Annotated in this window: 117 protein-coding genes, 17 tRNA genes, 2 rRNA genes, 1 other RNA gene, 1 pseudogene and 2 riboswitches (1 of these 140 only partly in view); of the genes and pseudogenes, 106 read left to right on the forward strand and 32 right to left on the reverse strand. The window is 41.0% G+C overall.

From position 1 onward, the window contains the following. The 5 genes from rnr to QSJ37_RS11380 form a co-directional block, all read left to right on the forward strand. Positions 1-2,049, forward strand: the 3' portion of a protein-coding gene (gene rnr, locus QSJ37_RS11360; RefSeq protein WP_285756111.1) for a ribonuclease R. It extends 240 nt beyond the left edge of the window; 2,049 of the gene's 2,289 nt are visible here — the last part of the coding sequence; its start codon lies beyond the left edge, outside the window; its stop codon occupies positions 2,047-2,049. An 87-nt stretch (positions 2,050-2,136) separates the two neighbouring features. Then, a complete protein-coding gene (gene smpB / locus QSJ37_RS11365) occupies positions 2,137-2,604 on the forward strand; it encodes an SsrA-binding protein SmpB (RefSeq protein ID WP_015865015.1) in 468 nt (155 codons plus the stop codon). A 174-nt stretch (positions 2,605-2,778) separates the two neighbouring features. Continuing rightward, positions 2,779-3,133: a transfer-messenger RNA gene (gene ssrA, locus QSJ37_RS11370) on the forward strand. Positions 3,134-3,414: 281 nt separating this feature from the next. Beyond that, a complete protein-coding gene (locus QSJ37_RS11375) occupies positions 3,415-3,978 on the forward strand; it encodes a 3D domain-containing protein (protein WP_285755242.1) in 564 nt (187 codons plus the stop codon). A 246-nt stretch (positions 3,979-4,224) separates the two neighbouring features. Continuing rightward, a complete protein-coding gene (locus QSJ37_RS11380; RefSeq protein WP_285755243.1) occupies positions 4,225-4,662 on the forward strand; it encodes a hypothetical protein in 438 nt (145 codons plus the stop codon). 737 nt (positions 4,663-5,399) lie between these two features. On the opposite strand, the gene katA is transcribed toward QSJ37_RS11380, so the two are convergent. Next, positions 5,400-6,866, reverse strand: coding sequence for a catalase KatA (gene katA, locus QSJ37_RS11385; protein ID WP_285755245.1), 1,467 nt, complete (start codon positions 6,864-6,866; stop codon positions 5,400-5,402). Between the two features lie 599 nt (positions 6,867-7,465). Between katA and QSJ37_RS11390 the strand changes: the two genes are divergently transcribed. Then, positions 7,466-8,506, forward strand: a complete 1,041-nt coding sequence (locus tag QSJ37_RS11390) for a zinc-dependent alcohol dehydrogenase family protein (RefSeq protein ID WP_285755246.1) — start codon at positions 7,466-7,468, stop codon at positions 8,504-8,506. 365 nt (positions 8,507-8,871) lie between these two features. Here QSJ37_RS11390 and QSJ37_RS11395 read toward each other — a convergent pair whose 3' ends face one another. Beyond that, entirely contained in the window at positions 8,872-9,438 is a 567-nt protein-coding gene (locus QSJ37_RS11395; protein WP_285756112.1) for an FAD-dependent oxidoreductase, read from the reverse strand. A 567-nt stretch (positions 9,439-10,005) separates the two neighbouring features. Between QSJ37_RS11395 and QSJ37_RS11400 the strand changes: the two genes are divergently transcribed. The 6 genes from QSJ37_RS11400 to QSJ37_RS11425 all read left to right on the forward strand — a co-directional run bounded on the left by QSJ37_RS11400 (position 10,006) and on the right by QSJ37_RS11425 (position 13,484). Next, complete coding sequence (locus tag QSJ37_RS11400) at positions 10,006-10,569, forward strand: biotin transporter BioY (RefSeq protein ID WP_285755248.1); 564 nt, start codon at positions 10,006-10,008, stop codon at positions 10,567-10,569. Beyond that, the gene (bioD, locus tag QSJ37_RS11405; RefSeq protein WP_285755250.1) at positions 10,569-11,288 is read left to right on the forward strand and encodes a dethiobiotin synthase; all 720 of its coding nucleotides are present in this window, start codon (positions 10,569-10,571) and stop codon (positions 11,286-11,288) included. Before QSJ37_RS11400 ends, bioD begins: the two co-directional genes overlap by 1 nt. Next, entirely contained in the window at positions 11,278-12,645 is a 1,368-nt protein-coding gene (gene bioA / locus QSJ37_RS11410) for an adenosylmethionine--8-amino-7-oxononanoate transaminase (RefSeq protein WP_285755251.1), read from the forward strand. The genes bioD and bioA overlap by 11 nt, the downstream gene beginning before the upstream one ends. 134 nt (positions 12,646-12,779) lie before the next feature. Continuing rightward, on the forward strand, positions 12,780-13,031 hold the full coding sequence (locus QSJ37_RS11415) for a hypothetical protein (RefSeq protein WP_285755252.1): 252 nt from the start codon (positions 12,780-12,782) through the stop codon (positions 13,029-13,031). Positions 13,032-13,196: 165 nt separating this feature from the next. After that, a complete protein-coding gene (locus QSJ37_RS11420; RefSeq protein WP_167317816.1) occupies positions 13,197-13,349 on the forward strand; it encodes a hypothetical protein in 153 nt (50 codons plus the stop codon). A gap of 45 nt (positions 13,350-13,394) precedes the next feature. After that, positions 13,395-13,484: a DUF2573 family protein gene (locus QSJ37_RS11425; RefSeq protein ID WP_108430412.1), complete on the forward strand. Its 90-nt coding sequence runs from the start codon at positions 13,395-13,397 to the stop codon at positions 13,482-13,484. Between the two features lie 78 nt (positions 13,485-13,562). On the opposite strand, the gene QSJ37_RS11430 is transcribed toward QSJ37_RS11425, so the two are convergent. Together QSJ37_RS11430 and QSJ37_RS11435 are read right to left on the reverse strand one after the other, a co-directional pair. Continuing rightward, positions 13,563-13,895, reverse strand: coding sequence for a spore coat protein (locus tag QSJ37_RS11430; RefSeq protein WP_015865008.1), 333 nt, complete (start codon positions 13,893-13,895; stop codon positions 13,563-13,565). An 18-nt stretch (positions 13,896-13,913) separates the two neighbouring features. Then, on the reverse strand, positions 13,914-14,180 hold the full coding sequence (locus QSJ37_RS11435) for a hypothetical protein (protein ID WP_285755255.1): 267 nt from the start codon (positions 14,178-14,180) through the stop codon (positions 13,914-13,916). 161 nt (positions 14,181-14,341) lie between these two features. On the opposite strand from QSJ37_RS11435, the gene QSJ37_RS11440 reads away from it, so the two are divergent. Beyond that, the gene (locus QSJ37_RS11440; protein WP_089098073.1) at positions 14,342-15,259 is read left to right on the forward strand and encodes a proline dehydrogenase family protein; all 918 of its coding nucleotides are present in this window, start codon (positions 14,342-14,344) and stop codon (positions 15,257-15,259) included. Positions 15,260-15,437: 178 nt separating this feature from the next. Here the strand turns inward: QSJ37_RS11440 and QSJ37_RS11445 are convergent, their stop codons facing one another. Together QSJ37_RS11445 and QSJ37_RS11450 are read right to left on the reverse strand one after the other, a co-directional pair. Continuing rightward, on the reverse strand, positions 15,438-17,072 hold the full coding sequence (locus QSJ37_RS11445; RefSeq protein WP_285755257.1) for a hypothetical protein: 1,635 nt from the start codon (positions 17,070-17,072) through the stop codon (positions 15,438-15,440). Between the two features lie 367 nt (positions 17,073-17,439). Continuing rightward, a complete protein-coding gene (locus QSJ37_RS11450; protein WP_285755258.1) occupies positions 17,440-17,589 on the reverse strand; it encodes a YuzL family protein in 150 nt (49 codons plus the stop codon). Positions 17,590-17,773: 184 nt separating this feature from the next. Between QSJ37_RS11450 and QSJ37_RS11455 the strand changes: the two genes are divergently transcribed. The 27 genes from QSJ37_RS11455 to QSJ37_RS11590 all read left to right on the forward strand — a co-directional run bounded on the left by QSJ37_RS11455 (position 17,774) and on the right by QSJ37_RS11590 (position 44,922). Beyond that, the gene (locus QSJ37_RS11455; protein ID WP_285755259.1) at positions 17,774-20,158 is read left to right on the forward strand and encodes a 3-hydroxyacyl-CoA dehydrogenase/enoyl-CoA hydratase family protein; all 2,385 of its coding nucleotides are present in this window, start codon (positions 17,774-17,776) and stop codon (positions 20,156-20,158) included. Positions 20,159-20,186: 28 nt separating this feature from the next. Further along, a complete protein-coding gene (locus QSJ37_RS11460) occupies positions 20,187-21,359 on the forward strand; it encodes an acetyl-CoA C-acetyltransferase (protein ID WP_015865003.1) in 1,173 nt (390 codons plus the stop codon). A gap of 53 nt (positions 21,360-21,412) precedes the next feature. After that, positions 21,413-23,197, forward strand: coding sequence for an acyl-CoA dehydrogenase family protein (locus tag QSJ37_RS11465; RefSeq protein ID WP_285755260.1), 1,785 nt, complete (start codon positions 21,413-21,415; stop codon positions 23,195-23,197). A 56-nt stretch (positions 23,198-23,253) separates the two neighbouring features. Next, a complete protein-coding gene (locus QSJ37_RS11470) occupies positions 23,254-23,616 on the forward strand; it encodes an arsenate reductase family protein (protein WP_285755261.1) in 363 nt (120 codons plus the stop codon). A gap of 88 nt (positions 23,617-23,704) precedes the next feature. Further along, a complete protein-coding gene (gene gcvH / locus QSJ37_RS11475; RefSeq protein ID WP_015865000.1) occupies positions 23,705-24,088 on the forward strand; it encodes a glycine cleavage system protein GcvH in 384 nt (127 codons plus the stop codon). Positions 24,089-24,473: 385 nt separating this feature from the next. Beyond that, complete coding sequence (locus tag QSJ37_RS11485) at positions 24,474-24,824, forward strand: toprim domain-containing protein (protein ID WP_062678344.1); 351 nt, start codon at positions 24,474-24,476, stop codon at positions 24,822-24,824. A gap of 8 nt (positions 24,825-24,832) precedes the next feature. Continuing rightward, positions 24,833-25,150, forward strand: coding sequence for a thioredoxin family protein (locus tag QSJ37_RS11490; protein WP_285755262.1), 318 nt, complete (start codon positions 24,833-24,835; stop codon positions 25,148-25,150). A gap of 216 nt (positions 25,151-25,366) precedes the next feature. Next, positions 25,367-25,714, forward strand: a complete 348-nt coding sequence (locus tag QSJ37_RS11495; protein ID WP_062755796.1) for an SCP2 sterol-binding domain-containing protein — start codon at positions 25,367-25,369, stop codon at positions 25,712-25,714. A gap of 92 nt (positions 25,715-25,806) precedes the next feature. Beyond that, positions 25,807-25,910: riboswitch (SAM riboswitch) on the forward strand. A 69-nt stretch (positions 25,911-25,979) separates the two neighbouring features. Then, a complete protein-coding gene (locus tag QSJ37_RS11500; RefSeq protein ID WP_285755263.1) occupies positions 25,980-27,290 on the forward strand; it encodes an O-acetylhomoserine aminocarboxypropyltransferase/cysteine synthase family protein in 1,311 nt (436 codons plus the stop codon). 131 nt (positions 27,291-27,421) lie between these two features. Continuing rightward, positions 27,422-27,530, forward strand: a riboswitch (SAM riboswitch). Positions 27,531-27,625: 95 nt separating this feature from the next. Further along, positions 27,626-28,654: a methionine ABC transporter ATP-binding protein gene (locus QSJ37_RS11505; protein ID WP_285755265.1), complete on the forward strand. Its 1,029-nt coding sequence runs from the start codon at positions 27,626-27,628 to the stop codon at positions 28,652-28,654. Continuing rightward, on the forward strand, positions 28,644-29,312 hold the full coding sequence (locus QSJ37_RS11510) for a methionine ABC transporter permease (RefSeq protein WP_285755266.1): 669 nt from the start codon (positions 28,644-28,646) through the stop codon (positions 29,310-29,312). Before QSJ37_RS11505 ends, QSJ37_RS11510 begins: the two co-directional genes overlap by 11 nt. A 16-nt stretch (positions 29,313-29,328) precedes the next feature. Continuing rightward, entirely contained in the window at positions 29,329-30,168 is an 840-nt protein-coding gene (locus QSJ37_RS11515; RefSeq protein WP_285755268.1) for a MetQ/NlpA family ABC transporter substrate-binding protein, read from the forward strand. A gap of 212 nt (positions 30,169-30,380) precedes the next feature. Continuing rightward, the gene (sufC, locus tag QSJ37_RS11520) at positions 30,381-31,160 is read left to right on the forward strand and encodes a Fe-S cluster assembly ATPase SufC (RefSeq protein WP_062755801.1); all 780 of its coding nucleotides are present in this window, start codon (positions 30,381-30,383) and stop codon (positions 31,158-31,160) included. A gap of 22 nt (positions 31,161-31,182) precedes the next feature. Further along, positions 31,183-32,496 carry a Fe-S cluster assembly protein SufD gene (gene sufD / locus QSJ37_RS11525; protein ID WP_285755269.1) on the forward strand — a complete coding sequence of 438 codons (1,314 nt, stop codon included), beginning with the start codon at positions 31,183-31,185 and terminating at the stop codon, positions 32,494-32,496. Continuing rightward, entirely contained in the window at positions 32,493-33,713 is a 1,221-nt protein-coding gene (locus QSJ37_RS11530) for a cysteine desulfurase (RefSeq protein WP_285755271.1), read from the forward strand. Before sufD ends, QSJ37_RS11530 begins: the two co-directional genes overlap by 4 nt. Next, positions 33,703-34,140, forward strand: a complete 438-nt coding sequence (gene sufU / locus QSJ37_RS11535; RefSeq protein ID WP_285755272.1) for a Fe-S cluster assembly sulfur transfer protein SufU — start codon at positions 33,703-33,705, stop codon at positions 34,138-34,140. The genes QSJ37_RS11530 and sufU overlap by 11 nt, the downstream gene beginning before the upstream one ends. 32 nt (positions 34,141-34,172) lie before the next feature. Next, positions 34,173-35,570 (forward strand): Fe-S cluster assembly protein SufB, encoded by a 1,398-nt coding sequence (sufB, locus tag QSJ37_RS11540; protein ID WP_143415000.1) that lies wholly within the window; start codon positions 34,173-34,175, stop codon positions 35,568-35,570. Between the two features lie 144 nt (positions 35,571-35,714). Beyond that, a complete protein-coding gene (locus QSJ37_RS11545) occupies positions 35,715-36,563 on the forward strand; it encodes a DUF72 domain-containing protein (RefSeq protein WP_285755273.1) in 849 nt (282 codons plus the stop codon). Positions 36,564-36,579: 16 nt separating this feature from the next. Then, a complete protein-coding gene (locus tag QSJ37_RS11550; protein WP_285755274.1) occupies positions 36,580-37,398 on the forward strand; it encodes a sulfite exporter TauE/SafE family protein in 819 nt (272 codons plus the stop codon). A 13-nt stretch (positions 37,399-37,411) separates the two neighbouring features. After that, the gene (locus QSJ37_RS11555) at positions 37,412-38,803 is read left to right on the forward strand and encodes a bifunctional metallophosphatase/5'-nucleotidase (protein ID WP_285755275.1); all 1,392 of its coding nucleotides are present in this window, start codon (positions 37,412-37,414) and stop codon (positions 38,801-38,803) included. A gap of 56 nt (positions 38,804-38,859) precedes the next feature. Beyond that, entirely contained in the window at positions 38,860-39,162 is a 303-nt protein-coding gene (locus tag QSJ37_RS11560; protein WP_285755276.1) for a YunC family protein, read from the forward strand. Between the two features lie 73 nt (positions 39,163-39,235). Continuing rightward, positions 39,236-39,991, forward strand: coding sequence for a sporulation protein YunB (yunB, locus tag QSJ37_RS11565; RefSeq protein ID WP_285755277.1), 756 nt, complete (start codon positions 39,236-39,238; stop codon positions 39,989-39,991). A 312-nt stretch (positions 39,992-40,303) separates the two neighbouring features. Next, entirely contained in the window at positions 40,304-41,488 is a 1,185-nt protein-coding gene (locus tag QSJ37_RS11570) for an ABC transporter substrate-binding protein (RefSeq protein ID WP_285755279.1), read from the forward strand. Positions 41,489-41,589: 101 nt separating this feature from the next. Next, positions 41,590-42,468, forward strand: a complete 879-nt coding sequence (locus tag QSJ37_RS11575; RefSeq protein ID WP_285755280.1) for a branched-chain amino acid ABC transporter permease — start codon at positions 41,590-41,592, stop codon at positions 42,466-42,468. Positions 42,469-42,483: 15 nt separating this feature from the next. Further along, positions 42,484-43,458 (forward strand): branched-chain amino acid ABC transporter permease, encoded by a 975-nt coding sequence (locus QSJ37_RS11580; protein WP_285756113.1) that lies wholly within the window; start codon positions 42,484-42,486, stop codon positions 43,456-43,458. After that, positions 43,433-44,212, forward strand: a complete 780-nt coding sequence (locus QSJ37_RS11585) for an ABC transporter ATP-binding protein (RefSeq protein WP_285755281.1) — start codon at positions 43,433-43,435, stop codon at positions 44,210-44,212. Before QSJ37_RS11580 ends, QSJ37_RS11585 begins: the two co-directional genes overlap by 26 nt. Before the next feature lie 2 nt (positions 44,213-44,214). Then, positions 44,215-44,922, forward strand: coding sequence for an ABC transporter ATP-binding protein (locus QSJ37_RS11590; protein ID WP_285755282.1), 708 nt, complete (start codon positions 44,215-44,217; stop codon positions 44,920-44,922). Positions 44,923-45,055: 133 nt separating this feature from the next. On the opposite strand, the gene QSJ37_RS11595 is transcribed toward QSJ37_RS11590, so the two are convergent. After that, positions 45,056-46,036 carry a M23 family metallopeptidase gene (locus QSJ37_RS11595; protein ID WP_285756114.1) on the reverse strand — a complete coding sequence of 327 codons (981 nt, stop codon included), beginning with the start codon at positions 46,034-46,036 and terminating at the stop codon, positions 45,056-45,058. A 193-nt stretch (positions 46,037-46,229) separates the two neighbouring features. Between QSJ37_RS11595 and lipA the strand changes: the two genes are divergently transcribed. Beyond that, positions 46,230-47,126, forward strand: coding sequence for a lipoyl synthase (lipA, locus tag QSJ37_RS11600; RefSeq protein WP_285755284.1), 897 nt, complete (start codon positions 46,230-46,232; stop codon positions 47,124-47,126). A gap of 64 nt (positions 47,127-47,190) precedes the next feature. Here lipA and QSJ37_RS11605 read toward each other — a convergent pair whose 3' ends face one another. After that, positions 47,191-47,877 carry a YhcN/YlaJ family sporulation lipoprotein gene (locus QSJ37_RS11605; RefSeq protein ID WP_285755285.1) on the reverse strand — a complete coding sequence of 229 codons (687 nt, stop codon included), beginning with the start codon at positions 47,875-47,877 and terminating at the stop codon, positions 47,191-47,193. Positions 47,878-47,989: 112 nt separating this feature from the next. Here QSJ37_RS11605 and QSJ37_RS11610 point away from each other — a divergent pair, with 112 nt between their 5' ends. Then, positions 47,990-48,265 carry a YutD family protein gene (locus QSJ37_RS11610; protein ID WP_015864975.1) on the forward strand — a complete coding sequence of 92 codons (276 nt, stop codon included), beginning with the start codon at positions 47,990-47,992 and terminating at the stop codon, positions 48,263-48,265. A 42-nt stretch (positions 48,266-48,307) separates the two neighbouring features. On the opposite strand, the gene QSJ37_RS11615 is transcribed toward QSJ37_RS11610, so the two are convergent. Both QSJ37_RS11615 and QSJ37_RS11620 read right to left on the reverse strand, forming a co-directional pair. Beyond that, positions 48,308-48,589 (reverse strand): hypothetical protein, encoded by a 282-nt coding sequence (locus tag QSJ37_RS11615; protein ID WP_062678330.1) that lies wholly within the window; start codon positions 48,587-48,589, stop codon positions 48,308-48,310. 57 nt (positions 48,590-48,646) lie between these two features. Continuing rightward, on the reverse strand, positions 48,647-48,916 hold the full coding sequence (locus tag QSJ37_RS11620) for a DUF3055 domain-containing protein (RefSeq protein WP_285755287.1): 270 nt from the start codon (positions 48,914-48,916) through the stop codon (positions 48,647-48,649). Positions 48,917-49,034: 118 nt separating this feature from the next. Between QSJ37_RS11620 and hepT the strand changes: the two genes are divergently transcribed. Both hepT and QSJ37_RS11630 read left to right on the forward strand, forming a co-directional pair. Next, complete coding sequence (hepT, locus tag QSJ37_RS11625; RefSeq protein ID WP_015864973.1) at positions 49,035-49,472, forward strand: type VII toxin-antitoxin system HepT family RNase toxin; 438 nt, start codon at positions 49,035-49,037, stop codon at positions 49,470-49,472. A gap of 228 nt (positions 49,473-49,700) precedes the next feature. Next, the gene (locus QSJ37_RS11630; protein WP_041269973.1) at positions 49,701-50,471 is read left to right on the forward strand and encodes a TIGR01457 family HAD-type hydrolase; all 771 of its coding nucleotides are present in this window, start codon (positions 49,701-49,703) and stop codon (positions 50,469-50,471) included. A 52-nt stretch (positions 50,472-50,523) separates the two neighbouring features. Here the strand turns inward: QSJ37_RS11630 and QSJ37_RS11635 are convergent, their stop codons facing one another. Continuing rightward, a complete protein-coding gene (locus QSJ37_RS11635) occupies positions 50,524-51,021 on the reverse strand; it encodes a phosphatidylglycerophosphatase A family protein (RefSeq protein WP_285755288.1) in 498 nt (165 codons plus the stop codon). 161 nt (positions 51,022-51,182) lie between these two features. Between QSJ37_RS11635 and yutH the strand changes: the two genes are divergently transcribed. The 5 genes from yutH (at position 51,183) to thrB (ending at position 56,728) form a co-directional block, all read left to right on the forward strand. Further along, positions 51,183-52,193: a spore coat putative kinase YutH gene (gene yutH, locus QSJ37_RS11640; RefSeq protein ID WP_285755289.1), complete on the forward strand. Its 1,011-nt coding sequence runs from the start codon at positions 51,183-51,185 to the stop codon at positions 52,191-52,193. 90 nt (positions 52,194-52,283) lie between these two features. Beyond that, positions 52,284-53,267 carry a 2-hydroxyacid dehydrogenase gene (locus QSJ37_RS11645; RefSeq protein ID WP_285755290.1) on the forward strand — a complete coding sequence of 328 codons (984 nt, stop codon included), beginning with the start codon at positions 52,284-52,286 and terminating at the stop codon, positions 53,265-53,267. Positions 53,268-53,457: 190 nt separating this feature from the next. After that, complete coding sequence (locus QSJ37_RS11650) at positions 53,458-54,756, forward strand: homoserine dehydrogenase (protein ID WP_285755291.1); 1,299 nt, start codon at positions 53,458-53,460, stop codon at positions 54,754-54,756. Continuing rightward, complete coding sequence (thrC, locus tag QSJ37_RS11655) at positions 54,756-55,817, forward strand: threonine synthase (RefSeq protein WP_285755292.1); 1,062 nt, start codon at positions 54,756-54,758, stop codon at positions 55,815-55,817. The genes QSJ37_RS11650 and thrC overlap by 1 nt, the downstream gene beginning before the upstream one ends. Then, on the forward strand, positions 55,814-56,728 hold the full coding sequence (gene thrB, locus QSJ37_RS11660; protein ID WP_285755293.1) for a homoserine kinase: 915 nt from the start codon (positions 55,814-55,816) through the stop codon (positions 56,726-56,728). Before thrC ends, thrB begins: the two co-directional genes overlap by 4 nt. A 51-nt stretch (positions 56,729-56,779) precedes the next feature. Here thrB and QSJ37_RS11665 read toward each other — a convergent pair. Next, positions 56,780-57,081 (reverse strand): annotated as a pseudogene (locus QSJ37_RS11665) (NifU family protein); the annotation flags it as partial. 30 nt (positions 57,082-57,111) lie between these two features. Between QSJ37_RS11665 and QSJ37_RS11670 the strand changes: the two are divergent. Continuing rightward, a complete protein-coding gene (locus tag QSJ37_RS11670) occupies positions 57,112-57,435 on the forward strand; it encodes a YuzD family protein (RefSeq protein ID WP_285755294.1) in 324 nt (107 codons plus the stop codon). A gap of 39 nt (positions 57,436-57,474) precedes the next feature. Here QSJ37_RS11670 and QSJ37_RS11675 read toward each other — a convergent pair whose 3' ends face one another. Next, a complete protein-coding gene (locus QSJ37_RS11675; protein WP_285755295.1) occupies positions 57,475-58,545 on the reverse strand; it encodes an NAD(P)/FAD-dependent oxidoreductase in 1,071 nt (356 codons plus the stop codon). Positions 58,546-58,738: 193 nt separating this feature from the next. Between QSJ37_RS11675 and QSJ37_RS11680 the strand changes: the two genes are divergently transcribed. The 3 genes from QSJ37_RS11680 (at position 58,739) to QSJ37_RS11690 (ending at position 60,496) form a co-directional block, all read left to right on the forward strand. Further along, positions 58,739-58,978, forward strand: coding sequence for a YuzB family protein (locus QSJ37_RS11680; RefSeq protein ID WP_015864962.1), 240 nt, complete (start codon positions 58,739-58,741; stop codon positions 58,976-58,978). A 246-nt stretch (positions 58,979-59,224) separates the two neighbouring features. Then, positions 59,225-60,079, forward strand: a complete 855-nt coding sequence (dapF, locus tag QSJ37_RS11685) for a diaminopimelate epimerase (protein ID WP_285755297.1) — start codon at positions 59,225-59,227, stop codon at positions 60,077-60,079. Between the two features lie 54 nt (positions 60,080-60,133). Further along, on the forward strand, positions 60,134-60,496 hold the full coding sequence (locus tag QSJ37_RS11690; protein WP_062755831.1) for a HesB/IscA family protein: 363 nt from the start codon (positions 60,134-60,136) through the stop codon (positions 60,494-60,496). Between the two features lie 376 nt (positions 60,497-60,872). Here QSJ37_RS11690 and QSJ37_RS11695 read toward each other — a convergent pair whose 3' ends face one another. Together QSJ37_RS11695 and QSJ37_RS11700 are read right to left on the reverse strand one after the other, a co-directional pair. Continuing rightward, a complete protein-coding gene (locus tag QSJ37_RS11695) occupies positions 60,873-61,628 on the reverse strand; it encodes a CAP domain-containing protein (protein ID WP_285755299.1) in 756 nt (251 codons plus the stop codon). Between the two features lie 148 nt (positions 61,629-61,776). After that, positions 61,777-62,769, reverse strand: a complete 993-nt coding sequence (locus tag QSJ37_RS11700) for an NAD(P)/FAD-dependent oxidoreductase (RefSeq protein ID WP_285755300.1) — start codon at positions 62,767-62,769, stop codon at positions 61,777-61,779. A 283-nt stretch (positions 62,770-63,052) separates the two neighbouring features. Between QSJ37_RS11700 and QSJ37_RS11705 the strand changes: the two genes are divergently transcribed. The 5 genes from QSJ37_RS11705 to QSJ37_RS11725 all read left to right on the forward strand — a co-directional run bounded on the left by QSJ37_RS11705 (position 63,053) and on the right by QSJ37_RS11725 (position 66,424). Beyond that, complete coding sequence (locus tag QSJ37_RS11705; RefSeq protein WP_285755301.1) at positions 63,053-64,282, forward strand: NAD(P)/FAD-dependent oxidoreductase; 1,230 nt, start codon at positions 63,053-63,055, stop codon at positions 64,280-64,282. A 179-nt stretch (positions 64,283-64,461) separates the two neighbouring features. After that, on the forward strand, positions 64,462-64,959 hold the full coding sequence (locus tag QSJ37_RS11710; protein WP_285755302.1) for an NUDIX domain-containing protein: 498 nt from the start codon (positions 64,462-64,464) through the stop codon (positions 64,957-64,959). A 132-nt stretch (positions 64,960-65,091) separates the two neighbouring features. Then, entirely contained in the window at positions 65,092-65,214 is a 123-nt protein-coding gene (locus QSJ37_RS11715; protein ID WP_015864957.1) for a YuiA family protein, read from the forward strand. A 71-nt stretch (positions 65,215-65,285) separates the two neighbouring features. Further along, positions 65,286-65,609, forward strand: coding sequence for a YuiB family protein (locus QSJ37_RS11720; protein WP_081189128.1), 324 nt, complete (start codon positions 65,286-65,288; stop codon positions 65,607-65,609). A 104-nt stretch (positions 65,610-65,713) separates the two neighbouring features. Beyond that, positions 65,714-66,424, forward strand: a complete 711-nt coding sequence (locus QSJ37_RS11725) for a 3D domain-containing protein (protein WP_081189127.1) — start codon at positions 65,714-65,716, stop codon at positions 66,422-66,424. A 20-nt stretch (positions 66,425-66,444) separates the two neighbouring features. On the opposite strand, the gene QSJ37_RS11730 is transcribed toward QSJ37_RS11725, so the two are convergent. After that, positions 66,445-67,257 (reverse strand): cobalamin-binding protein, encoded by an 813-nt coding sequence (locus QSJ37_RS11730; protein ID WP_285755304.1) that lies wholly within the window; start codon positions 67,255-67,257, stop codon positions 66,445-66,447. A gap of 216 nt (positions 67,258-67,473) precedes the next feature. On the opposite strand from QSJ37_RS11730, the gene QSJ37_RS11735 reads away from it, so the two are divergent. From QSJ37_RS11735 to QSJ37_RS11745, 3 genes are all read left to right on the forward strand, one after another. Then, entirely contained in the window at positions 67,474-68,967 is a 1,494-nt protein-coding gene (locus tag QSJ37_RS11735; RefSeq protein ID WP_285755306.1) for a leucyl aminopeptidase, read from the forward strand. 225 nt (positions 68,968-69,192) lie between these two features. Beyond that, positions 69,193-69,813 (forward strand): DUF47 domain-containing protein, encoded by a 621-nt coding sequence (locus QSJ37_RS11740; protein ID WP_062678378.1) that lies wholly within the window; start codon positions 69,193-69,195, stop codon positions 69,811-69,813. A gap of 17 nt (positions 69,814-69,830) precedes the next feature. Next, positions 69,831-70,829, forward strand: coding sequence for an inorganic phosphate transporter (locus QSJ37_RS11745; RefSeq protein WP_285755308.1), 999 nt, complete (start codon positions 69,831-69,833; stop codon positions 70,827-70,829). 66 nt (positions 70,830-70,895) lie between these two features. Here QSJ37_RS11745 and QSJ37_RS11750 read toward each other — a convergent pair whose 3' ends face one another. Beyond that, positions 70,896-71,504 (reverse strand): biotin transporter BioY, encoded by a 609-nt coding sequence (locus QSJ37_RS11750; RefSeq protein ID WP_285755310.1) that lies wholly within the window; start codon positions 71,502-71,504, stop codon positions 70,896-70,898. Positions 71,505-71,638: 134 nt separating this feature from the next. Between QSJ37_RS11750 and QSJ37_RS11755 the strand changes: the two genes are divergently transcribed. Beyond that, positions 71,639-71,797, forward strand: a complete 159-nt coding sequence (locus tag QSJ37_RS11755) for a hypothetical protein (protein WP_285755312.1) — start codon at positions 71,639-71,641, stop codon at positions 71,795-71,797. A gap of 83 nt (positions 71,798-71,880) precedes the next feature. On the opposite strand, the gene QSJ37_RS11760 is transcribed toward QSJ37_RS11755, so the two are convergent. Both QSJ37_RS11760 and QSJ37_RS11765 read right to left on the reverse strand, forming a co-directional pair. Then, positions 71,881-72,228 (reverse strand): YuzC family spore coat inner layer protein, encoded by a 348-nt coding sequence (locus tag QSJ37_RS11760; RefSeq protein WP_285755313.1) that lies wholly within the window; start codon positions 72,226-72,228, stop codon positions 71,881-71,883. 218 nt (positions 72,229-72,446) lie between these two features. Further along, positions 72,447-73,769 carry an ArsB/NhaD family transporter gene (locus tag QSJ37_RS11765; protein ID WP_285755315.1) on the reverse strand — a complete coding sequence of 441 codons (1,323 nt, stop codon included), beginning with the start codon at positions 73,767-73,769 and terminating at the stop codon, positions 72,447-72,449. 435 nt (positions 73,770-74,204) lie between these two features. On the opposite strand from QSJ37_RS11765, the gene kapD reads away from it, so the two are divergent. The 3 genes from kapD (at position 74,205) to QSJ37_RS11780 (ending at position 75,708) form a co-directional block, all read left to right on the forward strand. Next, positions 74,205-74,828 (forward strand): 3'-5' exonuclease KapD, encoded by a 624-nt coding sequence (gene kapD / locus QSJ37_RS11770; protein ID WP_285755317.1) that lies wholly within the window; start codon positions 74,205-74,207, stop codon positions 74,826-74,828. An 86-nt stretch (positions 74,829-74,914) separates the two neighbouring features. Beyond that, positions 74,915-75,127 (forward strand): hypothetical protein, encoded by a 213-nt coding sequence (locus QSJ37_RS11775; protein ID WP_285756115.1) that lies wholly within the window; start codon positions 74,915-74,917, stop codon positions 75,125-75,127. Positions 75,128-75,189: 62 nt separating this feature from the next. After that, positions 75,190-75,708, forward strand: a complete 519-nt coding sequence (locus QSJ37_RS11780; RefSeq protein WP_285755319.1) for a superoxide dismutase family protein — start codon at positions 75,190-75,192, stop codon at positions 75,706-75,708. Positions 75,709-75,788: 80 nt separating this feature from the next. Here the strand turns inward: QSJ37_RS11780 and QSJ37_RS11785 are convergent, their stop codons facing one another. Further along, the gene (locus QSJ37_RS11785; RefSeq protein ID WP_285755320.1) at positions 75,789-76,949 is read right to left on the reverse strand and encodes a MalY/PatB family protein; all 1,161 of its coding nucleotides are present in this window, start codon (positions 76,947-76,949) and stop codon (positions 75,789-75,791) included. 89 nt (positions 76,950-77,038) lie between these two features. Here QSJ37_RS11785 and QSJ37_RS11790 point away from each other — a divergent pair, with 89 nt between their 5' ends. Beyond that, positions 77,039-77,302 (forward strand): DUF1871 family protein, encoded by a 264-nt coding sequence (locus QSJ37_RS11790; protein WP_285755321.1) that lies wholly within the window; start codon positions 77,039-77,041, stop codon positions 77,300-77,302. Positions 77,303-77,312: 10 nt separating this feature from the next. Here QSJ37_RS11790 and QSJ37_RS11795 read toward each other — a convergent pair whose 3' ends face one another. Continuing rightward, entirely contained in the window at positions 77,313-78,140 is an 828-nt protein-coding gene (locus tag QSJ37_RS11795) for an alpha/beta fold hydrolase (protein ID WP_285755322.1), read from the reverse strand. 105 nt (positions 78,141-78,245) lie between these two features. Here QSJ37_RS11795 and QSJ37_RS11800 point away from each other — a divergent pair, with 105 nt between their 5' ends. From QSJ37_RS11800 to yugI, 3 genes are all read left to right on the forward strand, one after another. Continuing rightward, positions 78,246-78,746: an Lrp/AsnC family transcriptional regulator gene (locus QSJ37_RS11800; protein ID WP_285755323.1), complete on the forward strand. Its 501-nt coding sequence runs from the start codon at positions 78,246-78,248 to the stop codon at positions 78,744-78,746. After that, positions 78,746-79,915, forward strand: coding sequence for an aminotransferase (locus tag QSJ37_RS11805; RefSeq protein WP_483313611.1), 1,170 nt, complete (start codon positions 78,746-78,748; stop codon positions 79,913-79,915). Before QSJ37_RS11800 ends, QSJ37_RS11805 begins: the two co-directional genes overlap by 1 nt. Positions 79,916-80,031: 116 nt before the next feature. Next, positions 80,032-80,397, forward strand: coding sequence for a S1 domain-containing post-transcriptional regulator GSP13 (gene yugI, locus QSJ37_RS11810; RefSeq protein ID WP_285755325.1), 366 nt, complete (start codon positions 80,032-80,034; stop codon positions 80,395-80,397). Positions 80,398-80,434: 37 nt separating this feature from the next. Here yugI and QSJ37_RS11815 read toward each other — a convergent pair whose 3' ends face one another. Beyond that, positions 80,435-80,668 carry a DUF378 domain-containing protein gene (locus QSJ37_RS11815; RefSeq protein WP_285755326.1) on the reverse strand — a complete coding sequence of 78 codons (234 nt, stop codon included), beginning with the start codon at positions 80,666-80,668 and terminating at the stop codon, positions 80,435-80,437. 149 nt (positions 80,669-80,817) lie between these two features. Here QSJ37_RS11815 and QSJ37_RS11820 point away from each other — a divergent pair, with 149 nt between their 5' ends. From QSJ37_RS11820 to QSJ37_RS11835, 4 genes are all read left to right on the forward strand, one after another. Next, positions 80,818-81,981: an iron-containing alcohol dehydrogenase gene (locus QSJ37_RS11820; RefSeq protein WP_015864933.1), complete on the forward strand. Its 1,164-nt coding sequence runs from the start codon at positions 80,818-80,820 to the stop codon at positions 81,979-81,981. A 159-nt stretch (positions 81,982-82,140) separates the two neighbouring features. Continuing rightward, positions 82,141-83,490: a glucose-6-phosphate isomerase gene (locus QSJ37_RS11825; protein ID WP_015864932.1), complete on the forward strand. Its 1,350-nt coding sequence runs from the start codon at positions 82,141-82,143 to the stop codon at positions 83,488-83,490. Between the two features lie 259 nt (positions 83,491-83,749). Continuing rightward, entirely contained in the window at positions 83,750-84,064 is a 315-nt protein-coding gene (locus QSJ37_RS11830; RefSeq protein WP_015864931.1) for a hypothetical protein, read from the forward strand. A gap of 308 nt (positions 84,065-84,372) precedes the next feature. Further along, the gene (locus QSJ37_RS11835) at positions 84,373-84,777 is read left to right on the forward strand and encodes a YugN-like family protein (RefSeq protein WP_285755327.1); all 405 of its coding nucleotides are present in this window, start codon (positions 84,373-84,375) and stop codon (positions 84,775-84,777) included. Here the strand turns inward: QSJ37_RS11835 and QSJ37_RS11840 are convergent. Next, the gene (locus QSJ37_RS11840) at positions 84,774-85,769 is read right to left on the reverse strand and encodes a potassium channel family protein (RefSeq protein WP_285755329.1); all 996 of its coding nucleotides are present in this window, start codon (positions 85,767-85,769) and stop codon (positions 84,774-84,776) included. The two genes, QSJ37_RS11835 and QSJ37_RS11840, sit on opposite strands and share 4 nt — an antisense overlap. A 127-nt stretch (positions 85,770-85,896) precedes the next feature. On the opposite strand from QSJ37_RS11840, the gene QSJ37_RS11845 reads away from it, so the two are divergent. From QSJ37_RS11845 to QSJ37_RS11860, 4 genes are all read left to right on the forward strand, one after another. Continuing rightward, positions 85,897-86,082, forward strand: coding sequence for an H-type small acid-soluble spore protein (locus QSJ37_RS11845; RefSeq protein ID WP_285755330.1), 186 nt, complete (start codon positions 85,897-85,899; stop codon positions 86,080-86,082). A 105-nt stretch (positions 86,083-86,187) separates the two neighbouring features. Beyond that, positions 86,188-86,430, forward strand: a complete 243-nt coding sequence (locus tag QSJ37_RS11850; RefSeq protein ID WP_285755331.1) for a hypothetical protein — start codon at positions 86,188-86,190, stop codon at positions 86,428-86,430. A gap of 78 nt (positions 86,431-86,508) precedes the next feature. After that, entirely contained in the window at positions 86,509-86,997 is a 489-nt protein-coding gene (locus QSJ37_RS11855) for a GNAT family N-acetyltransferase (protein ID WP_285755332.1), read from the forward strand. 58 nt (positions 86,998-87,055) lie between these two features. Further along, positions 87,056-87,316 carry a hypothetical protein gene (locus tag QSJ37_RS11860; RefSeq protein ID WP_015864926.1) on the forward strand — a complete coding sequence of 87 codons (261 nt, stop codon included), beginning with the start codon at positions 87,056-87,058 and terminating at the stop codon, positions 87,314-87,316. Between the two features lie 90 nt (positions 87,317-87,406). On the opposite strand, the gene QSJ37_RS11865 is transcribed toward QSJ37_RS11860, so the two are convergent. The 3 genes from QSJ37_RS11865 to QSJ37_RS11875 all read right to left on the reverse strand — a co-directional run bounded on the left by QSJ37_RS11865 (position 87,407) and on the right by QSJ37_RS11875 (position 89,429). Next, positions 87,407-88,342: a thermonuclease family protein gene (locus QSJ37_RS11865; protein ID WP_285755333.1), complete on the reverse strand. Its 936-nt coding sequence runs from the start codon at positions 88,340-88,342 to the stop codon at positions 87,407-87,409. 247 nt (positions 88,343-88,589) lie between these two features. Beyond that, positions 88,590-88,662 (reverse strand) — tRNA-Ala (locus QSJ37_RS11870). 89 nt (positions 88,663-88,751) lie between these two features. Next, on the reverse strand, positions 88,752-89,429 hold the full coding sequence (locus tag QSJ37_RS11875; protein ID WP_285755335.1) for an MgtC/SapB family protein: 678 nt from the start codon (positions 89,427-89,429) through the stop codon (positions 88,752-88,754). Positions 89,430-89,495: 66 nt separating this feature from the next. On the opposite strand from QSJ37_RS11875, the gene QSJ37_RS11880 reads away from it, so the two are divergent. Further along, positions 89,496-90,398: a DMT family transporter gene (locus QSJ37_RS11880; protein ID WP_285755336.1), complete on the forward strand. Its 903-nt coding sequence runs from the start codon at positions 89,496-89,498 to the stop codon at positions 90,396-90,398. Here QSJ37_RS11880 and QSJ37_RS11885 read toward each other — a convergent pair. After that, the gene (locus QSJ37_RS11885; protein WP_285755338.1) at positions 90,375-91,196 is read right to left on the reverse strand and encodes a protein-glutamine gamma-glutamyltransferase; all 822 of its coding nucleotides are present in this window, start codon (positions 91,194-91,196) and stop codon (positions 90,375-90,377) included. The genes QSJ37_RS11880 and QSJ37_RS11885 overlap by 24 nt on opposite strands. A 698-nt stretch (positions 91,197-91,894) precedes the next feature. On the opposite strand from QSJ37_RS11885, the gene QSJ37_RS11890 reads away from it, so the two are divergent. The 26 genes from QSJ37_RS11890 (at position 91,895) to QSJ37_RS12015 (ending at position 107,084) form a co-directional block, all read left to right on the forward strand. Further along, positions 91,895-93,452 (forward strand): 16S ribosomal RNA (locus QSJ37_RS11890). Between the two features lie 535 nt (positions 93,453-93,987). Continuing rightward, a 23S ribosomal RNA gene (locus QSJ37_RS11895) occupies positions 93,988-96,923 on the forward strand. Together the 16S and 23S rRNA genes form the textbook arrangement of a ribosomal RNA operon. A gap of 65 nt (positions 96,924-96,988) precedes the next feature. Then, positions 96,989-97,237 carry a hypothetical protein gene (locus QSJ37_RS11900; RefSeq protein WP_285755339.1) on the forward strand — a complete coding sequence of 83 codons (249 nt, stop codon included), beginning with the start codon at positions 96,989-96,991 and terminating at the stop codon, positions 97,235-97,237. A gap of 115 nt (positions 97,238-97,352) precedes the next feature. After that, positions 97,353-97,427, forward strand: a tRNA-Asn gene (locus QSJ37_RS11905). Between the two features lie 4 nt (positions 97,428-97,431). Next, positions 97,432-97,522, forward strand: a tRNA-Ser gene (locus QSJ37_RS11910). Positions 97,523-97,537: 15 nt separating this feature from the next. Beyond that, a tRNA-Glu gene (locus QSJ37_RS11915) sits at positions 97,538-97,609 on the forward strand. 12 nt (positions 97,610-97,621) lie between these two features. Beyond that, positions 97,622-97,697, forward strand: a tRNA-Val gene (locus QSJ37_RS11920). A 7-nt stretch (positions 97,698-97,704) separates the two neighbouring features. Continuing rightward, positions 97,705-97,781: transfer RNA gene (locus tag QSJ37_RS11925), tRNA-Met, on the forward strand. 5 nt (positions 97,782-97,786) lie between these two features. Further along, positions 97,787-97,862: transfer RNA gene (locus QSJ37_RS11930), tRNA-Asp, on the forward strand. Positions 97,863-97,889: 27 nt separating this feature from the next. After that, positions 97,890-97,965 (forward strand) — tRNA-Phe (locus QSJ37_RS11935). A 177-nt stretch (positions 97,966-98,142) separates the two neighbouring features. Continuing rightward, positions 98,143-98,218 (forward strand) — tRNA-Thr (locus QSJ37_RS11940). Between the two features lie 6 nt (positions 98,219-98,224). Then, positions 98,225-98,306, forward strand: a tRNA-Tyr gene (locus QSJ37_RS11945). Positions 98,307-98,315: 9 nt separating this feature from the next. Further along, positions 98,316-98,389 (forward strand) — tRNA-Trp (locus QSJ37_RS11950). Between the two features lie 17 nt (positions 98,390-98,406). After that, positions 98,407-98,479, forward strand: a tRNA-His gene (locus QSJ37_RS11955). A gap of 16 nt (positions 98,480-98,495) precedes the next feature. Then, a tRNA-Gln gene (locus QSJ37_RS11960) sits at positions 98,496-98,570 on the forward strand. 10 nt (positions 98,571-98,580) lie between these two features. After that, positions 98,581-98,652, forward strand: a tRNA-Gly gene (locus QSJ37_RS11965). Positions 98,653-98,659: 7 nt separating this feature from the next. After that, a tRNA-Cys gene (locus QSJ37_RS11970) sits at positions 98,660-98,733 on the forward strand. 11 nt (positions 98,734-98,744) lie between these two features. Further along, positions 98,745-98,830 (forward strand) — tRNA-Leu (locus QSJ37_RS11975). Positions 98,831-98,886: 56 nt separating this feature from the next. After that, positions 98,887-98,969: transfer RNA gene (locus QSJ37_RS11980), tRNA-Leu, on the forward strand. Between the two features lie 132 nt (positions 98,970-99,101). Beyond that, positions 99,102-100,115, forward strand: coding sequence for a tyrosine-type recombinase/integrase (locus tag QSJ37_RS11985; RefSeq protein WP_050572333.1), 1,014 nt, complete (start codon positions 99,102-99,104; stop codon positions 100,113-100,115). A 410-nt stretch (positions 100,116-100,525) separates the two neighbouring features. Next, a complete protein-coding gene (locus QSJ37_RS11990; RefSeq protein WP_285755341.1) occupies positions 100,526-101,548 on the forward strand; it encodes an IS1595-like element ISBsm2 family transposase in 1,023 nt (340 codons plus the stop codon). Between the two features lie 788 nt (positions 101,549-102,336). Beyond that, entirely contained in the window at positions 102,337-102,786 is a 450-nt protein-coding gene (locus QSJ37_RS11995) for an NUDIX hydrolase (RefSeq protein WP_285755343.1), read from the forward strand. A gap of 666 nt (positions 102,787-103,452) precedes the next feature. Next, a complete protein-coding gene (locus QSJ37_RS12000; protein WP_285755344.1) occupies positions 103,453-104,547 on the forward strand; it encodes a DUF4238 domain-containing protein in 1,095 nt (364 codons plus the stop codon). Between the two features lie 15 nt (positions 104,548-104,562). Further along, positions 104,563-106,185 (forward strand): hypothetical protein, encoded by a 1,623-nt coding sequence (locus QSJ37_RS12005; protein ID WP_285755345.1) that lies wholly within the window; start codon positions 104,563-104,565, stop codon positions 106,183-106,185. 531 nt (positions 106,186-106,716) lie between these two features. Beyond that, positions 106,717-106,911: a hypothetical protein gene (locus QSJ37_RS12010; protein WP_285755347.1), complete on the forward strand. Its 195-nt coding sequence runs from the start codon at positions 106,717-106,719 to the stop codon at positions 106,909-106,911. 23 nt (positions 106,912-106,934) lie between these two features. After that, the gene (locus QSJ37_RS12015; RefSeq protein ID WP_285755348.1) at positions 106,935-107,084 is read left to right on the forward strand and encodes a hypothetical protein; all 150 of its coding nucleotides are present in this window, start codon (positions 106,935-106,937) and stop codon (positions 107,082-107,084) included. Positions 107,085-107,741: 657 nt separating this feature from the next. Here the strand turns inward: QSJ37_RS12015 and QSJ37_RS12020 are convergent. Both QSJ37_RS12020 and QSJ37_RS12025 read right to left on the reverse strand, forming a co-directional pair. Beyond that, positions 107,742-107,975 (reverse strand): hypothetical protein, encoded by a 234-nt coding sequence (locus tag QSJ37_RS12020; protein ID WP_285755350.1) that lies wholly within the window; start codon positions 107,973-107,975, stop codon positions 107,742-107,744. Between the two features lie 220 nt (positions 107,976-108,195). Continuing rightward, positions 108,196-108,699, reverse strand: coding sequence for a DinB family protein (locus tag QSJ37_RS12025; protein WP_285755351.1), 504 nt, complete (start codon positions 108,697-108,699; stop codon positions 108,196-108,198). A 710-nt stretch (positions 108,700-109,409) separates the two neighbouring features. On the opposite strand from QSJ37_RS12025, the gene QSJ37_RS12030 reads away from it, so the two are divergent. Then, positions 109,410-109,841, forward strand: coding sequence for a GNAT family N-acetyltransferase (locus tag QSJ37_RS12030; protein ID WP_023633403.1), 432 nt, complete (start codon positions 109,410-109,412; stop codon positions 109,839-109,841). Between the two features lie 187 nt (positions 109,842-110,028). Continuing rightward, the gene (locus tag QSJ37_RS12035; RefSeq protein ID WP_352177144.1) at positions 110,029-110,496 is read left to right on the forward strand and encodes a GNAT family N-acetyltransferase; all 468 of its coding nucleotides are present in this window, start codon (positions 110,029-110,031) and stop codon (positions 110,494-110,496) included. Between the two features lie 241 nt (positions 110,497-110,737). Here the strand turns inward: QSJ37_RS12035 and QSJ37_RS12040 are convergent, their stop codons facing one another. The 3 genes from QSJ37_RS12040 to QSJ37_RS12050 all read right to left on the reverse strand — a co-directional run bounded on the left by QSJ37_RS12040 (position 110,738) and on the right by QSJ37_RS12050 (position 113,095). Next, positions 110,738-111,631 (reverse strand): hypothetical protein, encoded by an 894-nt coding sequence (locus tag QSJ37_RS12040; protein ID WP_285755353.1) that lies wholly within the window; start codon positions 111,629-111,631, stop codon positions 110,738-110,740. Positions 111,632-112,300: 669 nt separating this feature from the next. Beyond that, positions 112,301-112,642: a hypothetical protein gene (locus QSJ37_RS12045; protein WP_285755355.1), complete on the reverse strand. Its 342-nt coding sequence runs from the start codon at positions 112,640-112,642 to the stop codon at positions 112,301-112,303. 123 nt (positions 112,643-112,765) lie between these two features. Beyond that, on the reverse strand, positions 112,766-113,095 hold the full coding sequence (locus QSJ37_RS12050; RefSeq protein ID WP_285755357.1) for a winged helix-turn-helix transcriptional regulator: 330 nt from the start codon (positions 113,093-113,095) through the stop codon (positions 112,766-112,768). Between the last annotated feature and the right edge of the window lie 70 nt (positions 113,096-113,165).

Below are 113,165 nucleotides of genomic sequence, written 5' to 3' on the forward strand. Positions count from 1 at the left end.
GGGTTTGCTTTCGTTGTGCCGGAAGATCCGTCGCTCGACGATATTTTCATCCCGCCTTCCGAGATGAAAAACGCGATGCATGGCGATACCGTATTAGTGCGTGTGCATTCCGAATCGTCAGGCGCCCGCAGGGAAGGAACGATTGTACGGATTTTAGAACGCGGTGTCACCGAAGTTGTCGGAACTTATACGGAAAGCAAGTATTTCGGATTTGTCATTCCGGATGATAAAAAAATTGTCAATGACATTTTTATTCCGAAACATGCCGCTAACGGTGCTGTGGAAGGACATAAAGTGGTCGTGCGGTTGACATCGTACCCGCAAGGACGAATGAGCGCCGAAGGAGAAGTTATTAAAATTCTCGGCCATAAAAACGACCCAGGTGTTGATATTTTATCGATTATTCATAAATACGGCCTTCCACTCCAATTTCCAGATGAAGTAATCGAACACGCCAACAGCATTTCCGATACGATTTCGGAGAAGGACCTGCAAGGCCGCCGCGATTTGCGCGACCAAATGATCGTCACGATCGACGGCGAAGACGCGAAAGACTTAGACGACGCTGTAACGGTCACTAAGCTCGAGAATGGAAATTACAAGCTTGGCGTCCACATTGCCGATGTCAGCTATTATGTGGAAGAAGGCTCGCCAATTGACCGCGAAGCATACGAACGAGGGACAAGCGTTTATTTGGTGGATCGCGTCATTCCGATGATTCCGCATCGTTTGTCTAACGGCATTTGTTCCTTAAATCCGAAAGTCGACCGCTTAACACTTTCATGTGAAATGGAAATTAACGAACGCGGCGAAGTCGTCAGCCACGAAATTTTCCAAAGCGTCATTCGTACGACAGAGCGGATGACGTATTCGGATGTGAACAAAATTCTCGTTGATAAAGACGAGGAACTAAGAAAAAAATACGAACCGCTTGTGCCAATGTTTGAATTGATGGCAGAGCTTGCGGAAATTTTGCGCAATAAACGGATGAAGCGCGGTGCGATTGATTTCGACTTTAAAGAAGCAAAAGTGCTTGTGGATGAGAATGGAAAACCTTATGATGTCGTGCTTCGTGAACGATCGGTGGCGGAGCGGCTTATTGAAGAATTTATGCTGGTGGCGAACGAAACGGTCGCTGAACATTTTCATTGGTTAAACGTTCCGTTTATTTATCGTGTTCACGAAGATCCAAAACCAGAAAAGCTGCAGCGTTTTCTCGAATTTATTACAAACTTTGGCTACGTCGTCAAAGGGACAGGAAACCAAATTCATCCGCGCGCGCTCCAAGAAATTTTAGAAGCGGTTCGCGGCGAGCCGGAAGAAATGGTCATATCGACGGTGATGCTTCGTTCGATGAAACAGGCGCGCTATGACGCGGAAAGTCTTGGACACTACGGATTATCGACCGATTTTTATACGCATTTTACATCTCCGATCCGCCGTTATCCAGACTTAATTGTGCACCGTCTCATTCGCACGTACTTAATTAATGGGCAAATGGATGAACAAACCCAACGAAAATGGGCCGAAAAGCTTCCAGACATCGCTGAACACGCATCCGATATGGAGCGCCGCGCTGTGGAAGCCGAGCGGGAAACGGATGATTTGAAGAAAACAGAGTTTATGGAAGATAAAATCGGCATGGAGTTTGACGGAATTATTAGCTCGGTTACGAACTTCGGCCTTTTTGTCGAACTCCCGAACACGATCGAAGGGCTTGTTCATGTCAGCTACTTAACGGACGACTATTATCGCTATGATGAACGGCATTACGCCATGATCGGTGAGCGAACCGGAAAAGTGTACCGCATCGGCGATGAGATTACCGTGCGTGTCATTAACGTGAACAAAGATGAGCGGATCGTCGACTTTGAAATTGTCGGCATGAAAGGCCGCCGTCCTAAAGAGGCAAAAAGTGCACCTGTCGTTATTGAAGGGAAAAAGCGGAAAAAAACAAATAGACAAAATGGAAAAGCGAAAAAATCAAAGAAATTTTACGAAGACGTTCCACAGCTAAAAGCAAAAAAGAAGAAAAAGAAAAAACGATAAGGAAAAGTCTCGATAGCAAGAGACTTTTCCTTCTTCACGTTTTTTGTTAAAATCATAGTTGCACGATATGAGGAGGAAGGACGTCGTATGCCAAAAGGTGAAGGGAAACTGATTGCCCAAAACAAAAAAGCGCATCACGATTATTTTATCGAAGAAACGTATGAAGCGGGGATTGTCCTGCAAGGAACGGAAATTAAATCGATTCGCGCTGGAAAAGTTAATTTAAAGGATTCATTTGCGAAGGTCGAAAAAGGGGAAGTATTTCTTCATAATATGCATATTAGTCCGTATGAACAAGGGAACCGTTATAACCATGACCCATTGCGGACAAGAAAGCTTCTTCTTCATCGCCGTGAAATTAATAAGCTGATTGGTTACACAAAAGAACAAGGCTATACGCTCGTTCCGTTAAAGCTATATATTAAAAACGGTTTTGCCAAAGTGTTGTTAGGCGTTGGCAAAGGAAAGAAAAAATATGACAAACGCGAAGATATGAAACGAAGAGAAGCACAACGGGAAATCGAACGTGCTTTTCGCGAACGGCAAAAATTATAATTCCAAGACTTTACAATTGAAAATTAAGTGCATTATGTTATAATGAATAACACAAACGGCAAAAAATATGATTCCAAAACTTTATAATTGAAAATTAAATGCATTATGTTATAATCAATAATGCAAAAGCCAGTTATCCAAAGCTTAAGCTTATCGTTATCGCTTCTCCATCACGGGGACGATACGGATTCGACAGGGATAGGTCGCGCTTAAGCTGCGAGCCGAGGGGATCGTCCTCGTAAAAAACGTCACTTAAAGATAACTGGCAAAGAAAACTACGCTTTAGCTGCCTAATTAAACGCAGCTAGCTCCTCCCGCCATCGCCCACGTGGTGGTGCAGGGGCTCATAACGAGTGGGCTACGCCCGAGTCCGCCGCCTGAGGACGAGGGAAGAGAACAATCAGGCTAGCTGCTCGGAGGCCTGTCGGTAGGCGGAAGATGCAGCGAAACCGAAATATACCGACTACGCTCGTAGATGCTTAAGTGGCGATATCTCTGGACGTGGGTTCGACTCCCACCGTCTCCATTACATAATCATACGCTCAAAAATAAATCAACGGACTTGCCGATAATGGCAAGTCCGTTTTTTCATTGATTCTATGTCAATTGTTCGGGTGCACTTGATATAAAGTGCACTTTTTTTATATGAAAGAACAAGATGATACAATTATGTCTTCATTTTGTAACATAATTACTAACTCTATGAAACATAATTGTTATATTTTATTGATATTATACTGTTACGAATCCTAGTACGAATCCAAGCAAGTATTCTATTGTTACGAATTTAAGCAAGGAGGGAGTAGTATCTTGAAAAAGCTACTATTATATATTACTTCATCAATCTTTCTAGCGTTCGGATTTTCAGGAGCTGCATCGGCAGCCGGCACATATCAGGTAAAAAGTGGTGATACTCTTTGGGGCATAGCTAAAAAGTATAAAGTGACTGTCAGCCAGCTAAAGAGCTGGAATAACCTTAAAAGCGATTTGATCAGACCAAAACAGGTTTTAAAGATTTCAGGAACGGCAACCAAAGCGCCTGTTAAAACTACGGTAAAAAAGGCAGCAGCCAAAACAGCAGCGTACAAAACACTCACCGTTAAAGCATATGCTTATACAGTAAACTGCAAAGGCTGCAGCGGAATAACGGCTACAGGCTTAAATTTAAAGAAAAACCCTTCGATTAAAGCAATTGCCGTTGATCCGAAGGTAATTCCACTAGGTTCAAAGGTTTATGTGGAAGGTTACGGCTATGCGGTTGCAGCGGATAAAGGAGTCGGAATCAAAGGAAACAAAATTGACGTATTCATGCCTACAAAAGCAAAAGCTATCCAATGGGGCGTCAGAACTGTAAAAGTTAGAGTATATAGATAATCAAAGAGCCGGCATGATGCCGGCTTTTTTCATATTTAAATATTAAATATTTATCATTATATTTATATAATATCAGCATTGCAACGCCTGTTGATGTCTGACAACCTGTGAACTTACCATTTCCTACATAGATTCCAACATGAACATCTTTCTTTCCAAATTAGTAGAATGGTCACATGTATTTTATTTCCAATAAAGTTATAATTTATTAGGGAGTTTTACTATAATATAAGGAGGTCATACATAGTGAAGAAATTCAAAAAAAGTTTTATTGTAATCATGATGTCATTTGTGATGGCGCTAGGTTTTGCTGATATAGGTGCAGAAGGTGCAAGCGCGAAAACATGGAAGGTCACAGGTTCATTGTATACAACATGGTACGTAAGTGGGTACTTTTCTAACTACGTAATAGTAAGCAAAACCTTTACACAAACGCAACCGGGGTATAGTACTATAATTGCAGGCGTGGAGGCTAATAGTAAAGCAAAAGGCTATTTTACGGCTTATTTACAGAAGAAATCTGGCAGTAAGTGGATAACGATAAAAACAGTGAAAGTTAAAAGGAATGGATATACTAGTTTAACGTATCATTCCGCGACAAAAGCCACATACCGTTATATGTTTGTAAATACCGGTTCAAAAACAAGAGTTAATTATACCTTTAGTGTCAAGCAAGCAATTTAGTAAAGAGAGTTGCCGATAAACGGCAGCTCAGCTTGTCGACAAAGTCGACAAGTTGAACGGACTTGCCATATCGGCAAGTCCGTTGATTTATTTTAATCTCCAAGGGATATGGTTATGTAAGAAGTTCGTCTTTGAACTCATGGATGGCGTTAGAGACGATGCCGGGAATCTCCATCTTTTCAGTTGCAAATGAAATGTTTCCATCGTTGTTCTATTTAACATACTCTATTCTCCTTACCTACTTGGAACTTCCCTAATTTCCGTCTCCTTCTAATGCCCTGCCATCTTTCAAATATCTATCTCGATTTTTTATAAATTTACCAACTGTCAAATAATGGATTCTTTTTTTGAGCTTTTATCCCAAAATGAAAAAACAGAACAGCCATGGCCAAAGCGATGATAATATTCCTTCCGTCTCATCCCTTTGTTGACGTGACGGAGAACCGATTATGTTTGCTGCATATTACGCTGACAAAAGAAAAATAGCTGCATAAACAAGAGCTTTTCTCTCTGCTTAACGTGTCCGTTTTCTTGACATAACACCAATTTCCAACATGATGAAAAAACTAAACGCTAAAAATCGTACGGAAGCGGTGGCAAAAGCGATACGGATGGGAATTATTTCGTGAATAACATTACATCCAAATTTTATAAAAGAGAGATGTCAAAGAAGGCGGATGAAAAAATGAAAAGGATAGACGTTGTCAGTCAGCGTCTATCCTTGGTTTATCTATCCGCTATGCCTTTGTGATCACATCGTCTGGGACGCTTAAGCCAAGCCCTTCGGCAACGCGGCGGCCGTAGTCAGGATCGGCTTTATAGAAGTGGCGGATTTGCCGCAATTTAATATCTTCTTTTGTGACTTGTTTCATCGATTCGACGATGTTTTTCACTAAGCGGGCTTTTTCTTCTTCACTCATGAGACGGTATAAGTCGCCTGCTTGCGTATAATGATCATCGTCGTCATATGGCACGCTTTCTGCCACGCCGGATACTGGGAATGGAGTTGTTTTATGCTCCGGTACTTCCGTTGGGCCACCGAAGCTGTTTGGTTCATAGTAGACGGAACCGCCTCCGTTATTATCAAAGCGCATAAAGCCATCGCGTTGATAATTGTTTACTTCCACGCGCGGGCGGTTGATCGGAAGCAAGTTATGGTTCACGCCAACGCGGTAACGGTGCGCATCCGCATAAGCGAACAAACGGGCTTGCAACATTTTGTCCGGTGACGGCTCAACGCCAGGAACAAGGTTTCCAGGAGAGAATGTCGCTTGTTCGACTTCGGCAAAGTAGTTTTCCGGATTGCGGTTTAATACCATACGGCCGACTTCAATTAACGGATAATCTTTATGTGACCAAACTTTTGTGACGTCAAATGGATTGAAACGGTATGTTTTTGCGTCTTCTAGCGGCATAATTTGCACATATAATGTCCAAGATGGATAGTCGCCTTTTTCGATGGCGTTATATAAATCTTCCGTATGGTAATCCGGATTTTCTCCGGCGATTTTAACCGCTAGTTCCGGATCCATGTTTTTGACGCCTTGGTTTGTTTTAAAGTGGTATTTTACCCATACTGCTTCGCCTTTTTCATTCACCCATTTGAATGTATGGCTTCCGTATCCGTTCATATGACGGTAAGTGAGCGGAATGCCGCGATCCCCGAACAAATAAGTGACTTGGTGCAAAGATTCCGGAGATAAAGACCAGAAATCCCACATTGCTGTTGGATTTTTCAAATGTGTGCGCGGATCGCGTTTTTGTGTATGGATAAAATCCGGGAATTTAATCGCATCACGAATAAAGAAAATTGGTGTGTTGTTGCCTACAATATCGTAGTTTCCCTCTTCTGTGTAAAACTTCACCGCAAAACCGCGCGGGTCGCGAACTGTATCCGCAGATCCCAATTCACCGGCGACAGTAGAGAAGCGGACGAACACAGGTGTGCGTTTTCCAACACCATTAAACACTTTTGCTTTTGTATACTTCGACATATCGTTCGTTACTTCGAAATAACCATGCGCACCTGCGCCTTTCGCATGTACGACACGTTCTGGAACGCGTTCTCTATTGAAATGTGCCAGTTTTTCAAGAAGATGTACGTCTTGGATTAATGTCGGTCCGGGATTACCGGCCGTTATCGAGTTTTGGTTATCGCCAACAGGTGCTCCCCAACTAGTTGTGAGCTTTTTTTTATCTGACATCGTTTATTTCCCCCCATTTTCATTTTCGTCTTCATAACAAATGATAACATTTATCAAATTAAAGTCAATACTTATTTATAATAATTATAAAAATATATTTATAATAAAATCATATTTAAAATAATATAACAACTATTCAGATAATTAAGTTGCCATATGTACGAAAATGCATAAGCTGTTATCAATATTATCGCTCCAACTGAAAATCATGATAGTGTCCATCCCTTGGTAGTTGGTTTGGCTGCTGAATGATTTTCAAGGTGGCGGATTTTTATGTGCATTTATGCATCCGTTATGAGTTTTGCATCTTCATTTAATTAAAAAAACGTCTGATTTATGCATATGACTCCTGATAAAAGAGAATTAGTATGATTTACAGTTGTTTTTCTATTAAGTAATGCAAAGCATCCTAATTTTAATTGATCAGCCCGAGACAATTTGATGTATTTAAGATTTTGGCTTTGATGAGAATTTATTAGGTTCATCATCAAAGGAGATCAAAGCCTAGACAGAAAAAATTATGACAAAATATTGACATAATTCGACACATTTTGTAGAATAAAAGTTGTAATAATCCAATTTTTTTAGGAGGACTAAAAATGAAAGCGCTTACCTACCTAGGACCAGGAAAAAAAGAAGTAATGGAAAAGCCAAAACCAAAGATTGAAAAGGAAACAGATGCAATCGTTAAGATTACAAAAACAACGATTTGTGGAACAGACTTGCATATTCTTAAAGGAGATGTTCCTACTGTAGAAGAAGGCCGGATTTTAGGCCATGAAGGTGTAGGAATTATTGAAGAAGTTGGTTCAGCAGTAAAAAATTTTAAAAAAGGCGATAGAGTGTTGATTTCTTGTATTACCTCCTGCGGAAGATGCGAAAATTGCAAAAAAGGGTTGTATGCTCATTGTGAAGATGGAGGCTGGATCTTAGGACACTTAATTGACGGAACCCAAGCGGAGTATGTAAGAATCCCATACGCAGACACAAGTCTTTATCCGATTCCGGAAGGCGTGGATGAAGAGGCACTCGTCATGCTTAGTGACATTCTTCCGACAGGATTTGAAATTGGTGTGTTAAACGGCAAGGTTCAGCCTGGACAAACCGTTGCCATTATCGGAGCTGGTCCTGTAGGTATGGCAGCGCTGTTAACAGCTCAGTTTTATTCGCCTGCGGAGATCATTATGGTTGATTTAGACGATAACCGTTTAGAAGTTGCGAAAAAATTTGGTGCGACTCAAGTAGTCAACAGTTCCGACGGAAAGGCCATTGAAAAAATTATGGAACTAACCGGCGGAAAAGGCGTGGACGTCGCGATGGAAGCCGTCGGAATTCCAGTAACATTTGATATTTGCCAGGAAATTGTAAAACCAGGCGGTCATATAGCCAATGTCGGTGTTCATGGAAAAAGCGTGGAGTTTCATATTGAAAAATTATGGATCCGTAACATTACGCTAACAACCGGCCTTGTCAATACGACTTCTACACCGATGTTATTAAAAACGGTGGAGTCGAAAAAATTGAAACCGGAACAATTAATTACACATCGCTTTGCTTTTTCTGACATTATGAAAGCTTATGAGGTATTTGGCAACGCAGCAAAAGAAAAAGCATTAAAAGTCATTATTTCCAACGACTAAAAAAATCAATTCTTGATCATTAGAGCCTGTATCATTCCCTATACAATGATACGGGTTCTTTTTTACACAATTGCTCGATTTAGTGTTTGTTACCGACCAAGTTAATTTGCCTTCAACATTTTGACAAGAGAGCAAGAAGATTTTTCCCGCTCGTTTGCCGGACAACTATGTAAATTTCCAATGGGTAAATGGACATCCTAATGTACATAGCTCCTATATTGGAGAATTTACGCTGTATTGATCGAAGTGACGGACGATTTGAGGAAAGACGAAGCGAGAGATCCGTTATTGTTATTTAAAGGGAAAGTATCGAAGCATCGAGAAGGGATAATAAACGAAGAACTGCCCACATTTGTGGGCAGCTTTTATTTTGTTTTTAATACATCATGATCCACATACCGTTCACCGTTTAATTCGCTAATGATGTTAATCGCTACTTTCGCTCCATCGCCAGCGGTGATAATGGTATGTACGCTGACGCCAGCCACTGTTCCGGCCGCCCAAATTCCATCGATATTTGTGCGTCCGTTCTCATCTACATCAATAATTGTTTTAATGCGCGGCTCGGTTCCTGGCTTTGTTTTCACTCCAATTTTTTCAGCGAGGTCGGTTGCTACACCAGTTGCTAAAATAACATGTTTTGCTTCAAATGTTTGGTTTTCAGTTTCCACTTGAAAGCCCGTTTCTGATTTTTGGATGTTGACAACTTGGCCATTCACAAGTTCTGCTCCAAATTTGACCGCTTGTTTTTTTCCTGTTTCCACTAAATCTGGACCTGTGGCTTCCATGACTCCATAGTGATTTTCAATCCAAGCCCGTTTTGTAATGCTTTTGTCGTTGTCAATCAGTAATGTCTTTTTTCCCGCTTTTGCGGTAAAAATAGCAGCGCTTGCCCCGGCAGGTCCAGCCCCGATAATGGCAACATCATACATCGTTTCATCCCATCCTTTTTGTTGGAATATTTCTTCATTATTTATTATAACATCAACACCATTTTCATCCAAATTAATGTGCTTTCTAAATTTAAAATTATTATTATTTAATATTGATTATTTAAAAATAATATATATAATAGATGGTAGAAATAATTATTTCGCAACAGTGAAAAGGAGAGCATAAACATGCGCAAACAAATCATTTGTGAACAATGTCATCAGCCGATTCGTCGGTTAAAACATTCGATTCTTTGTCAATGTGGGATGAAGATTATTCAGCATAAGTAATGGAAAATAAATAACATTATATAAACATGACCAGCAAGGTTTCTGGCATAGTTTCATTTCTGCAGCAGAATATAAACGAAGCAGAAAAAAGAATTTATAATATCACCTCAACGGCTAGGATTAGCCGTTTTATTTTTTGTAATTATTTCTATCACTATATTTTTGATTCATTGTAGGAAAATTTGTTTATATGTTAACCTATAAACAAAATTAAGTTGACATTTAATAGATTGTCAGGCAAAATAAGAGAAAAAATATGGGATTGGAGGGGGAAAAATGAAAACAAAATCATTGTTGCTGACGGCGCTGTTTGCCGCGCTTACGGCCATTGGCGGGTTTATCAAAATTCCGATTCCATATGTGCCGTTTACGTTGCAAATCGCTTCCGTTTATTTAGCGGGATGTTTACTAGGGCCGAAGCTGGGGATGTTGAGCCAGCTTGTTTATGTGCTGATCGGTCTTGCGGGAGCGCCAGTTTTCGCGGAAGGCGGAGGACCTAGCTATGTGTTGAAGCCGACGTTTGGTTATTTGATCGGCTTTGTTGTGGGGGCCTATGTTAATGGATGGATGATGAAAACCTTTCAATTTGGTAAAACGGCTGCTATTTTTCTAGCGAATTTATCTACTCTTCTAGTTGTTTATTGCTTTGGATGCACCTGGTTATATATGGCGATGAAATGGATCGTGGAAAAGCCGCTTACCATTGGACAAACGTTATGGTTTGGATTTGTGCTTCCGGTGCCGGGAGATCTACTGTTATGTGCGGTTTGTTCCGTACTTGTTGCACGTATACTGCCGCGTCTTCACATCGTCATTCGTAAGCAAGGGGTGGTTTCCTAATGGGAAAAGCAATATTTATCACTGGAACAGGAACCGAGATTGGCAAGACGGTGGCAACCTCTTTTCTTGCTTTTGTTTTCCAAAAGATGGGGTTAAATACAAAAATATTTAAGCCGATTCAAACCGGCTTGGCGGAAGATGGAGTTTCATTTGCGGATCAATATTGGTACGAGAAGGTTGTTGGGCTGGCGCAATCAGAAGGGCTATATTATATGGAACCCGCCGTTTCGCCGCATTTAGCAGCAACATTAACGAATACCACTATTGACCCGGCGTTGATAGTGGAAAAAATCGAACAATGGAAACGTCAATACGACATCGTTCTTGTCGAGGGGGCGGGAGGTTTAGCTGTTCCGCTAATAGAGAAGGAACAAGGGTTTTATATGACCAACGATTTGATTAGAGAATACAACATTCCAATTATCATCGTTTCCTTAGCAGGGCTTGGCGCCATTCATCATACGGTGACAACCGTATCTTACGCACAGCAGCAAGGCATTCGTGTTCTTGGGTTGATTTTTAATCAATTTAATGCCGAAAGCATCATTCATGTTAATAATATTGAAACAATAAAGAAAATGTTAGATTTGCCGGTTATCGCCACACTGCCATCTCTTGCGAAGGTGACGAAGCATACGATGATGGCGTTGGCGGAACGTTGGCTAAAGAATAATAAGCAAAAGCAGTTGTTACAGGAGGTGCTGTCCGTTGAGGTATAGTTATGAACAATTAGAACATTGGGATAAAGAGTATGTGTGGCACCCGTTTACTCAAATGAAAACATACGTGCAAGAACATCCGCTGATTATTGAGCGTGGGCAAGGAAGCTACTTATTTGATGTCAATGGAAAGAAATATTTGGACGGATATGCATCATTATGGGTAAACGTCCACGGCCATAATGATCCAGAATTAAATGAAGCTTTGCACATGCAGATAGAAACGATCGCGCATTCGACATTGCTTGGGTCGGCAAATGTGCCTTCGATTTTATTGGCGAAAAAGTTGATTGAACTTTGGCCGGGACTTTCGAAAGTGTTTTACTCCGACACGGGAGCTGCCGCTGTGGAAATTGCGCTAAAAATGGCGTACCAATATTGGAAAAACATTGATCCAGTTAAATATGCGGCAAAAAATAAATTTGTTTCTTTAAAGGAAGCGTATCATGGTGATACGGTTGGCGCTGTGAGTGTCGGCGGAATGGATTTATTCCATCGCATTTTTAAGCCGCTGTTGTTTGAACGAATCGAAGTTCCTTCTCCGTATGTGTATCGCATGGACGGATATGGCGATGAAGAGGAGATTGTCAGATATTGTTTGCAACAGCTTGAAGATGTGTTAGAGCGTGAACATGAACAAATCGCCGGCGTGATCGTGGAGCCGCTCGTTCAAGGAGCTGCGGGCATCATTACACATCCAAAAGGATTTTTAAAAGGCATTGAAACACTTTGTCGAAAATATGGGGTGCTGCTTATTTGCGATGAGGTCGCCGTCGGGTTTGGAAGAACGGGCACGCTGTTTGCTTGTGAACAGGAACAAGTAACGCCAGATATCGTTTGTTTAGGGAAAGGGATTACAGGTGGTTATTTACCGCTAGCTGCCACATTAACAACGTATCGAGTGTATGAAGCGTTTTTAGGAGAAGTCGACGAAGACAAGACATTTTATCACGGTCATACATATACAGGCAATCAGTTGTCTTGTGCTGTCGCTTTAAAAAATATTGAACTCATCGAAAAACGAAATCTTGTAGAAAACGTAAGAAAAAAAGCAGAAAGGCTGGCAAAAAAGCTAGAGAAGCTTTATGAAATTCCAATTGTTGGGGATATTCGTCAAAAAGGATTAATGGTAGGAATTGAAATTGTTCAAGATCGAAACACGAAACAAATTTTCCCGCGCTCCGAAATGATTGAACATCGTATTATTCTAGAAGCTCGAAAACGCGGATTGATTATTCGTCCGCTCGGTCCGGTGATCACGTTTATTCCAGTGTTAGCGATGACAGAAGACCAGATGGAAACAGCAGTCCGTATCCTTTTTGATTCGATCGCGGAAATGGCCAAAGTCGTTCGATAATGGTTTTCATTGCTGCCTAGAGCGTCTAGGCAGCCTATTTTTTTGCAAAAACGGTCAATTGCCCATGACCTCGGCGTTTGTCCTACATATATTGAAAGGGAAGAAACAAAACGATCAGCAAAGGAGAGAGGAGCATGAATGATATAAACTTACAAGATACGAGAGTATGGGGATTTGGTTTTGGCCGTCCATGGTGGGGATTTGGCTGGCGTCCATGGGGATTTGGTTTTGGCCGTCCATGGTGGGGATTTGGCTGGCGCCCATGGGGATTTGGTTTTGGCGGCCCGTTCTTTGGCGGTTTTTTAGGGGGCCTGCTGGGCAGCGCGCTAACAGGCCCGTTCTATGGCGGTTATGGTGGTTACGGATACGGATTCCCTTATTGGTAATAAACATTGCTTGAGCCTGCCGGTTACATGGCAGGCTTTGATCTTTTTCAAATCCATATTTTAAGAAAAGCTTGTGAAAGAGTGGGCAGCTTCCCAGCTCCTTTTGCCTTTCATTGACATAACATGTTGGTGTCCAGTTTTATTTTTTGGGAAGGAGGAATAGCGATGGTATATCCACGAGTATTTTTCGGAGGTCCGTTTTTAGGCGGCTTTCTAGGCGGATTGCTCGGTAGTACCCTAGCATTGCCGCTTTTCTATCGTCCAAGACCGTATTATCCATACCCTCCTTATTATCCGTATAGTGGATTCTGGTATTGAGAAAGAGCGTCCTCGCAATACGCGGGGCGCTTTGTAACGGGAAACATATCAGCACCTAGTCTCGCCAAACATTGGAGTGAGCTTTATCTGGAGGCGAAGGAGCAGATGAAGCAGTTGGTTGCGGAAATCAAATAATGGAATGAAGAAGCGCGCGAATGCGAAAAAGCCATGATGTGTGCAATCATGGCTTTTTCGCTGCCTGAAGGCTTAGTATTACTGAACTGTATTTTGATATGGGAATTGATTTGTGTATCCTTGAAATTGCTGATACGATTGTTGCAATTTTTGCTGGTCAGCTGCTTCAAGCTTGTACCAGCCCTTTTTGAACATTAAGTTATATAACTCACGTTGGCAATTTTGTGTCTCCGTAAAAATATTCATCATATCTTGATATAATTGTTGATGGCTTGCTTCATGCAAAAAGACGTTATATGAGGAAGTCATATATTTTTCTGTTGTTAACATATCGTTAAGAAAGTCGCGATCATTCATTTGCGGTGTTTTTGGTATTTGCGTTTCTGGATTTTGAATTTGGTTTTGGTTCATGATCATTCCTCCCGATTGTTATTGCATTGTCATTTTAGGCTGGCTTGGATTTTGTAGGTGGCTTAAAATTTTTTGATAGTGACGTTGATGCATTTGACCAGCTTTTTCAAGCGCTTGTGCCACTTCTTTGTCTTGACATTGCGATGCAAAAAAGTGCGCTTTTTTCATGGCAAGCAAATTCCAAGACAGCATGTCTGTAAAATAAAGCGCATCTTTCGTTGAAACCATTTGCGGCGGCTGCGGCATGGCCGTTTGTTGTTGTTGCATGTTCATTTGTTGTTGCATACATCATGCTCCTTTCCAAAGTTGAATGTTTCAGTTGTAGATTGTTCATTTTGTGGAAAACTATACACAGGGAAGAATTTTGTCGAAAAAAGATATTCAATAATAATAAAACATGCTACAATAAAAATACGAATGCGTTTGCGGAATAAGGAGGTACAATGATGGAGCAATTGATGCGCGACTTTTTTTTGTTTTTATCGAAAAATAAGACATTAACTAAATTGGCGAAAAAATATGGATTGCGCTTTGGGGCCTCCCGATTTGTTGCAGGAGAAACGATCGCACAGGCTGTCGAAGTGATTAAACAATTAAATAAAAAAGGGTTGGCTGTTACGGTCGATTATTTAGGTGAATTCGTGGATAACGAAAAAGAAGCGAACGAGATGGCGAACCATTGCATCGAAGCGATTGAAGCGATTGGAAGAGAAAAGCTTAATTCACAATTGTCGTTAAAAATGACATCGATGGGGCTTGATATTTCAGACGAGCTTGTGATGCGCAATATGCGGCGTATTTTAGATACGGCGAAGCAGCACGGCGTTTTTGTCACGATTGATATGGAAGATTATTCTCGTTGTCAAAAAACGCTCGATATTTTTAAACAGTTGAAAAAAGAATATGATAATGTCGGAACGGTATTGCAAGCGTATTTGTACCGTACGGTATCCGATATCGAAGATTTAAAAGATTACCACCCAAATTTGCGCCTTGTCAAAGGGGCATATAAGGAATCACCGGAAGTGGCGTTTCCAGATAAAAAAGATGTCGATGAAAACTTTAAAAAAATCATTAAGATGCATTTATTAAATGGAAACTATACAGCGGTAGCGACCCATGACGACGCCATCATTGAATATACGAAGCAGCTTGTCAAAGAATATAACATTCCTAATAGCCAGTTCGAATTCCAAATGTTATACGGAATTCGTCCAGAGCGGCAAGAACAGCTTGCGCGTGAAGGATATACGATGCGCGTTTATGTTCCATACGGAACGGACTGGTACGGTTACTTTATGCGCCGCCTTGCGGAACGGCCAGCAAACGTTGCATTCGTTTTAAAAGGCGTGTTGCGTAAATAAAAACAAAAAGAGGCTGGCTCAAAAAAATACTGAATCAACCTTTTGAAGCCAGTCTTTTTTCTTTTTAGTTATTGTCCTTATTATACCAAATGAGGAATGATTTCCCTATTTTTTGCGAAAAAGGAGGTGTCCGAAAATCGAACAGCTACCAAACGCTTTTGGACACCCCCTTTTTGAATTATTGTATAAAACCTTGGCGTTTTAACTCATTTAAAATATTTGGCTTGATAGGGTAATTAATATTTGTTAAATATTTATATTTTGATTTGATTAAAATATCAAATACGGGGCTTCTTTTATATCCGACTTCCTCCCAAGATTTTTGGCTATATAGTAAATCTCCCAATGTAAGAAGTTTATAGTCTCTTCCAAAGAATTTTAAATCTCTGTTAACTTGATACCACGTGTCTCCGTCTTTTCTTAGCCATTTAGTGCCTAAAGATTCAACCCCTTTTCTAATTTGCATTGCTACATTTAAATATTTTTGATTTTTTGTTTGTTTATAAGCATCTAATAAGAATCTCATTTCACCTAAAACATGGTTTAAAGATACGTGAGTTTTTTTGCCATCTGTTGAGAAATAATCATTGATAAGGTATCCACTTTTTAGATTAATAGTATTGCCAATAGCAGCTTGTTTTACTAAGAAGTCCGCATAGATTAAGTTAGCGTTTTTTAGATTATTGATATTTAGTGTAGTACCAGCCTTTTTTAAGAATAAAGCTATAAATTCATTATGTCTAGTATCGATATATGGAGCGGTTATACCGTATTCTCTTTTTAACCAAGTGCTGGTATATTCTGTTTGAAAAACGCTCACTTTATTGTTTCTTATTTCACCATGAGAAAATACATCTAAGTCTGCTAATGAGTTAATAATCATATTATAGAAAAATCTTTCTTTTGTAAAAGAATAATTACTTACAAAATCATCACCTTGCATATAACCCAAGTTTCTTCCAAATCCCATTTTTGTTGCTGGTTCAATTGACCAAGGTAATTTGAAATATGGACCGTCAGCTGTTAGCCATTTATGAGTAGATATATATTCTTCAATGCTACGTTTCATCCAATAGTCCATATTGTTTTTGTTTTTGAATAAAAGTTGATTAGAAATTAAAACCCAGCTTTCTCCAATAGAGTTAGATTGAGTTTTTAAATTTAAATTGATAAAAGTAGATTTTGTTTTTGAATTTAAGTGAATTTTATAATTATCAGTTTCCTCTAAAAATTCCCTCACGTAGCTTGCGCGAGTTTTGCTGTATCGTTTTACAAGTTGTTTCGAAATATAGTTTTTGCCTAACATCATGCTTGCTACTGTTTGATTTTTATTGTATGCGTTAAGCACTCCAATTGGATGTGAAGTTGGATCAATACCAAAAACGTGGTCGTGTTGTCTAATAATTTTGCCTCTATCACTGTATTTTTCGAGGTTATAAGCAGTTGTATTAGATAATGGAATTATTAAGTAAGTATAGATGTTTTGTTTTGAATAGTTTGTAATTCTAGTAAATATAAATTTATCACCATTATCAATTGCTCTTATTGTTACTCTTAAATTAGCCAAAATTTTGTTTTTGTCTTTGATTTTATAATAGTAGTTCTTATCTTTTGCTTTAATATGAGTGAATGATGTGGATTTGATAAATTCAAAAGTTTTTCCTGGCATTTTAATTGAGATACTTTTTGGATTTGAGTTACTTAATGGAATAGAAACTTCATTAGTAGTTTTTGAGGCTGGGTTAGTTGATGCTGGTAAAATAAAGAAAGTTAGCATTAATAAAATTGAAATAAATAGCTTTAATTTTGTCATTATTTCCCCCCCCTTATGTTTAAATCAAGAGGCTGGTTCAAAAATTGCTGAATCGACCTTTTGAATCCAGTCTTTTTCTTTCTGGTTGTTGGCCATACTTATTATACCAAAAGGAGAATCATTTTCTTGTTTTTTACAAAAAAAAGAGGGTGTCCGAAAAGCAAAAAGCTACTGAACACTTTTGGACATCCTCTTTTTTCATATCGGGATGTATATCTTGCACACTTTTTGGGGAGAACGGTCTTGCAGCAGTGAGCTCTCTTGTGCTAAAAGGCTTTGCAAGCACGTTTGTGAAGAATATCGGCTTTGAGATAGTTTTGCTGCCTCTGCTTTGCTTATATTACCTGTTTATGCAAAAGTTATTTACTCATTCACCCTGCATATTATGCCGCTTATATTGCTGGTTTTGGCTCGTCTTTTTTCCTCCGCCGTCCGTTTCCACAGTCGGACCAGCGCTACCCTTTACGCTTGCCGCGCTGACTGCTCTTTCTGAAGGGTTCTTTTTCAGTTTTGCCATCAGTCTCACCCCCTTTTATTATCGTCACCAAAAAATAATTTCTTATGAATACAAAATTTGTTAAGTTTGTATATTGCGAAAATTATTAATATATTTTATATTTAATATAGCAACAATTTTAATGGCATATTTTTTTTAGCATAAAATGAATGACTATTCATTCAATGTATGAGGGGGAAATGGAATGGTGAAACGCATTCAAAGGGCTGCCGTGCTCGGATCTGGTGTGATGGGTTCGGGAATTGCGGCGCATTTAGCGAACGTGGGGATACCGACGTTGCTTCTTGATATCGTCCCGCATGAGCTGACGAAGGAAGAGGAAGCAAAAGGGCTGACACTTGAACATAAAGAGGTGCGCAACCGCCTTGTCAATCAAGCGTTGCAAAAGTTATTGAAACAAAAGCCAGCGCCGCTTATGTCAAAGTCCAATCTTGCCCTTATTGAGGTAGGAAACTTTGAAGATGATTTTCATCGTCTTGCTGAAGTGGACTGGATTATTGAAGTGGTTGTGGAAAATTTAGAAATTAAGAAAAGCGTATTTGCAAGGGTAGATGAGGTAAGAAAACCGGGAACGATCGTCAGCTCAAACACTTCGGGCATTTCCATCGAAGCAATGGCAGAAGGCCGTTCCGAGGACTTTAAAAAACATTTTTTAGGAACACATTTCTTTAATCCACCGCGCTACTTAAAGCTGCTTGAAATCATTCCGACAAAAGATACAGCCCCGGAAGTGGTTTCATATATGAAAACGTTTGGAGAAGAGGTTCTTGGCAAAGGCGTTGTGATGGCGAAAGATACGCCAAACTTCATCGCGAACCGAATCGGCACGTACGGATTGTTAGTCACTGTAAGAGAAATGATGAAAGGCGGATATAGCGTCGGGGAAGTAGATTCGATTACAGGGCCGCTGATTGGCCGTCCGAAAAGCGCGACATTCCGTACGCTTGATGTAGTTGGATTAGACACATTTATTCACGTTGCCAACAATGTATTGGAAAAAGTAGAAGGAGAAGAAAAAGAGGCATTCCGCGTTCCGGACTTTATGAAGGCAATGCTCGAAAAAGGCTGGCTCGGCAGCAAATCGGGGCAAGGCTTCTTCTTGAAGCAAGGAAAAGATATTTTAGAGCTTAATTATGAAACATTGGAATATGAGCCGCGTAAAAAGTTAACAACCCCGGCAGTAGAAATGAGCAAACAAGCAAAAGGGCTTGCCAATAAGTTGAAAGCGCTTGTATATGCGGATGACCGTGCAGGAACATTCCTTTGGAACATTACTGCCCGAGTTCTTCTCTATTCTGCGAAATTGCTCGGTGAAATTGCCGATGACATTGTCGCTATCGACCGTGCGATGAAATGGGGATTCGGCTGGGAGCTCGGTCCGTTTGAAATGTGGGACGCAATCGGTGTTGAGCAATCTGTTCGTAAAATGCAAGCAGAAGGATTTGAAATTCCTTCGTGGGTAACGGATATGCTTGCGGATGGATTCACTTCTTTCTATAAATCGGAAAAAGGGGAATTATTCTATTACGACCACGGAGAATACAAACCGATTAAAGAAAATCCGAAAGTCATTCATATTAAGCGCTTGAAAGAGCAAAAAGATGTTATTAAGAAAAATAGCGGTGCAAGCTTAATTGACCTTGGCGATGATGTAGCGTTGTTAGAGTTTCACTCGCCAAATAACGCGATCGGTACGGATATTGTTCAAATGATTAACTATGCCCTTGAAGAAGTAGAACGAAATTATAAGGGGCTTGTTATAGGAAACCAAGGGAAAAACTTCTGTGTCGGTGCAAACCTTGCGATGATTTTAATGGAAGCACAAGATGACAACTATTTTGAAATTGAGATTGCTGTTCGCCAATTCCAGCAAGCGATGATGAATATTAAGTATAGTCGGAAACCAGTGGTCGTTGCACCGTTTGCGATGACACTCGGTGGTGGAACGGAAATTTGTTTGCCATCATCACGCATTCAAGCCGCGGCGGAAACGTATATGGGGCTTGTGGAAGTTGGTGTCGGCCTCATTCCTGGCGGTGGCGGAAATAAAGAACTTTATATTAAATATTTAAACAGTCTGCCAAACGGAGTTAATGTCGATTTGCAACAAGTGGCGAATAAAGTGTTTGAAACGATCGCAATGGCAAAAGTATCAAGTTCAGCAGCGGAAGCGCGCGAATGGAACTTCTTAAGTAAACAAGATGGCATTACGATGAATAGTGATCATTTGCTTCATGACGCGAAACAAGCAGTGATTTCTCTTTACGATCAAGGTTATCGCCCGCCGGTTCGCAAAAAAGTACCTGTGGTTGGTGAAACAGGTTATGCAGCAATGTTGCTTGGAGCGCAGTCGATGTATCACTCTGGATACATTAGTGAACATGATTTAAAAATCGCGAAAAAACTTGCGTATGTCATCGCCGGCGGAAAAGTTCCATACGGTACGGAAGTGGATGAACAGTATTTGCTTGATTTAGAACGCGAAGCATTTTTAAGCCTAGTTGGCGAACCGAAATCGCAAGCAAGAATGCAACATATGCTTGTCAAAGGAAAACCGTTACGCAACTAGCATATATGAAAAAACAGGGGGGAAGATTGTGAGAGAAGCGGTGATTGTAGCTGGGGCGCGCACGCCGGTCGGAAAGGCGAAAAAAGGGACGCTCGCCCATGTGCGTCCAGATGATTTAGGCGCGCTCGTTGTAAAGGAAACGTTGAAACGCGCGGGGAATTATGAAGGAAATATCGATGACCTTATTATTGGGTGTGCGATGCCAGAAGCAGAGCAAGGATTGAACATTGCGAGAAACATCGGGGCGCTTGCAGGGCTTCCATACACGGTTCCTGCCATTACGATTAATCGTTATTGCTCGTCTGGTTTACAAGCGATTGCTTACGCTGCGGAGCGAATCATGCTTGGCCATTCGGATACGGTCATTGCTGGCGGTGTGGAATCGATGAGCCTTGTTCCAATGATGGGGCATGTGATACGTCCAAATGCGAAACTGGCAGAAGAAGCTCCAGAGTATTATATGTCAATGGGACATACGGCCGAACAAGTGGCGATGAAGTATGGGGTAAGCCGTGAAGACCAAGACGCGTTTGCTGTACGAAGCCATCAGCGTGCCGCAAAAGCGATTCGTGAAGGCAAATTTAAGGATGAAATTGTCCCGGTAGAAGTAACCGTTCGAAAAGTAGAAAATAATAAACTAGTCGAGAAAACAATACTTTTCGAAGAGGACGAAGGGGTACGCCCAGATACGAATATGGAAACTTTAGCAAAACTCCGTCCGGCATTTTCGGTCAACGGAACGGTAACAGCCGGGAACGCTTCACAAATGAGCGATGGAGCCGCTGCAGTAATGGTGATGGACCGTGAAAAAGCAGAATCGCTAGGGTTAAAACCGCTTGGAAAATTCCGTTCGTTCGCTGTTGCCGGTGTACCGCCGGAAGTAATGGGAATCGGTCCGGTTGCTGCGGTTCCAAAAGCGTTAAAACTTGCGGGGTTAGAGCTTTCCGATATCGGATTAATTGAACTAAATGAAGCGTTTGCGTCTCAATCGATCCAAGTGATTCGCGAGCTTGGACTAGATGAGGAAAAAGTGAATGTAAACGGAGGAGCGATTGCGCTTGGCCATCCGCTTGGTTGTACAGGCGCAAAACTGACTCTATCATTGCTTTATGAAATGCGCCGCCGCAATGTACAGTTTGGAATTGTCACGATGTGTATCGGCGGCGGTATGGGCGCAGCAGGAGTATTTGAATTAATTTAAATGGGCGGTACATTTCCGCCCGACGATATACAAAATCAAGGGGAGGAGTTACAATGGCAAAAGCATTAGAAAATGCGATTAAAGGCGGAAGCTTTCTTATTGAAGACATTCCTTGTGAACGTGTTTTTACACCGGAGGATTTTACAGACGAACATAAAATGATTGCGAAAACAACGGAAGATTTCGTTGTAAACGAAGTGCTCCCGCAGTTAGAGTATTTAGAAAATCATGAATTTGATCGCTCTGTGCAATTGTTAAAAAAAGCAGGGGAACTAGGGCTGCTTAGCGCGGATATTCCAGAAGAATACGGCGGCTTAGGGCTTGATAAAATCAGTTCCGCACTGATCGGAGAAAAAATGGCGCGTGCCGGCGGTTTCTCGATTTCTCATGGTGCACACGTCGGAATTGGATCACTTCCAATTGCCTTGTTCGGAACAGAAGAACAAAAAAGAAAATATTTGCCGGCATTAGCAACTGGTGAAAAAATTGCTGCATATGCGTTAACAGAGCCTGGTTCTGGTTCAGACGCGTTAGGAGCAAAAACGACAGCAAGATTAAATGCGGAAGGTACACATTATATTTTAAACGGTGAAAAACAATGGATTACGAACGCTGGGTTTGCGGATGTATTTGTCGTATACGCAAAAGTAGACGGCGAACATTTCTCCGCGTTCATTGTCGAGCGTGGCTTCCCTGGTGTTTCTACTGGACCGGAAGAAAAGAAAATGGGAATTAAAAGCTCTTCGACACGTACATTAATTTTACAAGACGTGCCTGTTCCGAAAGAAAACTTGCTTGGGGAAGTTGGAAAAGGCCATGTTATAGCGTTCAACATCTTAAACATCGGCCGTTATAAGCTAGGAGTCGGTGCGGTTGGCGGTGCAAAACGGGCTCTGGAAATTACGCTTCAATATGCGAACCAACGTCAACAATTTAAACAACCGATTTCTAAGTTTACATTAACACAAGAAAAATTTGCGACAATGGCATCCCGGTTGTACGCAACAGAAAGTTCCGTCTATCGTACGGTCGGTTTATTTGACGAACGGATGAGCCTTCTTGATGAGGAAAAAGCAAAAGACGGAAAAGAAATTGCGAAATCGATTGCTGAATATGCCATCGAATGCTCGCTAAACAAATTTTTCGCAACAGAAACATTAGATTGTATTGTTGACGAAGGTGTACAAATTCACGGCGGTTATGGATTTATGCAAGAATACGAAATTGAGCGGGCTTATCGTGACTCTCGGATCAACCGTATTTTTGAAGGAACGAATGAAATTAACCGTCTATTAGTTCCTGGAATGTATTTGAAAAAAGCAATGAAAGGCGAACTGCCGCTTCTTCAAAAAGCGCAACAGCTTCAAGAAGAATTAATGATTCTTATGCCGGAAGAAGTTGGTGACGGCGTACTTGAACAAGAAAAATATTTAGTACGCAACGCGAAAAAAATCGCATTAATGGTGACGGGATTAGCAGCACAAAAATTCGGTCCAAAATTGGAAAATGAACAGGAAATTTTAGTAAACATTGCCGACATTGTTGCGAATATTTACGCGATGGAATCTGCTCTGCTTCGCACAGAAAAAGCAATTAAAAACTCCGGAGTAGAGAAAAACAAACAAAAACTTCTTTATACGCAAATTTTCTGCCAGGAAGCGTTTAACGAAATCGAGGCGCACGCGAAAGAAACCATTATCGCAGTAGAGCAAGGCGATATGTTGCGTATGATGTTGGCCGCTTTGCGTAAATTGACGCGCTATACTCCAATCAATATCATCGCGAAAAAACGTGAAGCGGCAGCGGCGCTCATTGAAGCAGAACGTTATATTGTGTAATAATGGAAAGTACCAGGTTTTATCCTGGTACTTTCGTTTGCAAAGGATGGTGCAATATGTCGTTAACCTTTTATTGGTATCCAAAGTGCGGCACATGCCGAAAAGCGAAAAAATGGCTCGATGAGCATGGCATCACGGTGCAGGAAGTACATATTGTCGAAAAACCGCCGACAAAAGAGGAATTGACAGAACTTTATCGCAAGAGCGGGCTTCCACTGAAAAAATTTTTTAACACAAGTGGTATGAAATATCGCGAGTTAGGGTTAAAAGATAAAGTGAATACTGCTTCGGAAGAGGAACTTCTTGAGCTTCTTGCTTCCGATGGCATGTTGATCAAGCGCCCGATCTTAACGGATGGAAATCATGTCATCGTCGGATTTAACGGAGAGCAATACGAAAAATTCTTTAAACAAATGTAACGAATTCAGTGAGTTTTTTGGCAAAATCGGTTATTATTAAAAAGAATACAATATTAAAAAGAATATAAATTAATGGAGGGGTGCGATTATGAATACACCGAAGGAATTACGCTATTCAGAAGAACATGAGTGGGTGCGTGTCGAAGGAGATAAAGTGCGCATCGGTATTACTGATTTTGCACAATCGGAGCTAGGTGACATCGTTTTTGTTGAATTGCCAGAAGTAGGTGCAGAAATTACAGCAAACGAGCCATTCGGCAGCGTCGAATCAGTGAAAACTGTTTCTGAACTTTATGCGCCAATTAGCGGTAAAGTAGTAGAAGTGAATGAAGAATTAAATGATAATCCAGAATATGTGAATGAATCACCGTATGAAAAAGCATGGATGATCGTTGTCGAGCCTTACGATATGAGCGAGATCGACAATTTATTAACAGCAGAGCAATATGAAGAAATGGTAAAAGAAGGATAATAATAGACCCAATCACCACGGTTGATCACGCGAACGATGGGCACCCTATACATAAAGAGGTTTGCAAAGGGTGCCCGTATGGCAGCGGAAACAAAGTATTAGAACATGATTTAATATGAGGGACATGTTTCTCTGTCGCAAGTTAGCAACAAAATAGACGAATTGATAAGCAAATAACCATCACCGTTGGACCAGATCAACAGTATGTCGATTGCGACGGTGAGGCTGGTTGGGGTCAAAAGCAACGGTGCTATGCCGTTGCTTTTCTTCTTTATTTTGCAAAAACGACTATAGCCTCGTTTCCTTTCCTTATCCATGTGGAAACCATCGTACTGTTTTTCCATATAATAAATGAATGACATTTTCAACTAATCAGGTGATAATAATGATAGAAATCGAAAAAGTGATTATTGTGGAAGGGCGTTCCGACAAACAAAAAATTGAAAACATTATTAATGAACCAGTTGAAATTATTTGTACAAACGGGACGATTAGTGATGCCAGACTGGAAGAACTGATTGAGGAGCTCTATTATAAAGAAGTGTATATATTAGTGGATGCCGATGAAGCGGGGGAAAAATTACGAAAACAGTTTCGCCGTGAATTTCCTGAAGCGGAACATATATATATTGACCGAATGTACCGTGAAGTAGCTGCAGCGCCGAATTGGCATATTGCCCAAGTATTATTACGCGCAAACTTTGATGTCCATTACGATTATTTATTAAAAAGGTGAAAGCAGCAATGAAAAAATTAGAGTTACCAGAAATAGATGACATTATTAATAAAAAAGATATGGCTTGTCTTTATGTATATACACCGATGTGCGGCACTTGCCAGCTTGCGGAGCGGATGCTCCAGGTTGTCGAAGAACTATTTCCGCATATTCCATTTTACAAGACCGATATTAATTATATGCCAGAGCGTGCGGTTGCATGGAAAATTGAAAGTGTTCCATGCCTTCTTTTATTTGATCGCGGCAATATTGTTAAAAAATTATACGCGTTTCATTCTGTACCGTATTTATACGAAACAATAAAGGAAATGTTGCCTCAGAATTAGAAAAATGAACAGATGTTGTTCATTCTCTCCTCCCCTTAAAGTTGACAGCGCAAGAACTAAAATAAACGGTTATTTGACTTCGTTTGACATATTTCTTGGGAAATGATGAGAATATTGCCTATTTTCCAGACGATTTGTCGAGATTTTTATAAAGGATTCTCCTTTTTTTTATGGAAATGAATGAAGTGACAGGATAATGGGGGAGGCGGGTATAAAATGGATATGCGTGAATTAGTAGGACAGCTTACAGAACGAATTCAAAAATTAAATCATTTATCACCGATTTTACCAGAAGAAGAGTTATACGTTCAGTTTGAATGTGAAACAGAAACAGCGGTTGTTGCGATTTCTAAATATAAAATCGGTCAAAAGGAAAAGATAGATGAACGTCGGCTAGTGACCATTCGAGGATCGAAAGAGGCGCTGGAATCATTGATAAATGGAAGGTTAAAATTACAACAACAAATTCGGCTTCGAGAAGTGCACATTTCTGGAAGTTTCCGTCATATGTTGCTTCTGGAGTCTCTGTTTCATTTGTCAAAACCGTATCGCTATGTTTGCTAAATACCATATTTCTTTATTTTTAATTTTTATAAAAAAATGAATTGACAATTAAGAATAATAATAGTATTATTCAGAAAAAACGGTATATATCATTCTTATCAAGAGAGGTGGAGGGACTGGCCCAATGAAGCCCGGCAACCGGTTGTTTCAACACGGTGCTAATTCCAGCAGAGCGAATTGCTCTGAGAGATAAGAAGAGTGCATCCCCCCTCTCTTCTTAGAAGAAGGGGGTTTTATTATAAAAGGTAAAGGGGAGAGAGTTTCAATGAGTGAAAAACAATACCGTTTCGAAACAGTAGCCATTCATGGCGGATTAAAGCCTGATCCTGCCACTGGTGCGCGTGCGGTTCCTATTTATCAATCGAACGCCTATTTATTTGCCAATACGGATCATGCTGCGAACCTTTTTGGTCTAAAAGAAGAAGGATATATTTATACACGCATTCACAATCCTACGGTTACCGTATTGGAAGAAAGGGTGGCACAGCTGGAAGGCGGAGTGGGCAGTCTTGCTCTCGCCAGCGGAATGGCCGCCATTACACTGGCCATTTTGAATATCGCCGGAGCTGGGGATGAAATTGTATCGGCATCTACGTTATATGGCGGTACATATAATTTGTTCGTCAATACATTGCCGAAATACGGAATTAAAACCCACTTTGTCGATCCGTCTAATCCGGAAAATTTCCGAGCAGCGATTACACCAAAAACGAAAGCAATTTTCGCCGAAACGATTGGCAACCCTAGTTTGCACATATTAGATATTGAAGCGGTGGCGCAAATCGCTCGTGAAGCGGGAATTCCGCTCATTATCGACAACACATTTGCCACTCCTTATTTGTGCAGACCAATTGAACATGGGGCGAATATCGTGATCCATTCCGCCACAAAATGGCTTGTTGGGAATGGGACGACCTTAGGCGGCATCATTGTTGATGGTGGTAATTTTGACTGGAATTCGCCGAAGTTTCCAGGATTTATTACTCCTGATCCAAGCTATCACAACATTGTGTATGCTGAGGCGTTTGGGCCTGCTGCATACATTGTCAAAGCTCGCGTGCAGTTGCTCCGCGATTTAGGTCCAGCGATTAGCCCATTTAATGCCTTTCAAATTCAGCTTGGTCTTGAAACATTGCATGTACGTATGAAAGAACATATTGCGAATACAAGAAAAATCGTCGAGTATTTAGATCGTCATCCAGCGATAGAGTGGGTGCTTTATCCAGAACATGACAGTCATCCAGCAAAAGAACTGGCGAAAAAATATTTGCCAAAAGGAGCTGGTTCCATCGTTGTATTTGGCGTAAAAGGCGGCAGAGAAGCAGGAGCGAAATTGATCAACAGTGTAAAATTATGGTCGCATGTTGCCAACGTTGGCGACGCGAAAAGTTTAATTATCCACCCGGCAAGCACCACACATCAACAGCTAAACGAAGAAGAACTAAAATCATCTGGAGTGACAGAAGATTTAGTTCGCTTATCTGTCGGCATCGAAAATGTCGATGACTTAATTGAAGATTTAGAACAGGCAATTGCGGCCGCTACCGGAATTACATCTGATGTTTCCGTCTCATAATCACAAGAAATGATAATCATGCCATTTTCCATAATTGACTATAAAATTTCCATTGACACTATTCGACATATAGTGATAAAATCACATTCGTAATTATTGAGAGATTTTAATTGAATAAAGTGCTTTTTGTGCTCTTATCAAGAGAGGTGGAGGGATGTGCCCAATGAAGCCCGGCAACCGTCAGCGTACTCGCTGAAATGGTGCCAATTCACACAAAGCGTCTGCTTTGAGAGATAAGAGACAGAACGGTAATCATTGCCTTTCTGTTCTCTTGAGCAGAAAGGTTTTCTTTTTGCGGCGAGCCGTCTTTTACATGAGGGAAGGTGGAAATGTGCATGATTACATTAGAAAACGTGACAAAAATATATGAAGCGGCCAATGGATCTGTAACAGCAGTGGATAATGTCTCTTTGCAAATTAAAGAAGGCGAAATTTTCGGAATCATCGGATATAGCGGGGCGGGAAAAAGTTCGTTAATCCGTCTCCTTAATGGATTGGAAAAACCGACAAAAGGGAAAGTTATTGTCGCTGGGCGGGATATTGCTAATATTAAAGGAAAGGAATTGCGAAAGGCCCGTCAGGAAATCGGAATGATTTTTCAGCATTTTAATTTATTATGGTCAAGAACGGTTCGCGAAAACATTGCGTTTCCATTAGAAATTGCCGGTGTACCGAAAGAACAGCGGAAAAAACGGGTAGACGAGTTAATTCAGCTTGTTGGTTTGCAAGGAAGAGAAAATGCCTATCCGTCACAGCTTAGCGGCGGGCAAAAGCAGCGCGTCGGCATCGCGCGCGCTTTGGCGAACAATCCAAAAGTGTTATTGTGCGATGAGGCGACATCCGCGCTAGACCCGCAGACAACCGATTCCATTTTGGAACTTTTGGTGGATATTAATAAGCGTTTAGGATTGACAATTGTATTAATTACCCATGAAATGCACGTGATTCGTAAAATTTGCAACCGCGTTGCAGTGATGGAAAACGGAAAAATTGTTGAACAAGGAGAAGTGCTGCAAGTGTTCCGGCAGCCAAAGCAGGAGATTACGAAACGATTTGTGCGGCAAGTTGTTGAACCAGAGGAAACCAAAGAAACGATTACCCATCTGCTCGATAAATATCCGAACGGAACGGTTATCCAATTGACGTTCGTCGGGGAAGCTGCTGAGCAGCCGCTGATCGCCAATGTCGTGCGCCAGTTTCAAGTGGATGCAAATATTTTACAAGGGAAAATTTCACAAACTCATCAAGGCGCCTACGGTGTGCTGTTTGTTCATATGGATGGGGAAAAAGAGGAAGTGGCCCGTGCGATCGATTATATTCGCCAGCAGCAAGTGGCAGTGGAGGTGATCACAAATGCTCTCTAGCCTCTTGCCGAACGTAGAATGGGATATGATTTGGGCGGCTACGGTTGAGACGCTTTATATGACAGGCGTCGCCGTTGTGGCGACATTTATATTAGGAACGATTCTTGGCCTGCTTTTGTTTTTAACGTCAAAAGGGAACCTCTGGGAGAACCGCCTGGTGAATATGATCATTGCTGCTATTGTTAATGTTTTCCGTTCCATTCCATTTATTATCTTAATTATTTTGTTAATCCCGTTTACGAAATTCGTTGTCGGAACAATGCTTGGCGCCAACGCGGCATTGCCGGCTTTGATTATCGGAGCAGCGCCATTTTACGCGAGAATGGTGGAAATTGCGCTCCGTGAAATTGATAAAGGCGTCATTGAAGCGGCAAAAGCGATGGGGGCATCGACGGCAACAATTATTTGGAAAGTGCTTCTTCCGGAGTCACTGCCTGCACTTGTGTCTGGAATTACTGTAACGGCGATTGCTTTAGTCGGATATACGGCGATGGCAGGGGTTGTTGGTGCCGGCGGTCTTGGAAACTTAGCCTATTTAGAAGGATTCCAGCGCAGTCATAACGATGTCACGTTTGTCGCTACCGTTCTAGTTTTAGTAATTGTCTTTGTCATTCAGTTTATTGGTGACTTTGTCACTTCTAAAATAGATAAACGATAAAAAGGGGGAAATCGATATGAAAAAATGGATTAGCGCATTATTTGCCGTCGTTCTTGTGTTGGCATTGGCAGCATGCGGAGGCAATAACAACGCTGATGGTGGCAAAAAAGAAGGGAAATTAACAAAATTAGTGGTTGGAGCCTCCAATGTCCCGCATGCGGAAATTTTAGAAAAAGCACAACCAATTTTGGAAGAAAAAGGCATTGACTTAAAAATCGTTAAATTCCAAGATTATATTTTACCAAACAAAGCGTTAGCGGATAAAGAAATTGACGCCAACTACTTCCAACACATTCCATATTTAGAAGCACAGAAAAAAGAACATGGATATGACTTTGTCAACGCTGGCGGCATTCATATTGAGCCGATCGGTGTTTATTCGAAAAAATATAAAAGCCTTGAAGAATTGCCAGACGGTGCGACGATCATCATGAGCAACTCGGTTGCAGACCATGGCCGCATTTTATCGATGCTGCAAGAAAAAGGGTTAATTAAATTAAAAGACGGTATCGATAAAACAAAAGCTACGGTCAAAGACATTGTGGAAAATCCAAAACATTTAAAATTTGAAGCGGATGTGGAAGCAGGATTGCTGCCGCAAATTTATAAAAACGGCGAAGGCGATGCCGTGCTCATTAACGCGAACTATGCGCTTGACGCGGGGTTAGATCCTGCGAAAGACCCAATTGCCGTTGAGTCGCCGAAAGATAACCCATATGTCAATATTATCGCTGTACGTAAAGGCGATGAAAACCGCAAAGAAATTAAAACACTTGTCGAAGTGTTACAGTCGAAAGAAATTCAAGACTTTATTAAAGAAAAATATAAAGGTGCTGTCATTCCAGCAGCGCAATAAAAATAACGGAAGCGGTCCGCTTCCGTTATTTTTATAAAACATCGCCACATCTTGATCAAAATATTTTTCACTACGAACATAGTGATATTACGCTCGAGAGGTTGCTAATACTTTTCATTTGTTATAAGATTGTAATGAGAATAAAATGAGAATGAAAAGGCAAGCAAGTCAATGATATACACAATTTTTAGTGAAAATTGGAGGTATTCTTCATGGCAGTGTTAACAATTAAAGATCTTCACGTATCCGTTGAAGGGAAAGAAATTTTAAAAGGCGTGAATTTAGAAGTAAAAGGCGGGGAAATTCACGCGATTATGGGTCCGAACGGAACGGGAAAATCAACGTTATCGTCGGCGATTATGGGACATCCAAAATATGAAGTAACAAAAGGAAGCATTACATTAGACGGACAAAACGTGTTGGAAATGGAAGTGGATGAACGTGCACGCGCCGGTTTATTTTTGGCGATGCAATATCCAAGCGAAATTAGCGGCATAACGAATGCGGATTTCCTTCGTGCCGCCATTAACGCTCGTCTTGGCGAAGGAAATGAAATTTCTTTAATGAAATTTATCCGCAAACTTGATGAAAAAATGGAATTTCTCGAAATGAACCCAGATATGGCGCATCGCTATCTAAATGAAGGATTCTCCGGCGGAGAGAAAAAACGCAACGAAATTCTTCAATTAATGATGCTTGAACCGAAAATCGCAATTTTGGACGAGATCGACTCCGGTCTTGATATTGATGCATTAAAAATTGTTTCAAAAGGAATTAATGAAATGCGCAGCAGCGAATTCGGCTGTTTGATCATTACGCACTATCAGCGCTTACTAAACTACATCACACCGGATTATGTGCATGTCATGATGCAAGGGCGTATAGTAAAATCCGGTGGTCCGGAGTTGGCACAACGTCTTGAAGCGGAAGGATACGATTGGATTAAAAAAGAACTTGGCATTGAAGATGAAACGGTTGAGCAAGAAGCGTAAGCGTTAGGAGGAGTATTATATTATGACGACAGAAACAAAAATACCATTCGACCAACAATATGTGCGCTCATTTTCCAGCGGACGCGGCGAACCGGACTGGCTTTTACAGCTTCGCTTACAAGCTCTTGCTAAAGCAGAAGAGTTGCCGCTGCCAAAGCCGGATAAAACAAAAATTGACAAATGGAATTTCACACAATTTGCTAATCATGTAGTGGAAAGCGCGCCGTTTGCTTCATTAGATGAATTGCCTGAAGCAGTAAAGGCGCTTATTGAAGCAGGAGAAGGAACGAAAAACTTATATGTCCAACGCGACCATACACCAGCATATTTATCTCTATCGGATGAGTTGAAAACAAAAGGCGTCATTTTCACTGATATTTTCACAGCAGCACGCGAGCATGGGGATTTGTTGCAAAAATATTTGATGAAAGATGGCGTGAAAATTGACGAGCATCGTTTAACGGCGTTGCATGCTGCGCTACTTAACGGCGGTGTGTTCGTATATGTGCCGAAAAATGTTGTAGTGGATGTTCCGCTTCAAGCTGTTTATATTCAAGAAAATGATGATATCGCATTATTTAATCATGTCATCGTTGTAGCGGAAGATAATAGCCGGGTTGTTTATGTGGAAAACTATATTTCCGTAAAAGGAACTAGCAAAGCAGTTGTCAATATTGTCGCCGAAGTGTTTGCCAACACGAATGCTCGTGTGTTTTTTGCTGCGGTGGATAACTTGGCAAAAGGTATTACAACCTATGTAAACCGCCGCGGTATCGCTGCCCGTGATGGTCGCATTGAGTGGGCGCTCGGTTTAATGAACGATGGAGATACAGTTTCTGAAAACATTACCCGCTTAATGGGTGACGGTTCTTTCGGCGATACGAAAACGGTCGTTGTTGGCCGAGGAGAGCAAGTACAAAACTTTACGACAAGCGTTGTCCATTATGGTAAACATACGGAAGGCTACATTTTAAAACACGGTGTTGTGAGAGATAGCGCGACTTCGATTTTTAACGGAATTGGAAAAATTGAACATGGCGCTTCTAAATCGAACGCGCAGCAAGAATCGCGTGTTCTAATGCTAAGCGAAAAAGCGCGTGGAGATGCGAACCCTATTTTATTAATTGACGAAGACGATGTAATGGCGGGACATGCTGCATCGGTCGGCCGCGTTGATCCTACGCAGCTATATTATTTAATGAGCCGCGGTATTCCGAAACATGAGGCAGAACGTCTTATCATTCATGGATTTTTAGCTCCTGTTGTAGAGGCTATTCCGATTGAAAGTGTGAAAAAACAACTTATTGAAGTAATCGAAAGGAAAGTGCAGTCATGAATACGAAAGAGGTTCGGCAGCTGTTTCCGATTTTGGACCAAGAAGTAAACGGGAAGCCGCTTATATATCTTGACAACGCTGCGACATCACAGAAACCTCTTCCCGTCATTGAAGCGATTGATCACTATTATCGCCAGTATAATTCAAACGTCCATCGCGGCGTGCATACGCTTGGTACGAAAGCGACGGACGCATATGAAGGAGCACGTGAAAAGGTACGACGGTTTATTAATGCGAAGTCCACACAAGAAATCATTTTTACAAGAGGAACGACAACGGCGTTAAATATGGTTGCAGCGAGCTACGGCCGCGCTAATTTACAAGAAGGCGATGAAATTGTCATCACGTACATGGAGCACCATAGCAATATTATTCCATGGCAGCAAGTCGCTAAGCATACGGGAGCCACATTAAAGTATATTCCGCTTCAGCCAGATGGAACGATCGACCTAAAAGATGTAGAAGCAACGGTCACATCCAATACGAAAATTGTCGCTGTTGTACATGTGTCCAACGTTTTAGGAACGATTAATCCAATAAAAGAAATTGCGAAAATCGCCCATAAACATGGTGCTGTTATGGTAGTGGACGCCGCGCAGAGCGCTCCTCATATGAAAATCGATGTTCAAGATCTAGATTGTGATTTTTTGGCGTTTTCTGGGCATAAAATGTGCGGTCCAACAGGAATTGGCGTATTATATGGTAAAAGGGAATTATTAGAGAAGATGGAACCGGTAGAGTTTGGCGGCGAAATGATTGATTTTGTCGGCTTGTACGAATCGACATGGAAAGAGCTTCCGTGGAAATTCGAGGGCGGTACGCCAATTATTGCGGGAGCCATCGGTTTAGGAGCGGCGATCGACTTCCTTGAAGAAATCGGATTAGATAATATCGCTGCACATGAGCAGGAACTTGCCCAGTACGCTTTAGAACAATTGTCCGCGATAGAAGGGATCACGATTTATGGTCCAAAACATCGCGGAGGATTAGTGACGTTTAACATAGAAGGAGTTCATCCGCATGATGTGGCAACCGTCCTTGACGCGGAAGGGATCGCCGTCCGCGCCGGTCACCATTGCGCCCAACCGTTAATGAAATGGTTAAACGTAACAGCTACAGCGCGTGCAAGTTTTTACCTCTATAATACAAAAGAAGAAATCGATCAACTCGTAGTCGCATTACAGAAAACAAAGGAGTATTTTGGCCATGTCTTCTAATAATCCTTTAGATCAGCTTTATCGCCAAGTGATTATGGATCATTATAAAAATCCAAGAAATCGTGGTGTTTTAGAGGGAAATAGTGTAGATATTGATATGAATAATCCGACTTGTGGTGACCGTATTCATCTAACGATGAAAGTCGAAGACGGGAAAATTGTGGATGTGAAGTTTGAGGGAGAAGGCTGCTCGATTTCAATGTCATCAGCGTCGATGATGACGCAGGCAATCAAAGGAAAAACGGTGGAAGAAGCGTTAAAGCTAGCCAATATCTTTTCCGATATGATGCAGGGGAAAGGACATGATGATTCTGTTGATTTAGGCGATATTGAGGCGCTTCAAGGCGTTTCGAAGTTTCCGGCCCGTATTAAATGTGCGACATTGGCATGGAAAGCAATGGAAAAAGGATTGCACCAGCATCATTAATGGCAAGAAGAAAAAAAGGAGGGTGAAACAGCATGGCGAAAAAAGCGCCAGAAATCGGCGAATATAAGTATGGTTTCGTCGATAAAGACGTATCGGTATTCCGCGCGAAACGCGGGTTGACACGGGAAGTGGTCGAAGAAATTTCCCGCATGAAAAATGAGCCGCAATGGATGCTTGAATTCCGTTTAAAAGCGTTAGATATTTTTTACAGCAAACCAATGCCACAATGGGGTGGCGATTTATCGAGTTTAGATTTCGATGAAATTACGTACTACGTAAAACCAACGGAAAAATCGGGCCGTTCTTGGGATGAAGTACCGGCAGAAATTAAAGCGACATTCGATAAGCTTGGAATTCCTGAGGCGGAACAAAAATATTTAGCAGGAGTATCGGCACAGTACGAGTCAGAAGTTGTTTACCATAATATGAAAGAAGATTTGGAGAAACTTGGTGTTATCTTTAAAGATACGGACTCTGCGTTGAAAGAAAACGAAGACCTTTTCCGTGAGTATTTTGCAAAAGTTGTGCCGCCTACGGACAATAAATTTGCTGCGTTAAACTCGGCGGTGTGGTCGGGCGGTTCGTTCATCTATGTGCCAAAAGGCGTGAAAGTAGAAACGCCGTTGCAGGCATATTTCCGCATTAACTCGGAAAACATGGGACAATTTGAACGTACGTTAATTATTGTTGATGAAGGGGCGCACGTTCATTACGTAGAAGGATGTACCGCGCCAATTTATACAACTGCTTCGCTTCATAGTGCCGTTGTTGAAATTATCGTCAAAAAAGATGCGTACTGCCGTTATACGACCATTCAAAACTGGTCGAACAACGTGTTTAACCTTGTAACGAAACGCGCGGTTTGTGAAGAAAACGCAACGATGGAATGGATCGACGGAAACATTGGTTCCAAATTAACGATGAAATATCCAGCTGTTGTTTTAAAAGGAGAAGGTGCACGCGGCTTGACATTATCGATTGCGATTGCCGGAAAAGGGCAGCATCAAGACGCTGGTGCAAAAATGATTCATCTTGCGCCAAACACGTCATCGACCATCGTATCGAAGTCGATTTCTAAACAAGGCGGAAAAGTGACTTATCGCGGTATCGTTCACTTTGGCCGCAAAGCGTCAGGATCGCGTTCGAATATTGAATGCGATACGCTCATTATGGATAACCAATCTTCATCCGACACGATCCCGTATAATGAAATTTTAAATGACAACATTTCGCTTGAGCATGAAGCGAAAGTATCCAAAGTATCCGAGGAGCAATTGTTCTATCTTATGAGCCGCGGCATCTCTGAACAAGAAGCGACAGAAATGATTGTCATGGGCTTCATCGAACCATTCACAAGAGAGCTTCCAATGGAATATGCGGTGGAAATGAACCGGCTTATCAAATTTGAGATGGAAGGCTCTATCGGTTAATCATTTTTTAAAAACCATCCATTTGCCTATGGTGAATGGATGGTTTTCACATTTTTATGTATTTCTCTACTTTTTGCTACACGTATTCTCCATTGTTCTCAAATTTTTTACAGTTGTGATATGATGAAGTTAGGTGATTGGCGTATGATTTATATCGGATTAACCGGCTGGGGGGATCACGACAGTTTATATCCTCCTGGTCTTGCAGCGAAAGATAAGCTGCAAGAATATGCCGCGCACTTTCCCACCGTGGAAGTGGATTCGTATTTTTATGCGATTCAGCCGCGCCAAAATGTTGAAAAGTGGATTCGTGAAACGCCAAGTTCGTTCCGCTTTGTCGTGAAAGCATACCAAGGAATGACGGGACATGAGCGAGGCCCGATTCCGTATTCGAGCAAGGAAGAGATGTTTGCTGCTTTTTTAGACTCGATTGAGCCGTTTATCCAGTCAGGAAAGCTAGCGATGGTGTTGTTTCAATTTCCGCCGTGGTTTGATTGCCGCCGTGAGCATGTAACATATTTGCGTTGGTGCAAAGCGCGAATGAAAGAAGTTCCGGTAGCGCTTGAGTTTCGCCATCGTTCATGGTTTTCCCCCCGCTTTTATGCGAAAACATTACAGTTTATGACAGACGAAGGATGGATTCATAGCATTTGCGATGAGCCGCAGGCTGGGGAAGGTTCCATTCCGACCGTGTTATATCCTACAAATGCAGAAAAAACGCTCATTCGTTTACATGGGCGTAATGTATATGGGTGGAATAAAGCGACAAGCGGAGAAAATTGGCGGGCTGTAAGATATTTATATCGGTATCGGGAAGACGAATTGCGCGAATGGGTGGCGCATATTGAAACATTAAAAACGAAGACAAAGGATATTTACGTATTGTTTAACAACAATTCCGGCGGAGATGCTGCGGATAATGCGAAGCAATTGATCCATTTGCTTGGCATTGAATATACGGATTTAGCGCCGCGCCAGCTTGATTTATTTTAGTATTGGAGATGAGAATATGGAGTATATGCTGCTAGTCATTGTCGGCTTTTTAGCGGGAACGATCGGAAGTTTAGTCGGTTTAGGCGGCGGAGTGATCGTTGTGCCATCTTTGCTGTTTTTAGGCGCTACACATTGGCTGCCGCATGTCACCCCGCAATTGGCTGTCGGTACTTCGCTTGTCGTCATTATTTTTAACGGACTATCATCGACATTATCTTATATGAAGGAAAAAATGGTTGATTATCAAAGCGGTCTTTTATTTTTTATCGGAAGCGGTCCTGGAGCGATTATTGGCGCGTGGATGAATAATAAGTTAAGTCTCGAGCATTTTTCTTTATATTTTGGGCTTTTTTTAATCGCTGTATCGTTTTTTTTATCTTTCAGCAAAAATTCTTCAGTACGTTCACAACGAAAAACATTTAAAATTACCCGCACTTACATAACGAATGAAGGGGAAACGGTGACATATGGATATAATCCGATCGTAGCTATTGTCATCTCTTTCATCGTTGGTTTTTTTGGGGGGATTTTTGGCATCGGCGGCGGTTCATTAATGGTGCCGGCGATGATGATTTTATTTTTCTTTCCGCCTCATGTTGCGGTAGCGACTTCGATGTTCATGATCTTTTTGTCGTCACTTGTCAGCTCGCTTACACACATTTTTATGGGGAATGTACAATGGCTATTTGCGCTTGCTCTAATTCCGGGTGTTTGGTTTGGAGCGAAAACAGGTGCTTTTATTAATAAGCGGCTTCGCAGTAAAACAGTGGTCATCGTCTTGCGCCTAGTGCTTGTTCTTTTAGGAATCCGTCTTATTTACGAAAGCTTTTCATAAAGGGGGAGGCTCGTTGAAACGGACAGTATATGTATACCATACGAACGATGTGCATAGCCATTTTGAATATTGGCCGAAAATTTCCTATTTTTTATATGAACAAAGACAAAAGCATGAAAAAAATCACGAAACGATGTTGTTGTTTGATATTGGGGATTTTATTGATCGCTTTCATCCGATTACGGAAGCAACAAGGGGAAAAGCAAATGTTGATTTATTAAATGAACTTCATTATGATGCGGTAACGATTGGGAACAATGAAGGAATTACCCTTGACTATGAGGAACTAAATGCATTATACGAAAACGCCCGCTTTCCAGTCATTGTCGCAAATTTATTTAAGAAAGACGGAACACGTCCTTCTTGGGCGCATCCGTACTATATTATTCCTATTTCTGATACGTTTCGTGTTGGTGTGATTGGACTAACGGCTTATTTCGCTAAATCTTACGAGTTATTAGGATGGAAAGTGACGCCGCCTCTTGAGATGTTGGAAAACATTGCGGCAGAAGTGAAAAAACAAGCGGATATTGTCATTTTATTATCGCATTTGGGAATCAACGAGGACGAAAAAATTGCTCAGACAATACCAGAAATTGATATTATCCTCGGGGGGCATACCCATCATTTATTTCCAGAGGGAAAGAGGATTAATGACACATTATTGTGTGGAGCTGGGAAATATGGAAAGTTTATTGGAGTAGTGAAGTTAGAAATTGGGGAAAGCGATCATACATATAAAGCATTAGCTACCGTTGTCGATGTAGAAAGTCTGCCGGAATTGGAGAAAACGAAGCGCACCTTATCGTTATTAGAACAGCAAAGTTTAGCAACATTGGAAGCGGAACAAGTCGCAGAACTGAAAGAAGACTTGCCGTTACAATGGTTTTCGCCGTCTCCGTTTGCCGAATTGCTTGCTTCAGCACTTAAAGAATGGTGTAAAGCGGAAATTGGCATGGTAAATGCAGGTGTCCTGTTAGAGCCGCTTTACAAAGGAGTAGTAACAAAAAAAGATTTACACCGTATTTGTCCGCATCCGATCAATCCGTGTAAAGTGCAGCTTCGGGGCGCAGAATTAAAGGAAATTATTTTACAAGCAAATACAGAAAGAATGAAATACTTAGAATTTAAAGGATTTGGTTTTCGCGGCAAGGTGATGGGGCAAATGGTATATGATGGAATCGAACTGGAAACAGAAACGAGTAAAGATGGTTCCGAACATATTCGCCACATTATGATTAACGGCGAGCCATTAAATCCAGATCAACTATATGATGTGGCGACGATTGATATGTTTGCGATCGGAAATTTTTATCCCCAAATCCAACGCGCTTCGAAAAAAGAATATTATATGCCGGAATTTTTACGGGATGTTTTGGCATGGAAATTAGCAAACCAAAAATAAGCACATTTCCTTCCCTATTTCATACATTAAAGTAGGGAAAGGAGCGTGGCTTTATCATGATCAACGTAACTCCTATTACGATCGATCATTATCCATTTATTGCTATTTCCGTTCAATTACCGAAGACGAATTTGCTTGCCGTAGCAAGTGAGAAAGGGTACATTATGTGCGGGGCGCTTGATGTGGCGCTATTGAACGAAAAACTGCGCGACCGTGGAATTGTCGCTGGAAGGGCGGTCGGGGTCCGCACGATTGAACAACTGCTTGAAGCGCCTTTAGAATCGGTGACAACGGCTGCCGAAGAGCTAGGAATTACGGTCGGTATGAAAGGAAAAGATGCTTTGTTGAAGATGCGGTAAAAAATTATATAACAATTTGCTTTATCTCCCTCCTTTCAAGCATACATATAGCTTGTAAAGGAGGGATTTTATTTTGCCTAGATTTCCCGCTGGCCCCCGATTGTCAAGAAGAGGACCGCTTCCGTTTCGCTATGTGTTTTTGCTGACGTTTGTGTTTTTTATGTTTACTACCGCTCTTAGTCTTTGGATTGTCAATAAAAGCTTTGAACCGGTTTTAATGGAAATTGCCGAAACCGAAACGAAACGGATTGCTAATTTAGTGATTAATAATGCGATCGAGCAGCAGTTTTTAAAAGAAAATAAAGAAATGAAAGATTTGGTCGTCGTGTATAAAGATGCTGACGGCAAAATCGCTTCCATCGATTTTAACACCGCTGTCCTAAACCGAGTTTTGGCAAAGACGGACGACTATGTGATGGCAAGCTTAAAGGCGGCAACAGAAGGGAGAATTGAAAAGCTTGTGCTTCCTGAGGTCGAATCTGGAAAAGGAGACAGCCAAGGGATTATTTACTATATTCCTTTTGGCCAAGTCACGAATAACTCACTTCTTAGCAATCTCGGGCCGCGTATTCCTGTGCAGTTTCAAGTCATTGGCAATGCAGAATCCGAGGTAACGAAAGAAATTAAAACGTTTGGGATTAACAGCGCGTTAATTGAAGTAGATATTCACGTTTCTGTTGACATTCAAGTAGTTATCCCATTTGCGTCAAAAATATCAACCATTTCTACGAATATTCCGGTCGTAATGCACGTGATTCCAGGAGAGGTTCCACAATTTTATAATAGCGGCAGCAATGGCGGTCCTTCTATCAGTATACCATCGCATTAAGCCGTTGGTTTGCCGCAGATGCAAGAGAGCGATTGGCTGTTTTTATAATGAAAAATTATATGCAAAAAACGTTATTGTTTGCCGTTTCTATAAGCTGTTTTGTTGATGGACAATTCATCTGCGAAACAGCTTTTCAATTAAAGAAGAAAACACCTAGACGAGGAGAAAAAAATTTTGTAATATTGTATTAAATTAAAAATAGTTTTATTATTATGTTATTTAAAAAAACATATGGAAAGGATGTGGGGAAGGAAAGGAATATGTGCTTATATAACTGAATTTTTTGAAAAATAATTACGGGGGGGACAGAGAATGAAGAAAAAAAAGTTAGCTAGCATTTTTCTATCACTGGCATTAACTGCTGGGGTCATGGCAGGATGCGCTGGACAGAAGGCGAATAACTCCTCTGGCGGCGGAGGAAAAGGCGGCGATACGATTAAAATCGGCGCCAATCTTGAATTATCCGGCGGAGTAGCCTCATACGGACAATCGATCGCCGAAGGGGTAGAACTTGCCTTTGAAGAAATAAACAAAGAAGGTATTAATGGCAAAAAACTGAAGCTGGTGAAAGTAGATAACAAATCGGATGCAGCTGAAGCGACGAACGGCGCGATCAAGCTCGTTAGCCAGGACAAGGTAGTAGCAATTATCGGTGCGGCAACGAGCACCAACACGCTTGCACAAGTCCAAGTAGCCCAAGATAACAAAGTGCCGTTAATTACGCCAACGGGAACAAACCCTACGATTACGAATAAAGACGGCAAAGTAAACGATTTTGTATTCCGGACATGCTTTATTGATCCTTTCCAAGGGACAGTTGCCGCAAAATTCGCGATCAATGATTTAAAAGTAAAAAATGCAGCTGTGCTGATTGATACTTCCAGCGACTATTCGAAGGGGCTTTCCGCTGCGTTTAAAAAAGCGTTTGAAAAAGAGGGGGGCAAAATTGTAGCGGAAGAAGCTTACGTTGCTAAAGACACGGACTTCCGTGCCACACTTACCCGCATTAAATCGGCTAATCCGGAATTTATTTTCTTGCCTGGTTATTACGAAGAAGTAGGCCTTATCGTAAAACAGGCCCGTGAACTTGGCATTAATGCGCCGATTATGGGCGGTGACGGATGGGATTCGCCTAAATTGGTGGAAATCGCCGGAAAAGACCCATTGAACAATACATTTATTACGAACCACTATTCTTCCAATGACCCAGATCAAAAAATTCAAGATTTCGTAAAAGCATTCAAGGCGAAATACAATAAATCTCCAGATGCCTTCAATGCGCTTGGATATGACACGGCATATTTCTTGGCTGATGCCATCAAGCGTGCTGGAAGCGCAGACCCAGAAAAGATTAAAGATGCTCTCGCGAAAACGAAAGATCTTCCTCTTGTATCCGGAACATTGACGCTAGATGAAAACCATGATCCAGTAAAATCTGTCACCATTTTGGAATATAAAGACGGTCAGCAACAGTTCAAAACAAAAGTGAATCCATAATATACTGAGATGGATAGGGGGCATGTCCCCCTATTCGGAATTTTTCCGGCTTTCACCATGAAAATGAAAGAAACAGTACTTCTTAAGGAGAGTGCAAATATATGGAACTCATTCAGCAGCTGGTTAACGGGATATCTCTTGGCAGTATATATGCGCTAATTGCTCTTGGTTATACGATGGTATACGGAATTGTGCGCCTCATTAATTTTGCGCACGGCGATGTATTTATGATTGGTTCTTTTGTTGGATTTTACGCTGTCACCAGTTTCCATGTGGGTTTTTTTCCAGCGTTGCTCCTCGCAATGGCTTCCTGCGCGATCTTAGGGGTATGTATTGAAAGAATCGCTTATAAGCCGTTGCGAAACGCTACACGAATCGCCGTACTGATCACTGCTATCGGGGTTTCGCTTTTTATTGAGTATGGAACTATTTATCTGCGCGGTGCTCAGCCAGAAGCGTATCCTAGCACATTGCTTCCGGATAAAAAAATTGAAGTGTTTGGCGTAACCGTTAATAGCCAGTCATTATTGATTCTTGGTATTTCCATTGTATTGATGATTTTCCTTCAACTGATCGTCCATAAAACAAAAATCGGAAAAGCGATGCGGGCCGTTTCTCATGACGCAGAAGCTGCCCGGTTGATGGGAATTAATGTAGATAATACTATATCGGCGACTTTTGCCATTGGCTCGGCTTTGGCGGGGGCAGCAGGCGTTATTTTTGGAATTTACTATACTAAAATCGAGCCACTAATGGGAATTATTCCAGGTTTAAAAGCTTTTGTAGCTGCTGTGTTGGGCGGTATCGGCATTATTCCGGGGGCTATGGTCGGCGGTCTTGTACTTGGTGTCGTTGAATCGCTCGTAAGCGGTCTCGGTTATTCTCTCTGGCGTGACGGAGTGGCTTTTATCATTCTTATACTTATTCTTATTTTCCGACCATCGGGTCTATTTGGCAAAAACGTAAGAGAGAAAGTATAAGGAGGGTAGAAGGTGATGGCAACTTTTAAACGGATAAATGGATTTTGGATCTCAATGGCGTTGGCGCTTCTGTTCTTTGTAGCGGTTCAGCTATTAATATCTGGTGAAATACTCAATTCCTTTTATATTAATACGTTATTTTTTATGGGGATTAATATAATACTAGCGGTCAGTCTTCATTTAATTATAGGGATTACAGGGCAATTTTCCATCGGTCATGCCGGATTTTTTGCAGTGGGCGCCTATGCGTCTGCAATTATGACAATGAAACTGCAGATGCCGTTTGCGCTTGCTTTACTCGTCGGTGGTGTTGCCGCTGCGGTAGCGGGGCTTTTCATTGGCATTCCAAGCCTCCGTCTAAAGGGGGATTATTTGGCGATTGCTACGCTTGGTTTCGGGGAAATCGTACGAATTATCCTTTTAAACGTTGATTATGTTGGTGGCGCCAGCGGTATGACAGTAACCCATCTTACAACTTGGCCGTGGATATTTGCCTGCCTGCTTATCACCATCATTGTCGTTGCGAACTTTACCAACTCTACACATGGACGTGCCTGCATTTCGATTCGAGAAGATGAAATCGCAGCCGATTCCATGGGGATTAACACGACGTATTATAAAGTGGTAGCCTTTGTCATCGGCTCTTTTTTTGCTGGAATTGCTGGATGTCTTTATGCCCATCACTTTTATATTATTCAACCGACCAATTTTGGCTTTTTGAAATCATTTGATATTTTGATTTTTGTTGTGCTTGGTGGATTAGGAAGCATGTCCGGTGCGGTTATCGCTGCTATATTGTTGACGATTGTTTCTACATTCCTTCAAGATTATCCAGAAACAAGAATGATTATATATAGCCTCGTACTTATATTGGTAATGTTGTACCGTCCAAAAGGGTTGTTAGGTACACGAGAATTGGCTTCGTTCTTCAAGCAGCGCAGAGCGGCAGAAAGGGGAGTCGGAAATGACAACAAGCACACCGTTGCTTAAAGCAGAAAACGTTGGAATTCAATTTGGTGGATTGAAAGCACTATCTGGCGTCAATATGGAATTAAATATGGGAGAATTGGTTGGACTCATTGGACCGAACGGGGCAGGGAAAACAACTTTTTTTAACCTGCTGACCGGTGTCTATGAACCGACAGAAGGAAGCATTATGCTTGAGAATGAAAAGTTAAACGGTCTGCCGCCTTACAAAATTACGCGAAAAGGAATCAGCCGTACGTTCCAAAATATTCGATTGTTCGGTGAACTTTCCGTATTGGATAATGTAAAGGTTGCCTATCATTCTCTCTCTCGCCACTCTATTTTTAGTTCCATTTTCCGTTTGCCCTCCCATTTTTCCGGAGAGAAAGAAATCGAAGAAAAGGCAATAGAATTTTTAAAGATTTTCAAACTCGAACATGTCATGTATGAAAAAGCGAAAAATTTACCATACGGCCAGCAGCGCCGTTTAGAAATTGCAAGAGCGCTTGCCGCGCATCCAAAATTGTTGCTGCTTGATGAGCCGGCAGCAGGAATGAATCCGCAGGAAACTAAGGAATTGATGAACTTGATTGCTTTTATAAGAGAAAAGTTCCATTTAACGATTTTGCTTATTGAGCATGATATGTCTCTTGTCATGGGGATATGCGAACGAATTTACGTGCTTGATCATGGACAGCTGATCGCTCATGGTACACCGGAAGAGATTCAGAATAATCCGAAAGTGATTGAAGCATATCTCGGTGAGGAGGTTTCCTGAAAATGCTAAAAGTCGAAAGCATCGATGTATTTTACGGGAATATTCAAGCACTGAAAGGCGTTTCACTGGAAGTAAAAGAAGGAGAAATCGTCACATTAATTGGAGCAAATGGCGCCGGCAAAAGTACGCTGTTAAAGACGATTTCCGGATTGTTAAAGCCGAAACAGGGAGATATTTTATACGAGGGACAATCGATTGCGGGCAAAGCAGCTCAAATGATTGTCAAACAAGGAATTTCCCATGTTCCGGAAGGTCGGCGTATTTTCGCCAATATGACCGTAGAAGAAAATTTAGAATTGGGTGCGTTTTTAAGAAAGGATAAACATGGAATTCAGCAAGATTTCGAGAAAGTATATCAGCTGTTTCCTCGTCTTTATGAACGCAGAAAGCAACTTGCCGGAACTTTATCGGGCGGAGAACAACAAATGCTGGCGATGGGCCGCGCGTTAATGGCGCGTCCGCGTCTCCTTTTGCTCGATGAGCCGTCTATGGGATTAGCCCCTTTATTAGTTAAAACAATTTTCCGAATCATTGAAGAAATTAATTCATTTGGGACTACTATTTTGTTAGTCGAACAAAACGCGAATATGGCGCTTTCGGTGGCTGATCGGGCGTATGTCATTGAGTCAGGGCGAGTCGTTCTTTCGGGAAGTGCACAGGAACTAAATGCAAGCGAACAGGTGAAGAAAGCGTATCTCGGAGGACATTGAAGCCAAGATAGAAAAACGTTGAGACACCCTTGTATGGAGGGTGTTCAGTAAAATATGACGTATTGTTCATTTTCTCGGTTAGGAAAGCAAAACAAAATACGTAGCGCGATAGATGGGAAAAGGAGGCCTATTTCTATTTAGCCTCCTTATTTTTCTTCCATTTTTGTTTTTCTGCCCGTTCCCACGCTTTCAGGTGAGGATACGGATCAAAAGACCATTCCGTATAGCCATTATCTTTGTACATCCCGTAATGAAGGTGCGGTGGGAATTTTCCTGCCGTTCCCGGCGGGCCGTAGCCCGAACTGCCGACCGAGCCGATAATGGTTCCTGGTTCCACGATTTGTCCTTCACGTAAGTTAGGGGAAAATCCATTTAAATGAGCAAAATAGTGATAAGTGTTATTAATATCACGAATACCCACACGCCATCCTCCATAGTTATTCCATCCTTTTAATTCCACGATTCCATAGCAAGTCGATCGTACAGGGACACCGTAGTCTGCAAAAATATCCGTCCCTTCATGAATGCGGCGTCCTCCCCAACCTCTTGCGTCTCCCCATGTATCCCGATAGGTGTAATTGGCGTGAAGGGGAAGCGGAAATGCATGATCATCTAACTTTAACGTCTTATACTTTTTGTAAATTTTTATTTTTCCTAAAATTAAATCAACCGTTTTGCTTCGCTGATAATAATTCCATAGTGCCATTTTAATATGTTTATGATCAATTCCGTACGTTTGTAAATAGCGCGCCAATGCGAAAATAACATCTTCATCATCCGTTGGATCCGCGCTGCCGTCACCATTGCCGTCAATGCCGAAACCGCCAAATTGCGAAATCGTAAACGGATTGGTATCATGAGGGTTTTTATTTAAAGGCCCCGCCCAAATTTCCGGTTTGATATAGATGCCAAGCACGCCGGTAGGTTTAGGCAAATCACGGCGCACTTGACGGACGTTCCGTTCATATTGATCAATCGCCGCAAAATAATACCAAGGGATCAGCGAGGCTGCTTCTGCTTTTTTGTATAACTCCATTCGTTTCTGATATATCTCTTCTTCATCGAATTTTTCTTGGCCAAATATGATTTTTGGTGTCGTGAATATAATTATCATCATTACAATGCCAAATATAAATCGGTACACATATTTCTACTCCTTTCCGTTCATCTCCTTTATTTAGTTTGAGGAGATTCGCTTATTTCATAAATGTTAAAATGCGGAAAGTGAGGTGTGACTAATTTCTTTGTGTTTATTCGCTGTTTTTTTTATAATGGAAAATGTAAATAAAACTATTGGAGTGAGAACAATGGCAACAAACGAAGAGCGCCTTCGCAAACCGGAATGGTTAAAAATAAAACTGAATACAAATGAAAATTATACTGGCTTAAAGAAATTGATGCGTGAAAACCGGTTACATACCGTATGTGAAGAAGCAAAATGCCCAAACATTCATGAATGTTGGGCGGCGCGAAGAACGGCAACATTTATGATCTTAGGGAACGTATGTACTCGTGCGTGCCGCTTTTGCGCGGTAAAAACAGGATTACCAACAGAACTAGATTGGCAAGAGCCGGAACGTGTTGCCGAATCGGTTCGCCTTATGAACTTAAAACACGTTGTTGTCACTGCTGTCGCTCGCGATGACCTGAAAGATGGAGGAGCGGCTGTATTTGCGGAAACGGTCCGTGCCATCCGTCGCAAAAATCCATTTACGACGATTGAAGTGCTTCCTTCCGATATGGGTGGAGTATATGAGAACTTAAAAACATTAATGGATGCACGTCCAGATATTTTAAACCATAATATTGAAACGGTTCGCCGATTAACGCCAAGAGTGCGCGCACGCGCGACATATGAGCGCTCGCTTGAATTTTTGCGCCGTGCGAAAGAATTGCAGCCAGACATTCCAACCAAGTCGAGTATTATGGTCGGTCTTGGCGAAACAAAAGAAGAAATTATTGAAGCAATGGATGATTTGCGTGCTAACCACGTGGATATTTTAACGATCGGCCAATATTTACAGCCAACGAAAAAGCATTTGAAAGTAGTGAAATATTACCATCCAGACGAATTTAGAGAATTAAAAGAAATCGCATTAAGCAAAGGATTTACTCATTGCGAAGCTGGTCCGCTCGTTCGCTCTTCTTATCATGCAGACGAACAAGTAAATGCGGCTTCGGCAGCACGGCAGATGAAAGCGTAAAACGTGTGTAAAAAACGGTCTTGCCTTCATCGAGATGAAGACAGACCGTTTTTCTGTTCTCAGGTTATCGGTTCATTTTTGCAGGCTTTGGCGTACCATCATGGAAATCACGATCGAGACGGTCGTTTGTTTCGTTAATCATTTCCCCATTTTCGTTTTCCCCGTCACTTAGTTTGCGGCCTTGCGGATATTTCAGCATTCTTTGAATCGTTGCATCGATAATTTGATCGATATTTCGGCTGTTGGAATCTAAACGTCCAAAGCGCTCGATATCTTTCATGAGTCTTGGATCATCAGCCACATAGACATGATAATAGCGCGGAACGACAGAAAGAGCTGTCTTTTTTACTTGATCTGCTGTTTCCTGGCGATTTTTTGTATCTGTATCATAAACGATCAATACTTCTTCGTCTGTTACTAATGTGGCGACATCCTTAACGTTCGGCAGTTGTGTACAAAGCTTGCTGATTAAATCAGCCGCGCGCTCGCGGTTGAACGTTGGCATATTGTTATATAAGTTTGCATCGCCGCGAACAGGGCTTTGTTGATGGCGGACATAGCCAAAATTGTTCATTCGTGTATCGTCGCCGTTTGGCACTCCTCTTTCATTATATAAATCGTTGCGATCGGTGACGTTCATCGTATTACCGCTTCGTTTATATACATCGGTATTGTTATCTTGTCCCATTTGCGCACAGCCTGCTAATGTCACAGCTGTACCTAATGTGACCGCAAGCAATGTTTTTCTCATTGCAAACACCCCCTTCACCTTCAGGATGTTCCTTTTTATGAACTTTGATAACAGTAATTGATTGGGAACGTTTCATCGTTTATGATGAAAGTGGAAAGGCAAGGTGAAAAGGATGATATGCATTAACAATATATGTTATGAATTAGTGGAAAACGTGAAAAATGCGTTTAATGAAGAAGCGTTTCGTGCGCGATATGCAGATATTTTAAGTAAGTATGACTATATTGTGGGAGACTGGGGTTACAACCAACTTCGTTTGCGCGGATTTTTTGATGATCATAACCAAAAAGCAACATATGATACAAAAATTAGCACATTATCAGAATATTTGTATGAATATTGCAATTTTGGTTGTGCGTATTTTGTGCTTCGTAAGGTAAAACGATAAAACAAAACGCGGCTATCCTTTTTATGAGGATAGCCGCAACTATTATGCTTGACCGTATGGGAATTGTTCATTTTCCCGCGGGTCATCGTGCGGCGGATGCGCGCCAGGGTCTTGTCTTGGGATGTCTTGGTGGAATGATTTGTATTCGTAGTTAAAAGCACTATAGTAACGCTGTCCCTTTTTCCACGGGGTGCTTTTGTTTTGCACTGGTTCGTCTGCGCGGCGCGGAGAACCGTACGGTCCTTCTGGAAATTCTTCGGCCGTTAAAAAATTTTTCTGTTTTTCCACGGTGGAAAAATCGCTATACTTTTCCTTTTCCTGCATTTGTTTCACCTTCCTCAGGATGGGGATTATTTATAATGTCCCCTAATGAGAAAGCGGCTATGAAATGCATTCGTATAAAAATGATCGTAAATCGTTGGCATCTTCTTCACTCAAGCGGTAAACATGTTCCAAATATCCCGGTTCTTCTAAATCGTCTTGTCCAATAATTGCAAAACGGTTGCTTTGCAAATCGAGGACTAAATATTTTCCGTAAAAACGATCTGTTTGGATAATGGCTAAATCAAATCGTTGCCGTTCTCCTAAAAAACTGACAAAACGCGTTTTCGTATCGACCGTATCGTCATATAAGTAAAAACGCTCGTTCATAAACTCCGCCCTCCAGTAAGAAATGTGCGTACTTCCATCATAACAAACGATATGTGAAATGTCTCGTATTCGTATAATTATGGTACAATAAAAAAAACAAATACTAGGAGGAATAATGATGTACTTTGTAGATCGCAATAAAATCGAAGAAACATTACGTTATATGGAAAAGCTGTTACATATTTATAAACAAAAGCCATCGTGGGATGATGAATTGTCTCAACTTGTTCTTGAGCGTATTGTTCATTTAGTGATTGAAGCAATTTTAGATGTCGGAAATGCGATGATCGATGGTTTTATTATGAGAGACCCAGGCAGTTACGAAGATATTATCGATATTTTAACGGATGAACGGGTTATAACGGCGGATGATGCAAAAGGATTAAAAGCGATCATTGGCTATCGGAAAATGCTTGTTCATCATTATACGAATGTCGACCACGCAAAATTGCTTGAGGAAGTGCAAAAACATTTTCCAGCGCTGCAAGCATATCCATCCGCTATTCGCACGTATTTAGAAAACGAGCTTGGTCCCGTGTCCGCGTTCCGCAATTGATGGATCGTTTAGCAAACACGTCTCCAATGTTAACTTTCACCAAGAAGACCTCCACTCCATTTATCGGGTAGAAAGAGATATCCTCCTTCTGCGTGGAGACTTCTTTGTAAAGCTCCCGCTTCTAAATGGAATACAGAAAGGGAGGGTATTGGGGCGTGTTTGCATTTTGACATTTTTCATTTCTTTTTATAAGTTTGTTACGTGATGATCAATAAAGAGGTGAAGATGTTGAAAAAGTATAAAGGATATTTGATCGATTTAGACGGAACAATGTATCGAGGAACAGAATGTATCGCGGAAGCTCGTGATTTTGTAAAAGAGCTGTATCGAAAAGGCATTCCGTATTTATTTGTCACGAATAACTCCTCGCGCACACCGGCACAAGTGGCGGAGAAATTGCAGTCATTCGGCGTTCCAGCAACAGAAGAACATGTGTTTACAACAAGCCAAGCGACAGCAAACTATATTTTTGAAAAAAAACCGGATGCTTCTGTTTACGTGATTGGCGAAGAAGGAATTCGCACAGCTCTTGAAGAAAAAGGATTTACTTTTGCGAAAGAAGACGCTGAATTTGTCGTGATGGGAATTGACAGAAGCATTACATATGAAAAACTTGCCATCGCTTGTTTAGCCGTTCGCAACGGCGCAACGTTTATTTCGACAAATGCCGATATTGCGATTCCGACAGAACGAGGATTGTTGCCGGGAAACGGTTCTCTCACGGCTGTTGTTGCTGTGTCGACCCAAGTGCAGCCTATTTTTATTGGAAAACCGGAAAAAATTATTATGGAACAAGCGCTAAAAGTGTTGGGAGTGCCGAGAGAGGAAACATTAATGATCGGCGATTACTACGATACCGATATTATGGCGGGAATGAATGCGGGAATGGACACGCTTCTTGTCCATACGGGAGTAACGACAAAAGAACTGTTGCAACGATATGAAAAACAGCCAACATATACGGCGGATTCACTAAAAGAATGGATGGATCGCATTTAAAAAACGCCGCTCTTCGCTAGAGCGGCGTTTTTTCTTTTCGCTAAAGCGCCGCTTACTCCACATTCGCCGCTCGATGGGCTAAGCGGCTTGAGGCAGCGGCAGCAATAGCGCCGACAATATCGTCTAAAAACGTATTGCATTTTCCTGTTGACTTATCATTTAGGTATTTCAAAATGCCTGGCTTTTGTTTATCAATATATCCATAATTGGTGAAACCGATGGAGCCGTATACGTTTACGATCGAAAGCGCTAGAATCTCGTCCACTCCATATAAACCTTCGTCACGCTGAATAATAGACTGCAACGGCTCATCTAATTTGCCTTCTTCTGCTAATTTATCAAGCTGGATGCCAGTGAGTATCGCGTTTTGTACTTCACGCTTGGCAATCACGCGGTTCACATTTTCAATACATTCTTCTAGTTTCAAATTCGGATGGTATTTCGATTGTAAATAATACACAAGCTCAGCGATGTCTTTGATTGTAACACCGCGTTCTTCCAACCATTGGCGAGCGATTTGTTCAAGATTGTTCATAATTGGTTCTTTCATGGGCGTCACCTGTTTCTTTAAGGAGTTATTTTTTATTATATATGTTTATCATGGCATAAATGTGCTGTTTCTGTAAACTTTGATGCTTGCAAATGTGGAAAAAAAAAACAGATTTTTTTGCAAATGACTTCATATATTGCTTTTATAAGGAGGGGGAAGTGATGCAAGAGTTTATTCGTCATGAATACGAAATTTCGGCAGAAAGAATAGGAAAAATTGGGCGATATCATACATTTCTATACAAAAATCAATATTATACCGTTATTCCTGTACATGGGCGCACGGAAGCGGAAATAGAGGAATTACAGAAAATGAGCCATTATTTAATATCGAAAGGAGATGTCACTGTCGCATCGTTTGTTCCAACCAAGTCAGGAAAACTGGTTGCTTACAACGATAGACAGCCCATTGTTATGGTTCGTACGTCCGTTCCGCCATATGCAAGAAATATCTCGATTGGTCGGGAATTAGCGAAATTTCATCAGCGTGGCCGCACTTGTCCTATTTCGATTATTCATTGTCGGCGGATAGGCCAATGGAAAGAATTTTGGGGAACACGCCTTGATCAGATGGAGCAATTTTGGAGAAGAAAAATAGAGATGGGAATTACTACTATGTTTGATCGTCTTTTTATTGAATCGTTTCCGTATTATCTTGGTTTGGCGGAAAATGCGATTCAATATATAGCGGATACGGAGTTAGATGAGGAGCCTGTCGGTATTGACTATGCAACTTTTTGCCATGAACGGTTGCCGGATGCAAAGTGGATAGAGGGAAAGGAGCATAAGTTAGCGACGGATTGGGTATATGATCATTGTGCAAGAGATTTGGCGGAGTGGGTTCGGCAAATATACACAAAAAGACAAAATGCTTCTGTGGAAAGAATCCGGCAATTTTTTCGAGACTATGAACAGGTCACCCCGTTATCGGCATTTGCCTGGCGCTTAATTTATGCACGGCTTCTTTTCCCGCTTCATTATTTTGAATGCGTGGAAGGGTATTATATATCAGAAGGAGAGAGAGAAAAACAAGCATATGAACAAACGTTGCGTCATATTGTCAACCATTCCCGAGAGCATGAACAATTTCTCGCGTCATTTGTGGATATTGTCGGACTGTCGAACCGCCGGCTTCATCTTCCGAAAATTGATTGGTTTTCTCACGTATCATAATAGCGATGATCACGGAATCATCGTTTTTTTTTATGATGATGGCGCAATTATGATAAGATAGAAAAAAATACATAAAAGAAGGTGGGCGTTATGGGTCGACCATATGTGTTTATTACAAGAAAGCTTCCCGATGATATTATCGCTCCGATCAAAGATATCGCCGAAGTAGCGATGTGGCCGCATGACGATATACCAGTTTCTCGCGATGTGTTAATCAACGAGGCGAAAAAAGCAGATGCGTTATTAACAATGGTATCGGATGTCATCGATCAAGAGGTATTAAAAGCGGGAAAATCGTTAAAAGTCGTTGCAAACATGGGGGTCGGATTTGATAATATCGATGTCCCGGCCGCGACAAAATATGGAATTGCTGTTTGCAATACTCCGGATGTGCTAACAGATACAACCGCTGACTTAACGTTTGCCTTGTTGTTGGCAACCGCCCGCCGTATAGTGGAGGCAGCGCAATTTATAAAAGAAGGAAAATGGAAAAGCTGGAGTCCATTTTTATTAGCTGGTGTGGATGTCCATCACAAAACGATCGGTATTGTCGGCATGGGGAAAATCGGGCAGGCTGTTGCAAAACGGGCAGCCGGTTTTGATATGAATATTTTGTACCACAATCGTTCCCGCAACATAGAAGCAGAAAAGCAGCTTGGCGCGACATATTGCTCGTTTCAAGAGTTATTGGCAACCGCTGATTTTGTCGTTTGCTTAACGCCGTTAACCAATGAGACACGTCATATGTTTAACAGGGAAGCATTTCGCAAAATGAAACAATCCGCGATATTTATCAATGCGTCAAGAGGGGCGGTCGTTGATGAACAAGCTTTATATGATGCGCTTGTAAGCGGAGAAATTGCCGGAGCAGGATTAGATGTATTTGAACATGAACCGATTGACGCTTCCCATCCGTTATTGACATTAAAAAACGTTGTTGCATTGCCGCACATTGGAAGTGCAACGAGAGAAACACGTACAAAGATGATGGAATTAGCTAGCCGAAATATTATTGCCGTGTTGCAAGGAAAACAGCCTGAAACGCTTGTAAACAAAGAGTGGAATTCACGATAAAGCGGTCCTATGAAGCAGGGCTGCCTATTTTTTATAAAAAAATTATCTGAATTTGCTTGATATTAAGCGTTTTCAATATTTATTATAAAAATTAGTCATTTTAGTCATTGTAAAACAAAGCAATATCTTTTATAATGTCTACTATAGAAAAACAAATGTTTATTCAGGAGATACAGAAAGGCGGGGGAATATGGAAAAGCCAATCTTAGTTGGTTTATTAGGATTAGGTACTGTTGGGAGCGGTGTTGTAAAAATTATTGAAAATCATCAAGAACGGCTGATGCATCAAGTAGGTTGTCCGGTGCAAATCAAAAAAATTCTTGTAAGAGATATATATAAAAAACGGGACGTGCGCGTGGAACCATCGTTGTTGACGACAAATGTTACAGACGTCATTGATGATCCAGAAATCGATGTCATTATCGAAGTAATGGGAGGAGTCGAGGAAACTCGTCAATATTTGCTTCGCGCATTGCGGCAAGGCAAGCATGTGGTGACGGCAAATAAAGATTTAATGGCATTGTATGGGTCAGAGTTGTTGGCAGTGGCAGTGGAAAATCACTGTGATTTATTTTATGAAGCAAGTGTTGCTGGAGGAATTCCGATTTTGCGCAGCCTTGTTGATGGTCTTGCTTCGGACCGCATTACGAAAATGATGGGGATTGTAAATGGAACAACAAACTATATTTTAACAAAAATGTGTAAATACGGTGCATCCTATGAAGAAGTATTGGCAGAAGCACAAGCGCTTGGATATGCAGAAGCAGATCCAACCGCGGATGTAGAAGGATTAGACGCAGCAAGAAAAATGGCTATTTTAGCCCGTCTCGGATTTTCCATGAACATTGATTTAGATGATGTTCAAGTAAAAGGAATAACGTCGATTACGGAAGAAGACCTTAACTACAGCAAACGTCTCGGTTACACGATGAAATTAATCGGCATTGCTAAGCGTGATGGAAACAAAGTAGAAGTAAGTGTCCAGCCGACATTGCTTCCTGATTCCCATCCGCTTGCGTCCGTTAATGATGAATACAACGCGGTATATGTGTATGGCGAAGCGGTCGGCGAGACGATGTTTTATGGGCCTGGAGCGGGCAGTTTGCCAACAGCGACTGCTGTTGTTTCTGACTTAGTGGCTGTCATGAAAAATATGAGATTGGGAGTAAACGGATGCAATGCCGTTGCGCCGCAGTACGAAAAGCAGCTAAAATCCGCATCAGAAATTTTTTCGAAATACTTTTTGCGTATTCATGTGAAAGATCAAGTTGGCGCGTTTGCGAAAATTACGGCACTATTTTCTGAACGCGGTGTTAGCTTCGAAAAAATTTTACAATTACCTTTAAAAGAAGATGGGCTTGCGGAAATCGTAATCGTTACTCATCGTGCATCACAAAAAGATTACGAGGATATTTTACAGCAATTGCGTGATTTAGAAATTGTTCATGAAGTAAAGAGTTCGTATCGCGTTGAAGGAGAGGGAAAATAATGACATGGAAAGGGCTGTTGCACGCGTACGGTGAATTTTTGCCAATCAATGAAAATACCCCGATGCTTTCTTTAAATGAAGGAAATACACCGCTTATTCCGCTGCCACGGCTATCGGAAAAGCTTGATGTGGAATTGTACGTAAAAGTGGAAGGAGCAAATCCGACGGGATCGTTTAAAGACCGCGGCATGGTGGTGGCGGTCGCAAAGGCAAAAGAAGCGGGCAGCCATACGATTATTTGTGCTTCGACAGGCAATACGTCCGCTTCTGCTGCGGCTTACGCGGCAAGAGCAGGGTTGCGTTGTATTGTCGTGATTCCAAATGGCAAAATTGCAATGGGAAAGCTAGCCCAGGCAGTTATGTACGGAGCAGAAATTTTTGCGATTGAGGGAAACTTTGATGAAGCGTTAAAAATGGTGCGCCGCCTTAGCGATATCGCTCCGATTACCCTTGTCAACTCGGTAAATCCATATCGTATCGAGGGGCAGAAAACAGCGGCATTCGAGATTTGCGACCAGCTTGGCAAAGCGCCGGATGTGCTTGCGATTCCGGTTGGCAATGCGGGGAATATTACTGCTTATTGGAAGGGATTTAAAGAGTATCATGCGGCGAAACAAACTGGTCTTCCGCAAATGCGCGGATTCGAGGCGGAGGGAGCGGCGGCGATTGTCCGCAATCAAGTGATTGAGCATCCAGAAACGATCGCGACGGCGATTCGTATTGGCAATCCAGCAAGCTGGGAAAAAGCGGTGCAAGCGGCAACGGAATCAAATGGAAAAATCGATGAAGTATCGGATGCGGAAATTTTAGAAGCGTATAAACTGCTTGCGCGAGAGGAAGGAATTTTTGCTGAACCTGCTTCTTGCGCATCCATTGCGGGAGTGATCAAGCAACGGAAGCGGAATGAAATTAGAAAGGGAAGTACCGTTGTGGCGGTGTTGACAGGAAATGGGATGAAAGATCCGGCAATTGCGATGGAAACAGCGGAAATTAAACCAACCGTACTTCCGAATGATGAGGCGATTGTGTTTGAGCATATTCAAGGAGTTGTCCATCAATGAAAGAAGATGGGATGTTAAAAATCGTCGTCCCAGCAAGCACGGCGAATTTAGGACCTGGTTTTGATTCGATTGGTCTCGCAGTATCCCGTTATTTAACGTTAGAAGTCAGGTTGGCGGATGAATGGAAATTTATTCCTCAATCTCCTGAAGTAGAAGCAATTCCGCCAGGAACAGACAATTTAATTTATCAAGTGGCGGCGCAAGTCGCTCAAACATACGGGTGTACGTTGCCGAGCTGTGCGGTCGATGTATATAGTGATATTCCATTTACGCGCGGCTTAGGAAGCAGTGCAGCAGCGGTGGTAGCGGGGATTGAACTGGCCAATGAGCTTGCAGGTCTATCGCTGACGTTGGAGCAAAAAGTGAGGTTGGCCAGCTGTTATGAAGGGCATCCGGATAATGTCGGCGCTTCTTTATATGGAGGGCTTGTCATTGGCAGCCATCGCCAAGAAGAGACGAATATCGTTCATGTTCCAAACGTGCAATTTGATTTAGTTGCTGTCATCCCTTCGTATGAGTTAGAAACAAAAAAAGCCCGCAGTGCTTTGCCGGAACTGCTGGCGCGAGAAGAAGCTGTCGAGGCAAGCGCGGTCAGCAATGTACTAGTCGCGGCATTATTAACAAAAAATTGGGAACTTGCAGGAAAGATGATGGCAGCTGATTTATTCCATCAGCCGTATCGTAAAAAACTTGTCCCGCAATTATCGCTTGTGGAAACGTTGGCTGCGCAATATGGAGCATTCGGGGTAGCGTTAAGCGGGGCTGGTCCTACCGTTCTTGCTTTTACCGAACCTGGAAAAGGAGAAAGCTTAAAAGAAAAATTGCTTCCGCACTTTCCAGATTGTGCGGTAGAATTTTTGACGGTGGAACAAAAAGGGAGTCAAGTATATAAGCTGGCGCTAGAAAAATAACAGCGGTTTCCCGAGAGAAACCGCTGTTATTTTTCGGCATGAACATCGTGATTAGAATACTTGTTCTACTTCGACAACGCCTGGTACTTCCTCTAAAAGTGCGCGTTCAATTCCGGCTTTTAATGTAATCGTTGAGCTTGGGCAGCTTCCGCATGCACCGAGCAAGCGCAATTTGACAACACCGTCTTCAACATCGATTAATTCGCAGTCCCCGCCGTCACGAAGTAAAAACGGGCGCAGTTTATCTAAAACTTCTTGCACTTGTTCTTTGATTTCTTGATCCGTCATTTTTATCGACTCCTTTCTTTAAGTTTATTATAATCATGATAAAGAAAAAAATCTAATAATAAATTTTGTTTTTATGATATGAAAGGTGGAAATATATGGCGTTCAAGCAAGTAGAAATATGCGTATATGGTGCCGATGTGATTTGTCCATCTTGTGTGCAATTGCCATCTTCCAAAGAAACATATGAATGGCTAGAAGCAGCTATTAAACGGAAATATCCAGACCAGCCGTTTTCCATTACGTATATTGATATTTTTAACCCGCCAGAAGATGATGAAGAGAAAAAGGCGTTTGCCAAAAAAGTGATCGAAGAAGATTTATTTTACCCTGTTGTTGTGATTGGGGGTGCCATTGTTGGAGAAGGAAACCCAAAGCTAAAGGCGATTTATGCCGAAATGGAGAAGTATGGTTATCGATGATAAAAAGGGGGATCTTGGAACGAAGATCTCCCTTTTTTATTAATAACCGTTGTGATATTTATACATCCATAATACTCCTGATTTTAACAATCTAGGAACTCTCCCGGTGATTGGACGGTCAGCGAGGAGGCCGAATCCATGTTTTCTGCCGAGCGACCCGAGAATACCTTTTAATTTAATCGGCGGGAATTCGCTCGGTGGCTCTTCTCCTTTCCAACGTTTTTGTAATACTTGAACGATTTGCTCCGCTTGCCCTTCTGCAAGCTGTGCGCTTGGAGAGTGCGGCAAACTTGCGCAATCACCTACTACGTATACATTTTCATATCCAGGAATGTGATGCTGTTTCGTTAAAATAACACGACCTTGTTTGTCTTTTTCCACAGGCAAGTTTCTGACGACACGGTTTGGCTGTATTCCCGCTGTCCATACAATGACATCGCAATGAACCGGCTGATCGTGATTATAAAGAGTATGTTCTTCTACTTTTGTAATGTTAGAACCGCGAACAATTTCAATATCGTGTTGTTTAAACCAACTTTCCACATAGTTGCTGAGCCGTTTTGGAAACATTGGCAAAATTCGTTCTCCGCGGTCAAACAGTTTGATGTGCAAATCAGGGCGGCTTTCGGCTAATTCACTTGCTAATTCAACGCCGCTTAGTCCCGCACCGACAATTCCGACAATAGCGCCAGGCGGTAAATTATTTAATGCTTCGTATGCCGCTCGCGCTTTCTCAATCGATTGAATGCTATGTGTAAATGTTTCAGCGCCTGGGACGCCGTGGTATTTATCTTCACATCCTAACCCAATCACTAAATCATCATACTGGATACTGCTTCCATCTTGCAATTGTACGTTTTGATGGTTGAGATCAATGTTTACGACCTCACCGAAACGGTAGGTAAGACGCGGATGTTCTGGAAATGGAACGCGAATATGATGATCGCTAATCGTTCCTGCTGCGAGTGCATAATACTCTGTTTTTAAACAATGATATGGAATACGGTCGACGAGTGTAATGTGAACATCTTCTGGTAAATGGTTTGGGAGGAGGCGAAGCAAAATTCGCATATTTCCGTATCCTCCACCGAGCAACACAAGGTGTCTCATCGCAAAATTCCCCTTTTATCGTTTTATGAAACGCAAAATGCCATAAAAAAGTATAACGAAATTGTGGCAAAATAACAACAATTTTTCGGAAAGCATTGACAAAGGAAGAAGATATAATGGCAAACGAAGTGTCTGAATTGACGTTTCTAAAAAAAACCGTTACGATGAAAAACAGTAGGAAGGTGAGAAAACGATGATTCAGCCAATGATTGAGTTTTGCATCAGCAATTTAGCGAGCGGATCGCAAAAAGCGTTAGAAATACTAGAAAAGGATCCTAATTTGGATATTATAGAATACAGCTGTTTAAGCTACTGCACTCGATGTGCGGAAACTCTTTTCGCTTTAGTAAATGGCGAAATCGTAACCGGAGATACTCCTGAACAGTTAGTGGAAAATATTTATCGTTATTTAGAGGAGAATCCGATGTTTTGAACGAAAGGAAGCGGCTATATCAAGACGATTAGCCGCTGTTTTTATTAACTATTTTTACCGCACATCGATCATTCTTGGAATATTATATGATAGTATGTACTCGCTGTGACATAAAAAACGAGGATGTCCCATCAGACATCCTCTTTAAGGTGTATATTATGAAAAAACGGGGGATATTCTCATTGTGCCCCGTTTATTTTCGATTTATACTTATATATAAAAAATTTTTATTTCAAGGAGGAAATAATGAATAAATTTTCGTTTACAAAAATGCATGGGCTCGGTAATAGTTATATATATGTAAATATGTTTGAAGAAACAATTCCAGAATCATTATTATCGTCCTTAGCGGTGAAAGTATCCAACGTAAATACCGGAATCGGAGCGGATGGCATGATTCTCATTTGCCCGTCAGAAGTAGCTCCGGTAAAAATGCGGATTTTTAATAGCGACGGTTCTGAAGGGAAAAATTGCGGTAATGGCTTGCGTTGCATCGCAAAATATGCATATGAGCATGGAATGGTAAAAGACCGATCCTTTTTTATTGAAACATTGTCCGGACTCGTGAAGGCAGAGGTTACCGTAGAAAATGGAGCCGTTACGAACGTTACCATTGATATGGGAAAGCCGCGTTTAAAGCGGAGCGAGATCCCGATGATTGGTCTGGATGCGGAACGAGTCGTTGCAGAACCGTTTGAAGTCGATGGAAAACAGTATGAAATTACAGCCGTTTCGATGGGAAACCCTCATGTCATTTTTTATGTGGATGATATCACAACAGCGCCGGTAACGACACTTGGTCCGATTGTGGAAAAGGACGAGCGGTTTCCTGAAGGGGTAAACGTCGAATTCGTTGAGGTGGTAAACGACCATGAACTCCATTTTCGCGTATGGGAGCGCGGCTCTGGAGTAACGCAAGCTTGCGGTACAGGGGCGTGTGCAGCTGTTGTTGCTTCCGTATTAAATGGAAAAACAGCGCGAAATAAAGAAACGGTCGTCCATTTAGCTGGCGGGGATTTAATCATTACATGGACGGATGAGGGAAATGTGCGGATGACAGGACCGGCGGAAACGATTTGTACAGGTGTGTATTACTATTAAATATTTGAGAGACATGTATGGAAAGCGATATACTATCCATAAGGAGGGATGGCAATGGCTGATATTATCACACTTACAGAAGCAGCTGCGTTTCAAATTAAAGACATGATGAAAGAACATGAGGAGGAAGGAGCATACCTTCGCATTGGAGTGAAAGGCGGCGGCTGCAGCGGTTTATCGTATGGAATGGGATTTGAACACGAACGTCATGAAGACGATCACGAATTTGAACAGCATGGAATTAAAATTCTAGTCGATAAAGAAAGCGCGCCTATTTTACAAGGAACGGTGATTGACTATAAACAATCGTTAATGGGAGGCGGCTTTACGATTAACAATCCGAATGCGATCGCCACATGCGGTTGCGGTTCATCGTTTAGAACAGCAACGAATGCAGGCACGCCGGAACAGTGCTAAACGGATAAACGGTGTATATCAATGTTTAGAAACGGGATATTATTCCGTTCAATCTAACGGCAAGCATAAACGTATAGCCTGGGTTGATAATTGCTAGAGAATCGGCGTGTCCGCAAGTGTGTATAAACTAATGATCCTAAAATTTGCGGAATAGGATTGTGAATAACGGCCTTCTTACCGATGAATATCGAATTTCGTCGGTAAGAAGGGTTTTTATTTGGCTTTAAGGCGAAAGAAGAAACGGGCGAATAGACGTGTAAACGATAAGCAATGCCAGAAGCTAGAATAATATGGTAATCACTGGGAAACGAGTAGAGGGATTACGAGTGAATATAAAGAAAAAGAACGACTAATCATATTTGGACTCCTTTTTTATCTATTTACTGATGAACATTTGTGTCCAGATATTTTCAGTTTGCTCAAAACCTACTCCAATGTGAGTAAACTGTCTATTTAAAATGTTTGCTCTATGGCCAGGGCTATTCATCCAAGCAGCAACAACTTCTTGTGGAGTACGTTGGCCTTTAGCAATGTTTTCCCCCGCTGCTTTGTAAGTAACGCCAGAATCCCTCATCATATCAAAAGGAGAACCATAAGTCGGACTTGTATGTGAGAAATAATGGTTTTGTTGCATATCTTGTGATTTCTTCTGAGCCACAGCACTTAGCTGAGCATTCACTTTTAAAGCAGGAAGACCTGCTCGAGCTCTTTCTCTGTTCGTTAATTCAATTACTTGTTGAGCATATTGACTGATTCCTGCAGAAGTTTGAGCTTGTTGCTGCTGAGTTGGCGTCTGTTGTTTAGGTTGAGTTTGTTGCCATTGTGTCGGCGTTTGCAGTTGATTCGGTGGTAGTGTATATTGTCTTCTTTGCTGATTCAATTGTTGCTGAAGCCTTGCTTGCAACTCAGCTGCTTGTCTAGGGTCCACTTCAACGAATTTGTATTTTGCTTCTTGGATCAATACCGCTCTTGTATGAGGATATTTGTTGCTTGGTATTGATGTATACGAAGCGGAAATATTCATGTTTTTATTATCATTATTGTCATTACGGTCTTTATCCATTACGTTACACGCTGTAAGTCCCATTACTAGGGCAGAAACTGCGAAAAATCCAGTCACTTTCTTTATCAATCGTAACGCCTCCTAAAGGTATGATTTTTTACACCTTTAGTTTTTATATCTTTGACAAAAAGTAAAGACGGGAATAACTGTGATAAATGGAAAAAGGGATGCTTTTGTCAATAAAGCATCCCTTTCGTTTGGCGGACATATCGAAAAATTAGAACAACGAAGTGGAATGAGCCGGCTGCATTCTCGCTGTTGGGTCGATATACGTTTTTGCGCTGCTGATTGCGATCGGCGCTTCGCCGAATCCGCAAGCAATGAGTTTTATTTTTCCTTCATATGTGCATATATCGCCAGCAGCGTAAACGCCAGGAATATTTGTTTCCATTTTGGAGTTAACCTTTATGGAGTTTTTCTCAATTTCAAGTCCCCAGTTTTTAATTGGCCCAAGCGAAGAAATAAAGCCATAGTTCACAATCAGTGCATCGATTTCAATCGTTTCGCGCAGACCGTCTTTCACATGTTCGATGACAACTTGGCGAATGCCCTCTTCGTCACCGATTAACTCCACAGGGACAAATGGAGTTTTCACATTGACTGTGGAATTCATCAATGTTTCCACACTATGTTCATGAGCACGGAATTTATCGCGTCGATGTACAATCGTCACTTTTTCAGCGATTGGTTCTAGCATAAGCGACCAGTCCACAGCGGAATCTCCGCCGCCGCAAACGAGTACTTTTTGCCCTTTAAATTGGTTTAAATCATTAATGAAGTAGTATAAATTTTTTCCTTCATATTGCGTTGCATTTTCTAATTCAAGGCGTCGAGGCTGGAAGGCGCCGTTTCCTGCGGTAATAACAACAGTTTTGGAATAATGTATTTCTTTGTTTGTCGTTAATTTAAATGTTCCATCTTCCAATTTTTCTAACATTTCCACTGATTGATCAAGACAAACAGTTGGTGAAAATTTCTCCATTTGTTCTTTTAAATGATCAATCAATTCTTGAGCGCGTACTTTAGGAAATCCCGCAACATCATATATGTATTTTTCAGGATAAAGAGCAGACAGTTGTCCTCCTAATTGCGGCAAGCTTTCGATAATTTTTACGCTCATCTGCCTTAGTCCCCCGTAAAAAGCGGCAAACAGCCCGATCGGTCCGCCTCCTATAATGGTAACATCATATATTTTTTGGTCTTCTTTCATTATCGAAGATTCCTCCCCCATAAATAAAATTACCCTCACCATCTTATCATACCATAAAAGCCATTTGTTATTTATGGGGATTTTTGTAGCTAATAAAAATATAAAAAAACGCTTGAAAAGATTGAAAAAAAGGGCTAATATGTTTTGTGGATGCATTGTTAATTTTTTGTGACAATTGTTTGGCATTTTTTTGACGATTAACGTGAAAAATTTCACAAACTTTGCCCGATAAAAATATGCATGGCGGCAAAAGCTATAAACAAATTACAAAAAATTAAAAAGGATGGAAGTGATTCAATTGAAAAAACCAAATGTCGTCATTTTAGGTGCTGGTTATGGCGGTTTAATGACAACAGTACGTTTGCAAGAGCTTGTTGGGATCAATGAGGCGAGCATTACACTCGTGAATAAAAACGACTACCATTATGAAACAACATGGCTTCACGAAGCATCAGCCGGTACATTGCATCATGATCGAGTTCGTTATCCAATTAGCGATGTGATTGATCGCAATAAGGTAAAATTTGTGCAAGACACGGTTGTCAAAATACTTCCTGACGAAAAGAAAGTGTTAATGAAAAATGGCGAACTTACTTATGATTATTTAGTTATTGCTCTTGGATTTGAATCGGAGACGTTTGGAATTAAAGGGCTAAAAGAGTACGCTTTTTCTATTGCAAACGTGAATGCAGCGCGGCAAATTCGCGAACATATTGAGTATCAATTTGCTACGTATAGCACGGAAGAAGAAAAACGGGATGAACGTCTAACGATTGTCGTTGGTGGTGCTGGATTTACAGGTATTGAGTTTTTAGGCGAATTGGTAAACCGCGTTCCTGAATTATGCCGCGAGTATGATATTGACCCGCATAAAGTTCGTATTATTTGTGTAGAGGCAGCGCCGACAGCGCTTCCAGGTTTTGATCCGGAACTGGTTGAATATGCGGTTAACCAATTAGAGCGTAAAGGCGTTGAATTTAAAATCGGCACTGCCATTAAAGAATGTACACCAGAAGGAATTATCGTAGCGAAAGGAGATGACGTCGAAGAGATTAAAGCAGGCACAGTCGTATGGGCCGCTGGTGTACGCGGAAGCCATGTAATCGATGAGTCTGGCTTTGAAGCGATGCGCGGCCGTATTAAAGTGGACCCATTCTTGCGCGTTCCAGGACACGAAGATATTTTTGTCGTTGGTGACTGTTCGTTAGTGATTAATGAAGAAACTAATCGTCCATATCCGCCAACGGCACAAATCGCGATGCAAGAAGGGGAATTATGTGCGAAAAACCTTGCTGCGTTAATCCGTCAGAAAGGAGAATTGCAGCCATTCCGCCCACATATTAAAGGAACGGTTTGTTCCCTTGGCCATGACGATGCTATTGGGGTTGTATTTGGCAAGAAAATGTGGGGAACAAAAGCAAGCTTTATGAAAAAAATGATCGACAACCGTGCTCTTTATTTAATTGGCGGTCCTTCGCTTGTGATGAAAAAAGGAAAATTCAAGTTCTTCTAATAGACGGGCAAACTTCAATGTTTGCCCTTTTTTAACATTTATATTATATATATAAAAATAACTATTCTTTTTTTGGAAACAAAAAAGACCGATATTCGTACAAATGTAAATGTTTTTCACATATTTATGTTTGTGGGGAAGGTTGGAACATTTATAACAAATAAAAAAGGATGATGAAGATGGGAGAGAAACGCGGCAATGTATGGATTGCAGCGGCAGGATTAGTTGTCAATGAGGCGGATGAATGGCTTGTTGTAAAGAAAAAATATGGGGGATTGAAAGGAAAATGGTCGCTTCCAGCAGGATTTGTACAACCGGGGGAAATGATCGATGAAGCGGCAATCCGTGAAATTAAAGAAGAAACAGGAATTGATGCGGAAATTGTTGGATTTCTCGGAATGCGTACAGGGGTAATTCGCGATGAAATTAGTGATAATATGGCCATATTTTTACTTCGTGCTCTTTCACATACGATTACTGTGCAAACCGATGAATTGTTCACGGCTGAATTTTTAAGCAAGCAAAGATTGCGAGAAGATCAACATACATCTCGGTTATTGCGGTATTTATTGCAATTAGAACCATTTCACTATTTTCCGGCTCATGACGGACTCAATCCCGGGGAACCGTTTGGATACACAAAATATAGTTTGTATTTCAAAAATTTGAAAGATTAAGGGATATGAAGAAAACAGAAGCATGCGGCTGATGTATCCGTTTACATCGCGATAAATGAGGAAAATCCCTCTTTTTCTTTTGAAAAAAATTTTGGTATATTATCAGAAAATTAAGAAAATGGAGGGGCAAATATGAAACATACAGAACAAACGGTATGTCCATATTGCGAAGGGAACGGATACGTACAACTTTTGCTAGGTGGCTCGGAAACTTGTTATGGATGTTCAGGAAAAGGAACGGAACAAAAGAAGTAAGCCGTTTCTGAAAATTGACTCCCTTTATCCAATTCAGTACACTTAAAAAGGGTGTACTGGAGGTGATAGGGATGCAAATGAGCTTGCCTGTTGTACTAATTTCCATGCTTTTATTTTTTGTTTTATTTTTCGGCATTGGCTTTTTATTAAATATGTTGTTGCGTATGACTTGGATTATGACCATTTTATGCCCGTTTGTATTTATGTTTATTATCGATGATATTCCGTGGACGCAATATTTTACAGATCCACAAGCTTCTTTTATAGCGTTAAAGCGTAAAGTATTGTCGCTGGCTCCGGCCGATATTTTAATTTTAGCTAGTGGATTTGCCGGTGCGCTTTGCGCTGGATTTGTCATTCGCACGTTGCGTGCGAAGGGATATCAAATGTTTTAAGGCTTTCATAATGATATGAAAGTCTTTTTTTTGCCTCACTTTTCTCACAATGAATATTTCTATTTTTTTGTGGAGATAAATAGAAATGTGAGAGGAGTGAGGAAATGGTTCTTCTAAAAAATATAATAAGAAGAATAACCATGTCATTATTGTTTGTAATGGCGCTACTAGCGACATTACAATCGATTTCAGGTGTCGAAGCGAAAACGATTTCTAACAGTTTGTATGATGCATCATCATTTTTCTACACAGATGATCATTTTTTTGACATATGGAATAAAGGACAATATGTTGCGATAGATAAACAGTGGAAGCGTTACGAGAAACAGAACAAACCGCAAATTTCTTCGAAAAAGGCCATTAATCAATCGCTTCGTCTTGAGGAAGCGTTTGATTGGTCAAAATATCCATCCATGGTTGTTGTGGCGACAGGATATACGGCAGGAGTAGAGTCAACAGGAAAAACACCAGATCATCCGGAATATGGGATTACCTATTCCGGGGTGCGTGTGAAACGTGACTTATATTCAACCATTGCCGCGGATTTAAATATATTCCCGATCGGTACGATTCTTTTTATCCCTGGATATGGATATGGGGTTGTGGCCGATAAAGGTGGAGCGATTAAAGGAAACCGCCTTGATTTGTATTATGATACGGTCGAGGATGTGTATAAATATTGGGGGAAAAAGAAAGTACAAGTGTATATTGTGAAAAAGGGCGATGGGAAGCTTTCCGAAGAAGAGTTAAAACGACTAAATGAAGATGAAACAATGCAAGTGTTTAGGCAACAGTATTTACAATCGAAAAGCTAAGGGCGGACAAAGACCGCCCTTTATTTTGTTAACAATGGATCAATCCCGTCATAAGGTGGAAAAACAGACGGATGCAACAAGGCGGCAAGTTTTTTTAGACCAAGCAAAAGCCGCGGAGAAGGACGACAATATAATGATTCCTCGAGCAAGTAAATTCTCTCTGTAAGGATAGCGTCCACTTTCTCTGCATCAGGTCTATTTTTGACAGCATCTTTATTCATTTTTTTTGTCTGCACGCCAACCCAGACGAGGCAAATATGAGAAGGATTTCGCTTTATCACCTCATCCCAGTTGGTTTGCACGTTTGCTTGCTCGATATCGGCAAAAATATTCGTTGCCCCGGCTAGTTGGCTAATTTCCGTTAGCCAATTTGTTTTACCGGGTGTAAAAATCGGCCTTGGCCACCACTCCCAATACAGCCGCGCGGGATGCTTAATATTCGCGGACAGCTGACGATATTTCTCTATAAACGTGTGATAGCAGCGAACAACGGCTTGTGCCGTTTCCTTTTGGCCAAGTGTTTCACCGAGACGAAGCAAGTCATCCGCAATATCGTGCAATGAATTTGGCGCAAAAACGATGTAGGGAATGTTCCGTTTTTGCAGTTCTTGTACGTTTCGTTCCATGCCTGGAACGCTTAAAGAAGCAAGCACTAAATCCGGTTTCATTGCTTCTACCTTTTCCATATCGATATTTAAGTCGGGACCGACTCTCGGGAGATTGTATACGGAAGATGGCCAATCGGAATGATTGTCTACGGCAATAAGGTGGTCGTGCATATCTAAATAAGCGAGCAATTCCGTGTTGCTTGGACAAAGCGAAATAAGTCTCATCGCACTTCTCCTTCCGTTTGTCATTGGGGAACAATATGCTCCCTTCTTTTTTCATTCCACATGCGTATGCTGTTTCCTTGTGATATTTTGAAAAAAGGGGAGAAGATAAGATTGTCAACATTATCCACTGGAATTATGATGAGTTTGGAATGTCGAAATAGTCATTGTATTTCGATATAATGGAAAAGAAACCGTATCGTAAGGAGAGATGATGAAATGTTTACCATTAAACAGCAGCTGTCCCTTGATACAACGCATGAAGTACTAGTGGTTGGGATGTTTGAAAAAAATCAGCCGTTAGACGGAATTATTGCCGAATGTGACCGCCGCCTTGGCGGACAAGTATCGGTTTTGTTGAAAGAAGGGGATATTTCCGCCAAGAAAAAGCAAATTTCCAAAGTACATACTCTCAATCAAGCGGGAGTAAAACGACTTTATTTTGTCGGGTTAGGAAAAGAAGAAGCGTTGACATTTGATTTATTGCGAGAAGCGTTTGGCAAGCTGTTTAAGACATTAAAACAAGCAAAACGAACGGAAGCGGCAATCGCTTTAGATACGTTTGTAACAAAAGATATTGACGCAAATGATGCGGCACATGCGCTTTCGGAAGCTTATTACCTTGCGACATACGAATTTCCTGGATATAAACAAAAAAAGAACGAAACAGAAAAGCGGATCGAATCAATCACGATTTACACAGAAGCCGATCAAGCAGAAATCGAAGCAAGCGTGTTTGTCGGCTCTGTATACGGAAAGGCAACGAATTCGGCACGCACGTTAGTCAATACGCCTAGCAACTTATTAACCGCGGCAGATTTAGCGAATTACGCAGTGGAATTAGCAAACAAATATGAGTTTGAATATGAAATTCTGGAAAAAGACGATATGGAAAAGCTCGGAATGGGAGCGTTTCTCGCTGTGAACCAAGGCTCCAAAAATCCGCCAAAAATGATCGTCCTCAAATACCAAGGGAAAGAAACGTGGGAAAACGTCATCGGGCTTGTCGGAAAAGGAGTGACGTTTGATACTGGCGGCTACTCCCTTAAACCGCGTGAAAGCATGGTCGATATGAAAACAGATATGGCTGGTGCGGCGGCAGTGCTTGGCGCGATGGAAATTATCGGGGAGCTTCGCCCAGAACAAAATGTTGTTGCTGTCATTCCGGCTACTGACAATATGATTAGCGGTGAAGCGTTTAAACCGGACGATGTGATTACATCGATGAGCGGAAAAACGATTGAAGTAAAAAATACCGATGCAGAAGGCCGCCTTATTTTAGCAGATGCAATTACATATGCGAAACATCATGGCGCCAACTATTTAATTGATGTCGCGACGCTAACGGGCGGTGTTATTGTAGCGCTTGGCGTTCATACAACGGGTGCGATGACCAATAACGAAGCGTTATTTGAGCAAGTGTTAGAAGCGTCTGCGGAAACAGGGGAATTTATTTGGCGCTTGCCAATTACGGAAAAGGATAAGGAACGTGTACGCAGCAGTAAAATTGCAGACCTTAATAATTCACCAGGACGAGAAGGACATGCGATTATGGGCGGTGCGTTTCTCAGTGAATTTGCGGAAGATACACCGTGGGTTCATCTTGATATTGCGGGAACATCCGTTACTTCGAAAGAGCATGATCTCGGACCGTCTGGAGCTACTGGGATAATGGTTCGCACGCTTGCGACGTTGGTGGAGCGGTTCGAATAATATGGAAAACGAAGCCGACTTGTATGGCTTCGTTTTCTTTTTGGAACGATATACTATTATATATAAAATATGTATATAAAATATGTATATAAAATATGTATAAAATGTTAAGGTAATGTAAATTTAGTGTAAATTTTTTATATGTTCATTGTAAATTCGACATTTATTGCTAAAATAGAACACGGTGGCCAAATTTCCATACGTTAAATAAATGGGGGTTTTCATATGATTTTTTCACCAAAAAAAGATGTCTTTTTTGATTTATTATTTACGATTTCCGAAAATGTGAAAGAAGCGGCACAATATTTTGTCGAGTATAAAATCCATAATGTCAGCGATTTGAAAGAATTTGCGCGTGTGATGAAAGAATATGAGCGCAAGGGCGACTCCTATATTCATGAGCTTGTTGTCGAATTAAATAAAACGTTTATTACGCCAATTGAGCGCGAAGATATTCACCAATTAGCAATGAAGATGGATGATGTATTAGATGGACTAGAACAATGTTCCGCCCGTTTCGAAATGTTTTCATTTACGGAAATTGATGATCATATGGTGCAATTTTTTAATAATATTTATCAAAGCACGATTGAAATTGCCGATGCACTTAAACTGTTGTCTCATAAAAAGCTTCTCGATATGCGGACACATGCCATTAAAATTAAGGATTATGAGACAAAATGCGATGAAATTTTACGAGCTTCGATCAAAAATTTATTTGTAGAGCAAAAAGACCCGATTAAAATCATTCAATATAAAGAACTGTATGAAATGTTAGAAGAAATTGCGGATAGCTGCGAGGATGTGGCAAATACGATTGAAACAATCATCATGCGTAATGCGTAAAAGGGGACATCGTCTTTATGGATATGATACTTTTGCTTACTGTTCTTATTGTCGTTTTTGCATTAGCATTTGATTTTATTAACGGGTTTCATGATACTGCCAATGCCATCGCAACATCGGTATCAACAAGAGCACTATCGCCACGACAAGCGATTATTTTAGCGGCGACAATGAACTTTATTGGCGCATTGACATTTACTGGGGTTGCAAAAACGATCACGAAAGATATTGTTGATCCATTCGCACTGGAGAACGGTTCCGTCGTCATTTTAGCGGCATTGACAGCAGCCATTGCGTGGAATTTAATTACGTGGTATTACGGAATTCCAAGCAGTTCTTCGCATGCGTTAATCGGTTCTATTGCGGGTGCCGCTGTTTCTGCAGCAGGGTTTGATGTTTTGCATTATAAAGGATTTTTCAAAATTTTAGAATCTCTTATTATCTCGCCATTTCTTGCTTTAGCAGTTGGTTTTATCATGATGAGTCTGTTTCGTGCCATTTTTAAAAACGCTAACTTGACGCGTACAACGAAAGGATTTCGCATGTTTCAAGTCGTAACTGCTGCTCTTCAAGCGTATACGCACGGAACAAACGATGCGCAAAAGACGATGGGGATCATCACGATGGCGCTTATTGCCGCAAATTATCATACATCGAGCGAAGTTCCAGAATGGGTACGAATTTCTGCTGCCATTGCGATGGGACTAGGTACATCCGTTGGCGGATGGAAAATTATTAAAACAGTGGGCGGCAAAATTATGAAAATACGTCCTGTTAACGGGGCGGCTGCGGATTTATCATCTGCACTAGTCATTTTCTCAGCTACTATCCTTCATTTGCCGGTTAGTACGACTCATGTCATATCTTCATCGATTATGGGGGTCGGTGCGGCACAACGCGTTAAAGGCGTTAAATGGGGTGTGGCGCAGCGCATTGTGTTAACATGGATTATTACGTTGCCTGTTTCTGCGCTTATTGCTGGATTTGCCTATCAAATCTTTAGATTGTTTTTTTAAAAAAAACGTGCATGGATTCGCATGCACGTTTTTTTTTTTATGAAAAGTTTTTATGGGAGCGCTACTCTATGCCACGCGTTGATGGTATGAAGCGGATTTACGGACAGACATATAAATTCGCGGTGAAATGATGCCAGCGATCACGGATAAAATAATGTCTTTTGGAAGCGGGACGATCATCCAACTCCATGCCAAAGCATAGGAAAATCCTTTAGGCGCTTCCGCCCAAAATTTATAAGCGATATACATCCAGTTGGTGCCGATCAGATAGTTAATGGCCATACCAGCGAGCGTAGCAACGATAAATCGAGCAACGGACGGATTTCCGTTTCCCCGTTCAATAATCCATCCTGTTACATAAGCAGCAAAAATGAACGATATAATAAATCCAAACGTTGGTCTGACAACGCTGCCAAATCCTCCGCCAAACTGTGCAAACACAGGAGCGCCGAATAGCCCAATGAGCATATAAACAATCATTGCTACTGCTCCCAATCTTCGCCCTAAAATTGCGCCAGCAAGCACGCAAAAAAACGTTTGCAATGTAATCGGAACACCGCCGATAACTAGAAATGGCGCCCACGACGTAATATTCGCTCCAATTGCCATTAATGCTGCAAACATGCCGACTAATGTTAAGTCAAGAGCTCGCCATTTTGGACGTGTTTCTTTCATATGTAAACCCCCTTTTATTTATTGGTTAACAAAATCGTACCGAACAATGTTTTTTATGTCAACTATAATATTTTTTCGGTATGTACATAACAAATCATCTCAAGGGAGACTTTATACAGTAGAGGTGAAAGCACATGAAATTCAGCGATGAAGAACGTAAGATAAAACGGGCGAGCAAAATGGGTGCCAACGAGGATATCCTTCATTTCAGCAAAAACGATGATGGATATGATTTGCGAGATGCAGGAGAATTGGGCGCGAAGCAACCGGTTGATGAAAACGGAAATGCTTAGAAAATTCTGGTGGTTAAAAATGGAACAAAAGAGGCTTCCACCGCTAATGGTGCAAGCCAAATAAATAGATGAATTCATGATATTCATGGGAATATATTCCAACGAAGCCCGATGACGAGTTGACAGCATGAAAATGCGCCCGCTGGAGGAGATAATGTGAAGCGAATTCCATCTGGGTTAAAATAAAGATCGACTTTTGATTTAATTCCGAGTGACTGAATCATCCGTTGGACTTCTTTCGTCTTTCCCTCTTGCGCTGCCGACATGACATTTTTAGCAAACGATTTTGATTCCGATAATTTTTTTAAAATAATACTGGCGTCTTTCATGATTGTTTGCGCCGCTGTGGCTGATTGAGAGAAAATGGCCGGGTTAATCGGCGGGTACTGTCTGATCATATATGGGGGAGGGAATACAGGATAAAAGATCACGGTAACTCCTCCTTATTAACAAAGTCTATACTACTATATGTACAAAATGGAAAAGGGCGAATTTTCTTCGGGATTTCTCTCCTTTTAAAGAACGAGATGAGCGAAGCCGAATTATTTTGTTTCATCGCCACCCAGCGGCTGTGGCGAGTCCCCCACCCACGTCGTTTTTATTAAGTATGCATTATAATGCAAAAAAGAGCAGGAAAATTCTGCTCTTTTTACATTAAATAACGGACAAACAAATAGGCATGGGAAAGTAACAGAGCAATAAACGTTAATGGAGCGCCTATTTTTAAAAAATCCATATAGCTGAATCCATGCCCTTCACGTGAAGCAATCCCGGCGACAATGACGTTCGCTGAGGCACCGATTAACGTGCCGTTTCCTCCTAAACAAGCACCTAATGATAATGCCCACCATAATACTTCAATTTGTGCCGAATCTGGTGATAACCCCATGCCGGCGGCCATGTCTTTAATAAGTGGAATCATCGTGGCAACAAATGGGATGTTATCAATCGTTGCAGAAGCAATTCCCGATACCCAAAGAATGAAATATGCAGCAACGGAAATATCACCACCTGTGACTTCTAACGCTTTTTTAGCCAGGCTTTTAATAAGCCCGATATCGACAAGACCGCCGACTAATGTAAAAAGGCCGGCAAAGAAAAAGATCGTTACCCATTCCACAGACGCAAATACCTCTTCAATTTCATGCTCTTGCACTCCAATTAACATTAATATGACGGCTCCGGTTATTGCGATCACAGCAGCATCAACGGCAATGACGGAGTGGAGGATAAACCCTAAAATTGTCAAAGCTAATACGGATACAGATTTTTTTAACAACACAGCATCTTTAATGTATTCCGTTTCGTTAATATTCATCAATTGGTTTACAAGCTTTTCATCCGTTTTTAATTGCCGGCGGTATATAAATGCGAGGATGGTCACAGTAACAACCGTAATAATAAGCACGATCGGTGTTAAATTAAACAAAAACGCATTAAAGTCAAGATGTTTATTTGCTGATCCGATCATAATATTTGGCGGGTCGCCAATTAATGTTGCTGTTCCGCCAATGTTGGAAAATAACACTTCCGAAATTAAATAAGGAATAGGATTCACTTGTAACATGCGAGTGATGGAAAATGTGACAGGGACGATCAGCAATACCGTTGTTACGTTATCGAGAAAGGCAGATAAAAAAGCGGTCAATAGCGAGAGCATCACTAAAATGCGCAACGGCCGTCCCTTTGCTAATTTCGCCGCTTTAATTGCCACGTATTGAAAAAAACCGGATTTACTTGTAATCCCAACAAGAATCATCATTCCGATTAAAAGGGTAATCGTTCCCCATTCAATATGATGGGTAAACGCTTTATGTAAATCAACAATACCAAAAATAATCATCAGTGCGGCACCGAGCATAGCAATGACAGCCCGATTGATTTTTTCAGAAATAATAATGGCGTACGTAATAAGGAAAATCGCGATCGCTGCATAATATTGCAAGTTGGATATTTCAGTTGTATTAGGCATGATAAATGCTCCTTTCTAAGTTCTTCGCCATAAAAAATCCCCTCCCAAGTAGATACTTAAGAACATCATATCAATTATCTTCTTTTTTCGTTGTCTACTTCTTATAGTGATAATACCCATTTTATTGATCGCCGATTACTTCAAAAACATCTTTCATGCCAGCGGCTGCTCCTATAGTAAGAGCGCTTCTTTGTTCGTTGCATGTGAACCTCCCTGCTAGAAATAAAATTATGAACAGGCAAATCGCTAGTTTATTCAGTATGATTTTCCTACTTTCCCATTAATTATATCCTATTTCTATATATCTCGTATATATCAGGCTTACGCCCTTTTTTTATATTTTCTGAAAAAGGGAAATAAAATATCGTTTCCCCATGATATAATAGTAGTAACGATCGTTCGTTACTCTATGAAGCAAGAAAGGAGGGAAAAGGTATGTCCGCAGCACAACAATATTTATTCCTTGATTTTGAATTTACGATGCCAGAGACGAAGACGGAACCAAGCCGATTTTTTCCGGAAATTATTGAAGTCGGGCTTGTCGTAGTTGTTGATGACCGAGTATGTGACCAATTTTCATCTTACGTGAAACCAATACGATTTCCCGTGCTTACAGATCGGTGCAAATCATTTTTAAATATTACGCAAGAGCAAGTAGATCAAGGAATGAGTTTTCATGAACTAGTTGCGCTGTTGCATCAATACGATCGTTCGCGGCCAAGCACAGTGGTTACGTGGGGAAGCATGGATATGAAAGTGTTACGGGAAAACTGTATGAATGCTAATTTGCCATTTCCATTTACAGGAGAGCACCGAGATTTAGCGATGGAATATAAATTGTTTTTTGGCAACAAAAATCAGACGGGACTGCGAAAAGCGATCCAAGAATATGGAAATGAAGGAGTTGGGAAAGCGCATTGTGCTTTAGACGATGCTTTTACCACTTATAACATTTTCCGATTGGTAGAAAATGACAAAAAATATTTAGCAAAGACAAAGCCGCCAACGATTGGGGAACGGATTGATTTCACACAGCTAAGAAAAAGGTTTGCGCTTTAAAGGTCGCTTTTTTGGCGGATTTTTCGCTTTGTTTATGATAATATAATAATTGATGTATCATTTTATGCGCGAGAGGTTGTCGAATGATGATCATTCCATATATGTTAAACTGGACTTTTTTATATTTTCCTGAAGATAAACGCGAGTACATTCCAGCTGCCATCACATGTACGATTTTTCTTATTGCCGCAATTTTAACGATGCGGCTGATTATAAAAATTTCGAAACGTCAGGAAGAAAAGGCAAAGAAATTAGAAGAACAATTAAAGAAAGACAATATTGTTCATAATGAAAAATGATGGTTTAATTGTTTTCCCCTTTGGCAATACTATATGTAAAAAGGTGTTGCTGGAGGGGTTTTGTGTTTCAAAAGTTAGGTTTGTTACTGGCGGTGTTTTTATTTGCCGCCGGTTGTAAAAAGGAAAACGTGACGAATTTAGAAGTTAATATGATTAATAGTGCCGGTGATTCGATCGGTACGATAAAACTATCAGAACAAGCGAAAGGCGTTAAATTGAAACTGGATTTGGAAGGACTTCCGCCTGGTGAGCACGCGATTCACATTCATGAAAAAGGAATTTGCAAAAAGCCGGACTTTCAATCGGCTGGAAGCCATTACAATCCAGATGGAAAGAAACATGGATTGCTTCATCCAGAAGGGGCTCATGCCGGGGACTTGCCTAATATTATCGTAAAAGAGGACGAAACGGTAAACGTGGAATTGACAGCGCCAAATGTGACGCTGAAAGAAGGACAGAAAGGATCGTTGTTGACAAAAGACGGGACGGCGATTGTCATCCATGAAAGAAAAGATGATGGGATGACACAGCCGGCTGGAGATGCCGGTGGACGAATTGCATGTGGTGAAATTAAAAAATAGATAAAAAGGCTCTACCTTGTGTAAAGGCAAGAGCCTTTTCTTATTTTTTTAAAATCTCGTTCGTTACTCGAAGATGAAAGCTATTGCAACGCAACTGATAGGCGGAAAAGAGCATCTTCTAACGTTTTTCGCGGGCAAGCAACATTCATGCGAATAAATCCTCTCCCTTCTTCTCCGAATTTGCTTCCAAATTCTACAGCAATCTTCCCTTTCTCTAAAAGAAGCTGCCTTAGTTGTTGTTCTGTCACATCTAGTTGCCGGCAATCGATCCACACGAGATATGTCGCTTCAGGGCGAATGACACGAAGTTTTGGCAAGTTTGCTTCTATGTAAGAACATAAGTAATCAATATTTTCTTGTAAATATCGCAATAATGCATCGAGCCATTCCTGACCGTGCCGGTAAGCTGCTTCGGTGCCGGCAACCGCGAAGGTGTTGAGTGTAAAAAAGCCTTGCCGTTGTTGTACTTTGTTAAATTGCCGTTTTAATGTTTCGTTTGGAATAATCGCAGCGGCCGCTTGCAGTCCGGCAAGGTTAAATGTTTTCGTCGGAGCGATGCATGTGACGCTGTTTTCCGCAAATGCCGGATCAATCGAAGCGAACGGAACATGTCGGTGCGGCAGAAATGTCAAATCGGCGTGAATTTCGTCGGAAACGACGATGACGTTATGTTTGATGCATAATTCCCCTATTTTCGTTAATTCCTCATATGTCCAAACACGACCTCCAGGGTTATGAGGGCTGCATAACAGCAATAATTTGGCACCTTGAATTTTTTTCTCGAAATCTTCCCAATCGATTTCATAGCGGTTTTCTGCAAGTCGCAAAGAGCTTGTTACAAGCGTGCGCTGATGTTTTTTAACAAGCTGAAACAGCGGAGGATATACAGGCGTAAAGACGACGATGCGGTCATTTTGTTCCGTAAACGCTTCGATGGCATTGGCAATCTCCGGAACTACACCAGTAGAAAACGAAAGCCAGGATGGTTCAATCTCCCATTGATGCCGCAACTTGAGCCAATTCTTTATGGCGTCTTTTAGCGAATTGGGAATGACCGTATATCCAAAAATACCGTGTGCAATTCGTTCATGCAACGCTTTTATGACGGCTTGAGGAGCTGGAAAATCCATATCCGCTACCCACAATGGCAGCACTTCTTTCGCTCCAAAAACGCGCTCTGTATCATCCCATTTCAAGGAGTGGGTATTGCGGCGGTCGATGACATCGTCAAACGAATACATAAAATGCGTCCTCTCCCTTCTTTTTTTAAGGATTATCGCTTATAATTTTTGTATGCTCAACATTTTTGCTTGGAAGGTGTGGACGGACGATGGATGCGCATCAAATAAACCAGTTGCTGCTTCATACGATTCGAACATGGGATCCGTTCGGTTATGGTTGTGACGCTTATGAAACGGAAGCGGTCGATGTCTTGCAGGCAGTGCATGACTGCGATGAACCGAAAATGCTTGCTGAAAAAATCCAAGCGATTTATGAATTCTCGTTTGAAAAAGTAATTCCTTTGCATGAATGTGTAAAAATGGCGCAAAAGCTGTTAGCGATAAAAGAATCTACTGCATGCTCCCTTCCGTAAATAAGTTATCTTAGCGGATAAAGTGAGCGATTTGGCGGTATACGTCCTCTGGCTTTTCTTCCTGCAAAAGATGGCCGGTATTCGGAAAAGAGAGAAAGATGGAATTAGCTAAATCGTTATGCAATCTTTTGCCAATTTCCATCGGGACGATGCGATCATTTTCGCCCCATAAAAGTAAAGTGCGCGTATCGATTTGCCGCAGCTCACTTGTTGGTAAATCACCTTCACGATGCCGGATAAAGCGTGTTAATGCTTTAAACATTTGCGGATCGTAAAACGGTTCTTCATATCCTTTTTTCATTTCATCATCAACAAGCGAATAATCATGAACAACTTGCCGCAAGTTTGTTTCTACGCCTTGCTTGTAAAGATAGCGTTTCACATATAAATGAAAGCATGGGATGTAAGTAGAAAGAGAAAGCGACCATTTTACTCGTCCTAAATATCCGGAGCTGGAAAGCAAGATCATTTCACGAACAAGTTGCGGCTGCATACGGGCGATATACAAGCAAATTTGTCCGCCCATCGAGTGTCCAACAAGCGTACATGTTTGTATTTGGAAGTGATGTAATAAATCAATGACAAGACGGGCCAGATTTTGATACGTATAACGAAACCGCGTAGATTTTTCGCTTTTTCCAAATGGCGGCAAATCAATTGCGATAATGGAAAAGTCATTTGCAAGAAGAGGAATGAGCCGCCGATAGCTGAATGTAGATGAAAGAAATCCGTGCAGCAGGACAAATACAGGGCGTTTTTGTTCCATATTGTATGCTTCGTAATAAAGCTGAATATTATTTAACTGGATTGTTTGCGCACTTGGTTGCGATGTTGCCATCGTTCGCCACCTCTCATAATTTATTGTAGCATAGTCGTAGTATTTGCCATTTTTTCGTGCAAATTGATAGAATTTATGTGAAAATGTTTATCGGGGGGATGGAGAGTGAAACTGACCGAAAAAGAAATAGAAATTATCGAAATATTAGAAAAAGATGCGCGTATTCCGATCGAAACGCTGGCAAAAATGGTATCGTTATCTGTGGAAGAAACAGAAGCGATCATGAAAAAACTTGAGGAAATGAAAGTGATTGTGCAGTACGCGGCGCTTGTCGACTGGCGAAAAGTAGACGGACATGAAGGAGTTACGGCGATGATTGATGTCAAAGTAACGCCAAAACGAGGAGTAGGGTTTGATGAAGTGGCGGAGCGCATTTATCGTTTTCCAGAAGTAAAATCCGTTTATTTAATGTCAGGAGCGTACGATTTATCCGTTGTCATTGAAGGGCGTTCTATGTCGGAAGTGGCGCAATTCGTTTCTGAAAAATTATCAACGTTAGATTCCGTCATTTCGACGACGACTCATTTTATATTGAAAAAATATAAACATGACGGTACGGTGTTTGACCAAGGAGATCAAGATCGTCGCATCGTGATGGTGCCATGATGCAACGAACGAAGAAATCCTATTTGTCGGAAACAGTCGCTCGTCTGAAGCCGTCAGGAATTCGCCGTTTTTTTGATCTTGCTTCCAGCATGGAAGGAGTTATTTCTCTAGGGGTGGGCGAGCCTGACTTTGTCACATCATGGAACATACGTGAAGCATGTATTTTGTCGCTTGAGCAAGGATATACATCATATACGGCAAACGCTGGACTTTTAGAGCTTCGTCAAGAAATTGCCGCTTATTTAGCCCGAAAATTCCATATTGAATACGATCCCGAAACAGAAATTCTTGTCACGGTCGGCGCAAGCCAAGCCATTGATTTAGCACTGCGTGCGACGGTGAATCCTGGGGATGAAGTGATCGTTGTTGAACCTAGCTTTGTTGCTTATGAATCGCTTGTTACGTTGGCAGGAGGAGTGCCTGTTCCGGTAGAAACAAATGGGGATGACCATTTCAAGCTTCGTGCAGATCAAATCGAGCGGGTTATTACCGATCGAACAAAAGCGCTCATCATCTGTTCACCAAACAATCCGACAGGGACGGTGCTCCATAAAGAAGAGCTAGAAGCAATTGCGCAAATCGCAAAAAAACATGATTTGCTTATTATTTCGGACGAAATTTATGCAGAGCTGACGTATGACGATTCATACATAAGCTTTGCGTCGGTAGATGGAATGCGGGAGCGGACCATTTTGATTTCTGGTTTTTCGAAAGGATTTGCCATGACGGGCTGGAGGCTTGGATTTACCGCGGCGCCTGCGGAAATTTTACAAGCGATGTTAAAAATTCATCAATATGCGATGATGTGTGCGCCGACGATGGTGCAATACGGTGCGATTGAAGCGTTAAGAAACGGAGAGCAAGATGTCGAATATATGAGAAAAAGCTATCGGCGCCGCCGCAACTATTTTGTGCAATCGTTAAATGAAATTGGGCTTAGCTGTCATATGCCTGGCGGAGCGTTTTATGCATTTCCGTCTATTCAATCGACTGGGCTGACATCCGAACAATTTGCAGAGAAATTGTTGTTGGAGGAAAAAGTTGCGGTCGTACCTGGAAACGTATTTGGCGCAAGCGGGGAAGGATATATTCGCTGTTCTTACGCTTCCTCAATGGAACAGCTGCAAGAAGCAATCAAACGAATGAAACGCTTTTTAGATCGATTGTAGCCATGGATGTTCTGCCATTTCCTCATCGGGATGGCAGAACATATTTTTTCTATTGGACAAAAATTATGTTATAATATAAAAACACATATTCAATTTGGAAAATAGGAGTGTTTTGTTTGTCTCATATTGAAGTAGGGAGTATCGTGAAAGGAAAGGTTACTGGTATTCAACCGTACGGCGTCTTTGTGGAACTAGATGAAGAGATGCAAGGACTTGTTCACATTTCGGAAATTTCTCATGAGTTTGTCAAAAGCATTAAAGATTATGTCAATGTTGGTGATGAAATAATCGTAAAAGTATTGTCCATCGATCCACAAACAAAACGAGCCAGCCTGTCCATGAGGGCGGTGGAAGAAAGACAAGGAAAAAAGAGAAAACGGCACGTGAAAGTGAAAATGTCGTTAAACCCAGGGTTTAACACATTAAAGGAAAAGCTGCAGGAATGGATCGAACAATCGAAAAAAGAAGACCTATCCAAGTAAAACACCCACCCTTTTACAAGGTGAGTGTTTTACTTTTTTATGTCCGGGAAGTTTTTGGTTCTGTGCGTCCTAGCTCTGCTGCAGGCTTAAAAAGAAGCGCAAGGTTAATGAGTCCGGCAATACCAATGAGTCCATAAATGACGCGTGATAATGCGGAATCTTGCCCGCCGAATATAGCTGCTACTAAATCAAATTGAAAAAAACCGATTAATCCCCAGTTAATAGCGCCGATAATCGTAAGAAATAGTGCAATACGCTGAAGTGCGCTCATCGGTAAATTCCTCCTTAAAATTTTTCAATCGTTCGCTTATAGAATGCATAATACTCACGGAAAATATGCATAGTTTGTGAAAAAAATTAATTACTTTACATCCAAAGGAAGCAGCCTCCATAATAGAAGCAAAGGAGGGATGGATACATATGCAAAATTTTACTTTTCGAAACCCGACGAAGTTGATTTTTGGAAAGGGGCAAATTGAGCAGCTGAAAGAGGAAATACCTCGTTATGGAAAAAAGATACTGCTTGTCTATGGCGGCGGCAGCATTAAACGGAACGGATTGTATGATGAAGTCATTCGTCTATTGAATGAGTTGAACGTGGAAGTAACAGAACTTCCAGGTGTGGAGCCGAATCCGCGCTTGTCAACGGTACGAAAAGGTGTGGAAATTTGTAAAAAAGAAGGAATCGAGTTTTTGCTTGCCGTTGGCGGGGGAAGTGTGATTGACTGTACGAAAGCGATTGCTGCGGGTGCGAAATACGATGGCGATCCGTGGGATTTCATCACAAAGAAAGTAAAGGTTTCAGAAGCGCTTCCGTTTGGAACTGTATTGACGCTTGCGGCAACCGGTTCGGAAATGAATTCTGGTTCGGTGATTACGAACTGGGAGACGAAAGAAAAATATGGTTGGAGCAGCCCGGCAACGTTCCCGCAATTTTCAATTCTTGATCCGACATATACGCTAACCGTTCCAAAGGATCATACGGTTTACGGAATCGTCGATATGATGTCCCATGTGCTGGAACAATATTTCCATCATACAACGAATACTCCGCTTCAAGACCGGATGTGTGAAGCGGTATTGCGCACAGTAATGGAAGCGGCGCCGAAACTAGTCAACGACTTACAAAATTATGAGCTGCGGGAAACGATTTTATACTGCGGCACCATTGCCCTCAATGGCTTTTTACAAATGGGAGTGCGCGGCGATTGGGCGACACATAACATTGAACATGCGGTTTCGGCTGTTTATGATATTCCGCACGCTGGGGGGCTTGCGATTTTATTTCCAAACTGGATGAAACATGTGCTTGATGAAAATGTTAGCCGGTTTGCACAATTAGCCGTTCGCGTTTTTGGTGTAAATCCAGAAGGAAAATCGGAGCGGGACACAGCGTTAGAAGGAATTGAAAAACTGCGCGAATTTTGGTCGAGCATCGGAGCGCCATCACGGCTTGCGGATTACGGAATTGGTGAAGAAAGTTTGGAATTAATTGCCGATAAAGCGATGGCGAATGGCGAGTTTGGAAAGTTCAAAGAATTAAATCGAGACGATGTGCTTGCGATTTTACGTGCATCATTATAATTTGGGAAAATAGGCAGCAGCGGCTGCCTATTTCATTTGTTTATGGCCATGAAATGTTCAAAATGAATTCGTTTACACTATAGGGTGTGACTTGATTCCTTCTGATTGTTTCGTTAAAGTGTAAAAAGGGAAAACATTTTTGTTTGGAGGATCGAGCGTATGACACATATTCGTTTCGACTATTCAAAAGCACTATCGTTCTTTGGCGAACATGAGCTTACATATTTGCGTGATGCGGTGAAAGTTGCTCACCATTCCCTTCATGAAAAAACCGGAGTGGGCAATGATTTTTTGGGCTGGCTTGATTTGCCGGTGAATTATGACAAAGAAGAATTTGCCCGCATTCAAAAAGCGGCCGCAAAAATTCAAGCGGATTCCGACGTATTATTAGTCATCGGAATCGGCGGTTCGTATTTGGGAGCGCGTGCAGCGATCGAAATGCTTCATCATTCGTTTTATAATGCGCTTCCGAAAGAAAAACGAAATACGCCGCAAATCATTTTCGTCGGCAACAACATTAGTTCGACATACATGAAAGAAGTAATGGACTTACTTGAAGGAAAAGATTTCTCGATTAACGTTATTTCCAAATCGGGAACGACGACAGAACCAGCTATTGCGTTCCGTATTTTCCGTAAGCTTTTGGAAGAAAAATACGGGAAAGAAGAAGCGCGCAAACGGATTTACGCAACAACAGACCGGGCGCGCGGCGCATTAAAAACGCTTGCGACGGCGGAAGGATATGAAACGTTTATCATTCCGGACGATGTCGGTGGCCGTTATTCTGTATTAACGGCGGTAGGGCTTCTTCCGATTGCGGTAAGCGGCGCAAACATCGAAGAAATGATGAAAGGGGCAGCGCAAGCACGCGAAGACTTTAGCAGCTCAGAACTCGAAGAGAACGCTGCTTATCAATATGCGGCGATTCGGAACATTTTGTATAACAAAGGAAAAACGATTGAACTGCTCATTAACTATGAACCTGCGCTGCAATATTTTGCGGAATGGTGGAAACAGCTGTTTGGCGAAAGTGAAGGGAAAGATCAAAAAGGGATTTTCCCTGCATCGGCCAACTTCTCGACTGACCTTCATTCATTAGGGCAATATATCCAAGAAGGACGCCGCGATTTGTTTGAAACGGTATTGAAAGTCGAAAAACCGCGCCATGATTTAGTTATTGAAGCAGAAGAAAACGATTTAGATGGACTGAACTATTTGGCAGGAAAAACGGTTGATTTTGTCAATACGAAGGCGTTTGAAGGAACGCTTCTTGCCCATACGGATGGCGGAGTGCCGAATTTAGTGATTACCCTTCCGGAACTAAATGAATATACGTTTGGCTATCTCGTCTATTTCTTTGAAAAAGCGTGTGCGATGAGCGGTTACTTGTTAGGGGTAAATCCATTTGACCAGCCAGGGGTAGAAGCGTATAAAGTCAACATGTTTGCGCTTTTAGGCAAACCTGGATATGAAGAGAAAAAAGCAGAACTTGAAAAGCGATTAAAATAATAAGAAGGGCTTTCCTTATGGAGAGCCCTTTTTTCATGGCATAAATAATTATTTTGGCGATATGAGGTTGTAATTCCTCTTTATTCTAAGTTTTTTCGCTTTATTTTGGCAATCGGGAGCAATAATACAAGAAATACACGGTGTCATTAAGTAGTGTTTTCCATACATGAACTTGCTTCTCTAACGCACATTAATAAATGCTCGAAAAGAAAATTTTTTTCGAGCGCAAGGGAAATCCGAAAAGAGGAGTGTACAGATCATGAACCGTCTATTTAATTTTGGGCGTAATAGAGGAATGTGGAATCAGTTATTGCGCTTAACAGGACGCCGAAGCAATAACAACGCCATATGGACTATATTGGGGCTGGGAATTGCCGCAGCTGCTTTCAGCATGAGAAGGAGACGCAACGCTTATTATATGACGCCAAATCCGATTCAGCGGGCGATGCGTGGCATAAACAGCTTTATGAATCAAAGAAGAATGCCAAATTTAGCGACTATGGAATTTTCTAAAGAAATAGCGGAAAAGCCAAAAAGCCTTCCAATGAATAGCCACTCCCAACAACAAAAATAACTTGGCGCGGTTCGTCATCCTCCTGATGTTTTATAATACCTCTGATGCGATCTCTTCTGTGCAGACAGCGGCAAAAACAACTGCGCTGTCGAACAGTTTACAGAAATACCATGATATAGCCGCTGATCAACAACAGCCCTTCCCGCAAACGGAAGGGCTGTTGATTTTTTGTTTTTAGCATTTTGCAGATTAGGGGGCGATGACATTGGCAATCGGGAAACATTATTTTCGAAGGGATGAGTAGAATGAAATTTTTTTTAAATTATCGCTAAATAGGGAAACATAGATGAAAAAGGAGGGTGTTTGCGATGATTGAAATTCCTTCACGATTAGAAGGAAAGACGTTTCCGTTATATAAGCTGGAGCAGTTGTTAAAACCGCTTGGTTATACGATTGGTGGAAATTGGGATTATGATCATGGTTCGTTCGATTATAAAATTGACGATGAAGCAGGATATCAATTTTTGCGCGTTCCGTTTGAAGCAATTGACGGGCAGCTCGATTCCCATGGAACAACCGTCAAGCTCGGCAGGCCATTTTTATTGTCCCATAAGTATCAAATAGGGATTGATGACCACGCCGATGGCGGCAATCTTGGCGCGGCTTTTAACCAATTTGCGGAGCCGCAAGACCCTGATGCGACGTTTCCGGAAAAATATATTGACATTGGAAAAGCGCTTGTCAAAGATTTAGAAAGCCACCTGCTTGATTAAGTCATGATCACGAACAAACGGTCTCCCTTTTCGATCAAAAAATGTGGAGAAGGATTTATATATCCTTCTTCTCCCCTCATTATACCGATTAAAATTATTTGTTTGTCTAATAATATTTGGCTGATTTCAAAAAATGTTTTTCCGATGAATAATCCTTCCGCATCGATAAGCTGTAGTTTTCTATTATGAAGTTGATGAAGCAACTCTTCCGTCGCTTTCGATACCCCTGGCGACTGAAGGCTGTTTGCCATCGCAAAGCTTGACAGCAAATTGGTCTGAATGACTTCATCGGCGCCAGCCCGTTTTGCGTTATTCACTTGCTGTTCTGTTAAAATTTCAACGATCGCATATATACAAGGATTAAGTCCTTTGGCCGCCAACAATGTTAAAATCGAATCTTTATCTGCTTCTGCTTCATTTTTATGCTGATCGGCTGTAATTAAAATCATTTGCGCTTCGGCAATGTTCGCTTTATGAAGCACATCATCGTAACTGGCATTTCCTTTAATAAAATGAACATTTTTATAGGAAACCGGAAGTTCCTGTAAAGTCGCATCGATAATCACGCATCGAAGCGATGAGTGATATTTCGTTAATTTTACTATTACCTCGCGCGCCCGTTCATTCCAACCGACAATGATGATATGCCCTTTCTGCATGTAACGTAGCTGCCCGCTCGATAGTACGGACTCTTTTGCTACCGCGGCTGCGGATAATGTGGCGAAATAAGTGGTGATGACTCCCGTTCCTAACAAAATGAGAGAAATGGCGACGATTTTCCCGGCAAATGTCTTCGGCACCATATCGCCATAACCGATCGTCGCGGTTGTCACAATGGCCCACCATATTCCATCGAATACATTACGGAATGTGGATGGTTCAACGAAATGAATCAATGTTCCGAAAAAGACGATCATTATACTTCCAACTAACAACAATCGTACCAAAACAGGAAGGCGTAAATACGATATTAGTACATCCCAGTTTTTCATTGGTTTCCTCCAAACATAGATCGTTTTACATAGCTAGTCTTTACTGTTTTGCACATTTTTTTGCATAAAAATTCCTTCCCGTTTCATACTACATCATGATAATTACAACAAGGAGGAGATTGTTTACATGGATATGAATCGCGTAAAACAAATCGTTTCGTCTCCCGCAGATATTCCGGTTTATTATAATGGTGTATCTGTTTGGATTGACGGTTATGATGAGCAAAAAGAAACCGCTACTGTCCATTTGCGCGATGGGCACCTTCGTGAACGACGGGAAGTGCCTGTAGAAGAACTCAACGAGGAACAATAACGAACAGAATGGAAAAACGCCGTTTTTAGGCGTTTTTTGTTTTTATTTTTTCCGCAAAACCGATAATGGTATATGCAATAATGATGGAAGCAAGGAGGGATAAATATGACGCAAGAACAAATAAAAGAAGTGTTTATCGATTATGGATATGAACGTTGGTGGAATGAAATTCATTATCCTCTCCTATCATCAGGGATATTAGATGCAGTGGATCAAGACATGCTGGCAGCGTTTTTTGAGATTTACGCGTTTCCTGTTGATGAAATATGTTCGTTTATGGAGTTTATGGTTCACTTTTCTATTTTCAAGCGTTTATATGCAAGTGGCATAAATGGTGCATGGTTATAAAAAGGAGTATGTCATTTTGAACGATAATTATGGTATTCTTTTCTGCAGAGGTATATTATTCCATAAGGTGGAGATACGATGATTCGAAATGCAAACAGAGAAGATTTACCAGCAATCGTTCAGATATACAATGAAACGGTTCCGACAAGAATGGTAACAGCAGATCTCGAACCAGTGACTGTTGAGAGCAGGGAAGCATGGTTTTTCGCGCACGATCCGCATACGCGTCCGATCTGGGTTGTGGAGCTGGACGGCCATGTGTGCGCATGGCTTAGTTTTCAGTCGTTTTATGGGCGGCCGGCATATCGTCATACGGCAGAAATTAGCATTTATATTTCCGAGGCATATCGGGGAAGAGGAATTGGCACACAGCTTCTTCAAAAAGCGATTGAGGAAGCGCCGAGTTTGGAGATAAAAACGCTTTTAGGGTTTATTTTTGCGCATAATGAGCCAAGCTTGCGGCTTTTTGCCCGCTTTGGCTTTGAAACATGGGGGCATCTCCCGAAGGTTGCGGAGCTAGAAGGGATCGAACGGGATTTGATCATTGTTGGCAAAAGAATTGTATAGAATACGGTGGGATTGGACAATTGTAATAAAGAAATACACCGTAGAAAGAGGGAAATATATGGATGTGATGCCGGTTCGCTTATTTACGATTCAAGACGGGGAAGGATTTGTCGCTGATGCGTTTCAATGTCCGGTAACAGGCAATTTAATTTATAAGTCATCAGGAACCCCTTCGGTGATTGCTTATAATGACTTGACGGAAGAGCAAATAGAGAGGTTAGAGAAATATGGCTTTAAGCGGCTAAATGGCGCTTCTTTCTCCACAGCGGCTCATTTGTCCGAGCAATCGGTGATTGAAGAGTTGCTGCCGGAGCAGTAACAGGTCCCGGTAGTCATTATGAAACAAAAGGAGCTAGTCATTAGCTCCTTTTGTTCGTTCGGGGCAGGCCGCTGCATATAGCCGTATCTATTATTTGCGGGCGAAAGCGTAAATAATGATAATCGCAACTGCGCCAATGATCAAGTAAAGGAATGAATTTGTTTTGTCGGACTCTGCATCGTGCTGTTTTTGCTGATCATCGTGCTGCTCTTCATTTTCTTGTGCCGGTGAGTTTGATGCGGGTGTTGTTTTTTTGCTTTCCGTTTTTTCTTCCGCTGTTTGCTGCTGACGGGAGGAATCAGGTTTTTGCGCGGATGAACGGCCATACATTCCCGCACCGTTTCGTTTCGCCTCCGCCATAGCGTCGCGGATTCGGCTTTCGTATTTATAATCCCCGTAATCGTAAAAATCTTCGACCAGTCCTGCTTTGGCCACTTCTTCTTGCAGCAATTTGTTTCCTACCCACACCCAAGCGAGCAAACGATGATACTTATCAAACAGAGTGCTGCCGTCAGTTTCCAATGTAATGTTTCCTTGTTTTAAGCGGGAACAAGTAAATTGGCTTGCTTCTTTTCCATACGGCTCGACTTCGATCGTGCTTTCTGGGGTATCGATGAATAGAAAGCGGGTTGTATATTCGCGTCCATTGACGATAAACTTTGCTGTATCTCCATCAATGCACTCTACTAATGTTGCAGGATATTTTTTTCCTAATCGCAATGTGGCCGACGAACTTGATTTCGTTGCAGGGACTCCGCTCAGCGTATGCCCTTCTAGGTCAATTTTATCCACCGTCAGCTGTCGGGTGCACTTGGCGTTGCTATTGTATTTTTTGACTAATTGGACAAGCTCTGCTTTATTTTTGGCCTGCATGGCAAGCGCTGTCGGTTCATGCAGCAAGTATACGCAGTCTGAATTGCGGAAATGTCCGCCGAGTTCGTCCAGAGCGCCTGGATGGGCGAAGCTACTGGTTGGAAAAAAGAGAATGGATAAAGCAGCTGTCAGCAAACTTGCTAACTTTCTCATCTGTTTCTTTCCTCCTTCAATGAGTCAATGCGTGTTTTATATATGATCGCCCTTTTTGCTTATATAATGTAAAAAAGAAAGCCCTTGCCATGCAAGGGATCGGCTGGTCGATTTTGCAGACAAGCTGATTCATGATGTTTGCCGGGTGCTTTTTTATTGGCTGTTTTCTAAAAGATTATTGCTAAATAAAAATGCCCCCCTATCTAGATAAAAAGGAAAAACCCTTGCCACGCAAGGGTTTCTCGAATGGAGCATACCGGGTTCGAACCGGTGACCTTCGCGCTGCCAGCACGACGCTCTCCCAACTGAGCTAATGCCCCATTTTCACGGAATATTATTGTCCATTTTTATTATATATACGCCTTTTTTGAAATGCAATACAATTTTATCTAATTTTTGTTTAGAAGGATTAGGCGCTTTCTATATCAATATGGACGATCGAATCAATGGTGCGAATGGCATAGTAGACGTCGGCAGCGGCGCGTTTTTGGTCAACAGATGCTTTTAGTTTAATTAAATGATGGTTGTCGTCTAAGTCTTTAATACGCATTGTCTTAATATCGATATTTTGCGATTTGAGTTTGTGAATTACGTCGGCAATATTTTTTGCATCCGCAACGGTGATTTGTAGAAGAATTTCTTTTTCTCGCAATTGTTTTGGTCCAAAAAAGCTGATTATAACAGGAATTAGCTCAACACTCACAATTAATAGCGCAACGCCAAATGCAGATTCCAAATAAAATCCGGCACCGACTGCGATGCCGATGCCAGCCGCTCCCCAAATGATCGCAGCGGTTGTCAGCCCAGAAATACTATCGTTGCCGCGTCGTAAAATGACTCCTGCCCCGAGAAATCCGACTCCTGAGACAATTTGAGCGGCAAGGCGGAGTGGATCCATCGTAATATGATTTTTTAGAGGAAATACATAAGCGGATTCAATCGATACAATGGTTAATAAGCAGCTGGAAATAGAAATTACTAAACATGTCTTTAGACCAACGGGTTTGCGTTTTAATTCTCTCTCTAATCCGATAATCATTCCTAATATAGCTGATATTCCTAGTTTGATAAAAGGATCTAAGTTCATATATGATCACCTCTTCTGTTTGTGTAGTGGTATAATCATGATAAAATGCTTATAAGGGGATGGACAATGAAATCATCAAGTTTATGGAAACCATACTTAGCATTGTTTGTCGGAGCAATCTCTGTATCTACTTCCGCCATTCTTGTGAAATGGGCGCATGCTCCTGCCTCCGTCATTGCATTTTATCGTTTGTTTTTTACTGTGCTATTCATGACACCACTTTTTATGAAATATGTTTCCGAATTAAAAGTGATCTCGAAACGAGATTGGATATTTTCCATCATCTCTGGTGTGCTCTTAGCGTTTCATTTTATTCTTTGGTTTGAGTCATTGAACTATACTTCTGTAACGAGTTCGGTTGTACTTGTAACGTTACAACCGTTGTTTGCATTTATTGGCGGATATGTCTTTTTTAAAGAACGATTGACAGCAGGAGCGTTTCTTAGCGCATTATTAGCTATCGTTGGAAGCATTATCATTAGTTGGGGTGACTTCCGAATTAGCGGTAAAGCATTATTTGGTGATATACTAGCGCTTTTGGCATGTGCAATGGTAACAGGGTATTGGCTGTTTGGTCAAGAGTTACGAAAACGCCTGTCATTAATGACATATACATATATTGTATACGGAATTAGTTCTTTCACGCTCTTTCTTTATGTGCTTGCTTTTCAATTTCCGTTGTTTTCATATAGAAAAATAGATTGGATTTGCTTTATTTTGCTGGCGATTGTGCCGACGTTGCTCGGACATTCACTGATGAACTGGTCGGTAAAATGGGTAAGTGCTGCAACCATTTCGATGAGCATTTTATTTGAGCCAGTCGGTGCAACAATATTAGCTTACTTTTTGCTTGGAGAGATTATTCGACCGTCCCAGTTGATGGGGGGGATTTTCATTTTAACAGGAATCGGAACATATTTGTGGGGAGAAAATCGAAAAGGGTCGCTACCAATACAAGAAAGTAGCTGACCCGAGCGCCCCGGTAATGAAATATTTCTTGTTAATGGGAAGACGATAGCCTCCGGGGTTGCTAGAAAACTGAGATAAATAAATAAAATCGACTCTTGTCGTTTGCGGAAGCAAGTAGGCTGATTTTGTAGCGTCTTTTTTCCTTTTTTTATTTAAAGCGGCGATGATTCCTTCTGACGTTTTAATCCCGATTCCATGCCCGTAATGCAGGTCGTTTCCTAAATAGATCGTATTTTCTCCCTGCCACTGCGGCGTTTGCGGATCGAATTCAGGGTTTTTAAAATAAAGACAGTCGCCTGGGAGATAGTCTTCTCCCTTTTTTGTTTTTATCCCTAAGTCTTGATCGACATGCCAATCGTATAATAAGAGATTGGAAAACAGCCTATTAAATGTCTGTTTATCCATAACATCTAATACTGCCTTGTAAAACACGATAACGATGGCGGTAGCGCACTCAAAGGCGTATAAATGGCTGTTTATGAAAATATCGTTTATCGCATCCGAGGGAAGCACGCTTTCTTTTAATTGGAAACCTCCCAACTCATTTTTTATCCAAAATTGCTCATTGCATTTTGAAAAACGAAAAATAGCAAACCTTACTTTGCTTTTTGCGAGCGAGATGGCCGCATCGATAATGCGCTCGCGCAAAATAATTTCAAACAAAAGCTGATGTTCGTTTTTATATACGTAAGTTTCTGGTGATTTTAATAATGCTTCAAATATTTTTTCTTGTTTTTTTGAAAGAGAAGAATCCGCTAGGAAGTCGTTATACACAATCGTATCTTGAATTTTAATCATATTTTCCTCCTTAACAACAAGTTATTCACATGTTATTCACAAATTATCCACATTATTAACATGAGAGGAGATCGGATCATTTAGTAAATTCAAAGTAAGATGTTTTGTTTTTTTATCAAATGAATCGATGAAAAATGACAATAATTATTTAATTTATATGTATGAGATATGTGTAATTATTATGTTATAAAGCGGTGTATAGTTGATTTGCAATAAATAATTCGGTTAAAGTTGTAATCGTAAACAGTTGAAATGAGAATCTCCAATTTCGATTGTTGCGAAAAAGTTAATTGCACCATTTAAATAAATTTGAGGGAACAAAAAAATATAAAAAAGGGGTTGCATTTTTTAGATTAAGGTGTTATATTAAATAGCGTCGCTAATGAATTAATTGAACAATCTTGACAACGAAAAAATTAGTTGACAATAAAAAAACGCTGTGATATTATTAAAAGGCTGTTTTGAGTAGCAAATGTTCTTTGAAAACTGAACAAAACGAAGCGTCCACATAGAAAAGCGAAGGCGAGCGCCTAACGCCGAAAGGAAAATGTTCTTCCGACGAGACATGCTTGCATGTCGACGGAGGAAGGTTATTTTCCAAAAGGCGTTGCGAGCCGGAGCTGGACAGTAAGAAAAGCGAAGGCGAGCGACACCTTGCGGTGTCGGCGCTGAAGCTGAAAAGAAGCCAATCAACTTTCTTTTTGGAGAGTTTGATCCTGGCTCAGGACGAACGCTGGCGGCGTGCCTAATACATGCAAGTCGAGCGGACCGAACGGAAGCTTGCTTCTGTTCGGTTAGCGGCGGACGGGTGAGTAACACGTGGGTAACCTGCCCGTAAGACCGGGATAACTCCGGGAAACCGGGGCTAATACCGGATAACACCGAAGACTGCATGGTCTTCGGTTGAAAGGTGGCTTTTGCTACCACTTACGGATGGGCCCGCGGCGCATTAGCTAGTTGGTGAGGTAACGGCTCACCAAGGCGACGATGCGTAGCCGGCCTGAGAGGGTGACCGGCCACACTGGGACTGAGACACGGCCCAGACTCCTACGGGAGGCAGCAGTAGGGAATCTTCCGCAATGGACGAAAGTCTGACGGAGCGACGCCGCGTGAGCGAAGAAGGTCTTCGGATCGTAAAGCTCTGTTGTTAGGGAAGAAGAAGTACCGTTCGAATAGGGCGGTACGGTGACGGTACCTAACGAGAAAGCCCCGGCTAACTACGTGCCAGCAGCCGCGGTAATACGTAGGGGGCGAGCGTTGTCCGGAATTATTGGGCGTAAAGCGCGCGCAGGCGGTCCCTTAAGTCTGATGTGAAAGCCCACGGCTCAACCGTGGAGGGTCATTGGAAACTGGGGGACTTGAGTGCAGAAGAGGAGAGCGGAATTCCACGTGTAGCGGTGAAATGCGTAGAGATGTGGAGGAACACCAGTGGCGAAGGCGGCTCTCTGGTCTGTAACTGACGCTGAGGCGCGAAAGCGTGGGGAGCAAACAGGATTAGATACCCTGGTAGTCCACGCCGTAAACGATGAGTGCTAAGTGTTAGAGGGGTTAAACCCTTTAGTGCTGTAGCTAACGCGTTAAGCACTCCGCCTGGGGAGTACGGCCGCAAGGCTGAAACTCAAAGGAATTGACGGGGGCCCGCACAAGCGGTGGAGCATGTGGTTTAATTCGAAGCAACGCGAAGAACCTTACCAGGTCTTGACATCCCCTGACAACCCTGGAGACAGGGCGTTCCCCCTTCGGGGGGACAGGGTGACAGGTGGTGCATGGTTGTCGTCAGCTCGTGTCGTGAGATGTTGGGTTAAGTCCCGCAACGAGCGCAACCCTCGCCCCTAGTTGCCAGCATTCAGTTGGGCACTCTAGGGGGACTGCCGGTGACAAACCGGAGGAAGGTGGGGATGACGTCAAATCATCATGCCCCTTATGACCTGGGCTACACACGTGCTACAATGGGCGGTACAAAGGGCTGCGAACCCGCGAGGGGGAGCGAATCCCAAAAAGCCGCTCTCAGTTCGGATTGCAGGCTGCAACTCGCCTGCATGAAGCCGGAATCGCTAGTAATCGCGGATCAGCATGCCGCGGTGAATACGTTCCCGGGCCTTGTACACACCGCCCGTCACACCACGAGAGCTTGCAACACCCGAAGTCGGTGAGGTAACCCTTTAAGGGAGCCAGCCGCCGAAGGTGGGGCAAGTGATTGGGGTGAAGTCGTAACAAGGTAGCCGTACCGGAAGGTGCGGCTGGATCACCTCCTTTCTAAGGATGACATGAAAGGCGAAGGCGACTGCCCTTATGGGCTAGTCGGAAGTGGACGCTTCGGGTTTGTTCAGTTTTGAGGGAGCATTTCACTCCTTCAAGTGCTTTGTGTCTGCGTCTGCTAGTGAATTCGAGGAAGCAGGATTCCTCGACACAAGGCAGCAGAGAAGCAGATGCAAGGCAGTAGCCTTGTTCAGTTTTGAAGGAACATGTTTAATGTTCTTTCAAAATAGAGGCTTTGTGTCAGAATTAGTCTTGTGCCTGCGTCTACAAGCAGGTTCGAGGAAGTTAGGTTCCTCGGCACAAAGCTGCAAAGAAGCGAACTCAAAGTAGTAGCTTCGTTCCTTGAAAACTAGATAACCGAAAAGAAAAGCGGAGGCGCCGCGGTTAGCTCCCGAAGCCAAATGTTCTTCACCCGCAGAAGTGCTTGCACTTCGAGGGGGAAGGTTATTTGGCACAAGAGAGCTAGGCGCCGAAGCTAGACAAAGGAAGAAGCCGAGAAGCGAAGGCGGCAAGCATGAAGCTGTTTTCGCATGGTTAAGTTAGAAAGGGCGCACGGTGGATGCCTTGGCACTAGGAGCCGATGAAGGACGGGGCAAACGCCGAAACGCTTCGGGGAGCTGTAAGCAAGCGTTGATCCGGAGATGTCCGAATGGGGAAACCCACTGCCCGTAATGGGGCAGTATCCATACCTGAATCCATAGGGTATGGAGGGCACACCCGGGGAACTGAAACATCTAAGTACCCGGAGGAGAAGAAAGCAACCGCGATTCCCTGAGTAGCGGCGAGCGAAACGGGAACAGCCCAAACCAAGAGGCTTGCCTCTTGGGGTTGTAGGACCACTCATGATGGGAGTTACAAAGGAACGGGGTAGACGAAGCGGTCTGGAAAGGCCCGCCAGAGAAGGTGACAGCCCTGTAGTCGAAACTTCGTTCCCTCCCGAGTGGATCCTGAGTACGGCGGGACACGGGGAATCCCGTCGGAAGCAGGGAGGACCATCTCCCAAGGCTAAATACTCCCTAGTGACCGATAGTGAACCAGTACCGTGAGGGAAAGGTGAAAAGCACCCCGGAAGGGGAGTGAAAGAGAACCTGAAACCGTGTGCCTACAAGTAGTCAGAGCCCGTTTATGGGTGATGGCGTGCCTTTTGTAGAATGAACCGGCGAGTTACGATGACGTGCGAGGTTAAGTCGAAGAGACGGAGCCGCAGCGAAAGCGAGTCTGAATAGGGCGTTAAGTACGTCGTCGTAGACCCGAAACCAGGTGATCTACCCATGTCCAGGGTGAAGGTAGGGTAACACCTACTGGAGGCCCGAACCCACGCACGTTGAAAAGTGCGGGGATGAGGTGTGGGTAGGGGTGAAATGCCAATCGAACCTGGAGATAGCTGGTTCTCCCCGAAATAGCTTTAGGGCTAGCCTCAAGGGAAGAGTCTTGGAGGTAGAGCACTGATTGAGCTAGGGGCCCTCATCGGGTTACCGAACTCAGTCAAACTCCGAATGCCAATGACTTATCCTTGGGAGTCAGACTACGAGTGATAAGATCCGTGGTCGAGAGGGAAACAGCCCAGACCACCAGCTAAGGTCCCAAAGTGCACGTTAAGTGGAAAAGGATGTGGAGTTGCCCAGACAACCAGGATGTTGGCTTAGAAGCAGCCATCATTTAAAGAGTGCGTAATAGCTCACTGGTCGAGTGACTCTGCGCCGAAAATGTACCGGGGCTAAACGTGCCACCGAAGCTGTGGGATGACCGTTGGTCATCGGTAGGGGAGCGTTCTAAGCGCGCCGAAGCGAGACCGGAAGGACTCGTGGAGCGCTTAGAAGTGAGAATGCCGGTGTGAGTAGCGAAAACAGAGGTGAGAATCCTCTGCACCGAAAGCCTAAGGTTTCCTGAGGAAGGTTCGTCCGCTCAGGGTTAGTCGGGACCTAAGCCGAGGCCGAAAGGCGTAGGTGATGGGCAACAGGTTGAGATTCCTGTACCACCTCCTCACCGTTTGAGCAATGGGGGGACGCAGGAAGGTAGGGCGAGCAGGCTGCTGGAATAGCCTGTCCAAGCGGTTAGGCTGCCAGATAGGCAAATCCGTCTGGCGCAAAGGCTGAGCCGTGATGGCGAAGGGACCATCGGTCCCGAAGTCCCCGATCCTACACTGCCAAGAAAAGCCTCTAGCGAGGTGAGAGGTGCCCGTACCGCAAACCGACACAGGTAGGCGAGGAGAGAATCCTAAGGTGCGCGGGAGAACTCTCGTTAAGGAACTCGGCAAAATGACCCCGTAACTTCGGGAGAAGGGGTGCTCTCTTGGGTGATGAGCCCGAGAGAGCCGCAGTGAAAAGGCCCAAGCGACTGTTTATCAAAAACACAGGTCTCTGCGAAGCCGAAAGGCGAAGTATAGGGGCTGACACCTGCCCGGTGCTGGAAGGTTAAGGGGAGCGCTTAAGCCGCAAGGCTGAAGGTGCGAACCGAAGCCCCAGTAAACGGCGGCCGTAACTATAACGGTCCTAAGGTAGCGAAATTCCTTGTCGGGTAAGTTCCGACCCGCACGAAAGGTGTAACGACTTGGGCACTGTCTCAACGAGAGACCCGGTGAAATCATACTACCTGTGAAGATGCAGGTTACCCGCGACAGGACGGAAAGACCCCGTGGAGCTTTACTGCAGCCTGATATGGAATTTTGGTATCGCTTGTACAGGATAGGTGGGAGCCTGAGAAGCCGGAGCGCCAGCTTCGGTGGAGGCGCCGGTGGGATACCACCCTGGCGGTATTGAAATTCTAACCCGCACCCCTTATCGGGGTGGGAGACAGTGTCAGGTGGGCAGTTTGACTGGGGCGGTCGCCTCCCAAAAGGTAACGGAGGCGCCCAAAGGTTCCCTCAGAATGGTTGGAAATCATTCGTAGAGTGCAAAGGCACAAGGGAGCTTGACTGCGAGACGGACAGGTCGAGCAGGGACGAAAGTCGGGCTTAGTGATCCGGTGGTTCCGTATGGAAGGGCCATCGCTCAACGGATAAAAGCTACCCCGGGGATAACAGGCTGATCTCCCCCAAGAGTCCACATCGACGGGGAGGTTTGGCACCTCGATGTCGGCTCATCGCATCCTGGGGCTGTAGTCGGTCCCAAGGGTTGGGCTGTTCGCCCATTAAAGCGGTACGCGAGCTGGGTTCAGAACGTCGTGAGACAGTTCGGTCCCTATCCGTCGCGGGCGCAGGAAATTTGAGAGGAGCTGTCCTTAGTACGAGAGGACCGGGATGGACGCACCGCTGGTGTACCAGTTGTCCCGCCAGGGGCACCGCTGGGTAGCTATGTGCGGAAGGGATAAGCGCTGAAAGCATCTAAGCGTGAAGCCCCCCTCAAGATGAGATTTCCCATCGCGTCAAGCGAGTAAGATCCCTCGAAGATGACGAGGTCGATAGGTCCGAGGTGGAAGCGTGGCGACACGTGGAGCTGACGGATACTAATCGATCGAGGACTTAACCAAAGCGAAAAGTGGAGGCGAGCGCTTAGCGCCAAAAGGAAAATGTTCTTCCGACGAGACATGCTTGCATGTCGACGGAGGAAGGTTATTTTCCGCAAGGCGCTGCGAGCCGGAGCTGGACAAAGCGAAAAGCGGAGGTGCCGCGCTTAGCTCTCGAAGCCAAATGTTCTTCGCCCGTAGAGGTGCTTGCACCTCAAGGGAGAAGGTTATTTGGCGCAAGAGAGCTAGACACCGGAGCTAGACAACGGAAAAGCGGAAGCCGCCTGCGCAAAACGGCTTTCTTCCAAACAGACGGTTATCTAGTTTTGAGGGAATGAAATAAATAAAAAAACTCTTGACATGATAATATTGGTCATTATAATAATACTTGTCCAATCAATGAAAAAGTTTGTAACAAGGAAATTAATTTATTACATAACTCCTTCATATTATTCCGCAGTAGCTCAGTGGTAGAGCAATCGGCTGTTAACCGATTGGTCGCAGGTTCGAATCCTGCCTGCGGAGCCATCTTGGAGAGCTGTCCGAGTGGTCGAAGGAGCACGATTGGAAATCGTGTAGGCGCGAATAGCGCCTCAAGGGTTCGAATCCCTTGCTCTCCGCCACTAATTAATTACTATGGCCCGTTGGTCAAGTGGTTAAGACACCGCCCTTTCACGGCGGTAACACGGGTTCGAATCCCGTACGGGTCACTTTCTTTTTGTGGAGGATTAGCTCAGCTGGGAGAGCACTTGCCTTACAAGCAAGGGGTCGGCGGTTCGATCCCGTCATCCTCCACCATGATCGTCGCGGGGTGGAGCAGTCCGGTAGCTCGTCGGGCTCATAACCCGAAGGTCGCAGGTTCAAATCCTGCCCCCGCAACCAATATTGGTCCCGTAGTGTAGTGGTTAACATGCCTGCCTGTCACGCAGGAGATCGCGGGTTCGAGTCCCGTCGGGACCGCCACAGTGGAATTAATGCTAATTAAAAAATGGCTCGGTAGCTCAGTCGGTAGAGCAAAGGACTGAAAATCCTTGTGTCGGCGGTTCGATTCCGTCCCGAGCCACCATTTACTCTTTAAATAAGTTTGAAGTTTTTCTGGCTAATGTGCAACTTAGCTCAACTGGTAGAGACGAGCTTAAGCTTCTATGAATTTGCTCCGAGTTGTCCCGACACATCTAACATCATTGAATAAGCTAGCAGAGGAAGGGACACAAAAAACTAAGGGTATATCAATGTTTCTTATGCCGACTTAGCTCAATTGGTAGAGCAACTGAATCGTAATCAGTAGGTTGCGGGTTCAAGTCCTGCAGTCGGCACCATGGTACGGAGGGGTAGCGAAGTGGCCAAACGCGGCGGACTGTAAATCCGCTCCCTTTGGGTTCGGCGGTTCGAATCCGTCCCCCTCCATTTTATACTAGGGGCATAGTTTAATGGTAGAACAGAGGTCTCCAAAACCTCCGGTGTGGGTTCGATTCCTACTGCCCCTGCCATAAAATAAATATGTATGGCGACTATGGCGAAGTGGTTAACGCACCAGATTGTGGCTCTGGCATGCGTGGGTTCGATTCCCACTAGTCGCCCTTCCTTCTATTTTTTTGGGGTATAGCCAAGCGGTAAGGCAACGGACTTTGACTCCGTGATGCGTTGGTTCGAATCCAGCTACCCCAGCCATGATCACGATGCGGAAGTAGTTCAGTGGTAGAACACCACCTTGCCAAGGTGGGGGTCGCGGGTTCGAGTCCCGTCTTCCGCTTCCCTGCGGCGGCATAGCCAAGTGGTAAGGCAGAGGTCTGCAAAACCTTTATCCCCGGTTCGAATCCGGGTGCCGCCTCCATATATGGCAGAGCCGGGGTGGCGGAATTGGCAGACGCACAGGACTTAAAATCCTGGGGTAGGTAACTACCGTGCCGGTTCGAGTCCGGCCCTCGGCATGAAATAAACAGTTGACTTTATGTTATTTTTAATGTAAAATTATATATGTCTTTACGCCGATGTGGCGGAACTGGCAGACGCGCACGACTCAAAATCGTGTGGGCTTTGCCCGTGTGGGTTCGACTCCCACCATCGGCATCGAAATAGGGAAAAGGCTTTAGGGACAAGGGGTTTCACGTAAGTGAAATCCCTTGTTTTTTATTTACCGAATACGATTCGAGAAAAGAAAATCGTGTGCGTACAATCGTGTTCGGTGAGGTGAAATGGAAAGTGGGAAGAATAGAAAATGAGAGAGAATTGCAGAGAAAGAGCAAGAGAGGAAGAAGAGGAGAGTTGAGTCGTGAGGAGTTGTTGCTAATATCTGACGATATCAGAGAAATTGAATACACATTTGAGGAATTGTTAGAGATATTTATTGAGGATTGCGAACTAAGAAATTTGCGGGAACATACGATTAAATATTATCGCAGTGAGTTAAACGCATTTGTAAAACTGCTGAAAGAGCAAGAAATCGAGTTGCGTGTAAGTGAATGGACAGGAGAAACCATTAAGCGAAATGTCATTATGTACATGAAAGAAAAAGGTCTTAAGACAGTCAGTATCAATTCCCGTTTGCGAGCCATGAGGGCGTTCTTTAACTTTTTGGAAGGACGAAATCTCATAAAAAGCAATCCGATGAAAGACATCAAATTGTTGAAGGATAGAAAAAGGATTGTAGAAACATTTGATAATCAGCAGATAAAGGCTTTATTTAAAGAATGCGACCTTCGTACGTTTGTAGGTTTAAGGGATTATACGATTATGATGTTGCTGTTGGAAACGGGAGTTCGAGTAAATGAACTGGTGGGTATAAAAACAACGGATATCATTTGGGAACAAAAAGTCATCCGCATTCGAAACACAAAAGGGGGTTTCGAACGTTTTGTTCCTATTCAAGATAAAATGATTAATCAGTTGAAAAAATATATAGCTGTTAGAGGGAGTGTGGATACTGATTATTTATTTATTACCCGTGACGATACGCCACTCAGCAAAAAGCAAGTACAGGACAGAATTAAAGAGTATGGGAAAAAGGCAGGAATCAAGAACGTTCGCTGTTCCCCACATACGTTTCGCCATACATTTGCTAAATTATGTGTGTTAAATGGGGCAAATGCATTTCAATTACAGGCAATACTGGGGCATACGTCATTGGAAATGACAAAAGTGTATGTAAATCTTTTCAGCAACGAGGTTCAGCAAGGACATGCAAAATTTAGTCCGATAAATAGCTTATTCAAATAATTTGCAGTATCCACATTTTGTAGTGGAAAGTTGTTCTATAACTTTATTTTAGAATAAAAAAGTGGTTTATTGTCTTATCAAGACCTGAAATCTAAAAATCCTTAAAAAATAAAGGTAAGCACATATTAGTCATGTTTAATATGTTTGCTTACCTTTTGTTTTTCTTATTGCGCAAACGATTTCCGTTAGTTTAACAATAAATATTCTTGACCTTCCTCTGTCAAGCAAAAGAAGGGGGGGATATTTTTCTAACGGGTTCAGTTTTGGAGTACAAAAAGATATTTAACAACCTATTTTTAAGACCAATTCGCATAGGAATTGGTCTTTTTATTTGGTTATTTTCGTATAGATTGTTGCTATATAGGACATAATGTACAATAGAGTCATAAAAGGTAGAAAGGGTGTTCCGTATGGCAATGGCTTGGCACGATGTTTACCAAGACTTCTATACACTTCCAAAGAAAGAACAGTTGGAATTATTTAAAGCCATTAAAAAGGACTTGTTTCCAGAGCTAAAATCCGACATTTCAAAAATGGTCAGAGAGGTTCGTGAAACTCGCTTTTCTAAAGGATTAGCGTGTGTTCACTGTGGAAGTATGTCCGTTAAACGTAATGGGAAATATCGTTCTCGCCAACGGTATCTATGTAAAGATTGTGGGAAGTCATTCAACGATATGACAGGTAGCCCATTGTCAGGAACAAGATACCCTCATAAATGGCTGAAATACTTTGAGATGATGGTGAAAGGCTACACATTGCCAAAGATAGCGGAAGAACTTCATATTCACATTTCAACTGCCTTTTATTGGCGACACAAAATTCTATATGCGATTCGTTCTCTTGGTCATCCAACACTAAAGGGAATCGTGGAAAGAGATGAAACTTACTTTTTAGAAAGTGAAAAAGGCAAGAAGTTCATCGCTCACAGAAAGACTCGTAAACGTGGCGGTGTAGCCAAAAAACGTGGCATTTCTAAAGAACAAATTTGTGTGGTAGTTGCACACGATAGAAACGGACAAATCCTTTCCCAAATGGTAGGAAGAGGTCGTGTTACGGCTATGGAAATTGATGAGGTGTTAGGAAAACATATTGACACCTCTGCTTTGCTATGCACAGATACAGCAACCAACTATAAAAAATTCGCTACGATGAAGGGATTACAACACGAAGCCATTAATGTTCGCAAAGGTGTCTATACGAAGAAAGGAATTTACCATATTCAACACGTCAACGGGTATCATACTCGTTTGAAAAAGTGGATGGATAGGTTTCAAGGTGTAGCAACGAAATACCTTGATAACTACTTATTCTGGCATCGTTTTCTTGAATTGAATAAGAAGATACCGAAAAAAGAACAAGCGAAAGAAATGTTCCTTGCCTCTTGCCAACAAGTAAATTTTACAACTGTCGAAACAATTAGAAGGAGTGCATAAATCAATCCCCTTCTAAGGCATTGACCTTGTAATTACTTCAATGACTAACGTAAGAACAGCTAAAACGATGGTCATTAAAGTTGAACTGAATAATACTTTTCTACTGAAAACAGTAAATTTTTGGTTTCTAATGAACTTTTGATAAGCAAAATAGACGAGAATACCCAATATAATTGAGGCAATCCAACTTATTAAGCCTACTTGTGTAACCAATTTTCGCCAATCGAAAACCCAAAAGTATAGAATGGCGAAATGAATGACTACTAAGGGTATCGTTATGATTACCAATATTAACCTTAACATAATCATCACTCCCAGATTTATTATACCATTATTTTTGAAAAAATTTGGTAAACATTTATTGAGTTATTAGCAACAATCTTTTAGAAAAGAGCCTTTTATTTTTATTGATATATCAACATTTTTATGGTTTTAGTATATTAAATCGCAACTAAATTAGCATACTAATTGGCAGGATGACAATTATGATTGTCAATGAAAAAATTGATGTGCTAAAATTTTTGCTAATTTATATGTTAAAATGATTGTTATGTTGATGAGTGATATTATTTATCTCAGATAAATCATCCTGTTGTCAAAATAGGATGATTTTTTTGAAGGTTATGTGGATTTTATGTTAATATATTTGGGGAGGTTATTCAACTCCCATGGAAGAATAGAGTTTCTTCTATATGGTGCCGTGAAATGTGACATGGTTGGCTAACGGGCAGGTTAGTAAAAGAAAAATAATGATATAATTATTGATTATATAAAGGGGAGATATTTTATTGAGAACGAGAGTTAGAGCTTCAGGAGTTGTGGTGCATAATGAACATATACTCTTGCATAAGATGGATGATTTTTGGGTTTTACCTGGTGGTGGAGTAGAGTTTGAAGCAACAACAGAAGGATTAAAAAGAGAATTTAAAGAAGAATTGGGGATTGAAATTAAAATAAAGAAATTGTTGTGGGTAGCAGAAAATTTTTTTGAATATAACAATCAAAAAGAACAAAGTATTGAATTTTATTATCTAATAGAGTTTCCAGAAAACTCTTCACTATATCACCAAAATAGCTTTGAAGGATATGAAGGCAAACAAACTTTGAAATTTAAGTGGCATAAAATTGATGATATAAATAATTTAACAATTTTACCTAAATTTTTGACAGAATATTTGAAGGAATTAAAAACATCAATTCCAGAAAGGATTCAACACATTATAAATAAAACAATTTAATTTTTAGTTTTAGTAATCCTGCTAACGCGAGTATATTAGTTTAACATAAAAATTGAAGTAAAAAGGCATTGTTAAGAAAAACAATGCCTTTTTTATTGCGAATGATAATGTTTTTTTGTCGCTAATTACATCACCATTTACCTAACGAATAGTTATACTAATTATATTTTTGTACTTCTAATCCGAACTCGTTAATATTTTTCTATGGTTTTCTTTCATTAGAGAGGCAATTTTTTGGTTATTTTCATTAGTAAATTGTTCTAATTGCTGAATAATAAATTTTTGCCGTTCTACTGGGTAGTTTTGACTCAACTTTACTTTACCTTTGATTTTAAATGCTACAATTTCTTTAGTCATACTTTATATATATTAATTTGAAACCATTCTAACATAGATTTAACCTCCTTTCTCAGCTTTAGAAATAAAGTTTATTCAACTATACTGTTCGTTAGCTGAACAAAGACATCAATAATCTTCTTTAAGAAAGTCTTCTAAAAAATAAACAATAGCGTGAAATGAAAATGCAAGATATAACGTGTATGGAGCTACAAGAGTAATTGGAATAAAATTTAAGATGATAGGCCCTTTTAAAGAATTGAGTAGTTATAATAGAAACTGTTTTGAAAAATGGTTCGTAATTTTAAAATTTAAAAAGAGGTGGAACTTGTGCCAGAAAAGAAAAAACAACATTTTGTACCGAGATTCTATTTAAAAAACTTCTCTAACAATTTAAATAAAAAAACAATCGGAGTATTCAACTTGGAAAGAGAAAGATTTATAGTACATGGGGATTTGAAAAACCAAGCATACAAGGATTATTTTTATGGTAAAGATGGTGAAATAGAGAGTGAATTAGGGAAAATAGAGACAGAAGCATCCAAAATATTTAATAAGATTATAGAAGAATGCTATGTGCCTACATATCTCTCAGAAAGTCACATTGTATTACTGATTTTCACGATTTTCTTAGCTGTCAGAACTGAATATTCGGCAGATACACAAAATGAAATATTAGATAAAATGGTTAAAACTATATTTAAAGATGACCCACGAGTTAAAGATGAGTTGGATAAAATTGTTATAGAATATACCAACCCGTCAGCGTTTATTTTAAGTATTGTCGCAAGCATAATACCTATAACTTTTGATTTGAAATACAAATTAATTGTAAATAATACAGATTGTCTGTTTATTACTTCCGATAACCCCGTAATTAGATATAATCAGTTTCTTGAGAAGCGAAAACCCTATGGAAGTAATGTAGGATTCGCTACAAAAGGATTGCAATTATTTTTACCTATTAATCCAAAGATGTTTCTTATTTTTTATGATGATAGCACTTATAAAGTTGGAAATAAAAAAGATAGTGTTGTATTAATTAATGACGAAAAAGATGTCAAAGCATTAAATGTTCTTTCATGTGTTAACGCATATAAAAATATTTATTTTAATCATCAATTTAATGAGAGTATGATTAGAGAGATTTACAACAAAGCCAAAAAGTATCGAAAAGAGCAAAAAGCGAGTGTTGATGAGTATAGGTCTATAGAAAATGAAAACAGTTCTCTCATTCATTTGTATGAGAGAGATATAAGAATAAACCTAAAGCTTAGTTTTATCAAGGAATTAAAAAAGGCAAAAGGCTTTAAAATCGGTAATAGGGTTGTTCATGTAAGAAATGAAAAACTGTTAGATGCGGTTGAGGAGTTTAGAAAAGAATTTGCAATCAAAAACTTTAATTCAAATAAAATTAATCAATAGAATGGGGGCAAATGCATGGGTGGTAAAGAAGGAGCTTGGGGGTATCTTGCGCAAGCAGTTGTATGTGTTATTAATTCTCTTGTAGAAAAAAGCTGGACTCATGTTCAGATTGAACCTGATACAGCTAACGATAAAGTAGACATTGCTTGGTTTTATGAAAGTAGTAATCCTGAAGTAGTTCAAGTAAAATCTTCAAAAAATAATTTTACACACTCCAATATACTTTCTTGGCTTCAAACTCTCATTCAGGATGTGCCTGACGCTGTTGAATATCGTTTAATCCTTATTGGAACATGCAGTGATACGACTAAAAAAATTATCAATAGGATTAATGAGAATAGGGCAACTGATGATGATTGGAACGGAATTACGCTATTAAAAACGTATGGGGAGAAAATAAAAATACAGCTTGAAAATAATGACCAGGAAGCTTTGGAATCTAAAATAATGAGGTATCTTGGATGTTTTCTATCTGATAAAGGGAAATACCCTACACATACTATCTTGGAACTGATGTCAAAGTCATTAGCGTACCAATTCATGAGGTTTTCTACTAATGGTGAGAAAATTTCAAGAGAAGCTTTTGAAAATCAGCTTTTAGATTGGGTTAATTACAACTATTTGTTGGAAGGTGAACTACGGCAAAGTGATTTAAAAATTGAATACTATTTATTCGACAAAATTCCTTTTTCAACGAGTATGAATGCTTATTCTACATCTTTATCGAAATCACGTTTTTTCTTGAGAAAGAAAGAAGAAGCCTTTGCATTGTATGAAAAAATCAAAGAAATGGTAATTATAAGAAAGGAACGAGAGGAGCAGGAACATACTAATATTTTAGGTCGTTCACTTAGATTTCCCTATTATTCGTACTGTGAATTTACTGAAAAACGTAAAAAAAACATAATATATTTATCTCGTGAATTTTTAGGCGTAGAGCTTAATGATGAGTTTTTCTATGTAGGAAATTTAAAACAACCAAGTGTACGTGTTACACCAATGTTTGGTTCAGCTTATGTAGAAACAATTGGTGATAAAGAAGAAAAGGTCAAGTATGAATTATTACTTAAGTATGAGGATAAATTAGAAGAAATTCGTTCAATGTTAGAAATGCTTTCATATTTGGATTCTTTTTATTGTATTCCACTTGTATTAAGAAATTTTGGAACAAAACACGATAGAAATATTCGTGTAAAAGTTAAATTACCTAAAAATCTAAGATTGTTAACAGCAAACAATATGAAACAACCTGATTTAAATGTTATTGAATACTTTACGGGGTTTGGAAGTTGTCTTCAAAAGGCATTTACACATAAAAAGGACAGTAAGATAATACCGTATTCATATAGGCCATATAAAATTTTAGATAATATTCTCTATCATCTTAAATATTATAATGAAGAAGAATTAATAGAAGAGTTTCGAAGTTATTTGAAAGTTTTATTTGATTTTGAATTTTATGAGGAAGATGGAAAATATGTTTTGGTTTTCCATTTTAATGAAATAAATCCAAAAGAAACTTTGGCGTTTCCTTGTTTCTTGTTGGTTCAAGCTGGTCAATCTTTTGAAATTAATTACGAAATAACATCACAAAATTTACCGAATGTTGCTAATGGGGTATTAACTTATCAAGTTTAATATCCCATGCTCATGTCTTCATAGTAAAGAAATAAATTCTTTTTCCATTCTTACTTATCCTTACATATTAGAGTATAAATAAAACCTTGCTAAAATAAAAAAATCCTGCCAAAATCGAAATAAAGTGGTGCAAAAGGGTAGGGGAAAGGTTTTAGGGAAAAGGAGAAATCCTTTTCTCTCAAGCCTTTTACTTGTCTTTATCGCACGACTCTGTTTTTACTGAACTTAGTTAGGATGCGAAAAATTTGCAAGAGAAATGGGAGAAATCCCGTTTCACTTAGGGAATAATGGACAGGAAAAAGATGTGAAAATGTTAAGAGAAGATAAATAAACAAAGAGTTCAAGGTCAGTTACGATAATTCCAAAAGGTTTGTGGAAATCGAACATGTCAAGGTGCAATATTTAGCTGATAGGAAAGACTGTAAGCAAACGGTACTCTACTAATTTTAAGTTCACAACATGAGCGAAATAGTTTTTCCTTATTCCCTCCTTTCCTTTATATGGTATAATGTCTCCAGAAGGAGGGGGAGCATGGAAGAAAAACTAATTGAACATTGTCCACATTGTGGAGCCGACCTAATTGGAGAAAAAATTCCTTACAGATTGAGAGAACATTATTCACCGCCTTATTTTTCCAGGCTGAAAATTGGGATTTATAACAGGAAACTTGATATGATTACGCACTGGGAATGCCCTTTTTGCAAAGGTGTATGGGAGAGAAAATGAAAATAAAGAGGGGGAGTTGGCTGATGTTAAGTGAAGAAAGAAGATACTGTTCGGAAATGGAAACAGAAGACAGCTTCCGTATCAAGAATGAAATTTTTTTTGATGATGGAAACGAACATACATTCGTGATTAACGACTTCTATTCCGTCTTAGATGCATTAGAAGAAGAATAATTCTAAAAAAACCCCTCATATTGAGGGGTTTTACCAGTTTTGTAATTCTACAATAACATCTGCAGAGCCAGGACCCAGCACGAATTCTTCACGACCTACAACTTCATTGTCTTGATTTAATCTATATTTTATCAATATCATCGAACCAATTGCGACTATCAAGATAAATATATCAAGCATGCGAATGTTTTCGTGTGCGAGGTAGTCATGCCTGATTGTTATTTCTGCATCACGATAAATAGCTACTTCTTTTTCATATAACTCTTTGCATTTCTGTTCAAAACTTACCCCATTTTTTCTTATTCCTCCTATTTTTTCTTATTCCTACTTACAACGAATCAACCATATTATCTTTGGAAGTTGTTTTAGAAGCTTTAACAAATATTGAGTGTCTTTTCTTAACTGTTCTTCACGAGGACTCGGTGTTGGCATAGGTACATACACTCTTTTAGCTGTTTTTTTCACTTTTAACACTTTTTTTTCATTGTTGTTTTGTAACAAAAGTTCACAACTCCTTTTCGTTACAATCTTCTGTAGAGTTTTTCTATTGCTTTATCCATCTTGTCTATGATTTCTTTTATGCCCCAATCATGAACAGATGTATGAGGTTGCAAAGGATTTCTCTTTCTTGTTCGTTTTAATCCTCTTGTTTGCGTACTACTTTTTTTCATTGCTTGATAACAAAGAAGTTAATTCCTGTATCGTTTTTTCCGGTAAGTGTTGAAGAAATGCTTCTAATCCTACATTATACAAAAGTAACAACAGCAGATTGATGCGTTCCTGTTCGCTCCATAACAAATCACCTTGTACCAGTTCTAATTTTTCGGGGGTGTATCGTTCATATTGCGAATATGTAATTTTTTTTGCTTTTGGGGCAGGAACAATATCCATTTTCCCATCTCCTTTTGGTTTTCCATTTTTTGTGTTAAACTATAAAGTAGCTAATATTATATCCATCGGTTCACTTTGAGACCACCTATTGGGAGCTGGTGGTCTTTTTTATTTTAGGCTCTGTTAAATTTTGCTGGCGAGAATAGTAAAATTAAGGGAAACCCAATATCTAAGGGTTTCCCTTTCCTTTTAAACTAACGCACCCGTTAGCACATTATTATTAAAGCGGTGGATTTTCCACACCTAAATGAATCCAATCTTCTTTTGATGGCCCATAAACCCCAAAAGGTTTGATTCCAGCTTGACGCATAAGAACTGTAACTTGCCCACGATGATGAACGATGTGCTTGATTAGTCCCATTAAAATTTGAGCATTTGTTTCTTCCCTTCCGAATGCATTTTGCACTTCCCTCAAAGATTCGTCTGTCCATTGTTGTTCAATGACTTTGGCTGCATAAGAACTTACATTTTTAAAGGTTTCAGCAATTTCTTTGGCTGAAGTTGGAACCCTTTCTGCATTTTCTACTTTATCTATCTTCAACCCGAAATGAGCTAAATATTCTGGAATATTTGTTGTAAAATGCCACACAATCCTTCCCAAAGTACGACCTTCTGGGTAAACTTTTTGTTTTAACGATTCATCGGTCAAACCATCCAAAACCTTTTGAGTTAGCATTGCTTCCCAATTCCATTCTCTAATGAAATCTGCAATCGTTACATACATATACAATACCTCCAAAATCAGTATTTCAATTGATAATTTATTTCCTCATAGAAATACTCGTTCTTTATCTGTATGCGATAGTTTGTCGATATACTTTAATGAGTCACAAAACACTTTTCTTACTTTTGCAACCTTATCGAATATTTGTTCTGATTTTATTATAACAAGTTTCTGGAAAGGTATCAAATATCAACATTTATCATTAACAGACATCCATGCCAATAATAATTGGCACATCGATGAATGAAATAACACAGCAGAAGTTATCCACAGTTATTTCAGGGTAGAGCCTTATTTTAAATGAAAACAGAGTGAGGATGTTGAGTTTTACACAATGAGAATTTGGAAAATTAGCTGAAAAGTTCATTAATAGGTGTAAAAAATTACAAAGAGAAAGGGGTTATATAGTATTATCTCACGATGGAACGATTACTTCCTATCGCCAAATAATTTCTGGTAAAAACATTACTCGTGAAGATTTTCCTAAAGAAACTGGATGGTTTAGAATTAGTTGCTGAACTTTTATTCGAGCGAATTAACTTCCATCATCTGTGGTGAAGCTTGCTTTATGGTTGGCTAACGGGTGCGATACTTCAACAAGAGGGTATCGCTTTTTTTATTGAACTAACAGGGTAGTTTATTTTAAGAAGGAAAACTATTTAGAAATGAGGAAATAATTCGATAATAACATTAAATGAAGGAGGAATCGTATGGAAATTAGAAAAGCTACTTCTAATGATATTCCTGAATTAGCATCTTTAATGGAGCAACTTGGTTATCCAACCTCTGTTGAACAGATGAGAATTAGATTTAGTAATATTGAATCAAACCCAAGCTATCATACTTTAGTTGCTGAATATGATGGAAAAGTTGTTGGAATGATTGGATTATGTACTGGGGTTTTTTATGAATTGGATGGTTCTTATGTTAGAATCGTAGCTTTAGTTGTAGATTCTAACTATCGTAGCAAAGGTATAGGAAGAAAGTTAATAGAAGAAGCAGAAAGTTGGGCAAAAAGACAAGGAGCTATCAGTATTGGAGTAAATAGTGGAAATCGTACAGAACGTTTAACTGCTCATCAATTTTATATTAATATGGGTTATGAACAAAAAAGCATTGGATTTGCAAAGAAGCTTATTTAACTATTCTGAAAATTAATATTTTCATTCTTTTGATGGTGCCGTATAGATACGGCATATCTCCCATGGAAGAACGAATTAACTTCCATCATCTGTGGTGAAGCTTGCTTTAAGATGGCTAACAGGCAGTTAAATCAAAGAAGTCATATAGAAGCTAATCAGCATTATCCAAAATTTTGGGGGGATTTTTGTGATTCGATTGGCAAATGCGGAAGATGCACATTTGATTCATCAAATTATGGTGTTAGCCTTTGAGGAATATAGGAATATGGATGTTCCATCAAGTGCACTTAATGAAACTGTAAGCTCCATTGAAGAGTCATTAAAAAACGGCTCCGAAAAAGCCTTGCTTTGCTTTGGGGATGGAGTTCCACTTGGTTCTGTGAGATTTAAAACAGATAAGAATTCCCTTTATTTCTTCCGCCTTTCTGTTTGTCCCGAAGCAAGAGGAAGAGGAATAGCGAAGTCTATGCTATCATGGCTTGAAAATTATGCAAAAGAACATGGAAAGACAGAAATATGGTGTAGAGTTCGAATGTCCATTCCACAGAATATACAGTTATACAAATCAGTTGGATACATTGTTTGTAAGGAAGAAGTCGTAACAAATCCTAATGGTTTTCCAGTAAAAACAGTAGTTATGAAAAAGGGAATTTAATTTAATTAACGGGTACGATAGTTGAATAAGAAAACATGTGCAACTTATTTCAAGTTCTCCCTAAGCAAGAAAAGTGGCACAAATTGTCGATGCCACTTTTTCATTCCTAAAATAAAATTATAGAACGGCTGTCCACCAAAAAAACTGAATATCGCCTGATTTTTACATTAATCTTCAGTATATAATAAACCTAACAAATAGAAAGAGAATTTATATCGTTCCATTGTTAGGTTTTATAAAACTAATTTTCCCTTAAATTCCTGTCTAATAATTTGTTTTTATATATTTCGCTATTTATAAGTTTTTGTGGCTTATTTTGTATAGCTTTAAGAATTTTCTCTTGTTGCTCTTTAGATAATTGCTCTTGAGCCTTTCTGCTTTCATTCATATAGTCAATTATGTCTCCCATAACTGGACTTTTAACCTTTTGATTTTTCACCTCAAACTTCCCTCTATCAACATTCACATAAGTATTTTCCCAATTTTCAATACTTGATTTTTCTAATATAGTACAAATTAATATCCCAGAAAGATTGGATATTACATAATAACCATTAAAATCATTACAAATGACCGTATATCCAAATGAACTATGCCTAAAAAATGTATGCGGGTCAGCATCAGCAATAACTTTATCCGTTCTTTTTATGTCATCAAAAAAGAAAATATGATTTTCTATTTTTGAGATATCATTTCTTCTTCCAAGTAAATAATCCCTTAATATCTCTTCGTTCCTAATTAATGTATCTAATTTTTCTGTTGCTAAAGACTTATTTGCTTGAAAGTCTAATATGTCTAAATACAAATTACGCCAATTAACAGAAGAAATAAAATAATTTAACCACTCTTCATACTCAAACTCTTTTAACTTTCCTTTCTTATATGGATAAAATACATTATTGGCAAACTTCGTTTCACATGTATTGAATAAATCTTCACAATTACCGCATAATAAATATTGTTTATCTCCATCTTGTACTCTTTGGTTAGGATTAAAAGCATTACGCATAAACCCTGTTACAGATTTTTTCATAATTCTTCTAAATACAAATTTGGGTATGATATGACTTTCTTCTAAGATTACATTTTGCTCTTTACATAAAGCGCAAGTGCCTACTATACCTTTCTTTCCCATATTATCCCCCTTAAAACTCTTCAGTATATAGTAGCCCTTAAACTGAATTATTTAAGATGGTGTAATAAGTTTCATACATGTCTTACATTCAGTTACTCCTTTCCTACAAGGTTAACAATAATTTTTATCCATATTTTTACAAATAAAGGATGTTAGTAAAGGTCTTTGATACGGTCCAGAGTCTATAATTTAATAAAGATATTTTGACATTTATACGTTCGAATCCCTATATAGGTTTCAGCTGTTGAATAAACACGATTAGGTGTAGATAAAAAAAGAGCAGTCATTTGCAAACGATGATAATAGAAGAACTTTTAGAAAAAAAGGGGCCATAGCCCAGCTCTTGTATTTTTTCACGAAAGACAAAGGCTTTGATATTGACGTTTTTGTTGTACGTAGGAGTTTGACTTCATCAGAAAGATTGGTATGAATATGGAGTTCTTTTGTAGCATCAACCTCTGATATTAACCAAAAAAGAAGTAATAAGAAATCCAAAATACGGAAGTGACCATCAGAATAAAAAACGGAATATTGATTTTTGTTTTATCTTTAGTGGACAAGGAAAGATAGTTCCCTATATATAAAAACCATAAAATAGTGACAAAGACCAAGATATAAGAGAGAATAGCCAATGACTTCATCTTTTCCTCTCCTTGCTGTCCTGTTTATCTATATCCTATTTATTTTGTTATTGCCCTTTTTTTGTTGTATATAGGCTTTGACTTCATCAGAAAGAGTGGCATTCATATGGAGTTCTTTTGCAATAACATGCAACATCTTCGCCACATCTTCTACACGATGATGGTCAAGACCAGGAAGTAAACGAGAAACGGTTTGTTTAGCAACATTCCGTTCCAGAAATGGAGCAACTTCTCTGACTTTACGTGCCACTTCTAACGAAAGCTCTGCTGTTTTTTGACGATAGCTCGTTCCACCCTGTTGGTGAAATCTCCACTCTTTTTGCAATTCATGAAGAAACTTTGCGAACGACACGACATGCTCTTTCCCCATCCCTTCGCACATCCTGAATACCTTCCTTCCGTTCGGTTTGTTCATCTGTGTCTTAATTAAATTGCCTGCTTTTAGAATTTTGTATGTACATATTAATAAAGCCCCATGCTCTTTGAATTTCTGTTAAGTCAACCTCCAATTTTTCTGATTGAAGCTTATAGTCGTGATACAACTCAGGATATTGGCAAATAAGATGCAATAATTAAAAACTAAAGAATAAGGTGTGTTTTTTAAACCAATGCTTAATAAACGATATTCACCACTTTTTATTTTTCTTATAGAGCCATACTTTTCTAATCGTTTGAGTCGTTTTGAAATGTTTGTTTGCGAAATACCTAACCTATTTGCAAGTACCTTTTGTGACACTTTTACAACACTATCATCATTTTTTAAACTATCTAAAATATGGATTAACGATAAATCTGTCTCCATCATTTTCAAAAGTTCTTCCAAGATAAAACACCTCCTACTCAAATTGCTGTTTTGCGATTTAATAAATATATTTATTTGTTCCTGTACATTC

The organism is Parageobacillus sp. G301 (assembly GCF_030268025.1).
Classification (GTDB): Bacteria; Bacillota; Bacilli; order Bacillales; family Anoxybacillaceae; genus Parageobacillus_B; species Parageobacillus_B toebii.

Excerpts from the sequence above, each read along its gene's own strand:
- QSJ37_RS11875 (WP_285755335.1), bottom strand. The coding sequence starts at position 89,429 with ATGAACTTAGATCCTTTTATCAAACTAGGAATATCAGCTATATTAGGA.
- QSJ37_RS11510 (WP_285755266.1), top strand. The coding sequence starts at position 28,644 with ATGCTCTCTAGCCTCTTGCCGAACGTAGAATGGGATATGATTTGGGCG.
- QSJ37_RS11610 (WP_015864975.1), top strand. The coding sequence starts at position 47,990 with ATGATATGCATTAACAATATATGTTATGAATTAGTGGAAAACGTGAAA.
- QSJ37_RS11750 (WP_285755310.1), bottom strand. The coding sequence starts at position 71,504 with ATGAAAGAAACACGTCCAAAATGGCGAGCTCTTGACTTAACATTAGTC.
- lipA (WP_285755284.1), top strand. The coding sequence starts at position 46,230 with ATGGCAACAAACGAAGAGCGCCTTCGCAAACCGGAATGGTTAAAAATA.
- QSJ37_RS11690 (WP_062755831.1), top strand. The coding sequence starts at position 60,134 with ATGGCTGATATTATCACACTTACAGAAGCAGCTGCGTTTCAAATTAAA.
- QSJ37_RS11605 (WP_285755285.1), bottom strand. The coding sequence starts at position 47,877 with ATGAGAAAAACATTGCTTGCGGTCACATTAGGTACAGCTGTGACATTA.
- QSJ37_RS12015 (WP_285755348.1), top strand. The coding sequence starts at position 106,935 with ATGTTAAGTGAAGAAAGAAGATACTGTTCGGAAATGGAAACAGAAGAC.
- sufD (WP_285755269.1), top strand. The coding sequence starts at position 31,183 with ATGACGACAGAAACAAAAATACCATTCGACCAACAATATGTGCGCTCA.
- QSJ37_RS11570 (WP_285755279.1), top strand. The coding sequence starts at position 40,304 with ATGAAGAAAAAAAAGTTAGCTAGCATTTTTCTATCACTGGCATTAACT.
- sufB (WP_143415000.1), top strand. The coding sequence starts at position 34,173 with ATGGCGAAAAAAGCGCCAGAAATCGGCGAATATAAGTATGGTTTCGTC.
- sufC (WP_062755801.1), top strand. The coding sequence starts at position 30,381 with ATGGCAGTGTTAACAATTAAAGATCTTCACGTATCCGTTGAAGGGAAA.
- QSJ37_RS11485 (WP_062678344.1), top strand. The coding sequence starts at position 24,474 with ATGATAGAAATCGAAAAAGTGATTATTGTGGAAGGGCGTTCCGACAAA.
- QSJ37_RS11615 (WP_062678330.1), bottom strand. The coding sequence starts at position 48,589 with ATGCAGGAAAAGGAAAAGTATAGCGATTTTTCCACCGTGGAAAAACAG.
- QSJ37_RS11445 (WP_285755257.1), bottom strand. The coding sequence starts at position 17,072 with ATGACAAAATTAAAGCTATTTATTTCAATTTTATTAATGCTAACTTTC.
- QSJ37_RS11390 (WP_285755246.1), top strand. The coding sequence starts at position 7,466 with ATGAAAGCGCTTACCTACCTAGGACCAGGAAAAAAAGAAGTAATGGAA.
- QSJ37_RS11860 (WP_015864926.1), top strand. The coding sequence starts at position 87,056 with ATGGATGTGATGCCGGTTCGCTTATTTACGATTCAAGACGGGGAAGGA.
- gcvH (WP_015865000.1), top strand. The coding sequence starts at position 23,705 with ATGAATACACCGAAGGAATTACGCTATTCAGAAGAACATGAGTGGGTG.
- QSJ37_RS11865 (WP_285755333.1), bottom strand. The coding sequence starts at position 88,342 with ATGAGAAAGTTAGCAAGTTTGCTGACAGCTGCTTTATCCATTCTCTTT.
- dapF (WP_285755297.1), top strand. The coding sequence starts at position 59,225 with ATGAATAAATTTTCGTTTACAAAAATGCATGGGCTCGGTAATAGTTAT.
- hepT (WP_015864973.1), top strand. The coding sequence starts at position 49,035 with ATGTACTTTGTAGATCGCAATAAAATCGAAGAAACATTACGTTATATG.
- QSJ37_RS11620 (WP_285755287.1), bottom strand. The coding sequence starts at position 48,916 with ATGAACGAGCGTTTTTACTTATATGACGATACGGTCGATACGAAAACG.
- QSJ37_RS11550 (WP_285755274.1), top strand. The coding sequence starts at position 36,580 with ATGGAGTATATGCTGCTAGTCATTGTCGGCTTTTTAGCGGGAACGATC.
- QSJ37_RS11395 (WP_285756112.1), bottom strand. The coding sequence starts at position 9,438 with ATGTATGATGTTGCCATTATCGGGGCTGGACCTGCCGGGGCAAGCGCT.
- QSJ37_RS12010 (WP_285755347.1), top strand. The coding sequence starts at position 106,717 with ATGGAAGAAAAACTAATTGAACATTGTCCACATTGTGGAGCCGACCTA.
- QSJ37_RS11645 (WP_285755290.1), top strand. The coding sequence starts at position 52,284 with ATGGGTCGACCATATGTGTTTATTACAAGAAAGCTTCCCGATGATATT.
- QSJ37_RS11820 (WP_015864933.1), top strand. The coding sequence starts at position 80,818 with ATGCAAAATTTTACTTTTCGAAACCCGACGAAGTTGATTTTTGGAAAG.
- QSJ37_RS11415 (WP_285755252.1), top strand. The coding sequence starts at position 12,780 with ATGAATGATATAAACTTACAAGATACGAGAGTATGGGGATTTGGTTTT.
- QSJ37_RS11440 (WP_089098073.1), top strand. The coding sequence starts at position 14,342 with ATGGAGCAATTGATGCGCGACTTTTTTTTGTTTTTATCGAAAAATAAG.
- QSJ37_RS11450 (WP_285755258.1), bottom strand. The coding sequence starts at position 17,589 with ATGGCAAAACTGAAAAAGAACCCTTCAGAAAGAGCAGTCAGCGCGGCA.
- QSJ37_RS11885 (WP_285755338.1), bottom strand. The coding sequence starts at position 91,196 with ATGATTAAAATTCAAGATACGATTGTGTATAACGACTTCCTAGCGGAT.
- bioD (WP_285755250.1), top strand. The coding sequence starts at position 10,569 with ATGGGAAAAGCAATATTTATCACTGGAACAGGAACCGAGATTGGCAAG.
- QSJ37_RS11430 (WP_015865008.1), bottom strand. The coding sequence starts at position 13,895 with ATGAACCAAAACCAAATTCAAAATCCAGAAACGCAAATACCAAAAACA.
- QSJ37_RS11590 (WP_285755282.1), top strand. The coding sequence starts at position 44,215 with ATGCTAAAAGTCGAAAGCATCGATGTATTTTACGGGAATATTCAAGCA.
- QSJ37_RS11735 (WP_285755306.1), top strand. The coding sequence starts at position 67,474 with ATGTTTACCATTAAACAGCAGCTGTCCCTTGATACAACGCATGAAGTA.
- QSJ37_RS11420 (WP_167317816.1), top strand. The coding sequence starts at position 13,197 with ATGGTATATCCACGAGTATTTTTCGGAGGTCCGTTTTTAGGCGGCTTT.
- QSJ37_RS11720 (WP_081189128.1), top strand. The coding sequence starts at position 65,286 with ATGCAAATGAGCTTGCCTGTTGTACTAATTTCCATGCTTTTATTTTTT.
- QSJ37_RS11880 (WP_285755336.1), top strand. The coding sequence starts at position 89,496 with ATGAAATCATCAAGTTTATGGAAACCATACTTAGCATTGTTTGTCGGA.
- QSJ37_RS11490 (WP_285755262.1), top strand. The coding sequence starts at position 24,833 with ATGAAAAAATTAGAGTTACCAGAAATAGATGACATTATTAATAAAAAA.
- QSJ37_RS11530 (WP_285755271.1), top strand. The coding sequence starts at position 32,493 with ATGAATACGAAAGAGGTTCGGCAGCTGTTTCCGATTTTGGACCAAGAA.
- QSJ37_RS12045 (WP_285755355.1), bottom strand. The coding sequence starts at position 112,642 with ATGGGGAAAGAGCATGTCGTGTCGTTCGCAAAGTTTCTTCATGAATTG.
- QSJ37_RS11680 (WP_015864962.1), top strand. The coding sequence starts at position 58,739 with ATGATTCAGCCAATGATTGAGTTTTGCATCAGCAATTTAGCGAGCGGA.
- kapD (WP_285755317.1), top strand. The coding sequence starts at position 74,205 with ATGTCCGCAGCACAACAATATTTATTCCTTGATTTTGAATTTACGATG.
- QSJ37_RS11825 (WP_015864932.1), top strand. The coding sequence starts at position 82,141 with ATGACACATATTCGTTTCGACTATTCAAAAGCACTATCGTTCTTTGGC.
- QSJ37_RS11805 (WP_483313611.1), top strand. The coding sequence starts at position 78,746 with ATGCAACGAACGAAGAAATCCTATTTGTCGGAAACAGTCGCTCGTCTG.
- QSJ37_RS11740 (WP_062678378.1), top strand. The coding sequence starts at position 69,193 with ATGATTTTTTCACCAAAAAAAGATGTCTTTTTTGATTTATTATTTACG.
- QSJ37_RS11515 (WP_285755268.1), top strand. The coding sequence starts at position 29,329 with ATGAAAAAATGGATTAGCGCATTATTTGCCGTCGTTCTTGTGTTGGCA.
- QSJ37_RS11900 (WP_285755339.1), top strand. The coding sequence starts at position 96,989 with ATGTCGACGGAGGAAGGTTATTTTCCGCAAGGCGCTGCGAGCCGGAGC.
- QSJ37_RS11505 (WP_285755265.1), top strand. The coding sequence starts at position 27,626 with ATGATTACATTAGAAAACGTGACAAAAATATATGAAGCGGCCAATGGA.
- QSJ37_RS12005 (WP_285755345.1), top strand. The coding sequence starts at position 104,563 with ATGGGTGGTAAAGAAGGAGCTTGGGGGTATCTTGCGCAAGCAGTTGTA.
- QSJ37_RS11575 (WP_285755280.1), top strand. The coding sequence starts at position 41,590 with ATGGAACTCATTCAGCAGCTGGTTAACGGGATATCTCTTGGCAGTATA.
- QSJ37_RS11730 (WP_285755304.1), bottom strand. The coding sequence starts at position 67,257 with ATGAGACTTATTTCGCTTTGTCCAAGCAACACGGAATTGCTCGCTTAT.
- katA (WP_285755245.1), bottom strand. The coding sequence starts at position 6,866 with ATGTCAGATAAAAAAAAGCTCACAACTAGTTGGGGAGCACCTGTTGGC.
- QSJ37_RS11435 (WP_285755255.1), bottom strand. The coding sequence starts at position 14,180 with ATGCAACAACAAATGAACATGCAACAACAACAAACGGCCATGCCGCAG.
- QSJ37_RS11795 (WP_285755322.1), bottom strand. The coding sequence starts at position 78,140 with ATGGCAACATCGCAACCAAGTGCGCAAACAATCCAGTTAAATAATATT.
- QSJ37_RS11595 (WP_285756114.1), bottom strand. The coding sequence starts at position 46,036 with ATGATAATTATATTCACGACACCAAAAATCATATTTGGCCAAGAAAAA.
- QSJ37_RS11785 (WP_285755320.1), bottom strand. The coding sequence starts at position 76,949 with ATGTATTCGTTTGACGATGTCATCGACCGCCGCAATACCCACTCCTTG.
- QSJ37_RS11710 (WP_285755302.1), top strand. The coding sequence starts at position 64,462 with ATGGGAGAGAAACGCGGCAATGTATGGATTGCAGCGGCAGGATTAGTT.
- QSJ37_RS12020 (WP_285755350.1), bottom strand. The coding sequence starts at position 107,975 with ATGGATATTGTTCCTGCCCCAAAAGCAAAAAAAATTACATATTCGCAA.
- QSJ37_RS11470 (WP_285755261.1), top strand. The coding sequence starts at position 23,254 with ATGTCGTTAACCTTTTATTGGTATCCAAAGTGCGGCACATGCCGAAAA.
- sufU (WP_285755272.1), top strand. The coding sequence starts at position 33,703 with ATGTCTTCTAATAATCCTTTAGATCAGCTTTATCGCCAAGTGATTATG.
- QSJ37_RS11845 (WP_285755330.1), top strand. The coding sequence starts at position 85,897 with ATGGATATGAATCGCGTAAAACAAATCGTTTCGTCTCCCGCAGATATT.
- QSJ37_RS11815 (WP_285755326.1), bottom strand. The coding sequence starts at position 80,668 with ATGAGCGCACTTCAGCGTATTGCACTATTTCTTACGATTATCGGCGCT.
- QSJ37_RS11700 (WP_285755300.1), bottom strand. The coding sequence starts at position 62,769 with ATGAAAGAAGACCAAAAAATATATGATGTTACCATTATAGGAGGCGGA.
- QSJ37_RS11670 (WP_285755294.1), top strand. The coding sequence starts at position 57,112 with ATGGCGTTCAAGCAAGTAGAAATATGCGTATATGGTGCCGATGTGATT.
- QSJ37_RS11855 (WP_285755332.1), top strand. The coding sequence starts at position 86,509 with ATGATTCGAAATGCAAACAGAGAAGATTTACCAGCAATCGTTCAGATA.
- thrC (WP_285755292.1), top strand. The coding sequence starts at position 54,756 with ATGACATGGAAAGGGCTGTTGCACGCGTACGGTGAATTTTTGCCAATC.
- QSJ37_RS11495 (WP_062755796.1), top strand. The coding sequence starts at position 25,367 with ATGGATATGCGTGAATTAGTAGGACAGCTTACAGAACGAATTCAAAAA.
- QSJ37_RS11400 (WP_285755248.1), top strand. The coding sequence starts at position 10,006 with ATGAAAACAAAATCATTGTTGCTGACGGCGCTGTTTGCCGCGCTTACG.
- QSJ37_RS11835 (WP_285755327.1), top strand. The coding sequence starts at position 84,373 with ATGATTGAAATTCCTTCACGATTAGAAGGAAAGACGTTTCCGTTATAT.
- QSJ37_RS11990 (WP_285755341.1), top strand. The coding sequence starts at position 100,526 with ATGGCAATGGCTTGGCACGATGTTTACCAAGACTTCTATACACTTCCA.
- QSJ37_RS11560 (WP_285755276.1), top strand. The coding sequence starts at position 38,860 with ATGATCAACGTAACTCCTATTACGATCGATCATTATCCATTTATTGCT.
- QSJ37_RS11635 (WP_285755288.1), bottom strand. The coding sequence starts at position 51,021 with ATGAAAGAACCAATTATGAACAATCTTGAACAAATCGCTCGCCAATGG.
- smpB (WP_015865015.1), top strand. The coding sequence starts at position 2,137 with ATGCCAAAAGGTGAAGGGAAACTGATTGCCCAAAACAAAAAAGCGCAT.
- QSJ37_RS11715 (WP_015864957.1), top strand. The coding sequence starts at position 65,092 with ATGAAACATACAGAACAAACGGTATGTCCATATTGCGAAGGGAACGGA.
- QSJ37_RS11850 (WP_285755331.1), top strand. The coding sequence starts at position 86,188 with ATGACGCAAGAACAAATAAAAGAAGTGTTTATCGATTATGGATATGAA.
- QSJ37_RS11545 (WP_285755273.1), top strand. The coding sequence starts at position 35,715 with ATGATTTATATCGGATTAACCGGCTGGGGGGATCACGACAGTTTATAT.
- QSJ37_RS11765 (WP_285755315.1), bottom strand. The coding sequence starts at position 73,769 with ATGCCTAATACAACTGAAATATCCAACTTGCAATATTATGCAGCGATC.
- QSJ37_RS11830 (WP_015864931.1), top strand. The coding sequence starts at position 83,750 with ATGAACCGTCTATTTAATTTTGGGCGTAATAGAGGAATGTGGAATCAG.
- QSJ37_RS12025 (WP_285755351.1), bottom strand. The coding sequence starts at position 108,699 with ATGTATGTAACGATTGCAGATTTCATTAGAGAATGGAATTGGGAAGCA.
- thrB (WP_285755293.1), top strand. The coding sequence starts at position 55,814 with ATGAAAGAAGATGGGATGTTAAAAATCGTCGTCCCAGCAAGCACGGCG.
- QSJ37_RS11790 (WP_285755321.1), top strand. The coding sequence starts at position 77,039 with ATGGATGCGCATCAAATAAACCAGTTGCTGCTTCATACGATTCGAACA.
- QSJ37_RS11580 (WP_285756113.1), top strand. The coding sequence starts at position 42,484 with ATGGCAACTTTTAAACGGATAAATGGATTTTGGATCTCAATGGCGTTG.
- QSJ37_RS11675 (WP_285755295.1), bottom strand. The coding sequence starts at position 58,545 with ATGAGACACCTTGTGTTGCTCGGTGGAGGATACGGAAATATGCGAATT.
- QSJ37_RS11585 (WP_285755281.1), top strand. The coding sequence starts at position 43,433 with ATGACAACAAGCACACCGTTGCTTAAAGCAGAAAACGTTGGAATTCAA.
- QSJ37_RS11455 (WP_285755259.1), top strand. The coding sequence starts at position 17,774 with ATGGTGAAACGCATTCAAAGGGCTGCCGTGCTCGGATCTGGTGTGATG.
- yutH (WP_285755289.1), top strand. The coding sequence starts at position 51,183 with ATGCAAGAGTTTATTCGTCATGAATACGAAATTTCGGCAGAAAGAATA.
- QSJ37_RS11755 (WP_285755312.1), top strand. The coding sequence starts at position 71,639 with ATGAAATTCAGCGATGAAGAACGTAAGATAAAACGGGCGAGCAAAATG.
- QSJ37_RS12040 (WP_285755353.1), bottom strand. The coding sequence starts at position 111,631 with ATGGGAAAGAAAGGTATAGTAGGCACTTGCGCTTTATGTAAAGAGCAA.
- QSJ37_RS11465 (WP_285755260.1), top strand. The coding sequence starts at position 21,413 with ATGGCAAAAGCATTAGAAAATGCGATTAAAGGCGGAAGCTTTCTTATT.
- QSJ37_RS11650 (WP_285755291.1), top strand. The coding sequence starts at position 53,458 with ATGGAAAAGCCAATCTTAGTTGGTTTATTAGGATTAGGTACTGTTGGG.
- QSJ37_RS11775 (WP_285756115.1), top strand. The coding sequence starts at position 74,915 with ATGATCATTCCATATATGTTAAACTGGACTTTTTTATATTTTCCTGAA.
- QSJ37_RS11500 (WP_285755263.1), top strand. The coding sequence starts at position 25,980 with ATGAGTGAAAAACAATACCGTTTCGAAACAGTAGCCATTCATGGCGGA.
- QSJ37_RS11840 (WP_285755329.1), bottom strand. The coding sequence starts at position 85,769 with ATGAAAAACTGGGATGTACTAATATCGTATTTACGCCTTCCTGTTTTG.
- QSJ37_RS11725 (WP_081189127.1), top strand. The coding sequence starts at position 65,714 with ATGGTTCTTCTAAAAAATATAATAAGAAGAATAACCATGTCATTATTG.
- QSJ37_RS11705 (WP_285755301.1), top strand. The coding sequence starts at position 63,053 with ATGGAAGTGATTCAATTGAAAAAACCAAATGTCGTCATTTTAGGTGCT.
- QSJ37_RS12030 (WP_023633403.1), top strand. The coding sequence starts at position 109,410 with ATGGAAATTAGAAAAGCTACTTCTAATGATATTCCTGAATTAGCATCT.
- QSJ37_RS11745 (WP_285755308.1), top strand. The coding sequence starts at position 69,831 with ATGGATATGATACTTTTGCTTACTGTTCTTATTGTCGTTTTTGCATTA.